Below are 115,343 nucleotides of genomic sequence, written 5' to 3'. Positions count from 1 at the left end.
GTTCGGGATCCCGGTGACGACGGTGAGCTGACCGGGCGCAACTGTGTAAAGGGGGTCGAGAGAGGGAAAGCCGGTCGATACGCCCCGCGCCCGGCCTTGCCAGAACAGTGACAGCACCTGATCGCGATAGTCGGAAACGTCGTAAAGCCCTTCGATGGGCCATGGCTTCGACTTACGACACCACTCGCCGAGCGCGACCTTGCCGTGCTGGATCAGATACTCGTTGGCATCCTTGATCCCCGCCGGCCATTTAACGACCCAGCACCGATCCTTTCCGTACCGGCGCGCAAGTTCCTCCGCGAGCGCCTCGCCGGGGCCGTCGGCATCCGTGGCGACGACGATGCGCTCGAACGGCTCAATCCACTGGTCGCACGTCGGGATGAACGAGAACTTCTTGGCATGCTGGTCGCCCTGTCCGACCGTTTTAGGCGCGCCGTCGGGCACTGACAGAACGTTGGGTATCCCCGCCTCGATCAGGGATAGGGCGTCCATCTCGCCCTCGACAATGATAAGCTCGGCGCTCACAGCCACGTCCAGCTTGTCGAGCAGCCAATAGACCTTCTCGCCGTCCTTGATCTGCGAAAAACCATCCTTCGGCAATTTGCGAAACTTGGCGTTGCAGAGCGCTGTGTCGCCCGGCTTGCGGTAGGGGAACATCACAGCCGAGCGCGCGGTCGACCAACCCACATCCGCGAAGCGCAGCGCGTCCTCGCTGATCCCGCGATCGGCAAAAAAAGCGATCGCGTGGGCAGGCAGGGATTCCGGGCGGCGGTCGATCCGCACTGGGGGCCGGGCAGGCGGTGCGGCGTGCCAACGCTCATGCGGGTCGCGGTCATATACTCCACCCGACCACTCGCAATTGTGGCACTTCCACACGGCTCCGTCATGGCTGATCGTGAGGGACAGGCATGGGTCGGACTTGTCCCGTCGCGTGTGCGAGCATTTCGGGCAGGTAAGCTTCTGGTTGCCCTCGCCGTGGTTGCGGGGCCGAATGCCTTCGTGCGCGAGCTTCTCGGTCACGCTTTGGCGGTCAAGCGAGGTCATATGCCGAGATACTCGCGGTCGCGGGCCTGCGGCTTTCGCCGTTCGAAATCCGGCGCACGGCGGCACCAGTTGCGCCACGTGCCGAACCAATCGAGCTTCACCCCCGCCTTGCCGGATATCGCCGCGAAATGGTCGACGAACATCGCGAACTGGAGCTCAGCCGCCTGCTGGGTCAGGTTGCCGTCCTTCGGACCGCGGCCGGTTGCCCACGCCAGCCAGTCAGGGGCCATGGCGAAATCGGCATCGATGCGGGTGCCGCGCTTAGCGGCGCCTCCCGTAGGGCTATTATAAGAATGTCCCTGTCCCTGTCCCTGTCCCTGTCCCTGTCCCTTGGAGCTGTTTTCCGCGTGACGTCCGCGTGACCGCTTACCCCCTGTCACGCGTGACATATCCGTGACGCGTTCAGGCCGCCCAAGTGCTTGCCATTGCTCGAAATCTGGGGTCTCGATCTTGCCTTCAGGGTGCCGTTCGTTGTGCTTCCTGATGGCGGCACAGAGCGACCCATGGCGTTTCTTCAGCTTGCGATCCCATGCCTCGCGTGCCGCTTCTGCGACGACGGGGTGGTAGAGTCTGCCGTCGGAGCAGCGCTCCCAGCCGTGCATCGCTAATTCGCGCGCGCTGTCCCATGTGACACGGTCGAAGCCCAGTTCTGCTAGATAGCAAAGCTCATCATCATCGTCCGGCAGCGATGCGGCCGGCACCTGATGCCAGCTTCGATACCAAAGTTTGTGGCCCAGCATCCATGCGAGGGGGTTGCGCGAAGCCTTGGCGTTGAAGGTCGAGCCGAACAGCCGGGTGATGTCGATCATGATGCGCCCGAAATCGCGCAGATCGCAATCTGACGATGTGAGCGGAGGCGAGACTGCGCTGTCCGCGACCGTCAGGTCGTCCCAGCTGCTTTGACCGGACGGCCGGCCGGACCCCGTCACGGGCGTTACCCAGCGTGTTCGGGGAGGGTGGCTTCGCGCGCCCGAATAATGCCTTCGAGCTTATCGTATGTGCCCATCTTCATATCGGCGCCGGATCTGGCCCGTGACACGGTCGACTCCGCCACACCAGCAGCAGCGCAAACCTGCGCCATCGACATGCCGGCTTGGCGAGCCCGGCTGCTCAAGATTTCGATTTTCGACATGCGCACATAGTATGTGCGTCCGCGCTAATGCGCAAGCGCGCACACGTTAACCACCTATTTTGGAGACAGGCATTAGCGTCCGCGCTATTGTGGTGGCATGGATTACAGCAGCCACCGCGATATGATCGGCCGCCTTTCTGAGCGGACGGGCCTCTCACCGACTGCCATCGCGCGGAAAGCTGGGCTGTCGCCATCAACGCTGACCCGCATCGCACACGGGCGAGAAGGTTGGAGCCTGAAAGCTCCAACTATGCAGGCGCTCGCCCTGACGTTTCCCGATTTCTTCGAGCTTGAAAAAGATGAACATCTCTCGGCATACGCTGAGGTGGAGGTATTGCCATCGTATGCAGGAATGGGAGGTGGCGGCTTTGGCGATGGGGAAGTGAAAACCGCGTTAATACCCCGAAATTTGATTGAAGAACGACTTCGCGGAACGGCGGCTGATATGCTTCTGATCGACGTGCGCGGTGACAGTATGACCCCTGACTTCTACCATGGAGACCAGATACTTGTAGATCGCCGCGACGTTAATCCGGCCCAGCCTGGGCCATTCGCGCTCTGGGATGGCGAGACCTACGTTGTCAAACTGATCGAGCGTCTGCCGAGCAAGCGCGGATGGTTCCGCATTTTCTCCGCAAATGAGCGTTACAGCCCATACGAAGTGCGAGAAGCCGACATCCGCATTGTCGGACGGCCGGTATGGTTCGGCCGAGCGATCTAGCCTATTAGCGCCAACGCTAAAATCACCGTTGACAATGTTAGCGCCCGCGCACATTCTATGTGCACGGAGACGCTCTGGTATGCCCGTTTGGCACGGCACGCTGGTCGGTTCCTAAGCAGGAAAAGCCAGCGCTGTTGACCGCCCGCGAATAGGGGTCAGAGGCCAGCCCTTCTCCTGCTCCACTTGCAGGAGAACCGGCTATGGCCGCCATTGCCCACTTGACGCGTCCGCAGCGCGCCATGACGCTGACACACGACGACCTTCCCGAGCTGGATGGCTTAAAGCTCAGGATCTTCAATGAAATTGAACCTGGCTTCGGCGTGGTGCCCATCCTCGGCGATGACGCCGGCTCCCACATGCTTCGGCAGGGCGAGGTGGCGGTCTACGACGAGACTTGGCACGACCGCGTTGGTCGCGGCGAAGCTGCGCTGACACCGGGTCTGTACTGCTTCGAACGGCAGCGGCCGCCAAGTTGCACGCCCAACCGCATGGTGGCCGACCGCTTCCGCGACAACGATCCGGTGCGGATGCGCTGCGAACGGAACGTGGTGATGGTCTTCCCTCACCCGCGCCAGCCCGAGCATTGGGCGTATCGCGACCTGCGATCGCGCCTCTATCGCGGCGTTCGCCTGTCGGCGCGTACCGAAGGGCCGATCTACGAGCACGGCATGTTCGACATGCTGCTCGGCCCGATCGTCGGCATCTACCAGCCGGCGCCCCTGCGGGACGCGCACTGATGGGCGAGCACCGCTGCATCGTCGATCGGCCGCTCGTGGTCGATGGCCTCGTGCCGGCCGAGCCGGCATCGGTCGAGCAGATGGTCGAGTGGCTTGATGTGGCCGCCGCCACCGGCTGGGAGTCTTACCGCCCCGTGTGGTTGCGCCTGCTCGCGGCGACTGGCGGGTCGGTGTCGCTCATGTGGGACGGCATTTGGCCGACCATCGTGGTCAGCCATGGAGTCGATGGCGAAGAGCCCGCCTATCTCGGAAGCCGGATCGAAGTCGCTAACCGGCTTTTCGCGCACCTGCGCACGGCCGGCTTCCGCGGCCAACTGCTCGAGGCGCTGATCGGGGACGGGGATGGCACGCTTTCGGATGCCGAATGTGGGGAGGTTGGGCGGGCGGTCCATACCGTGGTGCACGACTTTCTCGCGATCGAGGGTCGCATGCTTATCGAGCCGGACGGCACTCTCACTCCCGCAGGTGACCTGCCTCCGGCATGGGGCCAAGACGAGGCAAACGATTGCGAGATCGAACGCGCTACGAGGGCGATCCTGACTGCTGTGCGCTGCCCCCGCGCAGCGCGGGCGATCCGTCGCGTGGTCGAGACCTTCGGCGAGCGCCACGCGAACGGTTGGGTCGAGTTGCGCAGCCTTACAGCGCCGATCGAGATGGCCTTCGCCGCATGGCGAGAGGCGCTGGGTGCCATCAACGGTAGCGGGTTTGAGGCCGACGACGCCCCGCATTGGGCGCTGATCGACTTCGCCGAGGATGCCATCACCCGCACGGCCGAATGCTCGCCGCGGGCTGTCGAGGCGCGGGTGTGGCTGATGCTCCACTACAGTTCGATCGACGCCGCCGACCATGGGGCTATCGAAGCCGCCAATATCGGCCTTCTTCCGGCCTCCGCGGACAGGGATTGGACCGCGGAACTAGCGATCGGGGCGCTCCGGGCGCTCGCGGGAATGCGGAGCGCCTCGCATGGCTGAGCGCTGCGACAACTGCCGGTACTGGCTGGCAGGCCGAGGCATGGCCGATCAAGTCAAGGCCAACGGCGACTCTGCCTTCGGCTGGTGCCGGCGCAATCCCCCGAGGATTGTAGAGCACGTCGCGAGCATGTCGATCCGCGGTCCCGCTTTCGGCAATCAGATCGAAAGCAATGATGCGGCCGACGTGTTCGCAGTGTCGGACGCCACCCTTTTCCCGGCAATTTTCGGCACGTCCTGGTGCGGCGAGTGGCGCGGGTCGGGAGAGGAGATGCCTTTCCCATGCTGATCCAGCCGCTCAATTACACCGCGAAGGCCATCGCCGACCTGATGAGCCACTTCCCGGTCTATGCGCTGTGAGCCGCGATGGCACCGCCGCGCCGACGGTCGACGTCGCTTGGGCCACCTATGACATGGCCATGCTCGATCTTCACGACACCTACGCGCAAAGCCCTGTCCCTGACGCCGACACCCGGCGGGCTCGGGCGATGGACGCCGTTCGCGCGTGGGGCACCTTCCGAGATCTTTTCAACGCCGCGCCGGTCGATGAACCGGTGCTACCAATACAAGGAACGACAACATGCTGAAGTCGAGCATATTCAAGGCGGTGGCGGATCTGGTGTCCGGCGCAGACGCGCGGAACGAGGCCGATCATAAAGCCTTCCTCGTTTTCTATCGCGATCTCGTTGAGACCATCCCGACGGAGGTGTGCCAAGCGTTCGGCACACTGGGCGGGGTGCGGGCACGGACAGCCGCGAATGAGGAAAAGCCGTTCGGGCTGCAGCTGTCCGTGGCGGATTATCTCTGGTGGAAGCGCCAGATCGAAGAGGGCACCCGGTTCGTTGCTGGCCCGTCGTCCGTCCAGATGGATATGCTCGATCGCTTAACGCGAAAAGCTGACATCCACCGGCTCACCGCCGACGAACGCAAAGCGCTCATCGCGCTGTTCGACCCCGCCTGACCAATCGAGATCCGGCGCAGCTGACCCGCCCCTCCTCAGCAGTGCCGGCGATCCGAACGGGCCGCCGCGAGGCCTCCCCGTTCGGATCGACCAATAGGAGATTAAAATGGACGACCGAAAGCATCCCGATTCCTATGACCTCGATGAGCAACGCGCGCGTGAGAGCGCGCGGCTTGCGGCATTGCTCGAGGCCGAGGCCGCGCTCTTCAGCCTATCACCTGCGATCGGGACGCCTGACGAATGGCTGCACGCGGCGATGGATGCCGTGCGCGTGCGTGCCCAGGGTGACGGATGGACGGCGGGATCCGCATTGGTGCCGCTCGCCGCGCTTTCAATCATCATCGCGAAGCTCGAAGAGCTGCTGTTCGGCGGCAAGCCTTGGCCTTGGCCGGAGGAGCCCGCATGAGGCGCACCATAGTCGCAGCCGAGCGCCAACCTCGTTCGACCATTATCAGGCTGGATTGCGGGCACGAGCGATCGCTGGGAGGCCATGTCTGGTTCAGCGGTCGCCCCGTGTCGCCCCCGGAAGATCTCCTGCGCTTCCGGGGCGGTTACGACTGCCATGACGGGATGTGCGGCGCATGGAAGGGCGAGGCATGAGCGCCGCCGCCGGCGCGACGGCTCCCCGTCGGCCCGCTAAGCGCGCGGGCGCAGCTGAAACCCTTCCCACGCGGGCAGTACTGCTCGGCGCCGAAGATCGCCTGCTCAAGCTGCCAGAGGTCATCCAGATCGCAAAGATAGGGAAGACGATGATTTATAAGCTGATGCGCGACGGCAGGTTTCCTCGCGCGTGCAAGCCCGTGGGATCGTCATCAAGCCGTTGGAGCGAGCAAGAGGTTTCGGCGTGGGCCATGAAGCAGCTAGCGTCGCGTGCAAACGAAAAGTGTCGGCACGGCTCTTAAATAGGCTTTCGGTGTGGGCCATGCAGGCACATGTGTGTCCCGTACGTGGCGTCGATGTATTTGCAATCTTTGGTGATTTCTTCGTTCCACCCGCCGGCAGTCTCGAACCGACTTACCGTCGGCATTATGTAATTATTCTTACTGGTATTACAGTTGTTTTGATCAACCTGATGGTGATCCGCCCGTTTAAAATCCTCGGTGTCTACGACATCCCATCCAGTGCTCGTCTTCTTTGAAAGATAGCGGCTAAGAACAACGTTTTTAATGTCGATCGTACAGATAAAATTCCAATGAGGCTTAGTCTGGTCGGCTCGCCAAAAAAGCGATACCGAATAGTCTACCTTATAACTAACTGTTCCACTCGGGCTAGCGCCTTGGATCGTAGATGTTTGCACCTCAGCGTTATTGATAGTGCTTTCGTCTGTGGATCGGAGCGTCGGCGCGCCTTGCATCGGTATTTTTGGGTGGTTCTGGGCCTGCAAGCCATGACCAGCAAGGCTCAAGGAGATCAGTCCTCCACGAAGTAGTTGCTTTGCCATTGTGTGCATTGATCATCCCCCCGGATAAATGAGGGGAAGATTAGCTTCGCCAGTTTCGCGAGTCAATGTGTCGATCGGGCGGGATCGCGCCAATTTGGTGGCGACATTTTTCCTCCGTACGCGGTGTATTGCTCGGGGAGAAACGGCTGGGCAACGGGTTGCAGGCCGCCATTACTTTGTGACGGCACGACGTGCCCCAATAAATATGCCGGTTAGGACCATGCCTACCAAACCAAGCACCGTGACCGCCGTGCTCCCCACGAGGAAATCTAGAACACTCTCTTGCAAGTCAAATCCGTGGAAGTGACAGCCATCCATCACAAGCAGATAAAATACACCCACCGAGTAAACGGACATATAATTGAATGCTTTTTTGGCAGAGGGGGCGATTAATTTATCTAATTCGGCGATCGTCGAGCTTCCACGCTTGAGAGCGTCGAATTCGCCCTGAATTCGATCGCGGTCCTGGACCACCTCATTGAAGCGCTCCCTAAGGATGGCAAGGTCGTTAGCGTTATCCGGCGTGCCCTCCGGCTGCGGCAGCGAGACGGGAGCTCGGTCGAGGTCCTGTAAGGACGCTCGCTGAGCGCTGTCGTCGTACTGCTCCCCTGCCACAAGTGGCTCCCTTACGCCTTTGCCTGTCTGCCGGCTCTCGCAAGTGCGAGGTAATGCTCCCTAATTTCTTCGTTACGAAGTTTGGCATTCCGTCCACGCTGATAGTAAGCGTGAGTCCATGGCGTGCCGGGCTGGTGCGTCATTTCTGAAAGTTCGTACGCAGATTTTCCGCCGTATTTCCGCCAAACGTGATCGATGATGGCTCTCTCGTTGCGAGTGAACTCCGCCATCGGAATAGAGTTGTCGTAATCCTTGACCTTACCACCAGAGCCATTGGGAAGATCACGCATCCGATCCCAAATTGACCGAAAAACAGGCCCATTATCCCAGGCCTCCGGCTGATCGTTGACTAGCGGCTCACCGCTGATGGCCAAGTTCCATCCGTGAGCGATGTAGGTCAGCTTTTGCAGCTTCATCTGGGGCAGTGCGTGCCCCGCTATTTCAACAAAGGCGTTCGCTACTGCCGCAGGCGTATAGTCAGGCATCAGGCCCTCCACCGGCGATGCGTGCACGCGGACGCGTGCACGTAGTTATAGAACAATATAAGAACCTAAGGCACGCATAGCAAGCCAGCGACAGATTGCACCAGTTCGCGCTTGTCCGCAAACGTTCTTAGTCGTTCACAGCCTGCCCCGCCCCGTCGCAGCCCACCTAATCGGCTGACCAACGTATGCGTCTGGCGTCCACATGTCCCCAACCAATCGATCACCCCAATCCTGCGCTAGTTCGCGCCGACGAGCCATATGCGCAGCTCGGTTGTAGGCGCTCTCGACCTTGTCCTTTGGCACGTGCGCCAGCATGAGGTCGATGATGGCGCGATCGGCCGGGAACAGCCCGTTCATGATCGTCGAGAAAGCCGCGCGAAAGCCATGCGGCACGTGGCGCTGGTAATAGCCCGCGCGAATGAGCAGCGCGCGCAGAGTGTTTTCGCTGATCGGGTGGTGCACGTGGCGCTCACTCGGGAACATCAACTGGTAGCCGCCGGTGAGAGGGCGCAGCGCGTTGATGACGGCCAACGCATGCGTGGACAGCGGCACGATATGATCGCCGCCTTCCTCGGCTTTACGCTCCTGATCGCCCTTCATGCGGGCGGCGGGGATGCGCCATGCTGGCTGGTTGATCTGAACTCGCTCGCCTTTCACATGGCCAAAGCGAGCCTCCACGTCCTCGAGCTCGTCCCACCGCGCGCCGCGAATTTCGTTCGGCCGCACTGCGGTCAGCGCAAGCAGCCGCAGTGCGAGCTTGGTAGCCGCCCGGCACCGCTCAGCCTCACAATCGATCACCATCTGACGCACCGCGCGCAGCTGGTCGCCATGATCCTCAAGGCGATCGATGATCGAGGCTTGCTTCTTCGAGCGCGGCACTTTCGGCAACGCCTTCACCAGATCCGCGGCTGGATTACTTTTCGCTAGGCCGGCGGGGATGGCATAGACGTAGACATCGCTGATGCGCTGCCGAATGCGGTGGGCCGTCTCGACCGCGCCGCGCGCCGCGATCGCGCTCAACGTCTCCAGCACCTTCGCCGAATCGATGACCGTGATAGGCAGATCGCCGATCGCCGGGAACACGTCGCGCTCAAGGCTACGCATCACGTCCATACCATGTATGGCAGACCACGTCGGAAGACGCAGATCGTGCCAGCGCCTAGCGACGATCTCGAACGTATTCTCAGTTTCCGCCGTCCGCGCCTTCGTCGAGACGCGTCGCTCTACCGCCGGGTCTCGACCATCGCGGAGTTGATATTTGGCCTCGTCGCGCCGCTTGCGAGCGTCGAGCAGCGTCAGCGCCGGATAAGGGCCAAGCTTGAGTGTTTTCTGCGCTGGACGGCCTGCCTCGTTCCGCCCGTAGGTGTAATTCATGCGCCAGTGCTTGCCCCCGGCGGGGGTGACGTGGAGAAAAAGCTGGCCGCTGTCCCCCAGCTTATAGGCCGCTTCGCGAGGTCTCGCTGCCTTGATTTTTGCGTCCGTCAGCACGCTCGTTCCCCCATACCATGGATCGGCCATGCCGATGCCATGGATTTGACCATGCGAGGGGGTGAACGCCTGCGAACAGATGTGAACACCAGCCCCGCCCCGTAGGCGCGGCATAGCATGATCTCAGAGGGAAAGTGAACGTCTGCGGACGTTCACGGAACAAAAGGTGGCGGAGCGGGAGGGATTCGAACCCTCGATGGGCTTTTGACCCATACTCACTTTCCAGGCGAGCGCCTTCGACCACTCGGCCACCGCTCCATCCGCCGGAGAGCGCCCCTATCGTGCGGCCGCCCCTTTCGCAAGGCGCGCCATCGTGGCAGGCTTCGCGCCGATGATCCGCACGCCATTCTCGCTGCTCGCCGCAAGCCTGCTCGCCACCTCCGCGCCGACGGCCGATCCCGTGACGCCGGGCATGATCGTCGAGCGTGCGCCGACGGCTGATTGGGCACCGGTCGCGCCCGAGGATCTGCTGCTGATCGACCTCGCGGGCGGCGGCCAGGTCGCGATCGCGCTCGCGCCCGAATTCGCGCCTGTCCACGTGGCCAACATCCGGACGATCGCGCGCGCCGGCTGGTATGACGGGCTCGCGATCGATCGGGTGCAGGACGATTATGTCACGCAATGGGGCGATGCCGACGGGCACAAGCCGTCGCCGCCGGGCATCGTCGCCCACCCGGCCGCCGAATATGACAGGGCGGCTGCCGGCCTGACGCCGGTGCCGCTCCCCTATCGCGATTCCTATGCGCCCGCGACCGGCTTCGTCGGCGCGTTCCCGGTCGCAGCGGACGGCGATCGAGCGTGGATGACGCATTGCTATGGCATCGTCGGCGTCGGCCGCGACATGGCGCCCGACACCGGCAACGGCCAGGAACTCTATGCCGTGATCGGCCATGCGCCGCGCGCGCTGGATCGCAACGTCGCGCTGGTCGGGCGGGTCGTGGCGGGGATGGAACTGTTGTCGGCGCTGCCGCGCGGCAGCGGGGCGCTCGGCTTCTACGCCGATCCGAAGCAGCGCGTCGCCATCGCTCGCGTGCGGATCGCCGCCGATCTGCCGCCAGCCGAGCGACCGGCCTATCAGTGGCTGCGGCCCGAAAGCGCGAGCTTCGCCGCGTGGGTGAAGCTGCGCGCCAATCGCGACGACGCCTTCTTCCGCCATCCCGCCGGCGCGGTCGATCTGTGCAACGCGCTGCCGCCGGTACGGCCGGCGCCGCGAAGCTAGCGGCGATGCGCCTGTTCGGGCTCGGCCGGCGTGCGCCGCCGCAGGCGGTCGCGGCGGTGCCGGAGGGTATGCGCATCTACGCGATCGGCGACGTGCACGGCCGCTTCGATCTGATGACGTTGCTGATCGAGCGCATCGCCGCCGACGATGCGGCGCGCCAGCCCAGCGAGACGCACGTCGTGATGCTCGGCGACCTGATCGACCGGGGCGCGGAATCGGCGCAGGTGATCGACTTCTTCCTGCGCGATACGCCGCCGTTCGCACGCTTCCACCAATTGATGGGCAATCACGAGGAGATGCTGCTGCGACTGATCGACCGGCCGAGCGAGGAAGCGATGGCGCATTTCCTGCGCTATGGCGGGCGCGAGACGTTCGAGAGTTACGGCACGCCGCAATTGATGCTCGACCTTGCCGACCGTTATCCGCCGTCGGCGATCCTGGCGCATGTCCCGGAGACGCACCGCGCCTTCCTGCGCGGCATGGGCGACGCGATCCAGGTCGGCGATTATCTGTTCGTCCATGCCGGCATCCGTCCGGGCGTGCCGCTGGAGGATCAGGCGCCGGAGGATGTGCGCTGGATCCGCCAGCCATTCCTCGACAGCGACGAGGATCATGGCGCGGTGGTGGTCCACGGCCACACGATCAGCGCTGCACCCGAAATGCGCCGCAACCGCATCGGCATCGACACCGGCGCCTATGCCAGCGACGTCCTCACCGCCGTCGGCCTGGAAGGCACCGAACGCTGGCTGCTGAACACCGCCGCCTGAACCGGCGAACCGGGCCGTGACGATCGCTGGTCAGGCTCGCATGTGGACGTCGGCTCCTGCGATGTCTGAACGATATCGCCCGTTTGAACATATCTTCGGCTTGCCCCCCTGCTCCGCTGGCGCCAATCAACTCCCATGCGCATTGCTCTTTTCGAACCCGAGATTGCGGGGAATGTCGGCGCCGTTCTGCGGCTCGGCGCGTGTCTGGGGGCGGCGGTAGACCTCATCGAACCGATGGGGTTTGCGTGGGATGATCGCAGGGTGCGCCGGACCGCCATGGACTATATCGACCACGTCGTCGTTGCGCGCCATGCCGGCTTCGACGCCTTCAGGGCGACGATCGGTTCGCAAAGGTTGGTGCTGTTCACCACGAAGAGCACGCGATCGGCTTATGATTTCGACTTCAGGAGCGACGACGTCCTGCTTTTCGGGAAGGAAAGCGCGGGCGTTCCGCCGCCCGTGGCCGACGCCTGCGAGGTACGGTTGCGCATTCCGATGCGACCGCAGGTGCGCTCGATGAACCTTGCCACGTCGGCGGCACTCGCGCTTGGCGAGGCCATGCGCCAAACTGCAACCTTGCCGGACTGACGGGCGTCGGCCATCTCGCGGAACCCGCGATGCTCCATCGCAGCAAATTCGGCGGGAAGCGAATGGTCGCTGCCCGCATTACCGCAACCAAATTTCAAGCCGAGCAGAACCCACCAAGCGGCGTTAGAGGACGTCACCGACCATGTAGTAGAGGAAGGTGAACCAAGCGACCAATGCGAGCAGCGCGACGAGCCAGGTCGCCTTCAAGAGGACCAAGTCTAGCAGCGGCCGCATATCATCATCCTCCGAGCGCAGAGCGCCCATCAACGACCGACGTCGGTTAACGCAAGCACGGATTGCAGATCACGCCGGGCCGTAGGATGCGCTCCTCAGGCGCGCTATATCCGCCCCGTCCGGGCAATGCGCGGCGTCGCTTGATATCGGTCGCAACCGCCGTGGCGAAAGAACTCACGCCCTCGGCAGCAATCAGAAATCGAGCCTTCGATCCTCGATTTCACGCAGTGTCTGCACGGCGAAATCGCTTTCCCCGTTTGTGCGATTGAAGATCCGCAAGAGCGTGACCGCATCGACATCACGCAAACGGCGGGCAAGCCTGACACGCTCGCCGCGCTGGGTCAGCGCATATCCCGAGATTGTCTCCGGAGACGCCTCGATCAGTTCCTTCCAGAGCAGTTCCTCGACGTTATAGTCCCTCCGCCGATCTGGCGGCCACGCGTCCATGTCCAGCAGCATGGTCATCTGAACCGATGACAGCACCCGCCCAATGCCCAGAGCCTCCTCGAACTGCAAATCGGCCATCAGATCTCCTCGCCAAGATCCTAGGCTTTTGCCGCTGCTTGTCAGCAACAATTGATCTCAAGAAGATGCGGCTCGCAGATGGCAATAATCAGGTGTATCCCGGCATCCGGTGTGCCCCGACCGCTGAGGTCGAGCACTCTCTACGCTACTCACGGTCCAGGCTTGCACCCAGACCGTGAACGCGCGGGTGGCTAGAGGGCCATTGCCGCAGGCGCGGCAAAACTTGGTATCATGTGACGGACCTGCTGGAGGGCGCCGTCGATGGCCACGCGCCGCGCATCCTCGCCGCGCCCGAGCCCCTCGGCAACGATGAACTCAACATCCGCGCCGACAAAGGTGAAGATCGAGCGAAGCAATGTTTCGGCATGCTCGTACGCGACGTAGGGAGAGCCCTCGCCATAGACGTTGCCGCGTGCGAGCGTGACGATCACACGCTTGCCCTTGGCGAGACCGACAGGGCCGTTTTCGCCATAGGCAAAGGTCTTGCCCCTCACCGCGATGCGGTCGATCCAAGACTTGAGCTGGCTGGGAATCGTGAAATTGTAGAAACCGGCACCGATCACGACGATGTCCGCGTCGAGAAACTGCTGCACGTCTTCGCCCGTATCCAGCGTGAGGAAGGTATCGAGCGTCATGTGGGGAAGCGGCTCGGCCGCAAGATCGCGGTAGACGACATCGAGGTCCGCATGCGTTTCCCGCAGGCGTTCGACGACAGCCGCCGATATGGCGCGGCTGGCCGATCCTTCGCCCGTGATGCTGGAATCGAGGTGCAGAAGCTTCATTGAATGTCTCCGGTCTGGATTTGTGACCAGGACCAGCTATGTGACCGATGACGTCCCGCCAAGGACGCATATTTTTAGGACCAGGTCACATGACTATGCCTGCCTTGCCCGGGGTGAGCGCCCATTGCCGCAAGATGAGCAGCGTGCTGTCCATCGTCGGCGACAAGTGGACGGTGATGATCGTCATGGTGCTCATCGAGCGACCGCGCCGCTTCAACGATTTGAAGCGAACGATCGGCGGCATTTCGCAACAGATGCTGACACGCACGCTGAAGGCACTCGAACGCGATGGCATGGTCAGCCGAACGGTGCATCCCACGGTCCCACCGCAAGTCGAATATGCGCTGACCGAACTGGGTTATTCGCTTTCGGAGCCGCTGCGCGCTCTCGGCGCCTGGGCAGGCGCCCATATCGAGAAGATCGGCGAAAACCGGCTACGTTATGATGGAAGCGGGGCACCAACTTCGACAAGTCCGCTTCCGCTCCCCCGATAAGAAAAGGATATCGGCCGTCGCGCAGAGCCTTCGGCAAGCTCAGCCGAACCGCTCGAATGGGCACAGGAACTGGCACACCAGACCGCCTGCCGGCGTCTTGCGGCCGTTTACACCAGCGCGCTTTCCAAAGCTCCTGACCTGCGGCACGAGGAAGCGATGCGCACATATCTTCTCGCTGCCGGCTTGTTGGTATCATCGTCCGCCTACGCCGCCGATCCTCAGCCCGTCGCCGGTTCGGGCGGCATGGTGGTGAGTGCGCAACATATCGCCTCGGAGGTCGGCGCGGATATCCTGCGGCACGGTGGCAACGCCATCGATGCCGCAGTGGCGGTCGGTTACGCGCTTGCGGTCGTCTATCCCCAGGCCGGCAACATCGGCGGCGGCGGCTTCATGACGCTCCATCTTGCCGGCGGACGTTCCACCTTCCTCGATTTCCGCGAGAAGGCGCCGCAGGCTGCCACCGCGGCCATGTATCAGGACGCCGCCGGCAAGGTCATACCCGGTCTCTCCACCGACAGCTGGAAGGCCGTGGGTATCCCCGGCACCGTGCTGGGGCTGGAAACCGCCCGCATCCGCTATGGCACCCTGCCCCGCGCCACGTTGATGGCGCCCGCAATCCATCTTGCGCGCGACGGCTTCGTGCTCGGACAGGGCGATGCCGGGGTGATGGCGCTGGAGGCCAAGAAGCTTGCGCGCGATCCAATGTCGGCCCGCATCTTCCAACCGCAGGGCCGTCCGCTCACCAAGGGCGATCGGCTGGTCCAGGCCGATCTCGCCCAGACGCTATCGCAGATTTCCGCTACGGGGCCGGATGCCTTCTACAAGGGACCGATCGGCGCCGCGATCGCCAACGCCGCCCGGCATGGCGGCGGCATCATCACGCGCGCCGACCTCGCCAGCTACAAAGTCCGCGAACTCGAGCCGATCGAATGCGATTATCGCGGCTTTCACGTGATCTCGGCGCCGCCGCCAAGCTCGGGCGGCGTGTCGATCTGCGAAGCGCTCAACATCCTCTCGGGATATGATCTCGCGGCGATGGGCTTCCATTCGGCCGACGAGGTCCACGTCCTCGCCGAGGCGCTACGCCGCGTCTATGTCGACCGCAACAACAAGCTCGGCGATCCCGATTTCGTCACCAATCCGATCGCCGAGCTGATCGCCCCTGCCTATGCGGCGAAGCTCCGCGCCACGATCGATCCGGTGCGCGCGACGCCATCCTCGACGCTCGGCCCTGCCGTGCCCGAGCATGAAGGCCACAACACCACGCAATATGACGTCGTCGATGCCAAGGGGAATGCGGTTTCGGTCACCTATACGCTCAACGACTGGTTCGGCGCGCACCGCGTCGCCGGCGGCACCGGCATCGTGATGAACGACGAGATGGACGATTTCACCTCGAAGCCGGGCGTGCCCAACATGTTCGGCCTGGTGCAGGGCGCGGCCAACGCCATCGCCCCGGGCAAGACGCCGCTGAGTTCGATGAGCCCGACGATCGTCACCAAGGACGGCAAGGTCGCACTGGTGATCGGCAGCCCCGGCGGCTCGCGGATCATCACGATCACGCTGGAGGCGATCCTCAACATGATCGATCACGGCATGGACGTGCAGGAAGCGATCGATGCCCCGCGCATCCACGAGCAGTGGCTGCCCGACACGATCTCGCTCGAACCCTTCGCGCTCTCCCCCGATACGCGCCGACTGCTCGAACAGCGAGGCTACCGCTTCGAGGACGAAGGCCATTGGGGCATCGCCGAGGGCATCGCGATCGGGGCGCCGCGACTGACATCGTCGAACAGCGCGGGTTCGGCCTTCCTGTCGCTCGGCGCGCCGCCGCTGAAGGGTGCCACGATGTTCGGTGCGCACGACGCGCGCGGAGGTGCGGGGTCGGCCGAGCCGGTCAACTAGACCGCGGGGGGGCTGCTCTGTCCATATCCGGTCGCAGCTGTCCGATCATGGACAGGGCAGCGATCGGGACAGCCCGCTCTTGCGCGATATTCGGCCGCTGAACCTGGCACGGAGCTTGCGCCGGTCATCGCCAGGGCACCAGAGGCAGACATGATGGCATCCAACTATCACACAGACGTTCGTTTGCTCCGTTCTCCGGCCGACTGGCTCATTGCCGGTGTGCTTGCCTGCATCATCGCCGTGCTCGCCCTTGGGGCGCACGATGTGGCGATCTCCCATCTCGGAATCATATATCCGGACGAGAGCGGCGTGCCGAACTGGGCTAAATATCTGGGTCAGATCGTCCGCCTCGCCACGATGGTCTATGTCTCGCATCTGGCCCGCTGGCGCCTGGATCAGATGAGCCCGGTCAAGGCAGCGATCGCGCTCGGTCTGCTCGTCGTCTTTCTTCAGGAAACGGTCCGCATCATCGTTGTCGACAATATCGTCTCCGATGGATGGATCGATCGCCGCTGGATTTATCTTCTGATGACGCGGCTGCCGAACGCGATGCTGTCTTTCTGCAGTGGGGCGGCGGCCGTGACAATTTCGCGGACGTTACGCCACCGCCCGATCTGGGCGGTCATCATCGTGGTGCCGATCGTCGCCGCCATTGGGCTGTTCGCGCTTCTGCCCGCGCTCAAGGGTGTCGCCGGCTGGATCGACGCGACGCTTCACCTTGCCGAGCCGCCCGAGGTCTACCAGCCCCCCTACGGGTTCTACGTCTACAAATACATTTACGGCACGTTCGTCGAACCCACGATCGCCTGCTTCGTGCTAGCCTATCTCGCCTGGCCGGGCCTGAACGGCACCCCGCTTCGCCGGACGGCGGCCTTCGTCGCATTGATCCTGTTGATGCGGGGACGCGTCGTTGCGACAGCATTGTTCAGCGTCTGGATCAAAGCGCCATTGCCGATGGCCATCGCCGCGGAGGGGCAATTCTTCGTCGAGACGCTCGTCATGGCGACGCTGACCGCAGCCGTTTGGGCCCACCTATCCCGACCGGCTCGTTGAACCCTCCAGACGGCGCGGCTTCGGATCAGGCAGCCTGGGCCTCCCGCAGTCGCTGCCGGCCATTCGCGATCGTCTCGATCTCGTTCAGATGACGCCCGCCCCATTCGCAAAGTGGCGACAGCGCGGTGACGATGCTCGCGCCGAAGCCCGTCAGCGAATATTCGACCTTGGGAGGGATCTCGCCATGATCGACGCGCATGACCGCGCCGTCGGCCTGCAATTCCTTGAGCTGCTGGATCAGCACCTTGTCGCTTACGCCACCGACCATCCGTCGCAGTTCGCCGTAGCGCCGCGCGCCCATCGACAGATGGAACAGGATCAGCGGTTTCCACTTGCCGCTGACGACGAACAGGGCCGCCTCCAGCCCGCACGTGAACCGTTCATCCGCCACCGCGACGTCCTTTTTTAGCACTTACCAAAAGGTGCATACTGGAAGTGCGGAATGCAAGACCGCACCTTCGGAGCCTCATTCCAAGCGAGGTTGTCATGGGTAGGTTGGACGGAAAGATCGCAGTCGTCACCGGGGCGAACAGTGGCATCGGGCTGGCCGTGGCCCGGCGGTTCGTGGCCGAAGGCGCGCATGTCTACATAACGGGGCGCCGTCAGGACGAGTTGGACAAGGCTGCGGCAGAACTCGGCGCAAACGTCACGCCGGTGCAGGGCGACATCACCAGGCTCGACGATCTCGATCGGCTGTTCGACGCGGTCCGCGCCGGCCATGGCCATCTGGACATCCTGCTCGCCAATGCCGGGCTCGGCCAGATCGAGCCTTTGGGCCAGATCACCGAAGCCTCGTTTGACCTCACGTTCGGCGTCAACGTGAAGGGCACCGTCTTCACCGTGCAAAAAGCGCTGCCGCTGATGGCGTCGGGCGGATCGATCATCCTGACCGGATCGACCACCGGATCGATGGGAACGCCTGCGTTCAGCATCTACAGCGCCACCAAGGCCGCGATCCGAAATCTGGCGCGCAGTTGGGCGCTGGATCTCAAGGGCACCGGCATCCGCGTTAACGTTCTGTCGCCAGGCGCAACCGCGACCCCCGGCCTTGACGGCGTTGCCGAGGCGATCGGCGGGGACACGTTGTATGAAGCACTGATCGCGCAAACGCCGGCCGGCCGGATCGCCGACGCCGCAGATGTCGCGGCGGTCGCGCTGTTTCTCGCATCGGATGAGAGCCGCGTGATGACCGGCGGCGAGGTGTTCGCCGACGGCGGCCTGGCACAAGTCTGATCCTGTCGGAGGCAGCGGTGTTGGTTTGCCAGCTGGCACCGCTTCCTCCGTTCATCGTCCCGGCGGCAGCGCGAACGCGACATAAGCGGAGCCCTTGGTCCCCTTCGGATTGCGGGCGTTGCTGGTTGCGATGGCGATATATTGGCGGCCGCCGATGCTGTAAGTCACCGGCGTCGCCATGCCGGAATAGGGCAATGTCGTCTGCCACAGCAGCCGGCCGGTGCGGCTATCGAAGATGCGCAGCCGCTGGTCGAACAACGTCGCGCCGATGATGAGCAGCCCGCTCCCGGTGACGATCGGGCCACCGTAATTTTCCGATCCGGTGCCCGTCATGCCCCTGGCGGCAAGCTCGGGATATTCGCCGAGCGGCACCTTCCACAGGAATTTGCCGCTGTTCAGGTCGATCGCGTTGAGCGTTCCCCACGGCGGGGCGATGGCGGGATAATTGTCCGGATCGAGGAACCGTTTGTAGCCGCCAAACCGGTAGGGCGCGCGGTCGACGGCAGGATCGCCGAGCACCTCCTGCCGGCCGTCAGCGCGCTGCGGTTCCTGCTCGCCGCGAAGATAGGCGATCAGCGTGGCGCGGGCGGCATCCGCAATCTGGGGAAAGCCGGGCATGCGCCCCCTGCCGCCCCTGATGATCGCGTCCATCTCGCCCGCCGTGCGGCGCGACGCGATCTGCGTCAGATCGGGGAAGTCGGGCGGCGATCCCTTGCGATCGACGCCATGGCAGGCGGAACATTGGTCCGCATAGATCGCCGCGCCCCGCCCCGCCCCTGCCGGCGCCGCATCGCGCCGCACCAGTTCGGCGAGCCACGCCATCTCGTTGCTGTTGACGAACAGGATGCCATGGTCGCGATCGACCGCGGGGCCGCCCCATTCGGCGCCCCCGTCGAACCCCGGAAACACGATCGTCTTCTGGCCGACGCGGAACGGCGTGAATGGCCCCTGATGATTGGCCGCGCGGAAGGCCTCCAGCGCGACCCTGTGCGCCTCGGGCGTGCGGGTCGTGAGATCGTTCTCCGTCAGTTGCTGGCGCGCGAACGGGGCGGGCAGGGTCGGCATCGGCTCGGTCGGCGATGCATGTTCGCCGGGCACGTCCGACGCCGGAATCGCCCGCTCCCCGATCGGGAACAGCGGTCGCCCCGTATCCCGGTCGAACAGGTAGACGACGCCCTGCTTGGTCGTCTGCGCGACGGCATCGATCGACCGGCCGTCGCGGTGGACGGTCAGGAGGACGGGTGCGGAGGGGAAATCGCGGTCCCAGATGTCGTGATGCACCGCCTGGAAATGCCACTTGAGGCGGCCGGTCCGCGCGTCGATCGCAAGCAGCGAATTGGCGTAGAGATCGTCGCCAAGCCGGTCCGCGCCGTAGAAATCGGCGACGGCCGAGCCCGTGGGAACGTAGACGATGCCGCGCTTGGTATCGACCGCCATGCCGGCCCAGTTGTTCGCGGCCCCCGCCGTCTTCCACGCATCGGCGGGCCACGTCTCGTGGCCCGGCTCGCCAGGCTGCGGAATGGTGTTGAAGCGCCAGCGCAGCGCACCCGTGCGGACGTCGTAGGCGCGTACCATCCCCGGCGCGGCCGGCTGGGTCTCGCCCGTGCGGAAGCCGGTGATGATGACATCGTCGAAGATCACGCCGGGCGTGGTCAGAAAGACCGGCAGCGTCGCGGGATCGCGGCCCATGCCCTCGCGCAGGTCGATCCGGCCCTCATGGCCGAACCCTGGAGCCGGCGCACCCGTTTCGGGGTCGAGCGCCGCCAGATAGCTTCCATTGCCGCTGAACAGGCGCCGGGTCTTGCCGTCGGTCCAGTAAGCGAGGCCGCGAACCGGCTGCTCCGAATGCTCGACCGCCTGATGCCGCCACTTCAGCCGACCGGTCGCGGCATCGAGCGCGAACACCGATTGATCCACGTCGACGCCGTAGAGCGTGCCACCGACGACGAGCGGCGACGTCTGGAGCATGCCGACGCCGGTCTCGAACCGCCATGCGGGCGCGAGCGTACCGACGTTGCTACGGTCGATCTGCGCCAGCGGTGAATAATGGTCGGCGGCCGGGCTGCCACCGAAGGACGCCCAGTCGACCTCGCCCGGAGCATGCCGCGCGGCCTCGGTCGAGACGCAACTCGCCGATGCGAGCAACGCGACGGATAGTGCGAACAAGCGCCCAGACTGCATACCGACGCACCTCTCCTGTCGACAGTCTGCGTCATGCGGAGATTATGGCGCATGTTCAAGCGATGAGAGCGGCACCCCACCGCACGGATGCACGCCCGATGGCTCCCGGAATGATGCCCTCGAAGCGCCGATGACGGAGGCTAAACCCTCGCGCGCTCACGCCCGTTCAGCAGCGACAGCGACGTGACGTTGGCCTGCCTTTCCATACGCAAAAACTATGCGGATGCCGCGTTCCCGATCTCGATAATATACGGCCATCGGGCCTAATTGCCTCTCTCGCCGGCGCGCCAGCTGTCGCGCGGCTGGGAGAATATCGATGCAGGATCTGCTCTGGATCGCAATCATGATCGGGCTGGTGGCGGCGACGCTCGCCTACGTCCGACTGTGCGACAATGCGTGAGGTGACGGCGATGACGCTCGACCTCTGGCTCGCGGCACTCACCGCGGTCGGCCTCCTTCTATATCTCGTGGCGGTGCTCGTCCGCCCCGAGCGTTTCTGAGGAGGCGGCCATGACGATGCAGGGCTGGATCCTGATCCTTGTCTTTACCGGCATATTGCTGGCGCTGACCAAGCCGGTCGGCGCGTGGCTATTCGCGCTTTACGAAGGGCGGCCGACACCGCTCCATCGGGTGATCGGCCCGGTCGAGCGCGGCTTCTACCGGCTGGCGGGGATCGACCCGACCGTCGAGCAGGGCTGGCGGCGATATGCCGTCCACATGCTGATGTTCAACGCGGTGCTGATGCTCTTGACCTATGCGGTGCTGCGGCTGCAGCTGTTCCTGCCGTGGAACGGCCAGACCCTCGCCAATCTGCCCGAGCATCTCGCGGCGAATACGGCGATCAGCTTTACCACCAACACCAACTGGCAGAGCTATTCGGGCGAAAGCACGATGTCGAACCTCAGCCAGATGCTGGGGCTGACCATCCACAATTTCCTGTCGGCGGCGACGGGCATCGCGCTGGCATTCGCGCTGTTCCGCGGCTTCGCGCGGCGGCAGATGCAGACGATCGGCAATTTCTGGGCCGATTGCACGCGCATCACGCTCTACCTGCTGCTGCCGTTGTGCGTCCTCTACACGGTCTTCCTGATCGCGAGCGGCGTGCCGCAGACGCTGGCCGCCACGATCGACGTCCATACGCTGGAGGGCCTTAAGCAGAGCCTGGCGGTCGGCACGGTAGCGAGCCAGGAAGCCATCAAGATGCTCGGCACCAACGGCGGCGGCTTCTTCAACGCCAATTCGGCGCATCCTTTCGAAAACCCGACCGCGCTGACGAACCTCGTCCAGATGCTGTCGATCTTCCTGATCGGCTTCGGCCTGACGTGGACGTTCGGCAAGGCGGTCGGCAACACCCGCCAGGGTTGGGCGATCCTGGCTGCCATGATTATCATGTTCCTCTGCGGCGTGGCGGTCAGTTACTGGCAGGAGGCGGCGGGCAACCCGGTCCTCCATCATCTCGGCGTTGCCGGGGCGAACATGGAAGGCAAGGAAGTGCGCTTCGGCGCAGCCGCCTCCGCCCTTTTCGCGGTCGTCACCACGGCGGCGTCGTGTGGCGCGGTCAATGCGATGCACGACAGCTTCACCGCGCTGGGCGGGATGATCCCGCTGTTCAACATGCAGCTTGGCGAGGTCGTCGTCGGCGGCGTCGGCGCGGGCATCTACGGCTTTCTGCTGTTCGCCATCCTTGCGGTGTTCGTCGCCGGGCTGATGGTGGGCCGCACGCCCGAATATGTCGGCAAGAAGATCGAGAGCCGCGAGGTGAAGCTCGCGGTGCTGGCGATCGCGGTGCTGCCGCTCGCCATCCTCGGCTTCACTGCGCTCTCCTGCGTGCTGCAGCAGGGCCTGGCGGGGCCGCTCAACAAGGGGCCGCACGGCTTCGGCGAGATCCTCTACGCCTTCACCAGCGCGGTCGCGAACAATGGCTCGGCGTTCGCGGGCCTCACCGCCAACACGCCATATTACAACGGCTTGCTTGGAATCGCCATGTGGGTTGGGCGCTTCTTCATCATCGTGCCGATGCTGGCCATCGCCGGCTCGCTCGCCGCGAAGAAGCTCACGCCGGAAAGCGCGGGCAGCTTCCCGACCACCGGCCCGCTGTGGGTGGGGCTGCTCGTCGGCATCATCCTGATCCTCGGCGGCCTCACCTTCCTGCCGGGCCTCGCGCTCGGCCCCATCGCCGATCATCTCGCGATGATCCGCGGCCAACTCTTCTAAGCGGGGGCGTCCATATGGCACGCGCAGCGACCAAATCCCTGTTCACCGCCGATCTGATCCTTCCGGCGATCGGCGATGCGTTCAAGAAACTCGATCCGCGGCAGCTGGTCCGCAATCCGGTGATGTTCGTCACCGCCTGCGTGGCGACGCTGCTGACGGTGCTGATCTTCGTCGGGCATGACGGCCTCTCCACGGCGTTCAAGGCGCAGCTGACCGTCTGGCTGTGGCTGACCGTGCTGTTCGGCACCTTCGCCGAGGCCCTGGCCGAGGGGCGCGGCAAGGCGCAGGCTGCCTCGCTTCGCGCGACCAAGGCCGAGCTCACCGCGAAGAAGCTGAAGGGCGACCGCGTCGAGACCGTCGCGGCATCCCAGCTCCGCGCCGGCGATGTCGTGCTGGTCGAGACCAATGACCTCGTCCCGGCCGATGGCGAGGTGATCGAAGGGGTCGCATCGGTCAACGAAGCGGCGATCACCGGCGAGTCCGCGCCGGTGATCCGTGAGGCGGGCGGCGACCGCTCGGCCGTGACGGCGGGCACACGGGTGATCTCGGACCAGATCAAGGTGCGCGTCACCGTCGATCCGGGCCAGGGCTTCCTCGATCGCATGATCGCGCTGGTGGAAGGTGCCGAGCGGCAGAAGACGCCCAACGAGATCGCACTCACTATCCTGCTTGTCGGCCTGACGATCATATTCCTGATCGCGGTCGGCACGATCCCCGGCTTCGCGTCCTATGCGGGCGGTTCGGTGCCGGTGGTGATCCTGGCGGCACTGCTGATCACGCTCATCCCGACGACCATAGCGGCCTTGCTCTCGGCGATTGGCATCGCCGGCATGGACCGGCTGGTGCGCTTCAACGTGCTCGCAAAGTCGGGACGCGCGGTCGAGGCGGCGGGCGACATCGACGTGCTGCTGCTCGACAAGACAGGCACGATCACGATCGGCGATCGGCAGGCGAGCGAGTTTCGGCCGGTGGGCGGCACCGCGCCCGAGCTGTTGGCGGAGGCCGCGCTACTCGCCAGCCTGGCCGACGAGACGCCCGAGGGGCGCTCGATCGTCGTGCTGGCGCGCAACAGGTTCGGCATCGCCACGGCGGCGCTGCCCGAGGACGCGGAGGTGATCGCCTTCACCGCGCAGACGCGCATTTCGGGGGTGCGGATCGGCAGCGGCCTGATCCAGAAGGGCGCGGTGGATTCGGTCCTCAAGGCCAATCCCGGGCTTGGCCAGACCGCCGCCGCCACCGAGCTTCGTCGCATCACCGACGAGATCGCACGCGGCGGCGGCACGCCGCTGGCGGTCGCGCGCGACGGCCGGCTGCTGGGCGCGATCTTCCTCAAGGACGTGGTCAAGGCCGGCATCCGCGAACGCTTCGGCGAGCTGCGCGCGATGGGCATCCGCACGGTGATGATCACCGGCGACAATCCGCTGACCGCCGCCGCGATCGCCGCCGAGGCGGGCGTGGACGATTTCCTCGCGCAGGCGACGCCCGAGGACAAGCTCGCGCTGATCCGGAAGGAGCAGACCGGCGGCCGGCTGGTGGCGATGTGCGGCGATGGCACCAACGATGCGCCCGCCCTTGCGCAGGCCGATGTCGGCGTGGCGATGAATACGGGTACGCAGGCGGCGCGCGAGGCGGGCAACATGGTCGATCTCGACAGCGATCCGACCAAGCTGATCGAGGTCGTCGGCCTCGGCAAGCAACTGCTGATGACGCGCGGGGCGCTCACCACCTTCTCGGTAGCCAACGACGTCGCCAAATATTTCGCGATCATCCCGGCGATGTTCGTCGCGCTCTATCCGACGCTGAAGGTGCTCAACGTGATGGGGCTGGCGACGCCCGAGAGCGCGATCCTGTCGGCGATCATCTTCAACGCGATCATCATCCCGCTGCTGGTGCCGCTGGCGCTGAAGGGCGTCGCCTACAGGCCGATGGGCGCCGGGCCGCTGCTCGCGCGCAACCTCGCCGTCTACGGGCTTGGCGGCCTCGTCGCCCCCTTCGTGGGCATCAAGATCATCGATATGGCCGTCAACGGCCTCGGCCTCGCTTGAGGAGACAGAAAATGGGCAATGATTTCACCACCTCGCTCCGCCCCGCGATCGTTCTCACGATCCTGTTCGCACTGCTGCTTGGGCTGGGCTATCCTCTGGCGATGACGGGTATTGGGCAGGCATTGTTCGCCGATCGGGCCAATGGCAGTCTGGTGCGCGACGCCCAAGGCCGGGTGATCGGATCGAGCGTGATCGGGCAGGCCTTCACCAGCGATCGCTATTTCCAGACGCGCCCGTCGGCGGCCGGCAAGGGATATGACGGGCTCGCCTCCTCGGGCTCCAACTACGGCCCGACCTCGCAGGCGCTGGTCGATCGCGTGAAGGCCGATGTCGCGCGACGGCATGGCGAGGGCGTCGGCACGATCCCGGCCGATCTCGTCACGGCCAGCGCCTCCGGGCTCGATCCCGATCTCTCCCCGGACGCGGCGTACGTGCAGATCGCGCGTATCGCCCGCATTCGCGGCTTGTCCGAGGCGACACTGCGCGCGCTGGTCGATCGGCAGGTCGCACATCCGCTGGCCGGCTTCGTTGGCGAGGACCGGGTCAACGTTCTCATGCTCAACCTCGCGCTGGATCGGATCGCCGTACATTGACGGAGCGCGACCGGCCCGCGCCCGAAGCCTTTCTGCCTGCGGCTGCACAGGAGGGTCGCGGTCGGCTGAAGATCTTCCTCGGTGCGGCGCCCGGGGTCGGCAAGACCTTCGAGATGCTGTCCGAAGGTGCGGCGCGGAGCCGCGCGGGCGTGGATGTCGTCGTCGGCATCGTCGAAACCCATGGCCGGGCCGATACCGCGGCGCTGACCGCGGGCCTCGAAATCCTTCCGCGACGCGCGATCGACCATGAAGGTCGCATGCTGACCGAGATGGATCTCGACGCGCTGCTGGAGCGCCGCCCCGCGCTCGCGCTGGTCGACGAGCTCGCACACACCAACGCGGCCGGCAGCCGTCATCCGAAGCGCTATCAGGACATCGAGGAGCTGCTGGAAGCAGGCATCGACGTCTACACGACGGTCAACATCCAGCATGTCGAAAGCCTCAACGACATCGTCGCATCGTTCACGCGGGTCCGTGTCCGCGAGACCGTGCCCGACAGCGTTCTCGAGCAGGCGGAAATCGAGGTCGTCGACATTCCGCCCGACGAACTGATCGAGCGCCTGAGGGAAGGCAAGGTCTATCTCCCGCAGGAGGCGACCCGAGCGCTGGCGCATTTCTTTTCGAAGTCCAACCTCTCGGCATTGCGCGAACTGGCGCTGCGGCGCGCGGCCCAGGCGGTCGATGCGCAGATGCTGGAACATCTGCGCGCGAACGCGCTCGGCGGCACCTGGGCCGGCAGCGAGCGGATCGTCGTGGCGGTGAGCGAGCTCGCAGGCGCCGACGGGCTGGTGCGGGCTGCCAAACGGCTTGCCGACGCGCTGCATGCGCCGTGGACGGCAGTCCATATCGAAACCGCGCGAACGCGCCAGCTGGCGCCGGACGGTCATCGCCGCATCGCGGAGGTGCTCGGGCTGGCCACGAAGCTCGGCGCGCAGGTGGCGACGATACCCGCGACGCACGTCATCGACGGATTGAAGCGGTTTACGATCGAGGCACGGGCAACGCAGCTCGTCGTCGGCAAATCGGCCCGATCGCGCTGGTTCGAGCTGCGGCATGGATCGGTGGTCGACCGGCTGGTGCGGGAGACGCCGGGTATCGCCGTGCATGTTCTGCCGCTTGAGGAGCGCAGCCGGCCATCCTCACGATCGACGTTCTGGCCCGCGGCCGGCCGCTGGGACCGGCCTTCTTCCTACCTTTATGCGACGCTGATGGTGGCCGCCGTCACGATGCTCGGCGCGATGATGTTCCGTTTTCTCAATATCGGCAATGTCGCGCTGCTCTATCTGCTGCCCGTGATGGCGGCCGCCAGCCTGTTCGGCCTGCGGCCCGGCCTCTATGCCGGGCTCGCCTCCAGCCTCGCCTACAATTTCGTGTTCCTGCCGCCGGTCGGATCGCTCTCGGTCAGCAATCCCGAAAATGTCGTCTCGATTTTCGTGCTCATCGGCGTCGCTATCGTCACCAGCCAGCTGACGTCCCGCGTACGCATCGAGGCCGATCTTGCGGCCGGCAGCGCCCGAACGAATGCGGCGCTTGCTGGTTTTCTGCGCCAGCTGACGGCGCTCAACGATCCGAATGAGGTCGGCCAGGCGGCATGCGCCGAGATCGCCCGGCTGCTCGGATTGCGAACCGTGCTGTTGGAGCCGGGGCTCGCGGGCCTCGACGTCGCTGCGACAACGGAGGCCGGCGTGCGGCTGGAAGCGATCGAGATGGCGGCGGCCCAATGGGCGCACGATACCGGCCAGCCAGCCGGGCGCGGCACCGGCACGCTTGCCGCGTCCGACTGGCAATTCCAGCCCCTGCGGGCGGGCGATCGTGCGCTGGGCGTGATGGGGTTGGCGCGTGACGACGGCGTCGACCCGATCCGCGCGGACCAGCTCGCGCTGCTTGGAAGCCTCGTCGACCAAACCTCGCTCGCGCTCGAACGCCTGCAGCTTGAAGCCGAAATGCGCGACGTCGAAGCCGTGAGGGAACGGGACAGGCTTCGTGCGGCCTTGTTGTCGTCGGTCGGTCACGATCTGCGCACGCCGTTGACGTCCGTGCTGGCGGCCTCGGCAGAGCTGCGCCGCCGGTACGACGATCCGCTGCTCGAGACCATCGAGAGCGAGGCGATGCGACTGAACCGGTTCGTCGCGAACCTGCTCGATATGGCGCGGGTCGAAGCCGGTGCGCTGAAGCTCAACATCGAGCCGGTGGATCTCACCGATGCGGTCGCTGGCGCCGTCCATGACACGCGCCGCGCTTTGGAGGGGCATGCGATCATTCTCGAGGTCTCGCCCGATCTTCCCTTCGTATTGGTCGATCCACAGCTGTTCCACCACGTGCTCATCAACCTGCTCGACAATGCAGGTCGTTATGGCGATGCCGGGACGCCGATCGCCATCAAGGCGCAGCGGGCGCATGACGAACTGCTGTTCTCGGTGCTGGACCAGGGGCGCGGCCTGCCGCCCGGCCGCGAGGAAGAGGTGTTCGAGACGTTCCGACGGATGGAAGGATCGGATCGATCCATCGGCGGCACCGGGCTGGGTCTCGCCATCGTGAAGGGGTTCGCCGAAGCGATGGGTGCGAGCGTCGAGGCGCGGAATCGCGACGACGGACGCGGGGCATGCTTCACCATCCACTTTCCCGACCGGCTCGTCGTCCGAACGGCAGACAAGGTCGAGCTGTGACCGGAGCCTGCATCCTGATCGTGGACGACGATCTTCATATCCGACGCTTGCTGCAAAGCACACTGCAACGCGCGGGCTATGCGTCGATCCAGGCAACGACCGCGGCCGAAGCGCTCAGCCAGGTTCGCCACGCCAAACCGGACGCCGTTCTGCTCGATCTGGGTCTGCCCGATCGCGATGGGCTCGAGATCGTCCAGTTGCTGCGACACGAAAGCAGCGCGCCGATCATCGTCGTCTCGGCGCGAGATGCGACCGACCAGAAGGTCGCAGCGCTCGATCTGGGCGCGCACGATTACGTGACCAAGCCGTTCGACAGCGAAGAGGTGCTGGCGCGGCTTCGCGCCGCGCTTCGCAACCGGCTGTCGACGGAAAGCGCGTCGCCGATGATCGAGACCGGGCCGGTCAGCATCGATCTCGCCAATCGCGCGGTCCGGCGGGACGGCGTCGAGATCCATCTGACCCGCAAGGAATATTCCGTTCTGGAACAGCTGGCGAAGAGCCCCGGCCGCGTGGTGACCCATCGGAGCATATTGGATGCAGCGTGGCCGCACGATCATGACCAGCGTATCGAATATCTGCGCATCGTCGTCCGCAATCTCCGGCAGAAGCTGGAGGCCGATCCAGCGACCCCTGCGCTGATCGTCAACGAACTTGGCGTCGGTTATCGTTTGCTCGTCTGACGCGCGGCAAACTCCCAAAGGAAAAGACGAGCGCGCCAGATGCAGGCGATGGCGGCTGGTCGCGCCAGAAGCTCGCGCCGCCCCCCTGCCCGGCAGCCTACTCGACCCGGCTGACAGCAATCGTTACCGCGGGTCAGCATCAACGATGCCGCCGGAGAACAGAACGTGACGGACCATGGGCAAGAGATATCCGCTCTCGGCGAGCATACGCTGTCGAAGATCAGTCGAAACCTGATGCCGCTGCTCTGCGCGATGTACCTGATCGCCTATATCGACCGGCAGAACGTATCCTATGCGAAGCTGGAAATGGTGGATGCGCTCCACCTGTCGGAGGCGGTCTATGGGCTGGGAGCGAGCCTGTTCTTCCTCGGATATTTCCTGTTTGAGGCGCCCGCCAACGTGATCCTCTCGCGGGTCGGCGCGCGTCTCTGGTTCGCACGCATCATGGGAAGCTGGGGGCTGGTGACGCTCGCGCTCGGCTTCACGCAGAACGTCGTCATGTTCTATGCGCTGCGGTTTCTGCTGGGCGTCGCCGAAGCCGGCTTCTTCCCGGGCGTGCTCTACGTCCTGACGCTCTGGTTTCCGCAGACGCGGCGGGCACAGATGGTGGGCCTCTTCATGATCGCCAGCGCAATCGCCAATGCCGTCGGGGCATTTGTCGGCGGCGCGCTGCTGGGGTTGGACGGTCTGGCGGGGCTGGCGGGATGGCAGTGGGTGTTCGTCGCGACCGGCATCCCGGCGATGCTGCTCGTCCCGCTGATCCTCATCAAGCTTCCGGTCGGGCCGCAGGCGGCACCGTTTTTGCGCGTCGAGGAAAAGGAATGGCTTGCGGCGGAGCTTGCCAGCGAACCCACGCCTCCGCCCGAAGGGCCGATCTGGCGCGCCTTCATCGACCGGCGCGTGCTGATCCTTGCCGCGGTCTATTTCGGCATGCCGCTGGGCACCTATGGCCTCAGTTATTGGCTGCCGACGATCGTCAAAGGCTTCGGTGCATCCAATTTCGAGAATGGCGCGATCAACGTCATCCCCTGGCTATGCGTCGCCATCGCATTGTGGGCGGTGCCGCGGCACGCAGCGCGCCATGGCGCGAGCGTTTGGCACATCGTCGGGCCGCTGCTCGTCGCCTCGGCCGGCCTGCTCGGCAGCGTGCTCGTTCCCGGCGCTGCGGCGAAGTTCGTCTGCCTCTGCATCGCGGCGGCGGCGGTGATGTCGGCGCAGCCCGTTTTCTGGAGCGTGCCGCAGCGCCTGCTGTCCGGCAGTCATGCGGCTGCCGGGCTGGCCGTCATCAACTCGATCGGTAATCTGGGCGGGTTCGTCGCGCAGAATGCTGTGCCGGCGATCCACGATGCCACCGGAAGCAATCTTGCGCCGATGGCGGGTCTGGCGGCGATGGTCCTGCTCAGCGCCGCGGGATGCTTTCTCGCGCTGAGGCAACATATACCAAGAGCGGCCTGATCGGCCCGATGCGACCCGCCCTCGCCCGGATCAGCCTTCGCTATAGGCAAAATAGTCGAAGTCGGCGGCGATCGCGCAGCCTGAAAGATCCTGGCAGGCCATGCCGACGAACGTGCCGGTGAAGTTGGGAAGGCCCGTGATCGTTGCTTCGTCGGACAGGATGCTCGCGTCGAATGTCCCGGGTACCGGCGTCCAGTCCGATGCGGATGCCATGCGGTATGAGAAACGGAGGCTTTCAAACGCGACGTCGACGCGCAGATGGATCACCCCGCTCGGGATCGGTATCGGCGTGCTGAATGCGCTGCCATGCGTCTCGGACGGCAATGCCGACATGACGCCGACGTAGCGGCCATTCTCCTCGTCCGTCGAGATGAAGAGATAATGGAATTTGGTACTGTTATAATAGCACACCAGCCCGGCGGCCTGCTGGAAGTTGTCCGGCTCGAACGCGACCGAAACCTCGGCCGAGTAGGAAAATGACTGCTGGCGTCGCGCCACCAGTGCCTGCGTAAAGGCACTTCCGATACTCTCGCGCCCGTAGAGGCGAAGATGCCCGGGGCGTGCCGTCAGGCTGAATATGGCGTCCGGATAGGGCGTTCGCAGCCATTGGAAGTCTGCGGGAAGCGTCTCGTCGTCGAACTGATCCAGCTGACGGACGTGCGGCGTGCTTTCGGCGATCGGCAGTCCCGCGGGCACGGGCGCCTTCAGCGAGGGCGCCCCCGTCCCGCCGAGCGTTCGCAGCCAGCCGTCTTCGCCCCACATCATCGGCTGAATGGCGGTCTCGCGTCCCAGCACGCACCGCTCCTTGCCGGGAAGCGGCCGCCCGCAAAGATAGGCCATCCATGTCTCGCCGGTCGGCGTGTCGACCAGGTCGCCATGGCCGGTGCGCGCCAATGCGGCATCGGAGCTCCGCACGGTCAGGATCGGGCCGTCGGGATGGGGCTCGTAGGGCCCGTACAGGGATCGCGAGCGCGCCATCACGACGGCATGGTTCCACCCCGTCCCGCCTTCGGCGACGAGCAGGTGATACCAGCCGTCACGCTTGTAGAGGTGCGGACCCTCGGTGAAGCCCAGTTCGGTGCCCTCGAAGATGACGCGGCGTTCGCCGATCAGTTTGCCGGCGCCGAGATCGAACTGCTGCGCCACGATGCCGGCGAACCTGCGGCGATCCGGCCGATGATCCCACAGCATGTTGAGCAGCCAGGTGGAGCCGTCGTCATCGTGGAACAGGGCCGGATCGAAGCCGCTGCTGTTCAGATAGACCGGATCCGACCAGTCCCCGTCGATCCGATCGCACCAGACCCAGTAATTGTGAAAGTCGCGCAGCGCCACGCCGGTCGCGCCGTTGATCGTCGTCCGCCCGTATCGCTTCACATCGGTGTAGACGAGATGGAAGCGGCCATCGGCATGGCTCAGATCGGCGGCCCATACGCCGCATGAGTCCGGATCGCCGCGCAGATCGATCTGGCTCGCCCGCCGCAACGGCCGGGTGATGAGGCGCCACGACTTGAGGTCGCGCGAATGGTGGATCTGAACGCCCGGAAACCATTCGAAGGTCGAGGTCGCGATATAATAATCCGCGCCCACCCGCACGATCGATGGATCGGGATTGAAGCCGCGCAGGATAGGGTTGTGGATCAGGTTCATGCAGGCTTCCGAACGATCGTCCACACCAGCGCTGCGCCAAGCAGATCGAGCAGGCCGAGCAGGACGAAGAAGGGTTGATAGCCGACCTCGTCGACCAGACGGCCGAGGGTCAGTGTGAAGATCAGCACGCCGAGGTTCGCGGCGGTGCCGGCGAAACCGGTCGCGGTCGCAACCTGATCGTGCGGAAACAGGTCCGACGCCATCGTGATGATCGTCACCGACAGCGTCTGGTGCGCAAATCCACCGACGCACAGCAGCGCGATGGCGAGAACGGGACTGGTGACCATGCCGACGAAGATCATGCCGGTCATCAGCAGCGCGCCCGTGGTGAAGGCCCATCGCCGCGCGTCGATCAGGCCCACGCCGTTACGCTGGAGCACCGACACGATCGCCGGCCCGAAGAGACAGCCCAGATCGGCCGCAAGGAACGGCAACCACGCGAAGAACGCGATCTGCTTCAGGTCGAAATGGCGAACCGTCACGAGGTAGAGCGGCATCCACACCGACAACATCCCCCACACCGGATCGGCCAGAAATCGCGGCAGCGCGATGCCCCACAGGTTGCGTTGACGCAGCAAGGCGACGAGCGACCGGCGTCGCGCACGGCCCTGCAAGCGATCCTCTTGTCCCGCCACGATATATTCACGCTCGCGCCCGGACAGCGCAGAGTGACGCTCGGGCCGGGCATACCAGAACAGCCAGAGGATGACCCAAACGAGGCCGAGCAGCCCCGCGACGATGAAGGCCGCGCGCCAGCTTCGCGTGAGGATCGCCCATGCCACCAGCGGTGGTGCGAACACGGCGCCGAACGAGGCGCCGATATTGTAGAGACCGCCGGCAAATCCGCGCTCGCGTGCCGGAAACCATTCGGACACCAGCTTCATGCCGGCGGGCTGCCCCGAGCCCTCGACGAGACCGAGGGCGCCGCGCAGGCCCGCGAAGCCCAGCCAGCCGTGCATCCAGCCGTGCGCCATCGTCAGCAGCGACCACGCCGCGACGAACAGCGAGAAGCCCCACTTCAGGCCGACCGCGTCGAGGAGATAGCCGCACAATGGCTGGAACATGACGCCGATCTGGAACGCCCCCGCGATCCACGAATATTGCCCGCTCGAGATCGCCTGTTCCGCCATGATCGTCGGCGCGGCGATCCCGAAGATACTGCGCGTCAGATAATTGATGACCATCGCGATCACGAACAGGCCGATGATCGACCATCGCACGTACGGGAAACCACTCAGCCTCAGCGCGCCTCTCCCCCGATAACGCTATCATACTTGTCCGAGGCGTTCGCCGTAGCAAGCATCCATCTCGGCCACCCGACCAATTCCACACCCATAATCCGGTTGACAGGCCGCGGGAAAGCGGGCAGCTTTCGATGATAACGTTATCACCTTGCCGATACTTGGCAAGCAAGAATAACGCATGGGGAAGGATGCATGATGGGAAAGACCAAGCGGTTGCGCACGTGCCGTGGCCAGAGCTTTCGGGCAGCGGCCAGCATCGGCGCGATCATGGCCGCAGCAATGGCCTCGCCTGCAGCGGCGCAGGGAGCGCCGGGCGATCAAGGCACGCCGTCGGCAGGCAGCCCGCCCCCCGTCAACAGCCTGGCACCGGCCAATAACGCGGCAACGCCCGGCCAGCCTGGCGACATCATCGTCACGGGCTCGCGCATCCGTGCGAACGGATTCAGCGCACCGACGCCGACGCAGGTGTTCAGCGCGACCGACATCGCCAAGAATGCCGAGCCGAACGTGTTCAACACCATCGTCCAGCTGCCGTCGCTGCAGGGATCGACCGGCGCGACGACCGGTACGTTCAGCACGTCGAGCGGCCAGCAGGGGTTGAGTTCGTTCTCGCTGCGCGGCCTCGGCACGATCCGCACGCTGACGCTTCTGGACGGGCAGCGGGTGGTGGCGGCGAACGTCACCGGCGTACCGGATATCAGCCTGTTCCCGCAGCTGCTGCTCGAGCGCGTCGACGTCGTCACGGGCGGCGCCTCCGCATCCTACGGCTCGGACGCCGTCGGCGGTGTGGTCAACTTCATCACCAACAAGCATTTCGAGGGTTTCAAGGCCAACGTGTCGGGCGGCCTCACCACCTATGGTGACGACAAGCAGTATCTGCTGCAGGCGGCGGCGGGCAAAGCATTCCTCGACAACCGCCTGCACATCGTGGTCAGCGGCGAATATGATCGCGAACAGGGCGTGCCGGCGGGCGGCTTCGGCGAGGAAGCACCCAATGGGCGCGACTGGTATACGACCGCGACGCTGGTCAATCGCGGCGTCATCAACGACGGCTCGCCGCAATATCTCTACCGCGAACACGCCCAGGCCTATCAATATACCAAATACGGCCTCATCAGCGCCGGCCCGTTGCAGGGCACCGCATTCGACAAGAACGGCAACCCGTTCCAGTTCCAGTATGGATCGAACGGGGTGCCGGCGAAGAACGCGGCTGGAACCGTCACCAATTGCTATTCGTCGGGCGGCTTCTGCGTCGGCGGCGATCTATCCGGCAATGTCGGCGTCGGCACCTCGCTCCAATCCAAGCTGGAGCGCATCAACGGCTATAGCCGCATCGGTTTCGACTTCGCACCCGACAACGAGATCTACGCGACGGTCAATGTCGCGCGCGTGAAGACGAGCAACCAACCCAACCCGGGTGGCGCGACCACCGGCCTGGTAATGCAGTGCAGCAATCCGTTCCTGCCGGCGTCGGTGGTCGCAGGATGCGCCGCGAACAACATCACGAGCTTCACCTTCGGGACGAGCAATGCGCTGTTGCCCCAGAATATCAGCGTGCACCCTACGCGCACCCAGTATCGCGGGGTGTTGGGCGCCGATGGCCGCTTCAGCGCGCTCGGCACCGACTGGCATTATGACGGCTATTACGAGCACGGCGAGAACATCACGAATATCCACGTCCGCAATATCCTGCTCAACCCGCACTATCGCGCCGCCGTCCAGGCGACCACGGTCAACGGCCAGATCGTCTGCGCCGATCCCGTCGCGCGCGCCAATGGCTGCGTGCCGATCAACATCTTCGGCGGCACGACACCGAGCGCCGCGGCGCTGGCCTATATCGAGCCGGCGAGCGGCCCGTTCCAGCACACCCGCCAGACGCAGGACGTCGCGAGCTTCAACCTCACCGGCGAACCGCTCTCGCTGTGGGCGGGGCCGGTGTCGGTCGCGTTCGGCGGCGAGTGGCGGCGCGAATTCTATCACGTCATCGCCGATCCCTACGGCAATGGCGTATCGGCGGAGAGCCCGAACAGCAGCGCCTATCCGGCCGATCCGGTGCTCAGCACCGCAGGCAACAATTGGTATGCCGGCAATTATCATGACGGGCGCGGCACCTACAACGTCAAAGAAGCGTTCGTAGAAGTGAACCTGCCGTTGTTGAACTCGCCGACGCTCGGCAAGGCAAACCTCAACACGGCGGGCCGCTGGACGCACTACAGCACCGCCGGCACCGTCTATACCTGGAAGGTCGGCGGCACGTGGGACACGCCGATCGATGGTGTCCGCCTGCGCGCGGTGACATCGCGCGACGTGCGCGCGCCCAATCTGTCCGAACTGTTCGCGGCGCCGGTCACGACGACCTTGCCCAACTTCACCAACCCCTTCACCAACAGCGCGCTGCTCGTCCTTCAGAACGTCGTCGGCAACCCGAATCTGAAGCCCGAAATCGCGCGCAATACCGAAGCCGGCATCGTGCTCAGCCGCCCGAAATGGCTGCCGGGGCTGAGCCTTTCGGTCGACTATTATAATATCAAGATAAAGGGCGTCGTCTCCAGCCTGTCGGCGCAGCAGCAGGTCAATTTCTGCTTTGCGGGGCTGACCCAATATTGCAGCACCTTCAATTTCGCACCGACCAGCGGCACTGCATTCATCAACGTCCAGGTGTTCAATCTCGCGTCGATCAAGACCAGCGGCTTCGACTTCGAGGCAAGCTATCAGTTCAAGCTCGACCCGCTTGGCCTGCCGGGGCGCATGACCTTTCGCGGTCTGGCCACCAACGTCCGGCACTTCATCACCGATCCCGGCATCTCCGGCGCGGCGGTGATCGACAGTGCGGGGCAGAATAGCGGCAACACCCCCAAGTGGAAGCTGCTCGGGATCGAGTCGTGGGATACCGACAAGTTCAGCCTGACGCTGCAGCAGCGCTGGTTCAGCAGCGGGACGTTCGGGAACCAATATATCGTCTGCAGCGCCGGCTCATGTCCCGTCCAGACCGCGCAGAATGCGAACAATTACCCGACGATCGACTATAACCACATGAAGGGCGCGTTCTACCTGGACGTCGGCGCATCGTACAACATCACCAAGAAGTTGACCGCCTACTTCAAGGTGGACAACGTTCTCAACCGCGATCCGACGCCATCGCCGCAGACGAACACCGGCCTGGACGCGAACCCGGCATTGTACGACCTGCTCGGCCGTTTTTATCGCGGCGGCATCAGGTACAATTTCTGACGTTTCTATCCTCTCCAGCGCTCTCCTCGGATCCTCCCATGCCCCGGCTTCTGCCGGGGCTTTTTTTTGCGATCAGATCGACTGATCTTTGGGCGGCGCCGTGGATTGTCGCTCGATCAATTCATGCTTGAGGATACGGGTTCGCCGGGCGCCTTGCGGTTCTGCTCCCACTTCCTTGATCTGCTGGGTGAGCAACTGGAGCGCCTCTGCAGCCAGTTCGCGTACCGGCTGCCGGACGGTGGTCAGCGGCGGCCATAGCGTCACGGCGGCGGTGGTGTCGTCGAAGCCGACGACCGTCAGGTCTTGCGGCACATCGAGGTGAAGGCGGTGTGCGACCGATACGACCGCCGAGGCCATGTCATCGTTGCTGGCGAAGATGGCGGTGGGCGGCGTCGCCGTCTCCAGCAGTAGATGCCCCGCCGTCAGCCCCGAAGTGTAGCTGAAATCACCTTGGATGACGATGCTTTCCACGTGAGCTATTTCGTCGACCGCCTTTTGGAAGCCACTGAGCCGCTCCGCACTCGCCGACTGGTTCGCGTTGCCCGTGATGAATCCCAACCGGCGATGCCCGAGCGCGAGCAGATGACGGGTCATATCGTAGGCGGCGCGCTTGTTGTTGATGCGGACCGATATATTCTCGGACGAGACGCCGCCGACGACGGCGACGGGGAGCGACGCCTCGCGCAGCGGCTGGAGGATGCTGTCGAATTCGCCGAGCGGCGGCGCGAGGATGACGCCCGTCACGCCCGATTGGATAAGGCGCTGGATTTCGTTTTCGCCGGGCGGAAGTCCACCCTCCCCCTTCAGGAGGGTCAGTTGCGCACCCCTGGCGGACGCTTCTTCGAACACGCCGGTCAGAAACTCGCTCATGAAGGTGGCGCTGGGATTCGAATAGATCACGCCGATCCTGATCTCTTTGGACGTGACGAGGCTCCGCGCAGCGACATTCGGCGAATAAGCGAGATCGCGGATGGCGAGATCGACCGCCTGCCGCGTCTCCGGGCGGACACTGCCGCGCGCGTTGATCACGCGCGACACGGTCATTGGCGACACGCCGGCGCGCTTGGCGACGTCGATCACCGTGGGCGCGCGCTTCTTTTGCGTGACGATATCCAAGCGATCTCCAAACCGACGCGAGCAAATGCAACGTAGCAAGCGCGCGGTGCCAACGCCAACGGATAGCCGACCTGCACCCCGAGCCGGGCGGCTCAGCCCCGTTTCCCCCACGACCGTTCGAGCGCCACCTCAGGATGCCCGTGTCGCGCCCATCATAGTTGCAGCGCGTAAAGACTATGGTGCGTCAGAATGAAGAGTGTCCGCCTGTCCGCGCCACCAAACAATAGCTGAAGGGGGCGTTCGGGCACGTCGATGCGCCGCTGCAAACTGCCGGTCGGGCCGTAGACAAAGACCTGCCCGTTGGCGACGTACAGATTGCCGGACGGATCGCGCGCGACGCTCTCGCCGCCGCGTTCGGCCGCGACGCGCAGATCGGTCACGCGCCCGCTTTCGCCGATCAGCCCGCTGTAGGTGCGGTTTTCCGAAGCGTTGGTGAGGAAGACGCGCTCGCCGGGCTTGCCGACGACGAGGCCGTAGGCGTCGAGCGTGTCCGACCAGCGCCAGCCCTGCTGGTCTTCCGTACCCTGATTCCAGGTGCGGAAGGCCGGCAGGACCAGCGATCCGTCCGGCGAGACAAATTCCTGCGCCTTGGCCTCGCCCATTTTCTGGATGAAGAAATCGGCGAGCGGCGGGAATTCGTAGGTGCGGGGATCCATCCGGTCGGCGAACTCGCCATTGGCCCAGACATTGACCGGCAGCGCAGTGCTGGCGCCGCGAGGTGCGGCGACCGGCGTCGCTGCGATCACGCGGATCGCTTCCGGAGCGTTCGGGTCGATGCTGTAGACGGTCCCGTCACGCCCCGCCGAAGACAGCACCATCAGGCGGCCGGAGCGATCGACCGCGAGATTCGCCGGATCGAGCGGCGCCTCCGAGACGGTGGTCAGCCCTTCGGACTTCGACCAACCCAGAATGCGGTGGAAGAAGCGATCGACGAAGTAGAGCTTGCCCTCCGCATCGACCGCTCCGCCGGCGATCGAATAGAAGCCGTCGGCGAGCATCTCGATACCCGGCGTGGCCGGAGCCATCGGCCCCGTCCCGGCCACGGGCGGCGCTGGTGGCACGTCCAGTTTCGCGAATTCCCGCTCGCGCACCTCCTGCCGCCGGGTGAAATCCGTGATCGCGTTATCGAACGGGAACTTGCCGGCGCGGGAGAACGTACCGCACCCCTTGCTGTCGCAATGCGCGAAGCTGTTGTCGCCGTTGACGTGCACGTTGCGGAACCGGATGTCGCCCGATCCGAACAGTCGAATGGCAGTATCCATCGGCTTGATCGAGCGTGTCACGCGGTAGCTATGATAATTGGCGAACAGGATGTTGTGCGCATCATGGAATTCGGTCGAGACGGCGTTGACGCCATCGCGCACCTCCTGTTCGGTCTGCGGCGCGAGAAATTCCCAATTCGCGACGTTCCGCAGCACGATCTCGTTATTGTAATGATGCTCGGCGGACAGTTCGTAGACATGGCCCGGCGTCTTCGTGTCGGAGACGAGAAAGCCGGTCGAGGCCAGCCCGTTCGGCGTCCAGATCGCGGCAAAGGTTCCGCCGCCGCCGTCGGTCACCCAGATACTGGCATGCTGGGCGTCGAAGCGGGCACCAGGCTCGTTGGCTCCCATCAGCTTTCCCGCCACCTGCAGCAGCGGTCCATGGATGCGGACATCGTTCACCATCGATGCCGCGCCAGCCTTCCATAGCAGTGCGGTCGCGCGCGGATTGACCGCACCGGCCCATAAGCCGACGCCCGACACGATCGCATTGCCGCCCTTGGCGCTTTCGATCAGTGCCTTGGCACCGCCGACGCCGGCAAAGGCCGGGCTGCCATTCGGCAGGACGAGCTGCGTCAGGTTCGGGTGGAGGGCGATCAGGACGCTGTCCGGACGTAGCTTCAGCGTGTCGGTGACATGATAGCGGCCGATCGGCAAATAGAGCACGCGATGCGCGTCGATCGCATGCTGGAGCGCGGCGGTGTCGTCGGTAGCGTCATCCCCCTTCGCACCTAGGTCGCGCACATTCACCCACTCACGCACCGGCGGCAGCGGCGGGATGGCCGGCGCCGGCGGCCGCGGCATCTGTGCGAGCGGTGCCATCGCGACGTCGGTCGCATAATCGCCCATCGCGCCGAGCGCGGGAAGCTTGAGCCCGTAGGAGAAGTCCTTGACGCGCCAGCGCATGCCGTTGCCGGCGATCGCTTTGCCGCTGTCGCGGAAAAGGGCGAAGGTGGGGGTGTTCACTCCGACCGCGTTGTCGAACCCAATCTGGGTGAAGACGCTGTTTTCGCTGGAGATGACGATGCCCGCCCGCGAGACATTCTCGAACCGAACGTCTTTTCCCCAAAAGGAGTCGGAATAGCCGCGGTCGATGTTGATCCCGACCGGCGTGTTGCGGATCGCGACGTTGACGAGCGTCAGGCCGAGCTCATGCTCGCGAACCGCCGCATCGCGCTGACCGTCGAATTCTGAATCGAGCAACGTGAACGGCCACGCGGGCGACGTCTTCTCGCTGATGATCCCGTAGCGGCCACCGTAGAACCGCAGATCCTCGCACTCGTTGCCCGCCTGATAAATGCCGGCAAGGCCGGAGCCCAGATGGAAGTCGATGTGGCGCAGAAAGGCGTGTTGCGCGACGCGGAACCGGACGGCGACCGCACCGGCATTGCCGCGGCCAATCTCGAAATCGACGTTCGACAGCGCCGAATAGAATGTGGTCTGGGTGGCATCGAACACGCTGGGATCGAACGGGCGCGTGGTCGGCGGCGGGATTGGCGGCTTGCCCGCCCGATACTGATCGTCGCCCGTAAAGCTGACGACGGCCGCGATACCGTCCGCGAAGCCGGGCGTGTTGTCGGCAAGCAGGATCACGGGACGCGTTCGGCCGATCCCGAAGACGCGCACCGCCGAGCGGAGCAGGATCGTGCGACTGACCCGATAACGGCCGGGGGGCAGGAAGACGATGCCGCCCTTGTTGCCGCCGGTGCTCGCGGCGGCATCGATCGCGGCCTGGATCGCCGCGGTGTCGTCGGTGCGCCCGTCAGCCGCCCCCTTGACCAGGATTGCGTGCGGATCGTCGGGCTGGGTCGAATAAACCGAGGTCGAGATCGCAAATGTGGGAGGGGCCAAACCCGCCATCGCGGCCATCGCCAAGGCAATCGCTTTCATCGCTGTCCTCACCCATGATCTGGCCGCTGTTTTACAGCGTGCTGATGTGATAACGTTATCACGCGCAATCGAGGATAGCTACCCAGCGAGCAGCTCGATCGCGCTGAAAGGCCGCCCGCTCGCCACATGATCGCGCCGGGTGCCGTCTATTCTGCCCCGTCGGGGTCGGACGACGGCCGAATGCGGCGATCGCTCGGCAAGTTTACAGCCCAATGGCGTTGCCCCCCTCGCTTCCGAAATTGCATTTTCATACATCGGAGAGACAGCTAAGAAACGCCATCGGGCCGCGGAGCTTCCGTCGTCGCCGGTCCGGGAAGCAGGTGCGAACATGACGGCGGGCGGAGTTTTAGCGCTTGCGCGTCCCATGTCCGGTGATCTCGGCGCCGCCTGAACGCGCGCCCTCGAAGCATTTATGTTCGCTTCTCCTGCTTGGCCTGATGTATCTGGCAAATGACGAAGCGGAAGCAGCCAAGCCGGCATCCAGCACCGCCCCGCCATCTGCCGACGCCACCGAAGCCGCCACCGCCGCACAGGACGAGATCCTCGTTACGGGTCATGTGCAACGCGGTGCCGTCGCGACCAACGTGCCACCCGAGGTCAGCCTCAACAGCGCGGTGATCCAGTCGCTCGGCGCCGCCGATCTGACCGAAGTGTTCAGGGAACTGGCGCCTGAAATCGGTGCGACGCCCGGCACGTCTGGGGCGCAACGCGGGCCGGCCATCGTGCTGGTGAACGGGCAGCGTATCGCGGGCTTCTCGTCGATCAAGGACTTCCCGCCGGAATCGGTGCGACGGATCGAGATCTATCCCGAGTTGGTCGCCCTCCAATATGGCTACGGGCCCGACCAGCGCGTCGTGAACGTCGTTTTGCGCGACGATTATCGCGCGCTCACGTTGCTGGGTCGCTATACGATGGCACCCAATAACTGGCGCGGGCTTTATCGCGCCAAGGTCGACCTGATCCGCATCGGCGAGAATGCGCACTGGAATCTCGCGCTCGATTATAGCCATCAGGATCCGATCGTGGCCGACACGACGTTCGCGGGCTCGCTCGCCCATATCGGCGCCACGCCGCGGCATACGCTCGCCCCGCAGGACGACCATCTGACGATCAGCGGTGCATCGACGCGCCCGATCGGTGCGATCAGTGCCGAATTGACCGGCAGTCTCGATCTCGACGCGCTGCAGTCTCGACCGGGCCTGTTGAGCGAAGATGCCGATCTGCTGGTGCAGGAGGGGCTTGCCGATCTGGCGACCGGGCCGCTCGATCGCGTCGACCGGACCGCCCGCGCGCAGACCAGCCTCACCCTGAACGGAAAGCTGGATGGCTGGCGGTGGTCGACGATCGCGAAGCTCGATGAAAGCACCCGGCTGACGCGCACCATCGACGCTTCAAGCGCGGCCGCCCTCGATACCATCCTGCTGCCCTCGCCCACCATGCTCGGCGAGCGGTGTAATGGCGCATCCAATACCGATTGCGCCTCGACCACGTCACGTCTGGCCAGCGGCGACGCTTACCTGAACGGCAATCTCTTTGCGCTGCCCGCAGGTGCCGTCACCGCTGCTTTGCGGACGGGCTTCGTCTTCGCGAATGTTCGCGGCGATTCCGCGCTGCAATCGACCGATCTGCACCGAAGCGACATCAGCGCGCAGGCCAGTCTCGATTTTCCGATCACGTCGCGCAAATTCGCGCTGGGGACGCTTTCGACGGGAGTGAACGCCGAAGTTCATCGCCTTTCCGACTTCGACACGCTCTCGACAATCGGATCGACGCTGAACTGGTCGCCGATCGTTCCCGTGAACATCATTGCATCGTTCAACCGGATCGAACAGGCGCCGAGCCTGCTGCAACTCGGCACCGCCCGGCTCGTGACGCCCGACCTGCGCGAATTCGACTTTGCCACCGGCACGACCGTGATTGCCCAGCAGATCGAGGGGGGAAATCAAAATCTCCGCCTGTCGACGTCGCGCATCGCGAAGGTGCGACTGCAGGCCCGCCCGATCGCCGCCGCCGATCTCACCTTGTCCGCCGATTATACCTGGGATCACACGCGCGATCCGATCATGAGCATCACCGCCGCGACCAGCGCCACGATCGCCGCCTTCCCCGACCGCTTCACCCGGCAGAACGGTTTTCTGACCGAGCTGGACGCGCGCCCGATGAATCTCGACTGGCGAAAGCGTCAGCAAGTTCGTCTGGGCATCAACTATTCGACCGCCTTCGGCGGCGCGTGGCCGGACAGGAATGCGGCACCCGCCAGCGGCACCAAGCCGACCGTCCGCGATCAATTCCAGATCGCGCTCTACGATACGTGGGCGCTTCAAGACCGCGTTGCGCTGAAGGCCGGGCTGCCGGTGATCGATCTGCTCGGCGGCGACACGCTGAGCGACGGCGGCGGCACGGCGACGCATCGGCTGGAGCTTCAGACGACGATCTCGACGCATGCGGTCAGCGCCGATGTCAGTGGCGTCTGGCAGACGCCGACCACGACGACGACCTCGTCCGGCGAAGCGCTGACCTTCTCCCAGGGGATCACGCTCAATCTCCGAGTCCAGATCAACCTGGCCGATCAGGCGTGGCTGCGTCGCCGCATCCCGTGGCTGAAGGGCAATCTCAATCTGTCTGCGGACAATCTATTGGGTGCACATACGACCGTCCATGATGCCAGGGGGGTCGTGCCGCTCGCCTATAGCGAGTCCTATTTGAACCCCACCGGACGCACCTTCCGCATCACGTTACGCAAACGCTTCCGATGAAGATCGAAATCGAGCGCGGCGATATCGAACAATGCCTCGTCAGCCGCCGCTGCCACGTCCCTCACGATGGCCACCTGTCATCTTCGGAGTGGGCACGGCCGCCCCGCCCCTCTATGCGGGCGACGAACCTTTAGGGCACAGGCTGGTACATGGCGCGCAAGCATCCGAAACATGGTCCGTACGAGGATCTGCGCCACGAGGATGAGGCTCCTGCGGCGCCGCCGCCTTGCTGGCTTTGCGGCCGGCCCACTGGCAAAACCATCGTCTGGCACCATCCCGTGCCCAAGAGCCGGGGCGGGCGCGATGTCGTGCCCATGCACTCCATTTGCCAGCAGACGCTGACCGTCAATTTCACCAATTCCGAATTGCAGCGCTACGGGATGGATGTGGAGGGCCTGCTGGCCGATCCCGCCGTACGCAAATTTGTCGATTGGGTCGCGAAGAAGGATCCTGATTTCACCGCGACCATCACCAAGAAGCAGCGCTGATCGGCGTTGTTTTCGGAGAAGCCGCAGTTCATCCGGCCGGAACGACCAGGCCCGTCGTCTGCATGAGCGCGATCCTGACGCCATAACATCGGGTGAGCGTCTCGGCATCGAGCACGTCCGCGCAGGGGCCGTCGGCGATGATCCGGCCGTCGCTAAGAACCAATGCCCGCGAGAATGTCCGTAACGCTTCGGTGGGATCGTGCGTCGTCGCCAGCACGCTCAACCCGTGTGCCGCGAGCTGCCGCAGGAGCGAGAGGACATGCGCCGACTGACCGGGGTCCAGCGCTGCGGTCGGCTCATCCAGCAACAGGATGTCCGCACCCTGCATCATGGCGCGCGCGATCAGAACCGATTGCTGTTCGCCCCCGGACAGGGTCGTGTAGGCACGACGTGCCAGATGCCCGATGCCGACACGATCGAGCGCTGTCTGCGCGACGCTCGCGCCGGACGTCTTGCCAGCCCAGCCCGTGATCGAGACGCGGCCCATCGCGACCATCTCGGCCACGGTGAACGGGAATGTCGGCAGGTGGCGCTGCGGCACGTAAGCGATACGCCGCGCGATGGCCCGACGGGGCATCGACAGGATCGGCGCGTCGTCGAGCAGTACCAGTCCAACATCGGCCCGCAGCAAGCCGAGCAGCAGGCGCAACAGCGTCGTCTTACCCGATCCGTTCGCACCGAGCAGCGCCACCATCTCGCCGCCGCCCAGCTCAAGCGAGACGTCGCGCAGCACGGGGCGTCCATCGCGGCTCAGGACGAGCCCCTCGGCGCGCAGGCCGTTGCTCACGCCCAGCCTCTGCGGAGGCGTGGCAGCACCGCGAGGAAGACGATCACGCCGACCAGATCGGTGACGATGCCGATCGGTATCTCGGAAGGCGTGACGGTGCGGGCGATCGTATCCGCGATGACGAGAAAGACCGCGCCGATGCACGCACAGATGGGCATCAGCCGACCGTGCGCCGGGCCGGTCAGGAGGCGGACGATGTGCGGCACGACGAGACCCACCCAGCCGATCGTTCCCGCCAGCGTCACGGTCAGCGCGCAGGTCGCGGTGGCGATCGCGATGACGGCGAGACGCAATCGGCGTACCGGCACGCCCAGGCTCAACGCCTCGTCATCCGCCAGCACGAGCAGGTCGAGGAAGCGCCCGCAGCCGATCAACAGCGCGATACCGATCGCAAGCGGCACGCCGGCGATGGCAAGCGTCGGACCGGCGGCGCCGGTAAGGCTGCCGAGCAACCAGAAGACGATATCGGCAAGGGTATTCTGCGGATCGGCGACGAATTTCGCCAGCGACAGCAGCGCGGTGAACAGCGCCCCGCTGACGAGCCCGCCGAACACCAGCAGCAGGACACCGCCTGCGCTCTCGCCGTCGCGATCGGCGAACAGCCGCGCGACGAGCACGCCCAGCGCGACCGCGGCGCCGCCGCCTGCGAACGTGAGCGCCATGCGCGCGACGGGCGGCAGATCGAGCAGGATCGCCGCGGCCGCGCCGAACCCGCTTCCTGCCAGCACGCCGAGCAGATCGGGCGATACCAGCGGATTGCGGAATACGCCCTGATAAGCGGCGCCGGCGCTCGCCAGCCCGGCGCCGACCAGCGCCGCACCGAGGATGCGCGGCAGGCGTTCGTGCCACAGCAGAGTGGTCGCGATCGGGTCGCCGGCCGCCCCGCCCAGCCCAAGCGCGCGGAGCAGGTGAACCGGCGGGATCGGGTAGCGGCCGATGCACGCCGCCCCTGCCATGACGATGACGAGCAGCAGGATCGAGAACAGCAGACCCCTGCTCATCGCGTCCAGCTCATGGAGCGGGCGGCAGCGATGCCAGGATGCGATGCGCCTCGGCATCGGTCAGGTGGTAGCCGTAGAAACGCCGGTAGAAACGCTGCGTCTCCGCCGCCATGTCGCCCGTCCCGGCTTCTCCGGGATGAAACAGTTTGGCCGCCCATTGCAGCTGGAGCGCGAATTCGGGACCATAGCGATCCCACGGAAAGACGCCCGCCGGATTGCGCACCACCCGACGCCCCGCCATTGCGGGTATGCCGATCCAGGGCTGATCGTCGGGCCCTTTGGCCGGGCCGCCGACGATGATGATGTCCGGATTCCACTGGGCGATCTGCTCGATCGAGATCGGCTTCTGGTTGCCGATCAGCCCGTCCGCCGCGTTGCGCCCGCCGGCGGCGCGGATCCAGGTGTCGATCATCGTGTTCGCGCCATCGGCCTTGAGCGGCGACCAGGAGACCAGGTGCAGCACGCGCGGTTTGCGCGCTTCGGGCAGCGATCCGACCGACGCGCCCAAGCGGCGCAACACGGCGGCAGTATAGGCCTCGTAATCGCGAAGCCGCTGGCGGGCGAGCGGCGTGCCGATCGCCGACGCCGTCTCGCGAAGACTGCGCGCCATGCCGGGAACGTCGGAAAATGACATGTCCCGCGCATCGATCCCCAGCGCCTTGAGCCGCGCGGCTTCGGGCGCTTGTGCGGTGAAGGCAAGCTTCACGCCCTGCCCCAGCAAGGTCTCGGCATTGGCGGAGCCGTTCGCGACGATCTGCGCGCGCCGCAGTTCGGGCGCGACCCGGAACATCCAGGGCTGTGCGGTCGGCGTATCGACCGTCACCCGGATGCTGCCGGCCGCGCCCAGCATCATCGTCATCGCATTGTGCGCAAACCACAGGTCGGCGATTGGCGGCGGCGCGACGGGCGCCGCGCCGATCAGGATGGGAAGCGACAGCGCGAGCAACGCGAGGCGTTTGGTCACGGGAACCGTCATAGCGCGAACGCGACCGAGCCGGCGACGGTTCGTGGCTGGCCGAGCGCGGCCGTGGCGTTGCCGGCGCCGGAATAGCCGTTGAGCCCGCCCGGAACGATATTGGTGAGATAGCGCTCGTCGGTGACGTTGGCGACGTCCACCCGGAAGGTGACATGATGGGTGCCGAACACAGCATCCTTCTTCACGCCCAGATCGAGCGTGGTGTAGCCATCGGCGAAGAAGCGGTTCTGGTTGTCGGTCGGCCGGTTACTGGCATGCCGCACGAAGGCCGTGAGTTGCAGGCCGGATATGCGGGGCACGGCCCAGGTGACGAGCGACGTCATCGTCCAGCGCGACAGGCCGGCGATCCGCGTGTCGTTGGTCGCGGCGGTGGCGGTATCGAGCAGCTTGGGATCGAGGAAGGCAACGCCGCCGAAGACCGTCAGGCCGGGCAGCACGCGCCCGTTTGCCGTGAGCTCCACGCCCCGGTTTCGCTGTTCGCCATCCTGCTCGAAGACCGAGGTGGCAGCGTTGATATAGGCGAAAGGCCGGCTGATCTGGAAAGCCGCCAGGGTGAAGTCGACAGCCTTGAGGCCGAGCTTCACGCCGCCCTCATACTGCTTCGATCGGAAGGGCGCGAGAATGCTGTTCTGATTGACCGTTCCGGCGGGTGCGGTGTCACCCTGCTGGAGGCTGTTCGCATAGGTGAAATAGACGGTCAGCGGTTCGATCGGCTTGTAGACCAGGCTGGCCGAAGGGCTGAACCCGGTATCCGAAGAGCGACTGGTGGCGCTGCCGCCGCTGTTCGAGTTGATGGTGCCGAGCCAGCTCTGGCTTCCGGTCAACACCGCGCTCCAATGCTCGCCGATGCTGATCCGATCGCTCGCCACCAGCACCTGCTGCCAGGCGCGCGACGAGCGATAGCGATCGGTGAAATCCGGCAAATTGGGCCGTGCGAAAGCGCGCGGATTCGCGAGCGTCCCCGAGCCGAGCGTGAAGGTGGCTCCGGCATAGGGATTGAAGTTCTTCCACACGAAACCGTTGGTTCCGAGCGCAAGCTGGTGCCGCAACGGCCCAGTATCGAACTGGCCGTCGAGATAGGCCTGATTGGACAGGATGGTGAAGCGGCTGGCCGTCGAGGTCTGAATCGTCGCGGTATAAGCGCCCGCGGCGTTGGTGATCGTGTCGGTGATCTGGCTCGTTTCGCGATCCGCCACCTGGTCGAGCACGCCGACGGTCAGGTGCCAGTCGCTGCCGATGTCGTGCCTGAGCTTCGCACTCCCGGTATAGGTATGGTTGCGCTGTCCGGCATAGGGCTGCGCATAGCCCTGCCGGTAGGGATCGATTTCCGGGAAGGCGACGCCGTTTGCGGTCGCGAAGCTCGGCTCCACGCCACGCGTCTGGTAGCGATAATAGCTGCCGTTGAGTTCCAGCACCGTGGACGGAGCCACGTGCACGTCGAGCGCAAGGCTGGCCAGCTGACGGCTGACACGGCTGTTGTCGAGATAGGCTTCGCCGGCCTCGTTGAGCAGATTGGCGCGGTAACCGATCAGGCCATTGGCGGCTGTATTCGACACGTCCAGATGCTCGAGCCAGAGGTCGCCCGAACCGTAGCCGATGCGGCCATAGGCCAGAGGCTGGGCCGTCGGGCGCTTGAGCGTATATTCGAACGTGCCAGCGGGGTTGGCCGGCCCGAAGATCGCGCCGGACAGGCCGTTCAGAACCTGAACGTTCTCGAACTGCTGGGCGGCATAGTCGGTCGTCGAGACGATGTTGAACCCGTCGATCCGGCTGTTCTGCACGACGCTGCCCTGGAAGCCCCGACTCTGCGGCCGGGCGCCATCGCCCTGCACCGAGGGCAAGTAGCGGAAGACGTCCTGGACGCTCTTGAGCTGCTGCTGCTCGATCAGCGCGGAGGGCACGATGTTGATCGTGTTCGGTGTGTCGTGCACGTCGACCAAACCGAGCGGCCCGAGCGAGGCGGTCTGCGTCTCGTCGTGGATGGCATCGCCTTCCACCCCGGTCACGACGATGTCGGATGGTGCTGAAAGCCTATCCTGCGCCTGCGAAACCGTTCCTAACACGCTGGTGGCGACGAACATCGCCCCCGAACAAATGATACGACGCACCAACATCCCTTTGAAAACGATCTAAATGCCGCGGACGTGCGGATATAGCGCCATCAGGTGACGGTGCCATCGCTTTCCATGGCACGCCGTCTCATCGGGCGCATACCCTCGACGGCCCTAAAGCCGGTCTGAGCCCGAAGTCGGCGACGACCCACGGCTTTGGCGATTTGCAAACGCCGCCGCCCGTTATAGATGGCTAGATCGCAAACGGGAGAGCCGGCAATGGACTATAAGAATCTCGGAAAGACCGGGCTCAAGGTATCCCGTATCACGCTCGGCTGCATGAGCTTCGGATCGCCGTCATGGGCGCCCTGGGTGCTGGAAGAGGCAGCGTCGCAGCGGATTATCGCGCAGGCGCTCGATCTCGGCATCAACACGTTCGATACGGCCGACATGTATTCGCTCGGCGCGAGCGAGGAGATCGTCGGTCGCGCGCTGGCGAGCACGCCGCGCCACCGGCTGGTGATCGCGACCAAGCTCAACGCGGCGATGAGCGACGATCCCAATGATCGCGGCCTGTCGCGCAAGCACGTCTTCGCGGCGATCGACGCCAGCCTGCGCCGGCTCGGCACCGACCATGTCGACCTCTACCAGATCCACCGCTTCGATCCCGACACGCCGCTCGAAGAGACGCTCGAGGCGCTCGACGAGGTCGTGCGGGCGGGCAAGGTGCGCTACCTCGGCGCTTCGTCGATGGGCGCGTGGCAGTTCATGAAGGCGCTCGGTCTGCAGCGGCAGCACGGCTGGGCGCCGTTCGTATCGATGCAGAACCATTACAACCTGATGTATCGCGAGGAGGAGCGCGAGATGCTGCCTTTGTGCCGCTCGGAAGGCATCGGCGTGATCCCATGGTCGCCGCTCGCGCGCGGCCGGCTGGCGGGCCGGTCGGGCACGACCCGCGCCGCATCCGACAAGACCGCGGGAACGCTGTACGACAACGACCGGTCGAGCGAAGAGGCCGTCGTCGCCGCCGTCCGTACCGTCGCCGAACGCCACGGCGTGCCGATGGCGGAGGTCGCCTATGCGTGGGTGGCGACGCGTCCGGGCATCACCTCGCCGATCGTCGGCGCGACCAAGCCCGAGCATCTCGAGACCGCGATCAAGGCGCTCGATCTCACTCTGTCAGCCGAGGACGTGGCGCTGCTTGAGGCGCCCTATCGGCCGCAGCCGGTCGCGGGGCACGTCTGACGCCCGCCGGCGGCGCGGCGGCGATCAGGCCGTCGCGCCGTCCAGATCACCGACGAGGAAGCCGTAGTCGCCCGCCTCGACGAGGTTGCGGGTCAGATGGCCCATCACCATCACGCCGCGCGCGAACGGGCTGACGATCTCTTCGATCGTCTCGAACGTATAGGGGCTGACGATCCGTGCCAGCGGCGCGCCGCCCGCAATCGGTTCGCCCAGCGGCGGGGCGAGCGGTTCCAGCCAGCCCCCCTTGCGCGGGCGCACACCGGCAAGGCTGGTCACGACCGTCTGTGCGGGAGCCGGTGCCACCCCGCCCTCGATCGCGCCGAGATGGCGCAGCATGTTGATCACGCCTGCGACCGTGCGCTCGACGTAAGGGCCCTGATCGACGATGCCGCCGCCCAGCTCGATGACCGTCGTCGGGATGTTGCGCCGCTCGACCGTGACGGTCGTGCTGAGGCCGTTGAACACCGTTCCCTCGCGCCCCGTCGTCGGTCGATAGAGGATGCGCGAGCCGAAGCTGCGCGACAGCGCCTCGTCGTTCCAGATGTAGACGTAATCGACGGTCGGGCGGTCGGTGCCGGTGTGAAGATCGATATGGACGTCGATCTGCTCGAGGAATTCGCGCGTGATCGCCGCGGCGAGCTGCTGACTGAACGTGCCCGACGGATTGCCCGGAAACTGCCGGTTGAGGTCCAGCTCGTCCAGCCGCGCGAAGCGATGGTTGCCGGCGAAAGCATAGGGATTGGCGACCGGCAACAGCAGCACGCGGCCGCGCAGTTCGAGCGCGTTTAGCGCGCGAAACAGCTCCAGCGCGGCCTGCGCGCCGGTATTCTCGTTGCCGTGGACTGCCGCACTGATACCGATGGTGGGCCCGTCAGCCGCGCCGACGAGCTCGTGGATCACGAGGCTCGCGTCGTCTCCGTTGGCGAGCGTCGTGAATGCCGGACGCAAGATCCGAGCGGTCTTGAATGCCATTGGGTTCTTCCTGGGTATCCGGCCTGTCGCGCCGGAGAACGTCGCGTGCCCTCAAGGCCGCGAGAAACTGGCCGGTCGCGATCGGATCGGGGGTGTGGCGGAACTCGAAATGCTCGGCGTCTTCGGAGAGCAGCTCGATGATATGCTCCGCGCCGGTCGCATAGATCACGACATCGCGATCACGCAGCACCTCGGCCAGATCGACGGCATCGATCCAGCTGGTGCGGACGTCCGCGACGTGCGGCGTGAACTCGCGGATCGCATGCTTGAGGCTTGCGACATGCTCCTCGAAATGCGAGATTCCGGCGACGCGTGCGCGCGGATCGAGATTGGCGAGCGCGCTCCGCGTGGCCTGCGACGGGATCATGCGCAGCCCGGCCACCGACGCGCGCGGCAGCAGCGCGCGTATCTCATGCTCGCGATGGATCGGCACCAGCACGACGTCGCACGCCGAGCAGGCGGCGCGCGCGGCCTCGTCCTTTTGCAGATCGTCGATCAGATACACCTCGACCGCACCCGGCCCCTCGATCATCGCGGTGATCTCGGCCGCATAATCCAGCGCCGCCGCACGGAAGATGCCGATCAGGCCGATCCTCAACTCCTGCGACGGCTGCAATCGCGCCTGGGTCGTCACCATCGCCGCGAGGTCGATCGGCGTGAGGCCGATATCGGCCCCCTTCTCGATCAGCAGGGCGATATCGGCGCGCAGCGCCATCAGCTCGGCATCGCGCTTGCCTGCGCCGCTCGCGAAGGCGCCGACGCCCGGTCGGATCTCGATCAGGCCGGTGCCGCGTAATTCCTGATAGACGTCGTTGACCGTCATCGGCGCGACGCCGACCGCGAGTGCCAGCTCGCGCACCGAGGGCAGCCGTTCGCCCGCCGGGATGAGGCCGAACGCGATGACGTAGCTGAGCAGCCCGTGAAGCTGCCGCCCAACCGGAATGGGCAGGCTCTTGTCGATGCATGATTGGTCGAAAATGGCCATTTTGTTCTTCTTGTCTATGACACGAAGCGCCGTAACACAGCCCCCGGCGCTTCGCCAAGCGGGCATACGCGAATGTCGTTGCCAGTGTGGTGCAAACGTGTACCTTTCCGATGATACACGTTGGGGTTTACAGCATGGACCGATCTGCAAGGCCCTGGGCGCTATACAACAACCGCCAGCGCACCGCCTTCCTGTCGATCCTATTTTTCGTGTCCGCACTCAACAATCTCGACAAGACCGTCATCACGATCGTGCTGGAGCCGATCAAGCGCGAATTCGGCGTGTCCGATACCGCGCTCGGCGTGTTGAGCGGGCTGTCCTTCGCCTTGCTGTACGCGACATTGGGCATCCCCGTGGCGTGGGCGGCGGATCGCGGCAACCGCAAGACGATCATCGGCCTCGCATTGGTTATCTGGAGCGGCATGACGGTGCTGTGCGGCATGGCCCAAAGCTTCGTGCAGTTGGTCGTGGCGCGCATCGGCGTCGGTGCCGGCGAGGCGGGCGGCATCCCACCCGCGCAGTCGCTGATCGCCGATTATTTCCCGCCCGATCGCCGGGCGCGTGCGATCACCGTCTTCTCGGGCTCGCTGGTGGTCGGCTATCTGCTCGGCCTGACCGGCGGCGCGCAGATCGCGGCGCATTATGGCTGGCGGGCGACGATGGTGGCCGCCGGTATCCCCGGTTTGCTGCTGGCGCTGATCGTCTACCTCAAGCTCGACGAGCCGCGGCTGCGGCTCAGCCTGCCCGACAGGCATGCGACACGCGGCGCTGGCATGGCCGATCTGGTCGGCATCGCACGCACGCCCAGCCTGGCGCTCATCATCGCTGGAATCACGGTCTACAACGCCTTCTCGTCGGGCGTGTTCGCGTTCATCCCCCCCTATCTGATGCGCATCCTCCACGTGCCTTTGCCGCAGATCGGCTTCTATTATGGCGCGCTGTCCGCCGCGGCGGCACTGACGGGGATCTCGCTCGGCGGATGGCTGGTCGGGCGCCTGTCGATCCGCGACGTGCGCTGGCAGGCATGGCTGTGCGCAGCCGGACTGTTCGTCGCTCTGCCCTTCTTCGAGCTGGGCTTCCTCATGCCGAGCTACTCCGCCTTCCTCGCTACCGTCGCGGTCGGCATGGTCGCGCTCAACGTCGCTTATGGCGTGATGTACACCTCGCTCCATTCGGTGTGCGGATCGGGGCGTCGCGCGCTGGCGGTCGCGGTCAGCCTGTTCTGCAGCAACCTGATCGGCGCCGGGCTCGGGCCGGTGATAACGGGCGCGTTGAGCGATGCCTTCACCGCCAGCCACGGCGCGATCGGGCTTCGCTACGCGATGATGGTCGCGGCGCTGTGGCTGGCGGCGAGTGGGCTACTGATGCTCGCGGCCGGCCGGATCATGGTGCGCGAGCTTGCCGATTGAGCCGGTCGCACCGGCACCCTGTACGACGGAGACGATCATGATCCATCCCGCCCGCCTGCTGCGCCGCGCGGCCTCGTCCCTCGCGATCGTCGCGCTCGCCGCGCAACCGGCGCTGGCGGCCGAGCAGGGCCCGAAGCCCGCGGTCCATGCAAAGAACGCGATGGTGTCAGCCGGCAACGCGCTGGTGGCGCAGGCGATGCTCGACGTGCTGCGCAAAGGCGGCAACGCCATGGATGCCGGGCTGACCGGCGTAATCCTGCAGACCGTGGTCGAGCCGCAGATGGTCACCCTCGCCGGTGCGATGTCGCTGCTCTATTACGACGCCAAGTCGAAGCGTTATTATTATCTCGACGCAGAGTTGAACCATACCCGTGCCGGCGCGCCGGTGTCGCCGGGCTGGGTCCAGGTGACGCTCGATCCGATGCCGCTGCCCGAGACGTCGGGCCGCGCCATCGCCGTGCCGGGCACCGTCGCGGGGCTGAAGGCCGCCGCCGACCGCTTCGGAACGCTGCCATGGGCGCATTATTTCGCGCCGGCGATCAAGACCGCCGAAGACGGCTTCCCGATGTATTCGTTCCTGTATGCCGAATTGTCGGACGCGGCGATCAATCGGCTGTCGGCCTATCCGTCGGGCCGCGCCGAATTCCTGCCCAGCGGCTTCGTCCCGCCGGTCGGCGCGGTGATGAAGCGGCCGAACCTCGCGCGCACGATGCGCCGCATCGCCGCGGACGGGCCCGATTATTTCTACAAGGGCGAATGGGCGCAGCATTTCGTCGACGGGGTCCGGTCGGCCGGCGGCGAGATGAGCCTGCAGGATCTGGCGGACTATCGCGTCCGGTGGGAGGAGCCGGTCCACTCCAGCTTCCGCGGCTACGATATCTATGGTTCGCCACCGCCATCGACCGCGGGCGTGCTGACCGCGATGATCCTCAACATCGCCGAGCCGTGGGATCTGTCCCCCGCCACCCACTATGCGCAGGATGCCGCCAGCTTCTACCGCATCCGCCGCGCCTTCGAATTCGCCGAGGATTTCGCGGACGGCTTTGTCAAGGATCCGGTCGGCTACAATGTGCCGCTCGACACATTGCTATCGAAGGATTTCGCGCATCAGCTGACCCGGCTGATCGACGGCGGCATGCCGAAGGATGCGACGCAGGTCGCGGTGCAGCGGCCGACGCCGGCCCCCGCCGCCGACGGTACGAACGATCCCAACTCGACCGACACCGACCAGCTCGTCGCGGTCGACAAGGACGGCAACATGCTGTCGCTCACCCATAGCGTGAACGGGCCGACCTTCGGCACCGGGCTGGTGATCGACGGTGTCGTCACCAACGGCGCCAATTACTTCCCCGGACGCGCGATCGGCGACGGCCTGCGGACATTGTCGCCCTTCCCGCCGACGATCGTGGCCAAAGGCGGCGCGCCTGTGCTCACGCTCGGCTCGCCCGGCCTCGCGTCGCGCGCGGTCGCGCTGATGCTGGTCAACTATCTCGGCTACGGCCTCACGCTGGAGCAGTCGGCCGATGCGCCGCGCTTCCAGGGATCGCAATATTATCGCACCGCAACGATCGAATCGCGCGTGACCGACGAGACGCGGCAAAGGCTGGCGCAGCATTACGGCGTCACCGTGCGGACGACCGCGCCCTATAATTGGCACTTTGGATCAGTCCAGGCGATCGCCCGCCAGAGCGACGGGTCGCTGGTCGGCATCGCCGATCCGCGCCGGCCCGGCGTCGCCCTGGGCTATTGAGCGCGGAGAACGGGCTCCCCGGCGGACAAGGTGGATTTGACGATCTCGCCATCCTTGACCACTAGCACCACCCCGCTGCCGTCGCCGGCCAGCAGCGAGATATCCGCAAGCGGATCGCCGTCGACGAGGATCATGTCCGCAAGCGCGCCGGGCGCGATCGTGCCGATCTCCCCGGTGCGCATCATCAGCTCGGCGTTGATCGAGGTCGCCGAGCGCAGGATCTCGAGCGGCGTGAGCACCTCTGCGCGGATGCGGAACTCGTCGCATTGATGGACCTGCATCGGCCCGAGCAGATCGGTGCCGAGCCCCATCTTCACGCCGGCATCGCGGCATAGCGCGAGCGAGCGGCGGCCGGCAGCGGCGACGAGCTCGACCTTCTCCATCAGTTCGCCACCCCAGCCCAGCTCGGGCGCATGGCGCAATAAAGCGTCATAGGTCGCCAGTGTCGGCACGACGTAGGTTCCAAGCTCGGCCAGCACCGCCGCCGCCTCGGCGTCGATCAGATTGGCATGCTCGACCGAGCGCACGCCGAGCCGCGCGCAGCGCGCGATCGCATCCGCCGTATAGGCATGCGCCATGACGTAAGTGCCCCACCGCTCGGCCTCCTCGACCGCGGCACGGATCTCGCGATCCGAATATTGCAGCATCCAGATCGGGTCCGAGGGCGATGCGGCGCCGCCCGAGGCCATGATCTTGATCTGGGTGGCGCCGGTGCGGAGCTGTTCGCGTGCCGCCTTGCGCACCTCGTCCTCGCCATCGGCGAGCGCGCTGGTCGCGCCGGTATAGCCGCAGCCACACATGCGCGTGCCCGGTACGCGCATGTCACCATGCCCGCCCGTCTGGCTGAGCGCCTTGCCGCTGTAGAAAAGCCGCGGGCCGACGAACATGCGGTTCGCCAGCGCATCGGCCAGCTCGCGATCGGCGCCGCCGGCATCGCGCAGCGAGGTGAAGCCCGACGCCAGCGCGCGCTTCATCATCGCCTCGGCATGCAGCGTGCGCGCGACGATCGAGCTGCCGTCGTTCAGGCTGAGGTTGGCGTTGAACGCATAAACGTGCACGTGCGCGTCGATCAGACCGGGCATCAACGTGCGGCCGCCGCAATCCACCACGCGATCGAAGCTGCCTTCCGCCGCGGCCGAGACCTCGGCGATGCGCGCACCCTCGACGATGACGCTGTCATGTGCCTCGACACGATCGACACCGTCGAAGATGCGCGCATTCCGAAACAACAACCGCGTCATCGCCGCTCCTTACTCCCGTGCGCGACCTGCTTCAGAACGCCGTGCGCAGATTGAGGCCGACCGTCCGCGGCGTGGCACTATTCGTCAAGGTCCGGCCGACCCAGAAGGCACCCGAAAACTCGCGGGTGATACCAAGCGCGTTGAACAGGTTGTTGACGTAGAGATAGACGCCACGCTTGCCATCGGCGGTCTCGATGCCGACGCGGGCGTTGACCATGTCGTAGGCCGGGATACGCCGCGTATAGGTCGCGTTGGGCCTGAAGTCCGAATAAGAGTCGCTCAGGTGGTTATAGTCGCCGCGTAGATAGGCGTTCAGCGACCTGTTCAGCGGGAAGCGATATTCTGCGCTGCCGCCCATCGTCATCTTCGGCACGTAGGGAATGCGATCGCCCTTGAGGCCTGCGGCGAGGATCGTCGCGTTGGTCTGATCCTGCGTCAGCTCCGGGGTCATGTACGAGAAGCTGCCCGACAGCGTCAGGCCGCGCAGCGGGCGGATGCCGCCTTCCAGCTCGACGCCCTGCACGCGCGCATCGCCGGCATTGGTGATGAAGGTGAAGGTGCCCATCGTCGCCGCCGGACGGCCGGTAACCTGCAGGTTCGACCAGTCGATTCTGAACACGTCGAGGTTGAGCGTCAGCTTGTGCTGGAAGAAGGATGTCTTGATGCCAGCCTCGTAATCCCACAATTTATCGGACTGGTACGGCGTCAGCGCCTCGGGCAGGCCGATGACCTGATTGGCGCCGCCCGGCCGGAAGCCTTGTGCTGCCTCGAAATAGGCCATGATGTTCGGCGTGAACTTGTAGGATGCGTTCACCTTGACGACGGTGCCGTTCTCCTTGGAAGACGCCCGCGTGAGCGGGACCAGCCGCGCGCCCAGCAGGACATCGGCCATCGGCGTCTCGCCGGCGACGCTGCGCGAGTAATGGAAATAGCGTGCGCCGCCGGTGATGTTCAGCTTGCTGGTGATATCCCACGATAGATCGGCGAACGCCGCCGCCTGATTCAGCGTGTCATAGATGTTGCGATAGAAGACCAGCTGGCTCGCAATGGGATCGCCGTTGCTGTCGACGTTGTTCGCGGCATTGTGCACGAACTCATGACGGTGCGAATAGAAACCGCCGACGGTCCAGTTGAACGGTCCGGTGCCAGCCGAGCTCAACCTGAGTTCCGTGGTCAGCGCATGCACGTCCTGATCAGGCGAGACGACGCTGTCCGCCTGTGAATCGATCAGGCCGTAGAAGCTGCTCAGCGTGGTCGGCCCGCACGCCGCACCGCTATTGTACAGGCTGGCGCATGAGGCGGCCGTCCGCCGCGACTGGATCAGTTCCGATTGATCGTCCGCGCTCTTGATGTGTCGGACGAAGTAGGAGACGACGCCGGTGAGCTTGACGCTGTCCAGATCCCAATTGGCGGTCGCGCTGTAGAGGTTGAGGCGGTCGCGCACCGGCAAGCGCGTGAAGTAATCCGCATTGTAGCGGCCGGATTCCTTGATCCAGGTCGGCGTGTCCGTGTAGGTGCGATTGATATAAGCGGCCAGATCGAGCGTGAAGCGCTCGGTCGGCGTGACCCGCGCCATCACGCGGCCACCATAGGATTTCAGGCCGTTGATGCCTTTCACGCCCAACGTGACGTTGTCGATATAGCCGTCATTATGCTGGTAGAAGCCGACCGCGCGCACCGCGATCTTGTCGGTGATCACCGGCAGGTTGACCATGCCGTTGAGTTCGTAATTGAACCCGCCATCCTGCGTATCGGAGATCGAGGCATCGGCCAGCCCCTCGGTCTCGAAGGTCGGCTTGTTGTAGATGATCCGCAGCGTACCACCCATCGAACCCGCCCCGTACAGCGTCCCCTGCGGGCCGCGCAGCACCTCGGCGCGCTGGACGTCGAACAGCCGCAATTCGGGCGTCGTGCCGCCGGCATCGTTGGCCGTCCCGATCACGCCGGTCACCGGCGCTTCGTCATAATAAACGCCCACGGTCGGCTCGCCCGCCGCCTGGATGCCGCGGATCACCACGCGGCGGAACGAGGGGCCGGCATCGACGAACGTCAGGCTGGGAACGGCACCCGCCAGGTTCGAGATGTTCTGCACGCCGGACTTGGAGAGCGTGTCGCCGGTCACGGCCGAGATCGAGATCGGCGTCTTCTGCAGCGTCGTGTCGCGCTTGAGCGCGGTCACCACGATCTCGCCGTCGTTCGGCTGCGCCGCATCGGCAGCGCCGGCATTGGCCGCCTGCGCCGCGGCCACTGTCGACCACGACAATGCCGCGGCCAGGATCGTCGATAGCGCACTTCCTCGCAAAAGCATCTTGCAGTTCGACATTGAATGACCCCTTTTGGAAGACGTTGCCTCTCGATCGCGTTTCTGTTCTCGTGGATTGCCGAATTGACGTCGGCCTTTGCTTTTGTGTTCAGGCGACGGTCGGCTCGGCGCTGTCGAGATCGCCGACCATGAAGCCGAAGTCCCCGGCCTCGACCAGATTGCGGGTGAGGTGCCCCATCACCATGATCCCGTTCGCATAGGGGCTGCGGATCTCGTCGATCGTCTCGAAGGTGTAGGGGCAGACGATGCGCGCCAGCGGATCGGCGCCGCGCACCGGCTCGCCGAGCGGGGGGGCCAATGGCTCGACCCATCCGCCCGACGTCGGCCTGATCCCCGAAAGCCGCGTGATGATGATCTGGTCGTCGCGCCGCGCGACCTCGCCCTCGATCACGCCGAGATAGCGCAGCATGTTGAGCACGCCGTCGACCGTGCGCCGGACATAGGGCGTCTGATCGACGATCCCGCCGCCCAGTTCGATCACCGCTGCCGGGATCTTGCGCAGCCGGTAGGTGACGTCCGCGCTGGTGCCGCGAAACGCCGATTCCATCGATCCCATGTCCGGCCGATAAAGGATCTTCGATCCGAAGCTGCGCGTCAGCCCTTCGTCGTTCCAGAGATAGGTATAGTCGACGGTCGGACGGTCGGTGCCGGTGTGAAGATCGATATGAACATCGATCTTCTCGAGAAACTCTTCCGTGATCGTCGCAGCCAGCTGCTGCGTGAACGATCCCTGCGCATTGCCGGGAAACTCGCGATTGAGATTGAGATTGTCGAATGGCGCGAACCGCCTGTTTCCGATCATCGCGTAGGAATTCGCGACCGGGAGCAGCAGCAGACGCCCCGAAAACGGGATCGATGCCAGTCGACGGTACAATTCCAGCATCGCCTGCGATCCGGTATTCTCGTCGCCATGCATCGCCGCACTGATGCCGATCGTCGGACCGTCGCCATCGCCGCCGATCAATTCGTGCATTGTCAGCCGGCAGTCCGTCCCATTAGCCAGCCGCGTGACCTTAGGCGTAAGAAGGCGCGTTCTATGGATCATTAACACCATCCATCCGATGAGAAGAGAATCGCGAAGCCCGTTATAGAATGGTAGAACGATGTCGATCGACCGCGCAAGCGACCTTGAAAGATTTATGACAGCCGCAGGATTGCCCCTGCTTGGGCGCTGGCGGCGACGTCAGCGCGTACCGGGGCAGCTCTGTCAGAGGGGCAGCGCAGCGGCGGTCCGCGCAAAAGGATGCCAGAGTCCGGCCATGGATCCAGTCGTTCGGGAGACTGTATAGTGCCTATCATCCATCTAATCACGGATTATGGCGACGTATTTCTGGAGATCGACGTCGAAAACACGCCTTTGACTGCAGATAATTTCCTCCGCTACGTCGATTCAGCGCTCTACGATGGCGCGAGTTTTTACCGCGTCGTGCGCTCGCATGACGACCCGACCGGAATTCCCATCGACGTGATCCAAGGCGGGATCGGGCGCGACAGCCGCGCTTATCCCGGCATCGGCGTGGAAGCGACGCAGGCGACCGGTCTCCGCCACAGGCGAGGCACGCTTTCGATGGCGCGGATGGTGCCGGGCTGGTCGACCGCGCTGGCGACGTCGGAATTCTTCATCTGCCTGAGCGACGCGCCCGAACTCGATTTCGGTGGCCAGCGCAACGGCGACGGCCAAGGTTTCGCAGCCTTCGGCAATGTCGTCAGCGGAATCGATATCCTGTCGACGATGCACGACCTTCCGATCGACCCGGACAAGATGGCCGGGACAAGCTTTGCGGGGCAGATGCTGCGCGACCCACCGCGCATCCTGCAGGCCCGACGGGCCTGAACCTCATCCTGAAATAGACATGGCCTGCAGATGCCGGCCATGATCACGACCCCGTCGACCCAAGGATCTCAATTCACGACCGGTGCGTCGACCCGAATGCGGCCTGCCAGCGCCCGATCGGCTGCCTCGTGACCGACAACCAGCGGAAGCGCTGCCGACGGGACGGTCCAGCGTTTCGCGCCGCTGTTCCATGCCGCGACGGCGCGCGGATCCACCGTCACGCTGATCGTCTTGGCCTCGCCCGGCTTCAGCGTCACCCGCTGCCAGGCGGCGAGACGATAGCTTTTGACCCCGGCGCTGTCGGGGGCTTCGACATAGACCTGCGGGACGTCTGTCCCGGATCGCTTTCCGATATTGGCGACGGTGAAGCGCACATTCGCTCCCTGAACCGTCAACTGGGAATAAGTGAAGCGCGTGTAGCTCAGGCCATGGCCGAACGCGAAGAGCGGCCGCTGATCGCGTATCTGATACCAGCGATAGCCGACATTCGCGCCCTCTGGATAATCGATCGTGAAGTGCGGGATGGGCCCGTTCGGATCCGTCCGGTCGCGCGCATGCAGCAGGTCGAGCCCCACCGGCTTCGGGCGCGGCGCCTGCGTCTCGGCGGCGGGAAAGGTGATCGGCAGCCTGCCCGAAGGTTCAGTCCGCCCGAACAGGATGTTGGCGATCGCCTCGCCCCCGCGCTGTCCGGGATACCACGCTTCGATCACCGCAGGCACATGCTGCAGCCACGGCATCAGCACCGGGCCGCCGGTCTCCAGCACCACCGCCGTGCGGCGGTTCGCCCTGGCCACCGCCGCGATCAGCGCGTCCTGATTGTCCGGCAGCGCGAGCGTCTCGGCGTCCTGCGCCTCGGTCTGCCACTGCCAGGCGAAGACGATGACCATGTCCGCACCGACGGCCGCCTTCGCGGCAGCGGCGGGATCGCTGCCGTCGATATAGTCCACGCGGGCATTGGGGGTGAGCGCACGGATCGCGTGCAAGGGCGAGGACGCATGCCACGTCATCCGGGCGAAGCTGGCCGCTTCCCCCCGCGCGAGCGGAATCTCGACCGGAACGCCGCCGACCGAGCGCACCTGGCTCGATCCGCCGCCCGAAAGCACGCCAACGTCGGCATGCGCGCCGATCAGCACGATCCGCCGCGCATCGCCCATCACAGGCAGCAGATTGCCCTCGTTCTTGAGCAGCACGATGCCCGCTTCCGCTGCGCGCTGCGCCACATCGGCGTGCGCGGCGAAGTCGATCGGCGTGGCCGCATCGGGCAAGGGATCGTCCATCGTGCCGGTCTCGATCATGCCCGTCAGGATGCGCTTGACCATGTCGTCGAGCCGCGATTGCGGCACCTGTCCGCGCGCCAGCGCATCTTCGAGCGGCTTGCCGAAGAAGACCTGCGCGTCGAGCTGCTGGCCCGATTCCTGATCGAGCCCGCCAAGGGCCGACGGAATGGTGGAATGGACCGCGCCCCAGTCCGACATCACCCAGCCCGGATAATGCCAGTCCTGCTTGAGCACGGTCGTGAGGTTGAAGCCGTTTTCGCAGGCGTGCGCGCCGTTCTGCAGATTGTAGGCACACATCACCGATCCCGGCGCACCGTCGGCGATCGCGATCTGGAACGCCAGCAGGTCGCTCTCGCGGAGCGGTGCCTCCGCCAGGCGCGCATCATAGACGTTTCGGCCGGTCTCCTGCGGGTTGAGCACGAAATGCTTCACCGTCGAGACGATATGGTTCGACTGCACGCCGGCGATCGCCGCGCCCGCCATCCTGCCCGCGAGCAGCGGATCCTCGCCCATATATTCGAAATCGCGCCCGCCCCATGGATCGCGCGTCAGGTTGACGCCGCCGGCGAGCAGCACGTTGAAGCGCTTGGCGCGCGCTTCCGCACCGATCATCGCGCCGCCCGCGCGCGCGATCGCGGGGTCGAAACTGGCTGCGGTTGCCAGTGCGGAGGGAAGCGCGGTGGCGGTATCGCCCTTGCGCTCCTCGACCTGGTTGGCGACGCCGAGGCTCGCATCGCTCTCGCGCAACGCCGGGATGCCGAGGCGCGCAATGCCGGGGACATAACCGGCGGACGGCACCCAGCCATCGGGCATGCCCGGCGTCGGCGCGCCCGTCGGCGGATACCACCAGCCGTGGACGAGCTGCAGTTTTTCGGCCTGCGTCATTTTAGCGACCAAAGTCGCGGCGCGATCGGCTGCGGTCTGGGCCGCGAGCGGTGCGGTCAGCAGCGAGGCCCCAAGAAGCCATAAGGTGCGGCGGAAGCGGAACATGCCATGCCTCTCAATGATGGTGATATTGGCTGATGAGCGCGCGGTGCGCGGGCAAGGCGGCCAAGGCCTGTGCCTGAGCCTGACGCACCTTGCCGAAAGTCGCGATCGCATCACGGCCGGCGTCCGGACGGGCGGCGAAGCTGTGCCGGCCTGCCTCGGTATCAAACCCGAGCCCGAACAGGATGTACGCCCAGCTCGGCGGCAGGAAGGTTTCGTAATCGACCACGAAATCGAACCGCGAGGGCGCGCGGTGGCGCCACTGCGCCAATTTGTCGCGCAGGCCTTCCGGCCAGGTCGCGGGATCGCGATTGTCGCGCCAATAGGCGCTGTCGACGCGACGGCTGATGCAATAATGCAGCTTCAGGAATTCGGCGATGGCGGCAAAGCGTGCGGCCATATGGCGATTGAACGTGCGTGCGGCGGCGGCCCGTGCGTCCTTGTCGATACCGCCGCCGATCATCTCCGCCACCATGCGCGCGGCGACCTCGATCAGCATGATGCCGGTCGATTCGAGCGGCTCGAAAAAGCCCGCCGCGAGGCCGATCGCGACCGTGTTGCCGATCCACTGCTGCGTGCGATAACCGGTGCGGAACTTGAGCAGGCGAAGGTCGAGCCTGTCCGCCTGCGGGCCGCCATAGCGGCGTATCTCGCGCTCGGCCGCGTCATCCGACATGTGGCGGCTTGAATAGACACAGCCGGTCCCACGCCGGGTCGCGAGGCCGATATCCCAGATCCAGCCGCCCGGATGCGCCGTCGCGCAGGTATAGGGGGCAATCGGCTGGTCGGGCCGATCATAGGGAATCTGCATCGCGATCGCGCGATCGTTGAACAGCACGTCTTCGACCGAGTGGAACGGCGCGCCCAAAGTCTCGCCGATCAGCAATGCCCGAAACCCCGAGCAATCGACGAACATATCGCCGGCGACCACGCGCCCGTCAGCAAGCGTCAGCGTGCTGACGTCGCCATCGTCGGCGCGGGCAACGGATGCCACGGTCCCCTCGATCCGCGTCACGCCATCGGCGGTCGCGACGCCGCGCAGCCATGCGCCGAATTTGGCGGCGTCGAAATGATAGGCGTAGTTCATCGGACCCGAGAAATCGGGATCCCGCCGCATCTTCGGGCCGCGGCCCGCGCGGATCAGCCTTTCCTGCACCGTGACGGCATCGGCATAGGAAGGCCGCGCCGGATCCTCGCCGCTGTCCAGCCAGAAGGGCAGCAGGCCCGGCGCGTCGCCGCCGACCGGCAGGTTGAAGGGGTGGAAATAATCGTCCGCCCCGCCGGCGCCCGGCGTCGGGCCGCCCGCCCAATCGACGAAGCGAACGCCCTGCTTGAAGGTGGCGTCGCTCGCGCGCAGGAACTCGGCTTCGCTCCGGCCCAGCATGGCGAGGGTCGAACGCAGCGAGGGGAAGCTGCCCTCGCCCACCCCGATCGTGCCGATGTCGGCGGATTCGATCAGGCTGATCGTCCAGCCGTCCGGGCGTGCCGCGATCGCGCGCGCCAGATAAGCGGCGGTGAGCCAGCCCGCCGTCCCGCCGCCGACAATCACGATGTGCTTGGCAGTCATGGTCCAGTCCTAGTCCGACCGACGTTCCCGAGTTCGTCAAAAAGTCCGCCGCCGTTCAAGATCTAAACGGCGGCGGCGAGCGCCGGTTCGGGGTACGTACCGGCCAGGGAAATCGTCAGAACTTCGCGCGGACCCGCACACCCCACGTCGCCGGCGCCTCGTAATTGGAGAGGAAGACCGGGACGAGGCCATTGGTCGGGCCCGACACGCCCGCGCTGGTGCGGATGCGCTTGTCGGTGACGTTGAGGCCGAACGCCTCGATCTCATAGCGGTCGCCCGGCGACGCATAGGTCAGGCCGAGATCGATCTTGGCATAGGCCTTCTGCTGATCGTAGGCGGTGCCGAGCAGCCCCTTTCCGGGCAGGTTGGCGGCGGCGTAGCCGCTGGTGCCGTCGCCGTTGAAGTAGCTCAGCCAGCTGCGCGTCTCGTAATGGACCGTGCCGCGCGGCGTGATCCGGGCGCCGTTGACGAGCGGGAAGTCATGCTCGTAGGTGCCGGTCATCGAGAAATGCGGCGCATGCGGCAGTTCGTTGCCCTTCAAATCGCGATAGTTCGTCGGTGCGACATTGTAGATGCCGTTGTTGACGGTGACCAACGAGTCGAATCGCGTATGCTGGTAGGTCGCCGCCAGATTGACCCGGTCGAGGCGGGTAATGTTGGCGGTCAGTTCCGCCTCGACGCCGTAGGCCTTGGCGCCCTGCGCGTTAGTGGTGACGATCTGGCTGCCGGTGATGTTCCCGGCAGCGTCGCGCGTCGTTTCGGCCTGATTGACCTGATAGCCCTTGAAGTCCTCATAATAGGCCGCAAGGTTCAGCGTCGCGCGTCCGCCAAACAGGCGCGACTTGGAACCGACTTCATAGTTGGTCAGCGTCTCGGGGCCTGCGAGCAGGCCGCCATCCTCGATATTACCCGATTTGAAGCCGGTGCTGACGCTGCCATAGACCAACGTGGTGTCGGTCACCTGCATGTCGGCCCGGGCGAGCCACGTCACCTTGTTCCACTTGCCCTTGGTGTCGTTGTTGGTCGTGCCCCACAGGCTGCCATAGCCGAGCGCCGCGCTCTCCGCGTTCAAGGCGTTCAGTACTTGGGTGATATTGCCGGCGCCGTTGGTGTCGATCCCGAAGATGCCCGGAATGTTCGACGTGGCGTAGCAATTCGGGTTGGTGGACGCCGCACCGCCGCAATAAGTGAGGTTGCGCCCGCCGATATCCTGCTTCTTGTCGCTCGTATAGCGGATGCCGCCGGTCAGGTTGATCCGGCTGGTCGCGTGCCACACGGCCTGGCCGAAGGCCGCACGCGAGTCGATCTCGCGATCTGCCTGGACGAACGTGCCCGACCAGTTGAAGGTGCCGTCGCGATAGCCGTTGCGCTGATCGATGTCGAAGCGGATCTTGTTGACCTCGTGGCTGTAATAGCCGCCCAGGATCCAGTCGATCGCATTGTGCCCGATCGACTTAAGCTGAACTTCGTGGCTCCAGAAGTCGTAGCGCGAATAAGCCGTCCGGTTTTCGCCGAAGGCGCCGTTGGGCAATACCAGGGTGCCGGTCGCGCTCTGCGTCGGTGCATGCGCACCCGCATCGGCATCGGAAACCGCGTTGCCGCCGACGCGCGAGAAGCCGGCGACGTAAGCGAGCTCGATATGATCGGTGAAATCATAGCTCATGTTGGAGCGGACGCCCCATGAGTAACGATCGGTCTCGGGCGCGGTATCGACCAAGGCCGACCAGAATTTCTGGCCCGGCGCGGGATTCTGGTTCAGCGCGAGGATCGGCGAGCCGGTATCCTTATAATATTCACCCGACAGATCCCACTTGAACCGGCCGAGATCCCAGCGCGCGGACAGGCGCGCCGACTTCTGGTCTGCGGCATCATATTTCTTGCCGCTGGTGACGAAGGCCGACCGATTGAGGCCGGGAATGCTCGGCGGGGTCTGATAATCGATATAGCCGTCGTGGCGATCGGTGATGAACGCCGCGCGCAGCGCGAAATTGTCCGTCACCGGGATGTTGACCATCCCCTTCACGCCGACCCGGCTGTACGAGCCGCCGACTGCTTCGACATTGGCATGGAAGCCGTCGAGCGTGGGCTTGGCGGTGACCATGCTGATCGCGCCGACCGTCGCATTGCGGCCGAACAACGTGCCCTGCGGGCCGCGCAGCACCTCGACCCGCTGCATGTCGTACATCAGCACCGAAGCGCCCTGCGCGCGCGGCGCATAGATGCCGTCGACGTAGATCGCGACCTCGGGGTCGGCGACTTCGGTGTAGGCGCTGTCGTTGCCGATGCCGCGCAGCGTGAGCAGGATGGCGCCCTGATCGCCCTGCTGGGCGAAGTGCAGGCTCGGCACGAAATCGGCGAGGCCGGTCACGTCCTTGACCTGCTGCCGGTCGAGCGACGCCTGGCTGAAGGCCGAGATGGCGATCGGCGTCCGCTCGAGGCTGGTTTCGCGCTTGGTCGCGGTGACGACGATTTCGCCGACCTGGCCGCTATTGTCCGTCGGTTGCGGCGCCGCACTTGAAGGCGCGCCGGCGGTCGCCGTCTGGGCGAAGGCGGGCGCCGCAACGCCGAGAATGGTCGCGAGCGCGCTGCTCGCGGCAAGCATATGCCGAGTCATGAAATCCTCTCCTGAAAGCATGGTTTTACACCCGCTTGCGGGCCTTCAACCCGAAATGGACATCGATGTCAAAATGTTTCTGACATCGATGTCCATTTTTGCCTTTGGCGCTTGTCTGGCACCGCCAACCGCCTACGGTCGGCGCATGGAGAGTGCTGCCGATCGCGCCGAGAACGACATCATGGCGCGCCTTTTCCGCCTGATGCCGGGCATATTCTTCGGCGGCGGCCTACTTGCCTCGATCGAGGCGCTGCTGGTGCCGCGACTGAAGCTGGTGATGCACATGGGCTATGCCGAGGCGATGCTGGCGCAGCTCGCTTATTATTCGAGCTATTTGCTGTTCGCGCTCCCTGCCACGTGGCTTACCGCGCGAACGGGCGCGTTGCGCGCCATCGCGGTGGCATTGTGCATCATCTCGCTCGGATGTTGCGCTTTTGCGGTGGCACAATATTCGTCGCGCTATGCGGCGATGCTGGCCGCATTGCTGATGATCTCCTCGGGTGCGACGATCCTGCAGATTGCGTGCAACGGGCTGATGGCTACCTATGGCGCGAAGGCAGCAGCGGTATCGCGCTTCACGTTGCTGCAGGCGTTCAACGCGGTCGGCACCGTAGCGGGGCCGGTCATCGCCGCCTGGTTCCTGCTTGGCCAAGCAGGTCCGACGATCCCGCTCGTGCCGTTTCTCGCGCTTGCGGCGGGGTTCGCGATCCTTGCAATCTGCATCGTGCGCGACCGCAATCTGCTGCCCCATGCGCATGCGAGCGCTCCCACGCTGACGCGCATGATCGCCCTGATCCGCCGCCCGAAGATCGCGACCGGCACGGCCGCGATCTTCGCTTATGTCGGCGCGGAGGTCACGGTCGGGATTCTGGCGGTCGGTTACCTGACCTTGCCCGATAGCGCGGCGGTAATGCCGGTCGCCGCCGGGCGACTGGTGGCTCTATATTGGGCGGGCGCGATGGTCGGCCGCTTCGCTGGAGCATGGGCGCTTCGCCATATTGCTGCGCAGCGGCTGCTGGCGCGCGCTGCTATCGTCGCTGCTTTGCTCATCGCTGCCGCGATCCTATTGCATGGATATGTCGGCAGCGGTGCACTTCTCGCCGTTGGCATATGCAATTCGATCATGTTTCCGACAATTTACGGGCTTGCCATGCCTCGCGACCATCAAGATGTTCCCGCAGCGTCGATGTGGCTATGCATTGCGGTCATCGGCGGAGCTATTGTACCAATGCTGGCCGGCATCATCGCCGACAGGACATCACCGTCGATGGCGCTGATTCTGCCTGCCTTATGCTATCTGGTGATCTTGATGTTTGCTCTGTCCGCCGATGATCGTCCGGAGATGCAAAGGTGATCCCCACCATCAAGGATGTCGCTGCGCGCGCGGGCGTCTCGCCGAAGACCGTCTCGCGCGTCATCAATGGCGAACTGCACGTTCGCCAGTCGCTGCGTGATATCGTGATGCGTGCGGTGGACGAATTGGGATATCGGCCGAACGCGTTCGCCCGCAGCCTGTCGAGCGCGCGCTCCTATCTGCTTGGCATCTTTTGCGAGGATCCGGCCTCGGGTTATGCCATCTCGATGCAGCGGGGCGCCCTCGCCCGCTGTCGCCAGCGCAACTATCACCTGCTCGTCGAGCCAGCCGATCTTTCGACGACCAATTGGCAGCAGGATCTGACCGCGACGATCTCGTCGCTGCATCTGGATGGCGCGATCCTGGCGCCGCCGATCAGCCAGAGCGGCGCGATGATCACCTTGCTCGACTCATTGCAGGTCCCGCATGTCTGCATCGCGCCCGATCCCGAAGTGCGCGTGCGCTCGGCCACGGTCGAAATCGACGAACGCCAGGCGGCGAGCGACATGACGCGCCATCTGATCGGCCTCGGCCATCGCAGGATCGGCTTCATCGAAGGCGATCCGCGCCATTATGGCAGCGCCGCACGCAAGGCCGGTTTCATCGCCGCCATGCGCGATCACGGGCTGACGATCGATCCCGGCCACATCCAGCCGGGCGACTTCTCATTTCGCGCCGGCGTCGAGGCAGGCGAGCGCCTGCTCGGGCTTCAGCCGAGACCGACGGCCATTTTCGCGAGCAATGACGACATGGCGCTCGGTGTGTCGGTCGCCGCGGTCAAGCATAATGTGCCCGTCCCCACCGCGCTCTCGATCGCGGGTTTCGATGATGCGTCTTCCGCGCAGGTTGCGTGGCCGCCGATCACGACGATCCGGCAGCCGGTGGAAAAGATGGGCGCTGCGGCGATCGATATCTTGGTCGACCCGCGATACCGATCGCGCGACGACCGCGTCGGGCTGAGCGTGTCGCTGGGCTATGAACTCATCGAGCGCGAAAGCACCGCCCCGTCAAAGGATTGAGCGGCTCCCTCCTCGCCGCCTATGCGGCTCCGCCGCCCGCCAGACGCTGCAGGTAGGCGCACAGCATGTCTGCGACGGCATCAGCGTAAGCGTGGATCTCGCCCGGGTTACGAGGGACCGCTGAAAAGCTGCTGCCGGCTCCGCTCAGCGTCGACTTCATGAGTTCTCCCGCAAGCAGGCGTTGCGCATCATCGAGGCACGGCGCGCTTTCCTGCAGGAAGGCTTGGACGATATTCGCGCTCTCGGCATGCGCCTCGGCCGCTTCGGGGGCGTCGCGGTAGAATGGCGCCGCATCGTCGAGCGCGATCCGGATCGCGGCCTCCTCGCATTCGGAGTGGATGAAGGCGTGGACCAGCGTCCGCAATCTCGCGTCCGGCGGCGTCGTCCGGTCTTCGAGGATTTCGCGCAGCAGCGCGGACGTCTGCCGCCACTCGTCGCTTTGCAGCCGGAACAGGATCGCCGCCTTGTTGGGGAAATATTGATAGAGCGAACCGACGCTGACACCCGCCCGCTCGGCGACACGGGCGGTGGTGAAACGCTGCGCGCCCTCGGCCTTCAAAACCTGAACAGCGGCGTCGAGCACCGCCGCGACGAGGCCGTTCGAGCGCGCCTGCTGCGGCGCCTTGCGCGAGGAAACTCCGATGTTTCGCGGCATGCCCGAACGAACTCCCGCCAATGCGAATAGGCAAACATGACGAACTAATCGTATTTTCTCCGACAGGCAAATGCCTGCGGAGAAACCCATGACCACGCTTACCAACGCACCCGTCGCACCCTTGCTCGACCGCCTGTTCAAGGAAGCCCAGGCGGCCCATCCGATGACCAATCCGGCCTTCGCATCGATCTCGAGCGAGGAGCGGCTGCGCCTGATGCGCAGCAAGGCTGACTATCGCGATTTCTACGCCGCGCTGAAGGATTATCCGCTGCCGGTTTCGCGCGAAACCGGCAGGCTCCTCTACATGCTGGCTCGCGCGACCGACGCACGCGCGATCGTCGAGTTCGGCCTGTCATTTGGCCTGTCGACACTGCACCTCGCCGCGGCGCTGAGGGACAATGGCGGCGGCCGGCTCATTACGACCGAATTCGAGCCCTCGAAGGTCGCGCGTGCCCGCGACAATCTGGCGGCCGGCGGCCTGTCCGATCTGGTCGAGATTCGCGAGGGCGACGCGCTGGCGACACTGGCGTCCGATCTGCCCGACACGATCGACCTGCTGCTGCTCGACGGCGCGAAATCGCTTTACCGGGACGTTCTGGGGCTGGTCGAAGGCCGGTTGCGCAAGGGCGCGGTCATCATCGCCGACAATGCCGATCACTGCCCCGACTATCTGGACTATGTCGGCGCGCCCGAGAATGGCTATCTCACCATGCCGTTCACCGACGAGGTCGAGCTCAGCATCCGCCTGGGCTGACCGTATCTCGCCGGTGATCGGGTTCGCCTCGATGCCCGACCGTGCCCCTAGACAGGGCACGGTCCGCGTCAGGCCGATTGCGGGACGACGCTGATCAGATCTTCCTCGCTTGGCTCCTTGGCCGGCTTCAGGGCAAGTGCCTGATCCGCTTCGATCCTGCGGCTGCGATGCATGGGTTCGAGCGTGACGGCCTCGCCCGTTTCCAGCGAACGTTCCACAGCGGCGAGCACGCGCATGTCGAGAAAGCCTTCCTCCGCATCCGCCTCAGGCTCGCGCCCGTTGAGGATGCAGTCGGAGAAATATTGGGTCTCGTTGCCGAACTGTTCGACCGGATCGAAATTGTGGGTCTTCGTGCCGTCCGCCGTGGTCTCGGTATAAGAGATGCCGATCTTCGGACCGAACATGAAACACGGCGAAGCATCGATCGTCGCCTTCGTGCCGACAAGCGTAAAGCGCTCCGCCGGCGCCGTGGCGTAGCTGACAGTGAACTGCGCCAGGCGGTCACCCGGAAAGCGAAGCGTCACCGCGACCGTGTCGTGGAAGTTGAAATTGCGACCGGCGGTCTTGGAGCCGATGGCATGGACCCAGATCGGCTCCTCCCCGAACAGGTTCCGGACCGCATTCAACGGATAGGTGCCCATGTCCGGGACCGGGCCACCCCAATATCCGTTATGTCCGCGCGAATTTGCCTCGGCGACATTCTGCGCAAAGCTCGCGGTGAAGAAGCGCAAATCGCCGAAGTCGCCACGTTGGGCTCGCGTGACCATCTCGACCGTGCCGGGCTCGTGGTGGAGGCGATAGGCGACCATCAGCTTGGCGCCGGATCGCTTCTGGGCAGCGACGATCGCCTCGGCGTCCGCCAGGCTCGCCGCGACAGGCTTCTCGAGCAGGACATGGATGCCCGCCTCGAGCGCCGCAAGGACGTACGGCGTATGAATGAAGTTGGGCGTCGCTACATAGACGGCGTCGATCTCGCCAGAGCGCAGCAGCGCGTCATAATCCTCGTAAGACCAGGATTTGATCTTGTAGAGGGCGGCAAGTTTGTCCGCCTTGACGGGATCGCCGGTTACCAGCGCCGCCAGTTCCGAATTATCGGTGCGTGCGATGCCCGGCATGAAGGCCTGCTGGGAAATCTGGCCGCCCGCGACCACCGCGTAACGCACCTTCTCCTTGCGTCCGAACATGCAAGCTCCTGGTTTGATTAGGAAGAAGCATGACAAACGATGCGCGGACACTTTTGGTTGCCCCGCACAATGCATACCAAGGCGGCACATGCACCTCGCCGACCCTGCTTTCGAACCAGGTCAGTCCGCCTGCTGCGGGCGCGGAAGCTGCAGTTCGGCGATCAAGCCGGGACCGGCGTCGCCGAGCGACAGGCCACCGCCATGCGCCTTCGCGATGGAGCTGACGAGCGACAGGCCAAGACCATGGCCGGGCTTCGATCGGCTGCCATCCAGTCGGCCGAAGCGCCGTAAGGCCGTGTCCCGATCCAGCGGCGCGATGCCGGGCCCGTCGTCGCGCACGGCGATGACGGCGCAGCCCGGTTTGCTAATGACCGTGAGGACAATCGTCGTGCCCGGCCCGGTATATTTCAGTGCATTCTCCAGAAGATTGATCACCGCCTGGGCGATCAGTTCACGGTCGCCTTCGACCGAGACGGCCTCGCTCGCGCCCAGCACGATCGTCTGGGCCTGATCCTCTGCGATCGGTGCGAAGGTAGCGGCGAGTTCGGACGCGAGTGTGCTTAGATCGACCCGCGCGAAGCCCTCGCGCCGGCTGCCGCTTTCCACTTCCGAGATCCTGAGGATCGCGGCGAACAGGGCAAGCAGGGACTCGCTTTGCGACACGGCGGATTCAAGTTCTCGGGGCTCGATCTGAACCTGCTCGCCAGCCTCGCACATGGCGAGCAATTTGTTTCGCAGGACGGCGAGCGGCGTGCGCAGATCGTGGGCCACGTCGGCCGAGATCTGCCGCAGCTGGTCCATCAGCGCCTCGATACGATCCAGCATCTGGTTGAAGACGATCGCCTGCCGATCGAACGGCCCGCCCGAACCGTCGAACGGCATCCGCTGCTTCAGATCGCCCGCCATGATCGAGCGCGCGGTGCGCGTGGTGACCTCGATCCGCCGGCTGATCGAGGCCGTCATCGCCAGACCGGCGATCGCGCCGATAATGGCCGTGACGGTGAGCGAGATCGCCCCGATCCACAGAAGCTTCGCGTGCAGCTCCTCGACCGGATCATTGTCCGCCACCAGGACGAGCAGCGATCCGTCGGCGCGCCGCACGCCGAGCGCCCGCCCATGATCCGGCTTGCCCGATGCCTCCACGAAATCGACATTGGCGAAGCCCACCGGCGGAAAGCGCAGGCGGACGTTACCGCTGATCACGCGGCCGTCCGCGCTCAACAGCAGATAAGCGAGATCGTCGTCGCGGGCATGCCACTGCCGTTCGGCGATCCGCCGCTGGATCTCGCCCAGGCTTGTGTCGGGCCTGCCGGAGAGGATCGCGCGGCTCTCGGTGGTGAGACGCGCGTCGAGATCGCCGATGAGCGAGCGCATCGCCTCATAATAGATGGCAACGCCGGACAGCATCAGGCCGAACGCGAACAGCCCGCCATAGAGCAGCGTCGTCACCCACAATGGGCGGAGCGTGCGCGACCTAAAGATCACGGATCACGTATCCCGATCGGCGCACCGTTGAGATGATGTTGTCGGCGCCGATCGAGCGCAGCTGCGCGCGCAGCCGGTGGATGTGCATCTCGACGATGTTCGATTCCGGCTCGAAGTGATAACCCCAGACCGTCTCCAGCAGCATCGTGCGCGTGACCACCTGGCCGATATTTCCCACCAGTTCGCGGAGGATGCGAAACTCGGTCGGCTTGAGGCGCAATATCGCGCCGTCGCGCTTCACCGTCTGGTTGAGCATATCCACCTCGACCTCGCCGAGATGGACGACCTGCGACGCGACCTCGTTTCTCGACCGCCGCAGGATGGCGTGGAGCCGGGCGTTGATCTCGGCCGAATCGGCCGGCTTGACGAGGTAATCGTCGACCCCCGCCTCCAGCCCTTCCAGCCGGTGAACCAGGTCTCCCAACGCCGACAGCATCAGGATCGGCACGACATTGGCGCCGCTGCGGAGACGCTTCACGACATGGATGCCGTCCGCCAGCGGAAGCATGCGATCGAGCACGATCGCATCGAACTCCTGATCGCCGGCATAGAAGATCGCGTCGCGCCCGTCGCGGGCGACGACGACAGAATGATCCAGCGCCACCAGATCGCGTGACAGCGCTGCTGCCGTGTCCGTATCGTCTTCAACAACCAGAAGGTGCATGTCGACGCCTCCGTCGCCCCGGAAAGGAGCGATCCTCCGCTGCAGGCGCCCATGCGCAATCGGAGGCCTCATGTAAAATGGCAAAAATATAATTTTATCGTCGCTGACCCGTCACCCGCTGGTCCCAGTGGATGCTGCGAGTGGCGGTGAGACGATAAGGGCTGCAGCCTAGCATCATCGCCCACCGGCTTTCGATTTCAACAAGAAGAGGCCCGTCCAACGAGACGCGAGCTTCTCGCCATAGACGTATTTTTACTTGTTCTGCTCCGATCCAGTCTCGGGCGGGATCACGCTACGCGTGCTCCGGTCGCGATCTGTGCTGGGCCGGAATGCCATCCCACCGACTTTCGAACGCATCCTCATGGGGGAAGACCGTGTCTCGACCGCAACTGTTATCCGCCGCTGGCGTCATCGCGCTGGCCAGCGTCCTAGCAAGCGCGCCCGCTTTCGCTCAGGACGCCCCGAACACCGGCGAGGAGCTGGTCGTCACAGGTACGCGCCTTGCCAAGACGGCGCGCCAGGAAGAAAAAGCGTCGACGGCCATCGTCGATATCCAGTCTGCCGAAACGATCGCCAAATATCCGGACGTCAACGCCGCCGACGCGCTCAGCCGCATCCCCGGCGTGTTCCTCGATACCGATCAGTCTGAAGGCCGGTTCGTCAATATCCGCGGCATCGACGGCAACCTGAACGGCGCGACCTTCGGCGGCGCGGCGCTGCTCAACACCAATCCGGGTTCGACCATCTATAACGGCACCGGCCGGGCCGTCCTCTTCAACACCATCCCGATCGGCGCGATCGACCGCATCGTCGTGACCAAATCGTGGCTGCCGGAACATGATGCCGAAGGCGTCGGCGGCAGCGTCGAGCTTACGCCGCGATCGGCGATGACCCATTCGGGCTTCTTCGTCGAAGGCCGCGTCGGCGGCGGTTACGAAACGCAGCGCGGCACCGGCCTGATCAACGACGAGGTTGCGATCGGCGACAGCTTCGGCCGCAATCGCGACGGCGACAAGCTGATCCATGTCGTCGTCGCGCAGAGCGAACGCAACGACAAGCGCGGCTTCGACGATATTGAGACGACCTATGCCGACAAGCCCGGCATCCTCAAGGGCGCGCAGCCGGAGGACAAGGTCGCCAATAATATCGATTTCCGCCGCTATCGTTACGAACGCGAGCGCTACGGCTACTCGTTCGACCTCGACGTGACGCCGGACAGCAACAATCTGTTCTTCATCCGCGGCAGCGACGCGGGCACACGCGACCTGACCAGCCGCCAGCGCCTGCGCTATCGCAACATCGACGGGACGGGCAAGCTGGATGCGCTCGGCAATCGCGCGACCGGCTCGATCACCGTCGACCCGTCAAACCCCAACGGCTTCGTCGCGACCGACGCCGCGCTCGACAACACCTTGCGCGACCGCAAGGAATATAATCGCAACATCATCCTCCAGGGTGGCGGCAAGCATAATATCAGCGATTTCACCGTCGACTGGCTCGTCAGCTACGTCCACGCGATCTTCGACAATCCCTATGATCGCAACTCGACGTTCAACGGTCCGCGCGGCGTCACCATCGCCTACGACAATATCACCGACCCGAGCTTTCCGAGCGTCGCCGTGCGCGGGGTCAACGCAGCCGATCCAAGCCTTTATCGGCTGCACGACATCCAGAATACGAGCGAATATTCGGCCGACCGCGAGTATAGCTATCACCTCAACGTGTCGAAGCCGCTGCACATTCTGGCGGACGATCAGTTGAAGGTCGGCGGCGAGCTGCGCTATCGCCAGAAATACGACGTCATAACCACCTCGACGCTGACGCTTGCCGACGCGACGACGGGGCTCGGCAATGGGCCCACGCTCGCGAGCCTGCTCGGGCCGGGGCCGGTATCGAACTATTATGACGGGCTCGCCAATATCGGCTATGCAGCGAACGCATCGGCGATCGCCAGCCAATATGCCGCGCAGATCGCGACGCCGCCGCTCAACCGGCACGCCCCCGGCGCGCTGGTCTTCAACGATACCGAGAATATCGCGTCCGGATACATCCAGTATAGCGGCGATATCGGCCGCCTCCACCTGCTGACGGGTGTCCGCGTCGAACATACCAAGCAGATCCTCGGCGGCTTCACCTCGGCCGCGACGGTCGATCCGGTGAGCGGCGCGGCAATTCCTGCCAACAGCTATCTCACGCCGACGCGAAGCTACACCAACGCCTTCCCCAGCGTCCATCTCGTCTACCGGTTCGACAACCGGTTCCAACTGCGCGCCTCCTATTCGACCAGCATCGCCCGGCCCGGCTTCTACCAGACGGCATCGCGCCAGACGGTCGACCTCGCCAATGCCGTCATCAATACCGGCAACCAGGATCTGCGCCCGACCTACAGCAACAATTTCGATCTCGGCGCTTATTATTATCTGCCTAACTCCGGCGTCCTCTCGGTGGGCCTGTATTACAAGCTGATGAAGGATTTCGTAGTCGCCCGGTCGTTTACGCAGATGCGCGCGATCTCGGGCGTGACCGAGAACTTCAATATTGTGTCCTACTCCAACGTCTCGGACACGTATGATCGTGGCGTCGAAGCCAATTACGTCCAGCGCTTCGCCGCCTTGCCCGCACCGTTCGACGGCCTGGGCGTCGATCTCAACGCGTTGTACGCGGACACGCGCGTGAACCTGAAGTCCGGCATGCCGGCGGAAACGATCCCTGGCGCCGCCAACTTCTCGGCCAACGCCGCGATCTTCTACGAAGCGCACGGGCTGAACCTGCGCCTCGCGATGAACCACAATTCGAAGACGCTCTACACGATCGGCGGATCGCCGACGCAGTATGCTTACGGCGCGATCGCGAAAGACATCTTCCTCGCCGCGCGCACCACGCTGGACGCGACCGCCAGCTACGACCTGACCAATTCGATCGGCATCTACTGGTCGGTCAAGAACATCACCAACGCGCCGCTCTACAGCTACGAGGGGACGTACAACCGGCCGATCAGGCGCGAATATTACGGACAGACTTACGACGCCGGTATCAAGTTCAAGTTCTAAGGCCGGCTTGACCCAGCGTCGCCGCAAGCCGCGGCGACCAAATAACGGGCAGGCACGGCGCGGCATTTTTCGACACCGTCGCGCCGCCCTGCCCTTCCTTCAGGAGACGTTTAGGTGAAAATCAGTCGGAGTTTCGTTGCGCTGACGGCGATCTGCCTGCCGCTGGCCGGTGCCGGTGCGGCCACGCCGGGCGCGGTGCTGCAGCCCGTCCGGACCATCCCCCTTCCGGACATCACCGGCGGCGACTTCGACCATTTTGCCGCTGACGTTCCCGCCGACCGCCTGTACGTCACGGCGGAAAAACATCAGAGCGTCGAGGTGTTCGCGCTGCGCAGCGGCCAGCATCTCGCGTCGATCCCCGGCTTCGGCAATCCGCATTCGATCCGCCTCGTGCCCGATCTCCATGCGTTGTTCATCGCCGATGGCGCCGCCGGCGTAGTGCGGATCCTGGATACGCGCACCAACAAACTTGTCGGCCAGATCGCGACCCGGCCCGGCCCCGACGCGGCCTATTACGATCCGCAGTTGCGCGAGCTGTTCGTGGTGAGCGGCGGCGAGGCCGACAATTCGCCGACGACCGACATCGACATCATCTCGGTCGACCAGCGCAAGATCATCGGCCGCATCACGTCGCCCGCCAACAATACCGAATCGATGGCGGTCGATCATGCCGGCAACCGCCTGTTCGCCAACCTGCGCGACAAGCACCAGATCGGCGTCTTCGATCTCAAGACGCACCAGTTGGTGGCCAGCTGGGATCTGCCCGATCTGCTGAAGAACACGCCGCTGACGTTCGATCCGGCGACGCACCGCCTGTTCGTCGTCAGCCGCAATCCTGCGCGGCTGATCGTCATTGACACCGACACCGGAGCGATCGTGTCGACCCTGCCTTCGGTCGAGGTTGCCGACGACATGACGTTCGACGCCCATCACGGCCGGATCTTCGTCTCCGGCGCCGGCGGCATCGTCGTCTACCGCCGCATCGACAAGGACAGGTTCGAGGAAGTGCAGCGCCTCGACAGCAAGGGCGGCAAGACCTCGACCTACGTCGAGCCGCTCAACCGCTTCTACATCGTCCACACCAAGAACGGTGCGATCGACGCCGGCCTCGACATCTTCGACGTGACGGCTGCCGGCACCGGCATGGTCGCGTCCCACAAATGATCGGTCGGCGCACCCGAGCGCCAATGATGGAGATACATATGAAGATCACCAATTTCGTCGCGACGCTGCGGCGCACCGCCGCGGCCTGCCTGATCGCTAGCCTGACGGCCGCGGCACATGCGGCGCCCGTCCTCACGCTCGAGAAGAGCGTCGCGATGCCGCAGATCAAGAGCGGCGACTTCGATCACTTCGGCGTCGATCTGCGCCGGGGCAAGATCTACACGAGCGCGCAGCACGCCCGCACGATCGAGGTGTTCGACCTCAAGACCGGCGCGCATCTGCAGACGGTCGGCGGCTTCATCAATCCGCATTCGATCTTCTACGCGCCCACGTCCGACAGGATCATCCTCGCCGATGGCGGCGAGAGCCTGAAGGAGCCGGCGCTCGTCAAGTTCATCGATCCGGTGACGATGAAGGTCGTCAAATCCTTCACCGTCCGCCCCGGCCCCGATGCTGCCTTCTACGATCAGGCAAGCCACCTGTTCTACAATGGCAGCGGCGGCAAGGATGCCGGCCAGAAGGATTCGCTGTTCGCGGTCTTCAACGCCGACAACATGACCGAAGTGGCGCGGACCGTCGTGCCCTCGGAAAACATCGAGGAGATGGCGGTCGACACCCCCAGCCACCGTCTTTTCATGAACCTGCGCGACCAGCATGCCATCGGCGTGTTCGACACCAAGGCGAACCGCTTCGTCACCAAGTGGGTGATCCCCGGCATGAACATGAACACGCCGATGGATTATGATCCCGCCACGCATCGGTTGTTCGTGGTCGGGCGCGATCCAGGGCGCGTCTATGTGATCGACGGCGTGACCGGCAAGCTGCTGTCGACCACCGATTGCCCCAACGGTTCGGACGACGTCGCCTTTGACGCCAAGGGCCAGCGGCTGTTCGTCTCGGCGAGCGATGGCTTCGCGGTCCTGAAGCGCCGCGACGCCGATCATTTCGCGCTCGTGCAGACCGGCACGCGGCGCGGCGCGAAGACTTCGGTCTACGTCCCGTCGGTGGGCAAGCTGTTCATCGGCCATGCCGCAACCGGCGCGGATCCCACGTCGCTCGACATCTACCGGGTCGCGCCGACCAAGTGAGCCGGCTTCCACCAGCGCGGGCGGTGTCCATACCGCCCGCGCCGGCACCCCAACATTCAGGAATATCCGCGATGACGTCCTTTTCCCGCCGCCGGCTGTTCGACGGACTGCTCGCCTTCTCCATCATCGGGTCGATCGCCGCGCCGGCAGCCACGGCCGACCCGTCGCCAGTTCTCACGCTGGAACGCAGCGTGCCTATTCCCGGCCTGACTAGCGGCGATCTCGACCATCTCGCGGTCGATCTCGCGCACCGGCGGCTCTACACCAGCGCCCAGACCGCGCACACGATCGAGGAATTCGATCTGACCTCGGGCGCGCACCTTCGCTCGGTGAAGGCGTCGGTCAATCCGCACTACATCTTCTTCGCGCCTGCGATCGGCCAGATCATCCTCGCCGACGGCGGCGAGAAGCCCGGCGACCCCGGCCAGATCCGCTTCATCGATCCGGCGACGATGGCGACGGTGGACTCCGTCAAGGTGCGTTACCGCACCGACGCGGACCTGTTCGATGCCAGCACCGGCCGCTTCTACAGCGTCAGCGCCGAGCGCGGCGGCGCGGACTCGCTCCTGACCGTGATCGACGTGGCGCACCGCACGGTCGTCGCCTCGGCCCCCATCCCGTCGACCAACGTCGAGGGCATGGCCATCGATAGCGCGCGCGGCCTGCTGTTCATGAACCTGCGCGACGCCCACGCCGTCGGCATGTTCGATCTCAAGGCCAACCGCATGGTCGCGCGCTGGGCGATCGACGGCATGAACAAGAATACGCCGATGGCCTACGACCCGGCCACGCGCCGCCTGTTCGTGATCGGACGCGATCCGGGCCGTCTCTACGTGATCGACGTGGAAAATGGTCGGCTCCTCTCGACGACCGACTGCCTCAACGACGGCGACGACATGACCTATGACGCGATTGGACGCCGCCTGCTGGTGTCGACCGACCAGGGCTTCGTCGTCATGGCGCGCCGTGACACCGACCATTTCGAGGTCGTGCAGACCGGCGGCGGACGCGGCGGCAAGAGCTCGGCCTATGTCCCGTCGCTGGCGAAGGTCTTCGTCGGCCGCGCCCCGGTCGAGGGCTCGCCCGCCGCGATCGACATCTACGACGTCGCCAAGTCCAACTGACACGGCTCGGCAAGCCATCAAGGGAATGATCATGCGGAAAATTGCTGCACTCGTAGGACTGATGCTGACGACCGCTGCACCCGGTTTCACCGGGCGCGCAGTGGCGCAGACGCTGGAGCGCGTGGCGGAAACGCCGCTTCCCGATTATGCGCGCGGCTTCAACATTCTCGATGCCGATGAGAAGCGTGGCCACCTGTTCATGGCGACGGCGCATAACGGCGCCGTCCTCGTCTTCGATCTCAAGTCCGGCGCCCTGCTGAAGACGCTACACGACGTCACCGATCCGCACATGCTGGCCTATATCAAATCGCGCGACGAGATATGGGCGAGCGATGCCAAGGGCAGCTGCGTGACCGTGCTGAGCGCCGCTGACTATCACCTGCTGCGCAAGATTCCGCTGACGACCAGCCCGACCGTCGGCTTCTACGATGCCGCGAAGGAAGTCTTCTACATCCAGGAGGCCGGCATGAATTCCGGCATGCCGACCTCAATCATCGACGTCATTCCGGCCGGCGCGACATCGCCGACGCTGCAGATCACGATCGACGACAAGAATCTTGAGGGAATGGTGGTCGATCACCGGCGCAACCGCCTCTACGTGAACATGCGCGACCATCGTCAGATCGCGGCCGTGGATCTGGCGACCGGCAAGGTCGTCGAGACCTGGACCATTGCCGGCATGGGCAAGAATACGCCGATGGCGATCGACGAAGCAGGCGGGCGCCTGTTCGTCGCCGCTCGCGAACCCGCCAAGCTGTTCGCAATCGACCTGAAGACCGGGCGCGCGACGTTTGAAACTGACATCATGTCCACCCCCGACGCGCTCACCTGGGATCCGGCGAGCAAGCGCCTGTTTCTCTCGGGGCTCGAGGGCATCGCGGTCTTCTCCGGGCGTATGCGCGATCGTCTGGATCTGGTGTCCCAGACCGTCGATCCCGGCGTGAAGCATAGCCTGCTGTTGCCGGGCGGGGACTTGCTCTACGCTGCGGCGGCGAAGACCGAGACCACCCCGGCCGCGCTGCATATATATCGCGTCGCGCGACCCTGAGCGTCGGTTCCGGCCGCGATCATCCCGGCAGCGTCCAAAATTCCGAGGCCATTCATCTTCCGGGCCGCATGACAGTCTAGCCCATGTGGGCGCTGGACATCGGATTCATGGCCAAGTGCGACCATCGACGGCGGGGGCTGGCACATCGTTGCCGTCGTCTCTCGGCGGCCGGCGCGTTTCTTTGCGGCATGCTCGCCGCTGCGGCGGGACATGCCGCGCCGGGGCCGGCCGACGTCGCGCTGCTCGACCGCCTGACCTGGGGCGTCGACGACACCGGCATGAAGGACATTGCGGCGAGGGGCGCCGCGCGCTTCCTCGACGACCAGCTCCATGCGCCACAGCTCGCCCTGCCACCGCAGGCCCAGCGCCAGATCGACGCGATGCGGATCGCGCGCGAGCCGATGGCACAGTTGGTGGTCGAGGCGGACGCACAGAACAAGGCGGCGAACGCGATCGTCGATCCCGACCAGAAGAAGGCTGCGCGCGACGCCTACAACAAGACGATGAACGACCTTGGCCGGGAGGCGCAGTCGCGTACGCTCCTGCGCTACCTGTACGCGCCCGACCAGCTGCGCGAGCAGATGACGTGGTTCTGGTTCAACCACTTCAACGTTCAGGCCGGAAAGCGCGACATCCGCGCGATGGTCGGCGATTACGAGGACCAGGCGATCCGGTCGCACGCGCTGGGGCGGTTCCGCGATCTGCTGGACGCGACGCTGCATCATCCCGCGATGCTCCGCTACCTCGACAACGACCAGAATGCGGCGGGGCATATCAACGAGAATTACGCGCGCGAGATCATGGAGCTGCACACGATGGGCGTGGGCGCGGGTTACACGCAGAAGGATGTGCAGGAACTGGCACGCATCCTCACCGGGGTCGGCGTCGATCTCAAGCCCGATGCGCCCCGCCTGCGGCCGCAATGGCAACCGCTCTACCGTCGCGCCGGACTGTTCGAGTTCAATCCGGCGCGGCACGATTTCGGCGACAAGCAGTTTCTCGGCCATACCATCCGCGGCAGCGGGTTCGACGAGGTCGAGCAGGCGCTCGACCTGCTCGTCGCGTCGCCCGCCACCGCACATCATATTTCGTCCGAGATCGCAGCCTATTTCGTCGGCGACACGCCGCCTGCCGCGCTCGTCGATCGGATGGCAGCGACCTTCCAGCACAGTCGGGGCGACATCACCGCGGTTCTGCGCACGCTGTTCCGCTCGCCCGAGTTCAAGGCGTCGCTCGGCAAGACGTTCAAGGATCCCGTTCATTACGCGGTGTCGGCGGTGCGCCTCGCTTATGCCGGTCGCACGATCCTCAACACCGATCCGCTGTCCGGCTGGCTCCAGCGGATGGGTGAGGGATTGTTCGCGCACGAAGCCCCCGACGGTTATCCTATGGCGTCCTCGGCATGGTCGGGCCCTGGCCAGATGGAGACGCGGTTCGAGATCGCGCGATCGATCGGTGGCGGCTCCGCCGGATTGTTCAAGCCGCGCGACGGCGCGGTGCCGGAGCAACCTGCTTTCCCGCAGATCCAGAATGCGCTGTTCTTCCAGGCCCTCCAGCAGCGGCTCAGCCCAGCGACCGCGAAGGTGCTGGATCAGGCGGCTTCCCCGCAGGAGTGGAACAGCCTGTATTTGTCGTCGCCCGAATTCATGCGCCGCTGAAGGAGATGTGCGCCATGCATCGCCGTAATCTGCTCAAGGCCGCCGCTTTCGCTCCGCTGGTGGTCGCCGGTCGCGCATTTGCGGCGCCTGCCGCGGGATCGGGACGGCTGCTGCTCGTCTTCCTGCGCGGCGCCTACGATGCCGCCAATATCGTCGCGCCGGTCGGCAGCGATTTCTATCACGAGGCACGCCCGACGATCGGGCTGCGAAAGCCGGATGCGGCCGATCCCGATGCCGCGCTGCCGCTCGACGGCGATTGGGCGCTGCATCCGGCGTTGAAGGACAGCATCTATCCGTTGTGGCAGGCCAAACAGATCGCGTTCGTGCCGTTTGCGGGCACCGACGATATGAGCCGCAGCCATTTCGAGACGCAGGATACCATCGAGCTCGGCCAGCCGATCGCCAGCGCGCGCGATTTCCGGTCGGGATTCATGGCACGGCTGGCCGGTGCGATCGGCACCGACAGGCCGATCGCCTTTTCCGATCAGGTGCCGCTCTGTTTCCAGAGTTCGGGGCTCTCAATCCCCAACATCGCGCTCACCGGCAATCTCAAGCCTGCCATCGATCCGCGTGCGGCAAAGCTGATCCAGGCGATGTATGCGGGCGATAGCGCGCTGTCGGGTTCGGTCGCCGAAGGCTTTGCGACACGCGAGACGGTGTTCAGGTCGCTCGCGGACGAGATGACCCAGGCCAGTCGCGGCGCGGTCACCGCCAAGGGCTTCGAGCTTTCCGCGCGGCGGATCGGGCGATTGATGCGCGATCAGTACAATCTCGCATTCGTCGATGTCGGCGGCTGGGATACCCACGTCAACCAGGGTGGCGCACAAGGCTATCTTGCCGGGCGGATCGGCGAACTGGGCCGCGGCGTCGCCGGGTTCGCGGAGGAGATCGGCGCCGAGGCGTGGCGCGATACGACGGTGGTCGTCGTATCGGAATTCGGCCGGACGTTCCGCGAGAATGGCGACAAGGGCACCGATCACGGCCATGGCAGCGTATATTGGGTGCTGGGCGGCGGCGTGCGTGGTCGCCGGCTGGCGGGGCCGCAGGTGCGGATCGCGGCCGACACGCTCAACCAGCAGCGCGACCTGCCCGTGCTGACCGATTATCGCGCGATGATCGGCGGCATCGTGCAGCGCCAGTTCGGGCTCGGGAGCGATCGCCTCGATGCGGTGTTTTCAGGGACACGGCCGGCATCGCTCGACCTCGTCTGAGGTTCGCGCGACGCGATCACGGAGCGATCGCCTGCCGACGGCGAAACCGGTCGAGCCCGATCCGTAACCGCTCGCGAAAGCCGCCGAGGAAGATGTGCAGCCGCTCGAACTGCAGGAAGATCACGGGCGTCGTGAATAGGGTCAGCGCCTGGCTGACGATCAGGCCGCCGACGATCGCGATGCCCAGCGGCTGGCGCAGCTCGGCACCCGCGCCCGATCCGATCGCGAGCGGCACCGCGCCGAACAATGCCGCGAGCGTGGTCATCAGGATCGGGCGAAAGCGCAGCAGGCACGCCTCGCGGATCGCCTCGTGCGGCGATTTGCCGTGGTCGCGCTGCGCGTGGAGCGCGAAATCGATCATCATGATCGCGTTCTTCTTCACGATGCCGATCAGCAGCAGGATCCCGATGATGCCCATGATCGACAGATCCTTGCCCATGATCATGAGCGCGAGCAGCGCGCCGAGCCCCGCCGACGGCAGCGTGGAGATGATCGTCAGCGGATGGATCGCGCTCTCGTAGAGCACGCCCAGCACGATATAGATCGTCACCAGCGCGGCGAGGATCAGCAGGGGCTCGGTGCTCAGCGACGCCTGGAATGCCTGTGCCGTGCCCTGGAAGGTTCCCTGCACGCTCGCCGGCATGGCCGAGGCGCGCTCCGCATTCTGGATCGCCGTCACGGCATTGCCCAGCGCCACGCCGGGCGCGAGATTGAACGACAGGGTGACCGCCGGGAAGATGCCCTGATGCGCGACCGTCACGGGCGCGACCCCCTGGCGGACCGTCGCGAGCAGGCTGAGTGGTACCAAAGCCTGCGTGTCGTTCGATCGCACATACAGGTGGTGGAGCGCATCGGCGCTGAGCTGGAAGCCGGGATTCACCTCTTCGATCACATAATATTGGCTGAGCGGATCGAAGATCGTCGCGACCTGGCGCTGGCCGAACGCGTCGTACAGTGTGTTGTCGATGTCCTGCGCGTGCACGCCGAGGCGCGAGGCGGTGCTGCGATCGATCTGTAGCGTCAGGCTGGTCGCCGCGGCCTGCTTGTCAGACGACACGTCGCGCAGCTCGGGCAGAGCCGCGAACTTCTGCTGGAGGAGCGCCGCCCAGTGGTTGAGCTCGGCGATGTTGCCGTCCTGCAGCGTATATTGATATTGCGCGATGCTGATCCGGCCGCCGACCGAGATGTCCTGGCGCACCTGCATGCCCTGGGCGACGCCGACGACCGACGCCATCTTGGTCCCCAGCCGCGCGAGCACCTGATCGGCCGGCGTGCTGCGCTGGCTGAGCGGCTTCAGGTTGAGGATGATATGGCCGTCGCTCATCGTCGGATTGGCGCCGGTCCAATAGTCGACCGTGTCCACCGCGGGATCGGTCATCGCGATCTTCGCCACCGCGCCGACGCGCCGCGATATCTCGTCGAACGAGATGTCGGGTGCGCCGCGAACCGTGCCGATCACGAAGCTCGTATCCACCTGTGGGAAGAAGCCCTTGGGCAGGTCCACGTACAGGAACACCGTCAGCGCGACCGTCACCAGGAAGCTCAGGATGGTCAGGCGCTGCCAGCGCAGCGCGACATCGAGCAGCCGCTCATAGCCGTCGGTGATCCGCGTGAAGGTGCGTTCCGACCAGCGGTACAGCCGCCCGTGCGCCCGGCCTTCCTCGCTGCGGATCAGCCAGCCGCACAGCATCGGCGTGACGGTCAGCGAGATGATGCCCGACGCGATGAGCGCGACGGTGATCGTCACCGCGAACTCGCGGAAGATCCGGCCGACGATCCCGCCCATCGCGAGGATCGGGATGAACACGGCGATCAGCGAGACGGTCATCGAGACGATCGTGAAGCCGACTTCCTTCGAGCCAAGCAACGCGGCCTCGATCGGCGATTTGCCCTCCTCGACGTGGCGCATGATGTTCTCGATGACCACGATCGCGTCGTCGACGACGAAGCCGACCGCGATGGTGAGCCCCATCAGCGAGAGATTGTCGAGGCTGTAGCCCAGCACATACATCACCGCGAAGGTGGCGATCAGCGACAGCGGGATCGTCAGGCTCGGGATGAGGGTCGCCCAGAGATTGCGCAGGAACACCAGGATCACCATCACGACGAGCGCGATCGTGATCATCAGCGTCATCTGGACGTCGTTGACCGACGCCTTGATCGTCTGGGTCCGGTCCGCGACGACGGCGAGGTGGACTGAAGGCGGCAACGATGCGGCGAGTGCCGGCAGCCTGTCCTTGATGCCCTGCAATGTCGACATCACGTTCGAGCCGGGGCTCTGCGCGACGTCGATGATGACCGCGCGCTTGCCCTGGAACCACGCGGCCTGATGCACGTCCTCCGGCGCGTTGGCGACGGTGGCGACGTCGGACAGGTGAATGGGGATGCCGTTGCGCGTGGCCAGGATCATGCCCTTGTAGGCGGCGGCGTCCATCAGCTGGTCGGTCGCGTCGAGCGTGATCGCCTGATGCGGTCCGTTCAGCGTACCCTTCGGCGCGTTGACGGTGGATGCGCCGATGACTGTGCGGACGTCCTCCAGCGTCAGGCCGACCCCGGCGAGCCGGTCGGGATCGATGCGGACACGCACCGCGGGGCGGAGCTGGCCGTGATAATCGACGATGCCGACGCCGTTCATCTGCGAGATCGGCTGCGCGATATAGGTTTCGGCGTAGCGGTCGACCTCGGTCAGCGGCACCGAATCCGACGTGAGCGCGAGCGAGAGGATCGAGACGCCGGCCGGATTGACCTTGTGATAGGTCGGCGGATTGGGAAGATTCTTGGGCAGCAGCCCTGCCGCCGCGTTGATCTCGGTCTGGACGTCGACGGCCGCGCTGTTGATGTCGCGGCTGAGATCGAACTGGAGCGTGATCGAGGTCTGGCCGAGCGAGCTCGACGAGGTCATCTGGGTCACGCCGGGAATGTTGGTGAGCATGCGCTCGAGCGGCGTCGCGACCGACGTCGCCATCGTGTTGGCGCTGGCGCCGGGCAGGCTCGCCGAAATCTGGATCGTCGGGAACTCGACCTGCGGCATCGACGAGATCGGCAGCAGCCGATAGGCCACGAGCCCGACGAGGATCACCCCGATCGCGAGCAGGCAGGTGCCGATCCGCCGGTCGATGAACGGCCGCGAGATGTTCACGACCGCGCTCCGTACTGGCCCCGGACCGCGACCTTGGCGCCCGGCGACAGGCGCGACTGGCCCGAGACGACGATCGCGTCGCCCGGCTTCAGCCCCGCAAGAATTTCCGTGAAGCCGTCGACGCTGGCCCCCGCCTTGACGGTGCGCATCTCGGCGACGCCGCCGGGCGTAAGCGTGTAGACGTAGCGGCCGGTTTCGCTGGTCTGCACCGCCTGATCCGGCACCACGGTCGCGCCGCGGTCGAGACGGACGAGCACGCGCACCGACACGAAATCGCCGGGCCACAACATGCGGTCGCCATTCGCGAAGTTCGCCCGAAGTTGGAACTGGCCGGTGGTCTGGTCGACCGAGCTGCCGACGAAGACGAGCGTGCCGTCGACAATATGGCTGGCCCCGTCGCGCGTATAGACCGAGACCGGCAACTGGCCGCCATGCTGACCCGCGAGCACGGGGGCCAGCGCATCCTGCGGCAAGGTGAAGATCACCGAGATCGGCGCCATCTGCGTGACCGTGACGATCCCGGTCGTGTCGCTCGCATGGACCATGGCGCCCAAATTGACCTGCTTGAGGCCTACCCGCCCTGCGACAGGCGCGACGATCCGCGAATATTGAAGATTGAGCTGGGCCGAGCGGATCGCCGCGTCATCCTGCGCGACCGTCGCCTGGAGCGCGCCGGCCTGCGCCTTGGCGGCATCATAAGCCTGTACCGTACCCGCGCCCGCCTTCGACAATGTCGCCTGCCGCGCCAGATCGGATCGCGCATTCACCAGCTGCGCGTCATCCTTCGCGCGCAGGGCAACCGCCTGCGCGAGCGTCGCCTCGTAGGGTCGTGGATCGATCTGGGCCAGCAGGCGCCCGGCCGGAACCTCGTCGCCCTCGCGATAGGCGATGCGCATGAGTTGCCCGTCCACCCGCGCCTTCACGTCGACCACGTTGATCGGCGTGACGCTGCCGATGCCGGTGACGCGGATCGCCATGTCGCGGGTTGCAGCGCGCCCGGCGACGACCGGCACCGTCTTGGCGGCGGCTGCGGGCGGATTCTGACCGGCGCCGCTCCGGTGCAGACTGGCCATGCCGAGCATGACAGCGAGCGCGACAAGGGCGAGCCCGGCCAGCTTCCAGCGCAACGACACGCGTTGGGTTGGCTCGTGTCCGGCAGGAATGGTTTCGTTCACTGGGATGTTCCAGATGGTTTCGCGCCGCTCGCGACGGCAGGAGGGGGTGAGATGCTGGCCAAATCGGCGCGGCCGAAGCCGCCGCCCAGCGCGCGGCACAGGCTGACGATCGCCTCAAGATGCTGGAGGCGAAGCTGCGCGAGCGTGTCGCGGGTCTGGTAGGCGATCTGCTCGGTGGTGAGGACGCTGAGATAGTCCGCGCTGCCCGCGCGATACTGCGTCCGGGCCAGCTCCGCCGCCTGCTGCGCCGATCGCGCCGCGCCGGCCTCGACGGCTTCCTGGCGGCCGAGGAGGTCGATCGCGCTGAGCGCGTCCTCGACATCCTGATAGGCGGTCAGCACCGTCTGCCGATATGTGGCGACCAATTCGACCTTTCGCGCTTCGGCCTGCGTCAACTGCCCCTTGAGCTGGCCGCCCTCGAACAGCGGCGCGAGCAGGCTGGCACCAACATTGGCCAAGGCAAGCTGCGGCGCGGTCGTCGTGGCCGAAGCGAGTCCGCCGCTTGCCGAAAGCGAGAGCGTCGGAAAGAAAGCGGCACGGGCGACGCCGACGTCGAAGTTGGCGGACGCCAGCCGGGCCTCGGCCGCCTCGACATCGGGACGCAGGCCGAGCAATTGCGGCGGCAGATCCGGTGAAATCGGCGGATGGCCGATATCGGCCAGCGCGGCGTCGGCGACGGTGAAGCCTTCGGGCGCACGCCCGGAGAGGACGGCGAGCGCGTGGGTCGCCGCGGCAAGCTGCTGTTCCAACGCCAGCACTGCCGCATCGAACGACGCGACCGCAGTCTCCTGCTGGCGCAGTTCGAGGTCGGTGGCGGCCCCTGCCCCCCGCTGCACCCGGATCAATTGCAATATCTGACGGGAATCGTCGGCCTGCTGGTGCGCAAGACGGACACGTTCGCGGAGCGAGAGGATCGTGAAATAGCCGTTCGCTACCGATGCCGACAGCGTCATCGCCACGGTGCCGGCGTCATAGGCGCTCGCCCGGGCAAGCGCCGCGCTGGACGAGGCAGCGGCGCGGTTCCTGCCCCAGAAGTCGAGCTCGTAGCTCGCCTGCGCCACCAGTTGGCCGTTGGTGCCACTGTTGCCCGAGCGGGTCGAGGCGTTGGTCGTGCCCGCTATGTCGAGCGCGGGGGCAAGCGGTGCCGCGGCGATCCAGGCCGCGCCTTCCGCTTCATGGATCCGGGCGACGGCGGCCTGCAGCGTAAAGCTCGCTGCCAGGCTGTCATTCTCGAGCCGATCGAGCGCGGGGCTGTCGAAATGCCGCCACCAATTGTCGCGCACGGTCGATGGCCTGCCGCCCGACGGCACAGGCGAATCCCACGCAGGTGCCGTCGCGACCTCGGGGCGATGCGTGGCCGGCACGAACGAGCAGGCGCCCGCTGCCAGGCACAGTAGCACCGCAGCGACGGAACGACGCCTGCGCGCCGGGCATGGTGCGGACCGACTCGGCGGCGCGGCGGATGGGGTCGGATACACGCATGCCGGTTAGGCCGCCGATCCTTGGAGGCATTTCGCATGAACATGAAAAAGGATTCAGGTTAAGGCGCCGTGCCAGGCTCCAGCCGATATCCCACGCCATGGATCGTGTGGATCAGCCGGCATGGATAACCCTGATCGATCTTCTGTCGCAGGCGATGAACGTGCCGATCGATGATCGCGTCCTCGGGATCGAAGTCGTAGCCCCATGCGGCCTCGATCAGCATCGATCGCGTGACCACCTGTCCCGCATGCCGCATCAGATATTCGAGCAGCACGCATTCCTTCTGCTGCAGCGGAATATGGTCGGCCCCGCGCACGGCACGACGGCTGGCCGGATCGAAACTCAGATCGGCGACCGCAAGGACGGCCGACGCGCGCGTGCGGTCGCTCCGGCGGGCCAGTGCCTCGATCCGCGCCAGAAGCTCGGCGAACGCATATGGCTTGCCGAGATAGTCGTCGCATCCTGCCAGAATTCCCTCGGCGCGATCGGAGGCACCCGCGCTGGCACTGAGCATGAGCACGGGGACGGTGTGCCCTTCCGCGCGAAGCGCGCGGACGACCGCCACCCCGTCGAGCAACGGGAGACGCCGATCGACGATTGCGATATCGTAAATCCCTTCCGATGCGAGCGCGAGGCCGGTCTCGCCCTCCGAGGCTCGATCGACGACGTGACCGCTTTCCTGCAGGCCACGGACCAGATACGCCGCGCCGCGATCGTCGTCCTCCACGACCAGCAGCCGCATCAGATCAGCTCCCGGCGACAGGATGAAGGAGATTTAACGTTGAGCGGAGGACATTCGTCGAGGCGCCATGGCATGAGGGCGTGCATAACCGAGGGGTGCGGCCGAGCCAACGCGCCCGCACGGGAGCGATAATGCAATGCGGGTAGTTCGAGGCCGATGACCAGCATTCTGATCGTCGAGGACGACGAGCGCATCGCACAGGAAATCGCCGCCGCGCTCAACGATCATGGGCATGAGGTGCAGATTGCGGGGACAGCCCGCGAAGGCCTGCTGATGGCGGCCGCGGGCTCCTACGACGCGCTGGTCGTCGATCGCATGCTGCCGGGCGGCATGGACGGCCTGACCATCGTCACGACGCTACGGGCGACCGGCGACGACATACCGGTGCTGGTGGTGAGCGCGCTCGACGCGGTCGACGAGCGTATCCGCGGCCTGAAGATGGGCGGCGACGACTATCTGACCAAACCGTTCGAAGCGCTCGAACTGACGGCCCGCATCGACGCGCTGCTGCGACGCCGTGGCGGCAGCGGCCGCGAAACCGAATTGCGCGTCGGCGACCTCGAACTCGATCTGCTCGCGCGCACCGCCCGCCGTGCGGGCAAGACGATCGACCTGCTGCCGCGCGAGTTCCGTCTACTCGAATATCTCATGCGCAGCGCCGGCCAGATCGTCACGCGGACCATGCTGTTCGAAGAGGTCTGGCACTATCATTATGACGAACCCACCAACGTGATCGATGTCCATGTCAGTAAATTGCGGCGCAAGATCGAACGCGACGGCGCTTCCCAGTTGATCCACACGGTCCGTGGCGCAGGATATGTCATGCATGCGCCTGACTGACCTGCCCCGCACCGGGAGCTTCCGTCTCGCTCTGCTGTTTCTGGCACTGTTCGGCGTGGCCTCCGGCGCCCTGTTCGGATTTCTCTACGTTCAGACACAGCGATTTCAGATCGCCAACATCGACGATTGGTTGACGCGCGAGGCTCCGCTCCAGCCCGGAACGACTCTCGCCAACGTACGGCAGCGCTTCGCATCGCATAACGCGAGCCATCTTCGCGGGCTGAGCCGTGCCTTCACGCTTTACGATGCGGCGGGACGTCGTCTCATCGGCGATGCTTTGCCGATGCCGCAGCCGCTCGGCGACGTAGACCGACCGTTTTTCTTCACCTCTTCGACCGCCTCGGGCCGGTTTCGCTATCGCGGCCTCGCACATCGCTTTCCCGGCGGTGAGGTCGCGCTGGTCGCGCAGAACCTGCATGAGGCGCGCGAATTCGACGAAGCGTTCCTCCAGACCGCTTTCTGGGGTGGCCTGCTCACGGCGCTGCTGGGGCTCGGCGGCGCGGTGGTGGTCGCGGTGGGGACGGTCCGGCGTTTCGATGCCGCCGCCTTCGCCATTCAGGAGATCATGCGCGGCGACCTCTCCCGGCGGCTGCCCACGGGCGGCACGTCGAGCGATCTCGATCGGCTGGTGATCGTCGTCAACGCGATGCTCGACGAGATCGAGCGGCTGATGGGCGAGGTGAAGGGCGTGTGTGACGGCATCGCCCATGACCTGCGGACCCCACTCACGCGCATCGTCGCGGGCCTCGAGCGCGTTCAACGACGCACGCCGGCACCGGAAGGCTACGCGGCGGCGGTCGACGACGCCGTCGCCGAGTTGCGGGCGGTGTTGCGGACCTTCAGCGCGATGCTGAGGATCGCGGAGATCGAGGACGGCGCCCGGCGGAAGGGCTTTCAGGACGTCGACCTGGCGACGATCGTGCAGGACGTCGTCGATTTCCATGAGCCCGTCGCCGAGGACCGGTCGATCGCCCTCTCGTTCGAGCATGATCCGGAGCGGATCACTGTCCTGTCGGGTGATCCGGGACTGTTGTTCACCGCCATATCGAACCTCGTCGACAATGCGCTGAAATTCACCCCGCCGCATGGGCGTGTGTCGGTCGGCTTGCATGACAGCGATGGAATGCTGGCCATTGTCGTGAGCGACACGGGATACGGCATCGACCCGGACGAGCGGAATGCGGTGTTCCGCCGCTTCTATCGCTCGGAAGATAGTCGCCATACGCCGGGCAACGGTCTCGGGCTCGCGCTGGTCGCCGCGGTCGCGCGGCTCCACGACCTTTCTGTCGCGATCGAACAACTGACGCCGGGCACAAGAATCGCGCTCATACATCGCCCGATGACGCCTCCTGGGACGGACCGAAGCTGACTCAGTCGTACGACGACTCCCGATCCGAACGGACCGCCCACCGGAAGACCCTATTCGACCATCCGGGTCCGAAAGACGGGTCCATTCATTCGTTTAAAGACCGCGTCCGTCGATTTCATTCGCAATCATCCTGATGACGGCGGTCATTTCGGCCTGCTCCGCTACGGCCTCCGCGTCCTGCCGGTCTGCGGATACAGATTTTCGCCGACCGACCTGGATTGCCATCAATCGCAGCGTCTCAAGTCGTTCGTTGGCAAGAGGAATGCCGTGGCTATAACCGAACAGCAGCCGCATCAGCCGCCGCACAGTGGAACGCAGGCGCCCCTTTGAGGCGGTCCAGCGCGTCCGCTCGGACAGGCCGAGCCGAACCACGGTGATCTCCAGATCCGTAAAAACCGAGCTTGCATCCGTTACGCTGGATCGGCCAGAGTTGGCAAGAAAACCGCTGGCGCTGACCGCCTCGGGCCGAACCGGCGGCCGGCGCCGCGAAGGCGCTTTCGGATAGAATTGGGGCGCGCAGACCAGAGCGATAGCGCGAGAAACCTGGCGGCTCATCAACCCTCCTCGCCGTTTCATGGCGTTCTTCGGGCGCAAGACGGCGTCCCCGCCCATGCACCACAGTCCGCCACCTTTTTCTCGCGGGCCCGCATCGGCCGGTCGCCTGCGCTGAGGCAGATGGTAGAGCGCGCCGTCCAAACCTCGGAACATGGGGAATACCAGCAGGATGCATCGACACGTCTGGCGCGCTGACCGCGCTGCTGCATTCGATGCGAAGGGCGCCCAACCGCGCGATCCGATCATCGTCTTGCTGCTCGCGATCGTCGCCTGTGCTGCGAGGGCCGCGACCTTCGACAATCCCGCGCTGGGGTTCGACGAGCAATTCTATCTGCTCGTCGGCGATCGGATGCTGCACGGCGCGCTGCCATACGTCGATATCTTCGATCGCAAGCCGATCGGCATCTTCCTGATCTATGCAGGCACGCGGTTTCTCGGCGGATCCGGCTTTTTGCAGTACAAGCTGGTCGCCGCATGCATCGTCGCGCTGAGCGCGTATGGCATTTTTCGGATCGTGCGGACGCGGGCGTCCAGCGCCGCGGCGATCGCTTCCGCCGTCGCCTACATCCTCTGGCTCGACTTCATGGAGGGCGAAGGCGGCCAGACGCCCGTCTTCTACAACCTCGCGATGCTGGCGGCGGCGGCGCTGATCCTGAGCATCATCCGACAGCCGCGGCTGTCGATCTGGCGCGGCACGACGGCGATGCTCTGCGTCGGGCTGGCGCTGCAGATCAAGTATAGCGTCGCGCCCGAAGGCGCGCTGTTCGGGCTCGCGCTGCTGTACGAGGCGCATCGGCGCGATGCACGGTGGGTGCGCACGATCGGCCTCGGTTTCGGCTGGGCGGGCCTCGCTTTGCTACCGACCGTCGCGGCTTATGCGGCTTATGCGGCGGAGGGGCACGGCTCGGCCTTCCTGTTCGCCAATTTCCAGTCGGTCATGGGCCAGCGTCGCCGGCCATTCTCCACCGAGGCGGCGGGGCTGGCGCTGATCGCAGCGACGCTAGCGCCCTTACTCATCTGCGCCATCCGCGCGCGGGAATGGCGCTCCACCGACGGCACGCCGTCGCGCGGGGGCCGCTTCCTGGCGTCCTGGCTGGCAGCGGCGTCGGCCTCGATGTTGCTCTACGGGCGGTTCGACGCGCCGCATTATGCGATCCCGCTTCTGCTTCCGCTGACCCTGCTCTCCGCGCGCGCGTTCGACAGCAGCGCTTCGTGGCGACGCGGTATCTACGTTGGGCTGGTGGTGGCATTCGTCGCGGGACAGGCGGTGCTGGAGACGAGCAGACTGGCGAAGGGCGGACGATCCGAAGCCACCGCCGTCGCCGCAGCGGCGGCGCCCACGGGACGGTGCATCTTCGTCTACGACGCCTACCCCGCTCTATACATGCTCGCGCAGTCCTGCCTGCCGACCAAGTGGGCCTTCCCCGGCCATCTCAGCACGCAGGACGAGGCCGATGCGCGCGCATTGGGTGTCGATCCGACCGCCGAGGTCCGCCGGATCATGGCGGCGCGGCCGGCGGCGGTGATCGACACCTATCCGCGCTTCGCCTTCACCAATCGCGCGACGCGCGCGATCCTCAGCCAGGAACTCGCTGTCCATTACGATCTCGCCGACTGCGTCGCGAGCCCGCTCGGCACGGTGCGTCTCGTCTACCGGCCCCGCGGCGATCGCCACGGCGCGGCACCGCACAACTGCCCCTCGCCGACGATGCTGACGCAGTGGCAGCAGCAAGCCTCAGCGGCTGTCGCTCGCTGAGGTGGAAACGGACGCGTCCGACGGCGCGCCCGCTGGGCCGGAGTCCGCGTCGGGGCTTTCATTCAGGATTTCTTCCCGCCGGCGCTGCAGATAGGCCGACCGCGCGACGGCATACGGATCCAGGCTGGTCGCCAGCATGGCATCGGCCCCGACATCGATCAGTTCGGAGCGAGCATTCAGATATTTGAGCGTCGCAAGGCCGTATCGCACGCCGCTCGGGACGCCGCATTGCGCGAAGCATATCGCAACCGGATCGGCGACCTGCGCGACCGCAAAACCGACCCCGTCGCGCAGGGTCGACGGGCCCAATAAGGGCAGCACCAGATACGGACCGGTGCCGACGCCCCATCGGGCGAGCGTCTGGCCCGCATCCTCCGGCGCCTGGCGAATGCCGATCTTCGTCGCCCGGTCGCTCAACCCGGCAATCCCGATCGTGGAATTGACGGCGAAACGCCCGAGATTGCGCGCGGCGCGGCCGGGCTTGAGCTGGAGAAGATTGTTGATGGCGGACCATGGCTCGGTGAGATTGTCGAATGCGTTGCCGATGCCGCGCCGCGCGAAGGACGGCGTGACGCCGCGATAGGCCACGGCGATCGGCCGGACGACGGCCTTGTCCACTCCATGGTTGAAGTTCCAGACGTGCCGGTTGAACCCTTCGAGCGGGTCTTTCTGCGCGATCCTGTCCCCTCCCGTCGTCGCACAGCCCGACAACAGAAGAAGAGCGGACGGAAGGCAAAGGCGACACCGCATGCTTGCACCTCGTTCGATCATGCCGCGGCCTGCATGGGCAGCCGTCGACTGTCGCCGGACGCTTCAGCAGATGAGCGGCGTCCGACGAGTGTAGACGGCGTGCGACGTCCGCACCCCAGCCGGGCTGAGACAAATCACCATGTTCAGCCGGAGCGGCGTCGCCGGTCAGAAGTGGCGTTCGAACCGCAGCGTCGCAGTGCGCGGCTGGTACGGCGTGTGCTGGTCGGCCTGCCGGATCGTGAATGGATTACCGAACGAGAAGGTGTCGTCCTTGGTGTTGAGGATGTTGGAAATGCCGATCGAGAGGCGCCAGCTGTCGCGCGAAAGCCCCGCTCCTGCATCGACGTCGAAGTGAGAGGGCGTCGTTCGATCGAGCGAGGGATCGAAGCTCAAGCGGCTGGACCCGAGATAACTGGCGCTCAAATAAGCGTCGGCGCCGAACGTTCTATACTGCCTTTGCCAGGACACGCGGCTGTGCGCCGAAATATCCGGCAGGACCGGAAGCCGCGAGTCCAACCCGCCGGTGATCGTGCTCGATTTGAGCCGCCCCCGTTGCTGGGTAAGCCCCGCACTGAACGTGAACGCCGCCAGCTTGAACGTGGAGCCCAGCTCCAGGCCGTAGTTCGTGGCGTTCCCGGCATTGATGGTGACGATGAGGCCGTCGGTGCCGATGATATCGCTCTGCAAATGCTGCCAGCTCAGGCCGAACAGCGCTCCGTTCAGCGTGAGGCGGCCGTCCAGGAACGAGAATCTGCCACCCAGTTCGAGGCTCTTGAGAACGTCGGATCGGAAGACCGCATTGGCGCCGCTGCTGTCCTGGCTCAGCCCTCCGGGGCGTACCGCGCTTGCGTACCGCAACCAGACCAGTCGGCCCTCGGCCGGATGCCACGCGAGCACCGCACTCGGGGTCGCGCCCGTCTTCTTGTTGACGAGCAGGGCGGGCAGCGCGCTCTCGTTCCTATTGCTGGCATGGTAGGCGCGCAGACCGAGCGTCAGATCCCATGCAGGGCCGAGCGGTTGGGTAATCTCGCCGAAGATCGCAGCCTCGAGCGACCGGCTATATTCGTCACGCGCGACCTGCGTGGGCTGGCTTGCCGACGTGAACGTGCCCATCGTCCGGTTGATGGCATCGACCACCGAGATTCCTGCCACCCACGGGCGTCGGGCGCGGGGATCGCTCAGTCGCGCCTCCTCACTGAACAGCGTGAGGCGGCGTGCCTCGTCATAGGCGACGGGGGGCGTCGCGCCGGTGTCAAATCGACTCAGCACCTGATTATGCTCGTAGGCACTGGTCGACAGGAAATCGAGCGCACCGATGGTGCCGCGGACATCCGCGCGCGCCAGGACGAAATGGTTGCGGTGCGGCTCGGCCAGCGCGGTCGACCGGGAAAGCGAAGCGACAGCATATTGGCTGTCGCGGGCGCGCAATTCCTGGAGCGCACCGGACAGATCGACCGTCCATGCCGATGCCGGCAACCAGCGGAGATCGATCCTGCCGCCAACCCTGCTCACGCGATTGACGTCGGTCTCGCCGCGCCCGGCGTCGTCGATCCATCCCGGCGTGATATCCCCATAGGCCACGGCGCGAACCGCGAGCTTTCCCGCGACGATCGGCGCGTTCAGGACATCTTCGAGCGCCCCGCCCTGCGTGCTGTGCGCGACCGACGACACTTCGACCGCGCTCATGCCCGACCAGGCGTTCACGTCGGGTCGGGTCGTCACAATCCGGACGATGCCCCCCAGCGATCCGGTGCCGTAGAGCGACCCTTGCGGCCCTCGAAGGATCTCGATCCGATCGATGTCGGTCAGGCGCAGGTCGGGGTCCGGCATGGCGTAATTGACCCGCGCATCGTCGAGGAAGAGCCCCACCGTCGACTGGGTCGGCCCGTTGAAGGGGCTGTCGGCCACGCCGCGCAGGAAGATCCGGTCCCGGCCGGGCCCCATGTTGGTTGAAAAGGCGCCTTCGGTTTGGCTCGTGAAGTCGCTCGATCCCCGCGCGGCGGACCCGGCCACCATCTGGGCGCCGCCGATGATCGTGACGGACGCCGGCGCCGAACCAAGCTGCTCATCGCGTTTGGTGGCGCTGACGAGGATGTCGTCGTCGACCGGCGAAGCGGGCTCCGCCACCGGCTTCTTCCTGTCCCGCCGAGCGCGACGGACCAGCGACCAGGTCGCCGTGGTGGCTGGCACCGCCTGCCATGCGGATCCGGCCAGGAGGGCGTTCAGCGCGTCACCCGGCTCCATCGTGCCGCGGACGGCGGGCGTGCGCAGGGAAGGCAAAGCGCCCGACGTACCGATGGAAATATGGGCTTGGCCCGCCAGGATCGAAAGCGACTCCCGGAAGCGGCCCGCGGGGACATCCACCCGGATCGGCGCTGCCTCGACACGGTCAACGGGTGCCGCGAACGCCCACAAAGCGGATGCCGTGGTTCCGATGCAGCGCCATAACGGGAAGGAGCGATTGTATCTGATCGACAAGATGCGAACCGTCCCCAATCACCAACACCCCCGACAGCCTGAGATCGGCAACCGCCGGATCGACGACGATCGGTTCAGGAATATATCGCGACACGTCCGCCGCAACCTGGCGGAGCGGCGTATTGTCATATTCGAGCCTGCCATCGCGCCAACTCGAGACGGTCCCGACCCCGACCTTGCTTATCTCCACGGCGGCCTCGGCGCTGGCCGTCTCCAGCCGCTGGCCCGGGCCGAGCGAAGCAGGCGCGCCATCCTGATAGGCGACGTCGACAAGTCCCGATTCGACGGCCACCGAAAACTGGCGCGCCTGCCGCTCCACGCCGAACCGGGTTCCGAGATCTCGGATCCGGTAGGAATCCAGGTTGACCGTGAATGGCCGCGCGGCATCGTGCTTCACGTCGAAGAAGGCAGCGCCGCGATCGAGGCGGACGGTCCGCTCCGATCCCTCGACCATTGCGATGCGGGTGTTTCGATCGAGCATGATGGAGCTGCCGTCCTTCAGGACGACCGTCCTCCCCTTGGCCGGGCCGGTCGCGATGATGACGGGTTCGGGGCGAGATACAGTCGTCGACGGCATCGTGAACAGAAAGGCCGCCGCTGCCGCGCTCGCGGCGGCACAAGTGGCCGCCCACGGCCGCCACGCAAGGCGGCGGGGTGAGGGATCCAGGGCGAGGTCGTTGGACGGGAGGGCGGCGTCGATCTGCTCGGCATATCGGTCGACGTCCGACGCGATGAGTGCGATGGCGTCATATGCCGGTTGATGCCCCTCATCGGCATCGAGCCAATCGGCGAAGGCGTCGAAATCCGCGTCCGGCCGGGCGAGCTTCGCATGCCACGCCGCGGCCTCCTCATACGCCCCGTCTGAAACCTTAGCTCGCATGTGAATCGTCCTGCCGCGCCACGGCCCCTTGTTCCGTTCGATTAAGACGGCACCTCGCGTGCAGAACCCCAGTTGTCATCGGTTATTCTTCCAGCGCTTTTGCGAGATGCCGAAAAGCCACGGCGATATGCTTTTCGACGCCACTGCGCGAAATCTTCATCTCTGCGGCCACCTCCGCATGGCTCAAGCCGTCGAGCTTGTGCAGCCGGAAGGCTCGGCCTGCGCCTGCTGGCAGCGCGTCGATCGCCCTCGCAAGCTGCTGCGCGCGTTGTCTTGCTTCGAGGTCCATGTGCGGAGAGGGGCGGCCATCGACGGCGAACGCGCCGATCGCCGATATCGACAGCGCGCTCCACTCTTCCTCGCGTCGGCGGCGTCGCGACCGCTCGCGCGCCCGATCGATCACGATATTGAGGCCGACACGATAGATATAGGCTGCGGGGTCTGCGATCGGCTCTGCAGGCACGCGCTGAATTCTTAGGTGAATCTCCTGAACGACCTCCTCCGCCTCGACGGCATCCCGCGTCCGGCTCTTGAAGAAGCGGATGAACCTCTGGCGATCATTGATGAGGATCGCTTCAAGCCCCGCGACATCGCGCTGCCGCCCGCTCACGCATTCCATCGGCGAACATGTCCCATCGGATGCGCGGCCATGCGATGGCCTTCGGAAAAGGGGGCCGGGCACATCAGCGCCACCTGCGCCAGAGGGTAGACATTGAGAGCTCGCCTTCGACCACAATCCGCCGAGGACGCCGCGCGGGGCCGGCTACCGCAGTTCCCGGAAATTCTTTTTTTCCAGAAGCCCAAATCGCATCGGGCGGCCCTGCACGACCTGAGGTTCTGCACCGCCACGCCGTCAGCCGGCCAGAACCACGAGGCGGAAGATGGCGCAGCCCAAAATTCTGGTATTCCTTCATGATTTCGAACCAGGCGGCGTGGAGGTCTCCGCGCTCAGGCTTGCAAGATCCTGGCAGGATCAGGGCGCAAGGACGAAGGTAATTGTCGGGCAAAGCGCCGGCGCCTTGTCGGAGCGCGACGATCTGCCGCTGCACGAAACCCTGAAACCCCCATTACTGCTGGGGCGATATTTCAAGACGATCTGGATGATTGCCCAACTACCCGCGATCGTTCGGCGACATCGGCCCGACATCGTCTTCTGTCCGGGCAACACCTATTCCATCGTCGCCGTCGTGCTACGCCTGCTTCTTCGCCGGCAATGCCCGAAGATCGTCGTGAAGGTCAGCAACGATCTCCGGCGGCGCGACATGCATCCGCTCCTGAGGTTCGCCTACGGCATCTGGCTTTGGCTTCAGGGCCTGTGCCTCGATATATTCGTCGGCCTTTCGGACGGCGCCCGCGAGGAGATCGAGCATAACCTCAGGATCGCGCCCGAGCGTGTGCGGATCATGTATGATGCGGCGATCCCGTCTCGCCAGGTGGACGACCTTCACGCCCTGCGTCGCAGACAGTACGAGCCCGCTCGCGGCACGCGCTATCTGACGGTCGGGCGCCTCGCCCCGCAGAAGAATCTGCGGGCGCTCATCGACGCCTTCGCATCCATCGCCGGCCCGGACGACCGGCTCGAAATTCTGGGCGAGGGGTCATGCAGGGGAGCCCTCGAGCGCCAGATCCGCGCGCTGGGGCTTGATGATCAGGTTCGTCTGCCCGGCTTCTGCAATCCGGCGACGGCGCTGGCTACCGCCGACGTTTTTGTCCTTCCCTCGCTTTATGAGGGCGTGCCGGCAGCACTGGTTGAAGCATTGGCGGCTGGCATACCGATCGTCGCGACCAATTGCTCGACCGGCATCGCCGATCTTCTGGACGGTGGACGGCTGGGCCTCATCGTCGACGCCTGCGATCCGGGGACTCTCGCGCGCGCGATGCTCAGGGCAGCGCGCGAGATCACGAACCACGAAGCGAGCCGACGGCAGGCGCAACTCTATTCCGTCGAGACGGCTGCGGCGCGCTACCTTCAGTTGTTTCGCGCCATTCACGCCGGGGATGAGGTCTCCGCGGAACGGCCTTCAAATGCGCCGCTGTCTCCGGCTCGGGCGCCGGCGGGGGCCGATGGCGCGCGATGGCGCCCGGAGGCGGCCAAGCTCGTGACTCATCTGGAGGGGCAATGAACATGCGATTGAGGACCACCCCAAGCGTCGGCCCCCGATATTGGACCGCGCTTCTGATCGCCAGCATGTGCGGCACCAATCTCGGGGACATTTTTCCTGACGTCCTCAAGGTCGGCGCGGTTGTCGGCTTGGCGATCTTGGCGGCGCTGTTCGCGATCCTCGTCCTGGTCGAACGGTTCAGCAAACGAGGATCCGAGGCTTTCTACTGGATCGCCATTCTGATCGTCCGGGCGGCAGCGACGAACGTGGCCGACTTCGCCATTGGCGGAGTGCATTCGCGATACGGCCCCGTCGCGGCCGCACTGACTGCCCTGTTTGCAATACTCGTCATCGTGCATCGCACCTTCGTGCCGAAGATTGCGGCGGACGCGATGCCGCCGACGAACGGATTCTACTGGTTCACGATGCTGACCGCGGGCGCGCTCGGCACGATCATCGGGGACGGCCTCGGCCATGCCTTCGGTCCGGTCACGACGAGCGTGCCGATCTCGGCCGGGCTGGCCAGCCTCACGGTCATCGCGCTGCTTGGCGCGCGTGCCCGCCTGAGATGGGTCAGCACCACCTCATACTGGATCATGATCGTCGCGGTTCGGTGGTGGGGAACGAACGTCGGCGACGCCGTGGCGTTCTTGATCGGCCTCCTCGTCAGCGCGTCCATATTGGGTACCGTGCTGGCAGCGCTCCTCATGCTCTGGATGCCGCGGGTCTATGAACGCGAGAGGCAGAACGCTGCGACAGTGCGGGCCGGAAGCAAACGCTGATCCCGGCGATGAAATAGGAAAGCAGAGGTTGGTCGATCTATCGACCGTCAGGCCATCGTGGAAGTCCTCCTCAAGTCCCGAATAAAAGTTTCGATTTTCGGAACTTTAAGCTGGGGTGCCGAGACAGCGCGCCGTCTCTCGTCCGCAATTGACTCGAACGAGGCTGGAAAACGCTATGAAGTCGACCCTGTTCATCCCGACATTGCTGATGTGCGGCGCCGGCCCGGCGCTTGCGCAGTCGCTGGACAATTCGACTGCAGCCAACGTTCCGGCGCCCTTGGTCGACACCGGTGAGGGCAGCGGTAGCGGCTTCCATGGCATCGTGGCGATCGGTGGGGCCGAAGCGCCCAGATATGATGGCGCCAAACAGTACAAGCCGATGCCGTTCGGCCTGATCGACGTAAAGTATCACGGCGTCGAACTCGGCGTCGTCGGCACGACACTGAAGGTGAACTTCGGCGGCGACAGCCATTTCGAATATGGCCCGCTGTTCGGCCTGTCCAGTTCACGAACGAACAGCGATGCCGTCGGGGTCATCAAGCTGTTGAACCCGATAAGCACCAGCGAGAATGTCGGTGCGTTCGTCGGCTATCGCTTTGGCGGAAACGAAAGTGGACAGGGGCGCTTGCTGGTGTCGGCGAAGTTCCTTCAGGACGTCAAATCGTCCCGTGGATTTTCATTCGAGCCCAGCCTGAACTATGTTCTCATCCGCCAGGAGCGCGGTTTCGTAAATCTCGATCTGAGCACGAAGATCGACAGCGCAAAGCAGAACAGGACGTATTTCGGCATCACCGACGCGGAAGCCGCGGCTTCGGGGCTTGCCAGCTACCGGCCGGGCGGCGGCCTGAGCGAGGTCTCGGGTGGTATCACCGGAGGCTACGAGTTGTCGCGACATTGGGGCCTCGTCGGTCGCGTGCAAGGCGGCACCTACGTCGGCGATGCATCCAAGAGCCCGATCGTCAAGAACGGGTCGAAGAGCTTCGGGCTCTTCGCGGCCGGCGTCAGCTATTCCTTTTAGCCTGATCGCCGTGCCGACTGCTCGGCAGGCGACGGCGGTTCGCTCGCTACCAGCACTCCGGCAGCGCTCAAACCGCCCCGAGAGGTGCCCCGTTCGCCCCGAACTCGTATCATGAGGGCGGAAAGAGGGGGCCGGATGCGACCGGCCGAACGACGTCGGAGGGCACCCCTGGTCCTCCCCTCTCCCCGCGCCTCTGTTGCAGGGATGATGAGCCGCGAGCGTTGCAGGCGTTACCCGGCTGGCGGGCGGTAGAGCATCGCGACGTTGCACCGCTCATAGCGCCTGCCAAATTCCTCCATGATCCCGGCGTCATGGACGAAGCCCAGCTTCTCATAGAGGTAGATCGCCGCCGCGCTCTTGGCATTGCTGAGCAGATAGAGCCGATCGCATCCCAATGCATGAGCGCGCGCGATGATCGCTTCGAGCAGGAACTCGCCAGCCTTCCTGCCGCGTGCCTTGTCGAGCACGCCCATCTTCGTCAGCTCGAACTGACGTTCGCCCATCTTCTGCAGCGCGCACGTGCCGACGATCCCGAGTTGCGGATCCTCGACGAACAGGATGTCGCCGCCCGGCCCGATGATGCGCTCGCGCGGATTGCGGAGCACGTCGATGTCGGTCTGCTCGAGCCGATACATGGTCTCGATCCATTCGGCGTTGATGCTGTAGAAATCCTCGGCCAGCGCGTCGGTAAAGCGCCGGATCGCGAGGCCGCCGCGCGGCCGTTGATCCAGGGGCTGATCGGCCAGCGCGCGCTCGGTCGTCTCGATCAGATCGAGCAGCGCGGGGACGTCGCAGAGTTCGCCGACGGCGGCGCGCACGCGTGGCCACAGCACGGTCGTCGCCAATTGCATCGCGTCGAGGCCGGCAGGGCTGAGCGACAGGGTCTTGCTTCGCTGATCGCGCGCGTCGCGGCTGGTCTCGACCAGCCCCATCTCGACCAGTCGCGAAAGGATCCGGGTCACCGCAGGCTGGCTGACCCCCAAGACCTGCACGGCGTCGCCGACGGTCATAGGCCCGCGACGATATAGCGCGGTCAGCAAGGGCATCTGACTGGGCTGCATGGGCAGCCCGCAATCCACCGCGATCCGCTCGGCCCCGGTCTGCAGCCGTTCGGCCAATCGCTTCAGCCGGCTACCCAGCATCACCGCGCCTTCCAGCGCAAGCGCGTCACGCATGTCGCATCCCTCATCTGCATAACTTGTTATATAACATGCTATGTAAATTGACCGCAACGTCAAAATCGGGACCAGGTGGACTGCGCGGCGGCCTGCCGCGCAACTTGCGCCGCCCAAGCGGCTTAACCCGGTTTGCACCAGAGCCGGCGCAAGAGGGCGCGGTGACCAGGCAGGGCAACAAGGACAAGTGCGTTCAAGCGTTGAGAGGCGTGGCGGCGTTGCTCGTCGTCATCCTGCACGCGCGGAACACGCTGCGATTGCTGCACAGGCCCATGGGTCTCATCGGCGTGCTGGTTCCCGACAACAGTTTCGGCGCCCTGGGCGTGGATATGTTCTTCGTAATCAGCGGTGCGGTGATGGGCATGGCGCTCAGCCATGACCTTGCGCCGGGTCGATTTCTTCGCGCGCGCTTCCGGCGGGTGGTGCCGCTCTTCTGGCTTTCCGCCATCGTCACCATCGCCTTGAGCCTGTTGCTGCGCGAGCCGCTTCCGATCGCGCGGCTTGCCAACAGCGTGACCATCCTGCCGCTGTTCGACTTCGGCGCCATCGCACTGCCGATGCCGCCGGCGGGCTGGACGCTGGCATTCGAACTCTATTTCTACATGATCGTCGGGACGGCCCTCTGCCTCCCAAAGCCGGTACGAACCGACGCAGTTGTGGCGGTGCTGTTGCTCTGCGCCCTCGTCGGCGCGCTCAGCCAGCCTATCGCGATGCCGATGCTTGGAATCGCGCTCAATCCCATGCTCTTGGAGTTCGCACTGGGACTGGTCGCCCTCCAGATCGCGCGCCGGCCGATGGTGATACGCCACGCACCGCTGCTGGTGGCGGTCGGCATGGCGCCGTTGCTCTATTCGGCCTTCGTCGGCTTCAGCTTCTCCAGCGCGCCGGAAGTTGCCATATCCGGCGAGACAAGCGTCGCGCGTGTCTTTCTATGGGGGCTGCCGAGCGCAATGCTGCTTGCCGGATCGATCGCGCGTCCCGATCGCCTGCGGGCGGCCAATCTCTGGGTGCGCCTGGGCGACGCCTCCTATGCGATCTATCTCACGCATTGGCCGGTCATGATGCTGCTGCCCAAGGTCTGGCCCTGGGCAGGCACGGCGGGAAGCGACATGCTCTGCGTGACGTTGATCGCGGCCGGCACCGCTGCAGGATTTCTCGCGCACCTCTATGTCGAACAACCGCTGCTCGCCCGCCTGCGACAAAAGGGCAGCGCGACCGAGCTCACGAGCCTGCTGCCGGCCTGACTGCAAGAGAACCAAGGCAGGCCGAGTGTTTGTCTAGCCGCGTTCCTGGTCGAGCGCCGTCGCCGTCTTTCTCGAGGAGCCACGCCAAAGCAGGATCAGCACGGCCACGGCAATACCGGCGACGATCGGAGGAATCGTCATATAGAGCAGCAGACGCGGGCTGGACGGTTCGCGGAAGGAGGGGTTGGACATCAGCCAGCCCATGCCGATCGCGTCCAATGCCAATGCCGTCTTGGCAGCGGCGGTGAGCAGACCATAAGCGAGCCCCTCCCAGCCGCGACCTGCTTCAGCGATCACCAGCCCGAAGGCCGACCAGATCGACATGCCGAGGCCACCGGCGCTCAGCCCCAACAGGCCAGCGGCGGGCACCAGCGCCGCACTTCCGGCCCAGTCGGACAGCCCGAACAGTGCCGCCGCTACCGCCACCGCGAGGCTGGACATCGCCACGTGCGTATCGGCCGAGCGGCCGCGCAGCAGAATGTACCAGACGCGCGGCCCCACCACGCCGCCCAGCGACAGGAGCGAGATGGCGCTCGACCCCAGTAGCGGATCGCGGAGCTGGTAATCGGCATAATAAGGCAGGATCTTCCCGAATACCGGCGCCGCGAAATTGGCGACGAGCATCAGCAGGATCAGCCGCCATGCCGCGATGGGGAGCCGCCGCGCGACTGTGGCCGGCGCGGGCGCCGATGCCTGCGCCGGTGCGGCCGCGCCAGCCAGCACCCTGCGCCGCAAATGCGCGCTCGACGCGATCGTCACCAGCGCGATGACCGACGAAAACAGGATCAAAAGCCTCGGCCGGTCCGCGTCGGAACTGTACACGAGCGCCGCGACCGACGCGGCGACGGTCAGGGCACCGAGGCCGCTTGCGACCAGCCGGGCCGATGCCAGCGACGTCCGTGCGTCGTTATTGCCCAGCAGGCTCAACATCGCGTTCTGCGGAATGTCGACGAACGCATAGGCCGTCCGAAACAGGATGATCGAGGCCGTGGCCACAGCGAGCGGCGCCGTCAGGTGCAGCGCCGGCACGCTGAACAGCATGACCATCGCCAGCGCGCTGACGACCGCGCCGCCCAACTGGAGCCGGGCGCACGCTGCCGCCGTCGACATTCGGTGCCGCAGCGCGCCGCCGACGCAGATGTCCAGCCCGCCGCTCAACAGGAAGGTTCCCGCCAGCACCCAGCCGACCGCCAGCGGCGACAGGTGCGCGAGTTCGGTCAGGAGAAACGCGAACAGTGACTCGCTGGCGCACCAGAGCAGGCTCTTGCCGTAATGCGCGACGACATAGGGGAGCGCCACCGCATCACTGGCGCGGCTGCCGCCAGCCTGCGCCATCGAACGGCGATATGCGATACCATGTGCCACTCGCGTCCGTCCTGCTTGGCTTCGCCACGCCGGTACGCGGTCAGTGTTACATCTGTCGGGCTATGTCACAGCGCGATGGTGGCGTGGATCGGCAGCAGGGCGGCGCCCAGCGCGATGGCGCCTCCGCCCAGCCGGGAAGCGGCGACTTCGGGCATGAACATCGAACAGGGCCCTCGCCAGATGCCGGCGGCATTCAGCCGATCGGCCAGCTGCACCATCAACGGGCGCGGGAGGGGACCGGAGAGGATGATGCGATCGGGATCGAACCAGGCGAGCGCGCTTTCGATCACGAGCCGAAGCTGGTCGGCCGCGCGCACCAGCCACGCATTCACCACCGGCTGGTGCTGTGACGCCTTCGTGCCGAAATCGGCCACCGACTCGATCGCGCAGCCATCCGCCCTGAGTACAGAGAGAAGGTCGATCGGCGACGGTCGGGGTCGGTCGGTTGGGTAGAAGATACCGATGTCGCCGGCGTTGCGCATCGCCCCGCGCAGCAGCCGTCCATCGACGATGACGCCGGCGCCAATGCCGTGGCCGAGCAGGATCGCCACCATGGTCGAGCAACCGTCCGTGAGGCCGCCGGCATAATATTCGGCGAGCGCGGTGGCGGTGGCATCATTCTCGATCCAGACCGGCAGCGCGAGCGCATCCTCCATCATGGCGCGGATCGGCACGTCGTCGGCACCCCACAGGTCGGGCACCGTCCGCCAGCGCTCGCCGTCGGCCGAGGAGGCGAGGCCCGGCATGCCCAGTCCGGCGCCCAGCAGCCGCCCGCCGACCAGATCGTGGCGGTCGATCATGTCCAGCAGCCGGGCGCGGGCCGCGCGGCACAACGCCTTTGGATCACGATCGTGAAACGGTTCGGCCGACTGCGCGATGACGTGGCCGGCATAGTCGGCCAAGACCAGGTCCAGAACACCCTTGTGCGCGGTTATTCCAGCCGCGTAGCCGCCGGTTGATGCAATGCGAAGCGGGACGACCGGCCGTCCCCGCCCGTGCGCGCCGACGCCGTCGGCTTCCTCGACGACCCCCAGTGCGAGCAGGCGTTGGGAGAGCTTGGTAAGCTTTGCCGGGCTCATCTTGAGCGCGCTCGCGAGGGCCGATCGCGAGGCTGGACCGGACAGGCGGAGGCAGCGCATCACGCTCTTCTCTTCGTCGTCCAACTGCAGCGTGGCGCGTCCTGCGCGACCTCTCATGTCCCCCTCCCCCTCAACACGCATCATCATTACCAGACCGATTTAATTTTTAAATAAATAATTAAAATCGTCATTTTCCGTGCCTAGCGACAGGGCGAGCGTCCGAAACCGATGCCGCAAGGGGAACGTCATGCTGAAAACCACTCTGGCCGGCGGCTGCGCCGTGGCCGTTCTGGCGCTTGTCGCCGCCGCTCCGGCCCAGGCACAGGCGGTGCCGGGCTCCGAGCCGTCCATCACCGTTGCGGCCGATGCGCCGGCAACGGCCGCGCCTGACGGCACGACCGGCGGGGCCGGCAACGATATCATCGTCACCGGTTCGGCGCGCGCGCAGCGCCGCTTCGATGTGTCGTACGAGATCAACTCGCTGTCGCAGGACGACGTGAAGCTGCTGGCGCCCAAGAGCTTCGCCGACCTGCTCGGCGATCTGCCCGGCATCCATGTCGAGACCACCGGCGGCGAGGTGCAGAATATCACCCGCCTGCGCGGCATTCCGACCGATCGCGGCATGCTGATCTTCCAGCAGGACGGCCTGCCGCTCTATCACGAGGTCGACGGCTATTTCTTCAACTCCGGCGACGGGATGAACCGCTACGACCTCATGACCGAGCGGGTCGAGGTGGTACAGGGCGGCCCCGCGCCGATCTACGCATCGGAAGCGGCGGGCATCGTCAACAACATCACGGTCAGCGGCACCGATCAGTCGCGCGGCAAGGCGCAGCTGACGTTCGGTGATATCGGGATGTATCGCGGCGACGTGATGCAGTCCGGCCCGCTCGGCCACGACACCTATTACGCAATCGGCGGCTTCCTGCGTTACAGCGACGGCTATCGCGACAACGGCTTCCCGAACGATCGCGGCGGCCAGATCCGCGCCAACATCAAGCATAATTTCAGCAACGGCTTCGTGAAGGTCACGGCCAATTACCTGAACGATCACAACGTCTTCTATCTGCCGATCCCGATCGCCAATCCGCAGAACCCGGCGCAGTCGCTCAATCCCTGGCTGAATTACTTCACCGGCACGATGAACTCGCCGGCGTTCCGCGACGTGACGCTGAGCTATCAGGATGCCAATGGCGTGATGCGGAGCGAGAACCGCGATCTCGCGAACGGCCGGCACATGGTCTACGGCAATGTCGGCATTCAGTATCAGGGTGATTTCGACGGCTGGCTGGTCAGCTTCAAGGGCGGCGCGACCAAGGGCAAGGACACGTTCGACGCGCTCTACTCGACCACCAACCCGAGCAACGCCACAACCTTTGCCAACAGCTATCTGGCAGCGGCGACCAAGGCCTTCGGCGCGGTCGATCACCTCGGCTACGTCTATTCCGGAACGAACACGGCCTATAATCCCGCGTCGCAATCGGGCCTGGTGATGCCCGCACAATATCGTGCCGCGGACTCGAGCTTTTATTCGGTGCAGGGCGATCTCAGCATCACGCACAAGTTCGACACCGGCTTCGGCTCGCACGACGTCAAGGTCGGTGCCTACACCTCCTTCTACGGCAACACGCAGAATCAGCTGTACCAGCAATATCTGATCCAGGTGCAGGGCCAGCCTTCGACGCTCGATCTGGTTGCCTATTCGGCGAACGGCACGGTGCTGGGTAAGGTGACCAACAACGGCGCGCTGCCGAACACCAACGCGCTGGGCATCGGAAATGTCGACGCGAAGATGATCGCGGTCTACGCCAACGACACTTGGGAAATCACGCGCGGGCTGCGCCTCGACGGCGGCATCCGCCATGAATGGTACAGCTATAACGGCTACGAGGACTATACCAAGACGGTGACGAACACCGCGTTGGTCGGCACGCTGGCCAACACGGTCTCGGCGTTGACGGGCGCCGCCAATCAGTTCCGGCTGTCGCCGCAAGTCACCAATTGGACGGTGGGGCTGAACTATGATTTCAGCCGGCATTTCGGCGCATATGGCCGCGCCAGCCATGTGGAAGTGCCGCCCACGGCGGGCACGGCCTTCAACGTCAGCCCGACGCCGACCTATACCAAGGCCGACGAATATGAGGTCGGGATCAAGGCGTCGTTCGGCCGCAACTATCTCTACGCGACCGGATATTATACCAAGTTCAATCCGCTGAACGGCTCCTACCCCGATCCGACGACGCAATATACGACGAACGTCCCGTTCATCGGCAAGGCGGTCAGCAAGGGTGTCGAGATCGACGCGAACGTCGAACCGGTGCGCTGGTTCTCGGTGAGCGGCGCGATCACGTTCGCTCAGCCGGAGTATAATAACCTCTACAACCCGAACAGTCCGTCGCAGACCATCGCCGTTTCGGGCAAGCAGATCGTTCGCGAGCCCAAGCTCTACGGACATGTCATGCCGAAGTTTCACTTCGAAAGCGGCCAAAATAAGTTCGATGTCTATGGAACGTTGAATTTCGTCGGACGCGAATATGTCGACTTCCTGAACACGACCGAGCTGCCCGCCTATCAGACGGTCGGCGCAGGCTTCAACTATACCCGCGGCACGTGGCAGTTTCAGGTGGTCGGCGATAACATCACCAACAATCACGGCCTGACCGAAGGCAACACCCGCAGCGATGCCTTTGGGCAGGGCACGGCGGTGGCGGTCTATGGCCGTCCGCTCTTCGGGCGCAACTTCCGCTTCGTGCTGACCAAGTCGTGGTAGGCGAGGCGCGTGCCCGCGTGATTGCGGGCTGTGCCGTGCTGGCGATTGCGGCGGCTCCGGCTGGAGCCGCCGTCGTGCCGGATCGTGCGATGGCGGCGCTCGCCGCCCGCCTCTTCCCGCTGCTTTCGGCATGGCCGCAAAGCGGTCGGGAGGGGCCGGTCGCGACGATGCTGACGGCACGACGCCAACGCATCGCGGCCTGCGCGGGGCAGGCACCTTGCGTGCTCCAGGCTGCCCGCTGGACCGACGAAGAGCGCGACACCATTGCACAGGCCGCCAGCCGGAGCGGCAGCCACGCCGCGCCCGACGACGGCGCCCCGGCCGGGGTGATGCGCGAGATCGGCGGGATCAACGCGGTGATCGGCGTCTATGGCCAGGGCGCCCCGGCCCGCTACCCGAAGATCGACGGACCGGATCCCCAGCAGATCGCCGCAAACGCCGCCGCGGCGGTATCGATGGCCGAGGCGGGCCGCGACGATCCGACGACCGCGCTCGACCCCAGCATCGGGCTGGCGCTCGCGTTGCTCGATGCCAATGATCGCGACGAGGCGATCGCGTTCGAGCCGCTCGACGCACGCTTCAACGCCGCCGCCATGGCACGCGCAAAGACGCTCGACTGGGCGCATTACCGCTACACCGCGATCATCGTGCCGGGCATCGGCCCCGAAGACCCCGCCACGCCGCTCAGCGCGCTGGGCAAGCTCAACGTCCGCATGGCGGCGAAGCTGTGGCGCGAGGGTCGGGCTCCATTCATCCTGTTCTCGGGGGGCACCGTCCATCCGCGCGGCACCCGCCATGCGGAGGCGATCGAAATGGCGCACGCGCTGGCCGAGCGGTTCGGCGTGCCCGAGAACGCGATCTTGGTCGAGCCCTATGCCCGGCACACCACCACCAACCTGCGCAACGCCACGCGTCGGCTGGCGGCGCTGGGTGCGCCGCTTGACCGCCCCGCGCTGATCTCCACCAACCCGGACCAGAGCCGCTACATCGAAGGCGTGGTGTTCGCCCAGCGCAACCAACACGAACTGGGCTATCAGCCGGGACGGGTCGGCGCCCGCCTGTCGCCCACCGAGTTGGAGTTCCAGCCGTCGGCATTGTCGCTGCGGGTCGATCCGATGGACCCGCTCGACCCCTGACCATCGCCAAGCAAGGATGACCGCATCGATGATCAAGCGTGTCTTCGCTCTCGCCTTGGCGATGGCCGCCGCACCTGCCCTCGCCTGGGGGCATCAGGCGCACGCCGCCATCGACCGTGCGGCGATCGCCGCGCTGCCTGCGGATGGCCCGACGTTCCTGCGCGCCTATGCGGATTATATCGCGGCGTCGTCGACGATTCCCGATGGTTGGCGCAATGCCTCCGAGCCGTTCTCCAAGATCGAGGAAGATCCCAATCACGGCTGGTTTCGCGAGCGTTTTGCGTTCCTGAAGCCCATTCCGCGGTCGCGTTACGCGTTCATCCTCGCGCTTTATCGCGAGAACCAGCGGCTCGCGCCCGTTGACCCGGCGCTGGCCGCACGGACCAACGTCCGCTGGACGGGCACGCTTCCGTTTGCGGTGATGGAGCAATATGGCCATGTGGTCGCGGATATGCGCCAGCTTCGGGCGGCGCGTGCGACAGGCGCTAAGCAGGATGCCAGGTTCCTCGAGCAGACGTGCGCATTCGACGTCGTCCGGCTCGGTCACTATGTCGGCGACGGATCGCAGCCGCTGCACGATTCAATGAACAGCGACGGTTGGCAGGGTGCCAATCCGCACGATTACACGACCGACGGCAGCATCCATGGCCGCTTCGAGACGGATTACGTCCGGCTGATCGGCCTGACCGAGAATGACATCGGTCGGCATATGACGCCTTTGACGCATGAGCGCGGCGACCTGTTCGACGCGGTGCTCGCCTATCTGGATGAGGCCGGCGATCAGATGGAAACCGTGTACCGGCTCGACAAGCGCGGCGCCTTCGCAAGCCAGGCGGATACCGACGCGCGCGCGCTCGTCTACGCGCAAACCGGCGCGGGAGCATCGATGCTGCGCGACCTTATCGCACGCGCTTGGATCGAATCCGCGCAGCCCAAGGTCGAAGGCGCGCCCAATCCGATCGATCCACGAACGCCCGGCTTTGACCCGACGACCGGCTCCGCCCCGCCGCCCGTCAATCATAACTAGCGCTCGTCCCGGGCGCTGCCACCTCGATCGCCAGCGCAATCCGCATGGAGTGCGGTGTAATGGTCGAGGCCAACGCCTTCTTCGACGCCATCACCTTCAACGATCTTTGGACACGCATCTCGCCGCCTGCTTGATACCCAATGCACCGCAATCGCGATGTGGTTGAATCAGACGATCATCAGCGGGAAGGCGACCGTTGCCGCAGCTTTTGCCTTCACCATTCGGCGTTCGGTGCGTCTGGAAGAAATCGCCAACTTTGCTGACCACGATGCGCCGCCGTGCGATCGACGATAGCGATCGGCACGGGAATCAAACGACTCCGGTCAGACCAGCCCATCGATATGCTTCAGGGGCTGCAGCACAATATCCGCGATCGCCGACACGCCGACTTGGAACGCGACCTGGTATTCCGGGTCGGCGACCATGTCCTTGAAGGCGGAGCGGCGCGGATATTGAACGAGAGCGACGGCATCCCATCCTTCCGATTGCCCTTCGGTGAGCACTGCCAGTCCGTCGCCACCGAACAGAATCTTCGCACCGAACCGGGCGAGGATCGGCTTGGCCATACCCAGATAGGCCAAATACCGATCTCAACCGCCATCGGGCTGGAAGCGGATGAGGTTCAGCATCACGACCGGTGGATCGTCCTGCTCGGTCAGGAACGCTTCCAGGGCGGTGGGGGACAAAGCAACCATTCTTATTCCTTCGACGCGGCACTTCATTCAAGCGCTCGCCCCACCTCATAGTCGATCGATGTGCCAGGAACTGTCAGGAGCGAAGGCCAGTCGCGATCCTGCTGCTGCCAGCGCGCGATGATCGATTGGCGTCGACCGGGGTAGCGCTCCTCCGAAACGGCCCTCACCTGCAGGCGGTCGACGCGGAAATGGCGGAAGGCGGACCGTTGCTCGCACCAGGGCGCCAGGATACGCACATCGTCAAAATAGACGATGGCGATCGGCCAGATGGTGCGATCCGATGATGTGCCCTGAGCATCCTCATAGCGGATCTCGACCTTGCGCTGCCGGCGGATGGCATCCCGCAACAAAGCAACCTGCGGCGGGTCGACCCTTTCGGACACCGAAGCCGCCGGCGCGAGCGCCGGCGTACCCTCGCCTGCCATGGCGTTGCTTCCGCGCGGCATCGGGCTGGATGTGTGCGGCACGGTTACCGCGATTGGTGTGGGGGTGAGCGATGTCGCGATCGGCGATCGGCTGCTTGGGCCGGCGGACTATGTGAATTTCCCGACGGCTGGCGCCTCCGATTACGCGGTGCTCAGCCATTGGGCGCCGGTTCCGGAAGGGCTTGACCCGATCGCGGCTGCCGCACTTCCGATGGCCGTCGAAACCGCCTGTCGCTACATCGCTTTGCTCGATCCCAAGCGGGGAGAGACATTGGTCGTCAACGGCGCCGGAACGATGATAGGCTTTGCGGCGGTGCAGGTCGCGCTGCTGAGGGGCGTCCGGGTCGTCGCGACCGCTGGCCCCACCTTTGCCGACCGATTGCGCGCGCTCGGCGCCCAGGTCACCGGCCATGGCGACGGCATGGTCGAGCGACTTGGTGCCTTGTTGCAGGGCTTGCCGGATCATGTGCTGGACGTGGCGCCCGTCAACCTTACGCCGGAGGGCGTTATCGCGAGCGCGCTGCCCGATCTCGTCCGGGTAGCCGGCGGCGATCCCAAGCGTGTCGTGACCGTTACCGATTTTGCGGGCGCCGCCGCTACGGGCGCTCGGACCGGCATGGAGGAGATCACTTCGATCAAGGACGTCATGCAATATGACAAGGTCGGCATCTACGCTGCCTATGCAGCCGAGGGGCGATTTTCGATCCCGGTGAGCCGGACTTTCCCGCTGGAGGACTGGCGCGAGGCGATGGACCTCAGCCTCGGCGGCCAAGCGCGCGGCAAACTGATCCTGCGTATTGCGCCAGAAACCCAGGGGTGATCTTTCGGGCCAGCGCTGGCTTAGGGTGGCGGCGTCAGCTCGATCGAAGTGCTCGACGCCGACACGCGACCCCTGCAGGCTCCCGATGACAGCGCCAGGCTCTACCTGCTCGTGCGCGCGACATGGCGCCGCTTCGAACGCAGCGTGTAAGTCTCAGGCTATTACCACAATGTCTGTCGGGGTCTCCGGAGCCTCAAGCTGG

93 protein-coding genes and 1 tRNA gene (1 of these 94 running past the window's edge) are annotated in these 115,343 nt (G+C 65.2%); 50 read left to right on the top strand and 44 right to left on the bottom strand.

The window, feature by feature from the left end; all coding sequences use genetic code 11:
• Both K8P63_RS07000 and K8P63_RS06995 read right to left on the bottom strand, forming a co-directional pair.
• On the bottom strand, positions 1–1,044 hold the 5' portion of the coding sequence (locus K8P63_RS07000; protein WP_223799096.1) for a toprim domain-containing protein. Its footprint begins 720 nt before the window's first position; the window shows 1,044 of its 1,764 coding nt (coding positions 1–1,044); the start codon lies at positions 1,042–1,044; its stop codon lies beyond the left edge, outside the window.
• Positions 1,041–1,853: a YdaU family protein gene (locus K8P63_RS06995; RefSeq protein ID WP_223799095.1), complete on the bottom strand. Its 813-nt coding sequence runs from the start codon at positions 1,851–1,853 to the stop codon at positions 1,041–1,043. The genes K8P63_RS07000 and K8P63_RS06995 overlap by 4 nt, the downstream gene beginning before the upstream one ends.
• 420 nt (positions 1,854–2,273) lie before the next feature.
• Here K8P63_RS06995 and K8P63_RS06990 point away from each other — a divergent pair, with 420 nt between their 5' ends.
• The 8 genes from K8P63_RS06990 (at position 2,274) to K8P63_RS06955 (ending at position 6,701) form a co-directional block, all read left to right on the top strand.
• Positions 2,274–2,897: a S24 family peptidase gene (locus tag K8P63_RS06990; RefSeq protein WP_223799094.1), complete on the top strand. Its 624-nt coding sequence runs from the start codon at positions 2,274–2,276 to the stop codon at positions 2,895–2,897.
• 200 nt (positions 2,898–3,097) lie between these two features.
• Positions 3,098–3,634 carry a hypothetical protein gene (locus K8P63_RS06985; RefSeq protein WP_223799093.1) on the top strand — a complete coding sequence of 179 codons (537 nt, stop codon included), beginning with the start codon at positions 3,098–3,100 and terminating at the stop codon, positions 3,632–3,634.
• Positions 3,634–4,605: a hypothetical protein gene (locus K8P63_RS06980; RefSeq protein ID WP_223799092.1), complete on the top strand. Its 972-nt coding sequence runs from the start codon at positions 3,634–3,636 to the stop codon at positions 4,603–4,605. The genes K8P63_RS06985 and K8P63_RS06980 overlap by 1 nt, the downstream gene beginning before the upstream one ends.
• Positions 4,598–4,891 carry a hypothetical protein gene (locus tag K8P63_RS06975; protein ID WP_223799091.1) on the top strand — a complete coding sequence of 98 codons (294 nt, stop codon included), beginning with the start codon at positions 4,598–4,600 and terminating at the stop codon, positions 4,889–4,891. The genes K8P63_RS06980 and K8P63_RS06975 overlap by 8 nt, the downstream gene beginning before the upstream one ends.
• Positions 4,892–5,182: 291 nt before the next feature.
• A complete protein-coding gene (locus tag K8P63_RS06970) occupies positions 5,183–5,563 on the top strand; it encodes a hypothetical protein (protein WP_223799090.1) in 381 nt (126 codons plus the stop codon).
• Between the two features lie 106 nt (positions 5,564–5,669).
• Positions 5,670–5,969 carry a hypothetical protein gene (locus K8P63_RS06965; RefSeq protein WP_223799089.1) on the top strand — a complete coding sequence of 100 codons (300 nt, stop codon included), beginning with the start codon at positions 5,670–5,672 and terminating at the stop codon, positions 5,967–5,969.
• Between the two features lie 175 nt (positions 5,970–6,144).
• Positions 6,145–6,465: a helix-turn-helix transcriptional regulator gene (locus K8P63_RS20855; protein WP_317629357.1), complete on the top strand. Its 321-nt coding sequence runs from the start codon at positions 6,145–6,147 to the stop codon at positions 6,463–6,465.
• On the top strand, positions 6,408–6,701 hold the full coding sequence (locus K8P63_RS06955) for a hypothetical protein (RefSeq protein ID WP_223799936.1): 294 nt from the start codon (positions 6,408–6,410) through the stop codon (positions 6,699–6,701). Before K8P63_RS20855 ends, K8P63_RS06955 begins: the two co-directional genes overlap by 58 nt.
• A 474-nt stretch (positions 6,702–7,175) precedes the next feature.
• Here K8P63_RS06955 and K8P63_RS06950 read toward each other — a convergent pair whose 3' ends face one another.
• From K8P63_RS06950 to K8P63_RS06935, 4 genes are all read right to left on the bottom strand, one after another.
• A complete protein-coding gene (locus K8P63_RS06950; RefSeq protein WP_223799087.1) occupies positions 7,176–7,619 on the bottom strand; it encodes a hypothetical protein in 444 nt (147 codons plus the stop codon).
• An 11-nt stretch (positions 7,620–7,630) separates the two neighbouring features.
• The gene (locus K8P63_RS06945; RefSeq protein ID WP_223799086.1) at positions 7,631–8,104 is read right to left on the bottom strand and encodes a Panacea domain-containing protein; all 474 of its coding nucleotides are present in this window, start codon (positions 8,102–8,104) and stop codon (positions 7,631–7,633) included.
• Positions 8,105–8,239: 135 nt separating this feature from the next.
• Entirely contained in the window at positions 8,240–9,622 is a 1,383-nt protein-coding gene (locus tag K8P63_RS06940; RefSeq protein WP_223799085.1) for a tyrosine-type recombinase/integrase, read from the bottom strand.
• Between the two features lie 137 nt (positions 9,623–9,759).
• Positions 9,760–9,850, bottom strand: a tRNA-Ser gene (locus K8P63_RS06935).
• 73 nt (positions 9,851–9,923) lie between these two features.
• Here K8P63_RS06935 and K8P63_RS06930 point away from each other — a divergent pair.
• From K8P63_RS06930 to K8P63_RS06920, 3 genes are all read left to right on the top strand, one after another.
• The gene (locus K8P63_RS06930) at positions 9,924–10,811 is read left to right on the top strand and encodes a peptidylprolyl isomerase (protein WP_223799764.1); all 888 of its coding nucleotides are present in this window, start codon (positions 9,924–9,926) and stop codon (positions 10,809–10,811) included.
• A gap of 5 nt (positions 10,812–10,816) precedes the next feature.
• A complete protein-coding gene (locus tag K8P63_RS06925) occupies positions 10,817–11,578 on the top strand; it encodes a metallophosphoesterase family protein (RefSeq protein WP_223799084.1) in 762 nt (253 codons plus the stop codon).
• A gap of 135 nt (positions 11,579–11,713) precedes the next feature.
• Positions 11,714–12,166, top strand: coding sequence for a tRNA (cytidine(34)-2'-O)-methyltransferase (locus K8P63_RS06920; protein WP_223799083.1), 453 nt, complete (start codon positions 11,714–11,716; stop codon positions 12,164–12,166).
• A gap of 426 nt (positions 12,167–12,592) precedes the next feature.
• On the opposite strand, the gene K8P63_RS06915 is transcribed toward K8P63_RS06920, so the two are convergent.
• Complete coding sequence (locus K8P63_RS06915; RefSeq protein ID WP_223799082.1) at positions 12,593–12,925, bottom strand: hypothetical protein; 333 nt, start codon at positions 12,923–12,925, stop codon at positions 12,593–12,595.
• Between the two features lie 191 nt (positions 12,926–13,116).
• Positions 13,117–13,707, bottom strand: a complete 591-nt coding sequence (locus K8P63_RS06910) for an FMN-dependent NADH-azoreductase (protein ID WP_223799081.1) — start codon at positions 13,705–13,707, stop codon at positions 13,117–13,119.
• An 89-nt stretch (positions 13,708–13,796) separates the two neighbouring features.
• Between K8P63_RS06910 and K8P63_RS06905 the strand changes: the two genes are divergently transcribed.
• The 3 genes from K8P63_RS06905 to K8P63_RS06895 all read left to right on the top strand — a co-directional run bounded on the left by K8P63_RS06905 (position 13,797) and on the right by K8P63_RS06895 (position 17,159).
• Positions 13,797–14,201, top strand: a complete 405-nt coding sequence (locus tag K8P63_RS06905; RefSeq protein WP_223799080.1) for a winged helix-turn-helix transcriptional regulator — start codon at positions 13,797–13,799, stop codon at positions 14,199–14,201.
• 156 nt (positions 14,202–14,357) lie between these two features.
• A complete protein-coding gene (ggt, locus tag K8P63_RS06900) occupies positions 14,358–16,106 on the top strand; it encodes a gamma-glutamyltransferase (protein WP_223799079.1) in 1,749 nt (582 codons plus the stop codon).
• A gap of 153 nt (positions 16,107–16,259) precedes the next feature.
• Positions 16,260–17,159: a hypothetical protein gene (locus K8P63_RS06895; RefSeq protein WP_223799078.1), complete on the top strand. Its 900-nt coding sequence runs from the start codon at positions 16,260–16,262 to the stop codon at positions 17,157–17,159.
• Between the two features lie 25 nt (positions 17,160–17,184).
• On the opposite strand, the gene K8P63_RS06890 is transcribed toward K8P63_RS06895, so the two are convergent.
• On the bottom strand, positions 17,185–17,550 hold the full coding sequence (locus K8P63_RS06890; protein ID WP_223799077.1) for a winged helix-turn-helix transcriptional regulator: 366 nt from the start codon (positions 17,548–17,550) through the stop codon (positions 17,185–17,187).
• A gap of 95 nt (positions 17,551–17,645) precedes the next feature.
• On the opposite strand from K8P63_RS06890, the gene K8P63_RS06885 reads away from it, so the two are divergent.
• Complete coding sequence (locus K8P63_RS06885) at positions 17,646–18,392, top strand: SDR family NAD(P)-dependent oxidoreductase (RefSeq protein WP_223799076.1); 747 nt, start codon at positions 17,646–17,648, stop codon at positions 18,390–18,392.
• Positions 18,393–18,443: 51 nt separating this feature from the next.
• Here K8P63_RS06885 and K8P63_RS06880 read toward each other — a convergent pair whose 3' ends face one another.
• The gene (locus K8P63_RS06880; protein WP_223799075.1) at positions 18,444–20,558 is read right to left on the bottom strand and encodes an outer membrane protein assembly factor BamB family protein; all 2,115 of its coding nucleotides are present in this window, start codon (positions 20,556–20,558) and stop codon (positions 18,444–18,446) included.
• A gap of 425 nt (positions 20,559–20,983) precedes the next feature.
• Here K8P63_RS06880 and kdpF point away from each other — a divergent pair, with 425 nt between their 5' ends.
• The 7 genes from kdpF (at position 20,984) to K8P63_RS06845 (ending at position 30,226) form a co-directional block, all read left to right on the top strand.
• Complete coding sequence (gene kdpF, locus K8P63_RS06875; RefSeq protein WP_223799074.1) at positions 20,984–21,073, top strand: K(+)-transporting ATPase subunit F; 90 nt, start codon at positions 20,984–20,986, stop codon at positions 21,071–21,073.
• 10 nt (positions 21,074–21,083) lie between these two features.
• Positions 21,084–22,787, top strand: a complete 1,704-nt coding sequence (gene kdpA / locus K8P63_RS06870; RefSeq protein WP_223799073.1) for a potassium-transporting ATPase subunit KdpA — start codon at positions 21,084–21,086, stop codon at positions 22,785–22,787.
• A 14-nt stretch (positions 22,788–22,801) separates the two neighbouring features.
• Positions 22,802–24,832: a potassium-transporting ATPase subunit KdpB gene (kdpB, locus tag K8P63_RS06865; RefSeq protein ID WP_223799072.1), complete on the top strand. Its 2,031-nt coding sequence runs from the start codon at positions 22,802–22,804 to the stop codon at positions 24,830–24,832.
• Positions 24,833–24,843: 11 nt separating this feature from the next.
• Entirely contained in the window at positions 24,844–25,425 is a 582-nt protein-coding gene (gene kdpC, locus K8P63_RS06860) for a potassium-transporting ATPase subunit KdpC (protein WP_223799071.1), read from the top strand.
• Positions 25,422–28,091, top strand: a complete 2,670-nt coding sequence (locus tag K8P63_RS06855) for a sensor histidine kinase (RefSeq protein WP_223799070.1) — start codon at positions 25,422–25,424, stop codon at positions 28,089–28,091. The genes kdpC and K8P63_RS06855 overlap by 4 nt, the downstream gene beginning before the upstream one ends.
• Complete coding sequence (locus K8P63_RS06850) at positions 28,088–28,771, top strand: response regulator (protein ID WP_223799069.1); 684 nt, start codon at positions 28,088–28,090, stop codon at positions 28,769–28,771. Before K8P63_RS06855 ends, K8P63_RS06850 begins: the two co-directional genes overlap by 4 nt.
• Positions 28,772–28,936: 165 nt before the next feature.
• Positions 28,937–30,226, top strand: a complete 1,290-nt coding sequence (locus K8P63_RS06845; protein ID WP_223799068.1) for an MFS transporter — start codon at positions 28,937–28,939, stop codon at positions 30,224–30,226.
• 30 nt (positions 30,227–30,256) lie between these two features.
• Here the strand turns inward: K8P63_RS06845 and K8P63_RS06840 are convergent, their stop codons facing one another.
• Together K8P63_RS06840 and K8P63_RS06835 are read right to left on the bottom strand one after the other, a co-directional pair.
• A complete protein-coding gene (locus K8P63_RS06840) occupies positions 30,257–31,873 on the bottom strand; it encodes a glycoside hydrolase family 43 protein (RefSeq protein WP_223799067.1) in 1,617 nt (538 codons plus the stop codon).
• Positions 31,870–33,093, bottom strand: coding sequence for an MFS transporter (locus K8P63_RS06835; RefSeq protein WP_223799066.1), 1,224 nt, complete (start codon positions 33,091–33,093; stop codon positions 31,870–31,872). Before K8P63_RS06835 ends, K8P63_RS06840 begins: the two co-directional genes overlap by 4 nt.
• 216 nt (positions 33,094–33,309) lie before the next feature.
• On the opposite strand from K8P63_RS06835, the gene K8P63_RS06830 reads away from it, so the two are divergent.
• Positions 33,310–36,348: a TonB-dependent receptor domain-containing protein gene (locus K8P63_RS06830; RefSeq protein WP_398288584.1), complete on the top strand. Its 3,039-nt coding sequence runs from the start codon at positions 33,310–33,312 to the stop codon at positions 36,346–36,348.
• 72 nt (positions 36,349–36,420) lie between these two features.
• Here the strand turns inward: K8P63_RS06830 and K8P63_RS06825 are convergent, their stop codons facing one another.
• A complete protein-coding gene (locus K8P63_RS06825; RefSeq protein WP_223799064.1) occupies positions 36,421–37,464 on the bottom strand; it encodes a LacI family DNA-binding transcriptional regulator in 1,044 nt (347 codons plus the stop codon).
• Positions 37,465–37,616: 152 nt separating this feature from the next.
• Positions 37,617–40,616 carry a glycosyl hydrolase family 28-related protein gene (locus tag K8P63_RS06820; protein WP_223799063.1) on the bottom strand — a complete coding sequence of 1,000 codons (3,000 nt, stop codon included), beginning with the start codon at positions 40,614–40,616 and terminating at the stop codon, positions 37,617–37,619.
• Between the two features lie 437 nt (positions 40,617–41,053).
• Between K8P63_RS06820 and K8P63_RS06815 the strand changes: the two genes are divergently transcribed.
• A complete protein-coding gene (locus K8P63_RS06815) occupies positions 41,054–43,372 on the top strand; it encodes a porin family protein (RefSeq protein WP_223799062.1) in 2,319 nt (772 codons plus the stop codon).
• A gap of 149 nt (positions 43,373–43,521) precedes the next feature.
• The gene (locus K8P63_RS06810; RefSeq protein WP_223799061.1) at positions 43,522–43,860 is read left to right on the top strand and encodes a hypothetical protein; all 339 of its coding nucleotides are present in this window, start codon (positions 43,522–43,524) and stop codon (positions 43,858–43,860) included.
• A gap of 28 nt (positions 43,861–43,888) precedes the next feature.
• On the opposite strand, the gene K8P63_RS06805 is transcribed toward K8P63_RS06810, so the two are convergent.
• From K8P63_RS06805 to K8P63_RS06790, 4 genes are read right to left on the bottom strand one after another with little or no spacing between them, the layout of a single operon-like run.
• On the bottom strand, positions 43,889–44,593 hold the full coding sequence (locus K8P63_RS06805; protein ID WP_223799060.1) for an ABC transporter ATP-binding protein: 705 nt from the start codon (positions 44,591–44,593) through the stop codon (positions 43,889–43,891).
• 50 nt (positions 44,594–44,643) lie between these two features.
• On the bottom strand, positions 44,644–45,648 hold the full coding sequence (locus K8P63_RS06800) for a FecCD family ABC transporter permease (protein ID WP_223799059.1): 1,005 nt from the start codon (positions 45,646–45,648) through the stop codon (positions 44,644–44,646).
• A gap of 10 nt (positions 45,649–45,658) precedes the next feature.
• Complete coding sequence (locus K8P63_RS06795; protein WP_223799058.1) at positions 45,659–46,612, bottom strand: ABC transporter substrate-binding protein; 954 nt, start codon at positions 46,610–46,612, stop codon at positions 45,659–45,661.
• Positions 46,613–46,620: 8 nt separating this feature from the next.
• Entirely contained in the window at positions 46,621–48,732 is a 2,112-nt protein-coding gene (locus K8P63_RS06790) for a TonB-dependent receptor (protein ID WP_223799057.1), read from the bottom strand.
• 222 nt (positions 48,733–48,954) lie between these two features.
• Between K8P63_RS06790 and K8P63_RS06785 the strand changes: the two genes are divergently transcribed.
• Positions 48,955–49,920, top strand: a complete 966-nt coding sequence (locus tag K8P63_RS06785; protein WP_223799056.1) for an aldo/keto reductase — start codon at positions 48,955–48,957, stop codon at positions 49,918–49,920.
• Positions 49,921–49,944: 24 nt separating this feature from the next.
• On the opposite strand, the gene K8P63_RS06780 is transcribed toward K8P63_RS06785, so the two are convergent.
• Together K8P63_RS06780 and K8P63_RS06775 are read right to left on the bottom strand one after the other, a co-directional pair.
• Positions 49,945–50,820, bottom strand: a complete 876-nt coding sequence (locus tag K8P63_RS06780; protein WP_223799055.1) for a succinylglutamate desuccinylase/aspartoacylase family protein — start codon at positions 50,818–50,820, stop codon at positions 49,945–49,947.
• Entirely contained in the window at positions 50,792–52,027 is a 1,236-nt protein-coding gene (locus K8P63_RS06775) for a GntR family transcriptional regulator (RefSeq protein ID WP_223799054.1), read from the bottom strand. The genes K8P63_RS06780 and K8P63_RS06775 overlap by 29 nt, the downstream gene beginning before the upstream one ends.
• Here K8P63_RS06775 and K8P63_RS06770 point away from each other — a divergent pair.
• Together K8P63_RS06770 and K8P63_RS06765 are read left to right on the top strand one after the other, a co-directional pair.
• A complete protein-coding gene (locus K8P63_RS06770) occupies positions 52,012–53,286 on the top strand; it encodes a spinster family MFS transporter (RefSeq protein WP_223799053.1) in 1,275 nt (424 codons plus the stop codon). The genes K8P63_RS06775 and K8P63_RS06770 overlap by 16 nt on opposite strands.
• 37 nt (positions 53,287–53,323) lie before the next feature.
• On the top strand, positions 53,324–55,036 hold the full coding sequence (locus K8P63_RS06765) for a gamma-glutamyltransferase family protein (protein WP_223799052.1): 1,713 nt from the start codon (positions 53,324–53,326) through the stop codon (positions 55,034–55,036).
• Here the strand turns inward: K8P63_RS06765 and K8P63_RS06760 are convergent.
• The 3 genes from K8P63_RS06760 to K8P63_RS06750 form a co-directional block, all read right to left on the bottom strand.
• Complete coding sequence (locus K8P63_RS06760; protein WP_223799051.1) at positions 55,030–56,277, bottom strand: metal-dependent hydrolase family protein; 1,248 nt, start codon at positions 56,275–56,277, stop codon at positions 55,030–55,032. The genes K8P63_RS06765 and K8P63_RS06760 overlap by 7 nt on opposite strands.
• A gap of 31 nt (positions 56,278–56,308) precedes the next feature.
• Positions 56,309–58,600 carry a TonB-dependent receptor gene (locus tag K8P63_RS06755; protein ID WP_223799050.1) on the bottom strand — a complete coding sequence of 764 codons (2,292 nt, stop codon included), beginning with the start codon at positions 58,598–58,600 and terminating at the stop codon, positions 56,309–56,311.
• 88 nt (positions 58,601–58,688) lie between these two features.
• Positions 58,689–59,573 carry a succinylglutamate desuccinylase/aspartoacylase family protein gene (locus tag K8P63_RS06750; protein WP_223799049.1) on the bottom strand — a complete coding sequence of 295 codons (885 nt, stop codon included), beginning with the start codon at positions 59,571–59,573 and terminating at the stop codon, positions 58,689–58,691.
• A 270-nt stretch (positions 59,574–59,843) separates the two neighbouring features.
• Here K8P63_RS06750 and K8P63_RS06745 point away from each other — a divergent pair, with 270 nt between their 5' ends.
• The gene (locus K8P63_RS06745) at positions 59,844–60,434 is read left to right on the top strand and encodes a peptidylprolyl isomerase (protein ID WP_223799048.1); all 591 of its coding nucleotides are present in this window, start codon (positions 59,844–59,846) and stop codon (positions 60,432–60,434) included.
• Between the two features lie 68 nt (positions 60,435–60,502).
• Here K8P63_RS06745 and K8P63_RS06740 read toward each other — a convergent pair whose 3' ends face one another.
• The 3 genes from K8P63_RS06740 to K8P63_RS06730 all read right to left on the bottom strand — a co-directional run bounded on the left by K8P63_RS06740 (position 60,503) and on the right by K8P63_RS06730 (position 66,879).
• Complete coding sequence (locus K8P63_RS06740) at positions 60,503–62,701, bottom strand: beta-glucosidase family protein (protein WP_223799047.1); 2,199 nt, start codon at positions 62,699–62,701, stop codon at positions 60,503–60,505.
• A 10-nt stretch (positions 62,702–62,711) separates the two neighbouring features.
• On the bottom strand, positions 62,712–64,265 hold the full coding sequence (locus K8P63_RS06735; protein WP_223799046.1) for a tryptophan halogenase family protein: 1,554 nt from the start codon (positions 64,263–64,265) through the stop codon (positions 62,712–62,714).
• Between the two features lie 115 nt (positions 64,266–64,380).
• The gene (locus K8P63_RS06730; protein ID WP_223799045.1) at positions 64,381–66,879 is read right to left on the bottom strand and encodes a TonB-dependent receptor; all 2,499 of its coding nucleotides are present in this window, start codon (positions 66,877–66,879) and stop codon (positions 64,381–64,383) included.
• Between K8P63_RS06730 and K8P63_RS06725 the strand changes: the two genes are divergently transcribed.
• Together K8P63_RS06725 and K8P63_RS06720 are read left to right on the top strand one after the other, a co-directional pair.
• On the top strand, positions 66,878–68,233 hold the full coding sequence (locus K8P63_RS06725) for an MFS transporter (protein WP_223799044.1): 1,356 nt from the start codon (positions 66,878–66,880) through the stop codon (positions 68,231–68,233). The genes K8P63_RS06730 and K8P63_RS06725 overlap by 2 nt on opposite strands.
• A complete protein-coding gene (locus tag K8P63_RS06720) occupies positions 68,230–69,252 on the top strand; it encodes a LacI family DNA-binding transcriptional regulator (RefSeq protein WP_223799043.1) in 1,023 nt (340 codons plus the stop codon). Before K8P63_RS06725 ends, K8P63_RS06720 begins: the two co-directional genes overlap by 4 nt.
• A 19-nt stretch (positions 69,253–69,271) precedes the next feature.
• Here K8P63_RS06720 and K8P63_RS06715 read toward each other — a convergent pair whose 3' ends face one another.
• Positions 69,272–69,997 (bottom strand): TetR family transcriptional regulator, encoded by a 726-nt coding sequence (locus tag K8P63_RS06715; RefSeq protein WP_223799763.1) that lies wholly within the window; start codon positions 69,995–69,997, stop codon positions 69,272–69,274.
• Here K8P63_RS06715 and K8P63_RS06710 point away from each other — a divergent pair.
• Positions 69,996–70,661 carry an O-methyltransferase gene (locus K8P63_RS06710; RefSeq protein ID WP_223799042.1) on the top strand — a complete coding sequence of 222 codons (666 nt, stop codon included), beginning with the start codon at positions 69,996–69,998 and terminating at the stop codon, positions 70,659–70,661. The genes K8P63_RS06715 and K8P63_RS06710 overlap by 2 nt on opposite strands.
• A 68-nt stretch (positions 70,662–70,729) precedes the next feature.
• Here K8P63_RS06710 and K8P63_RS06705 read toward each other — a convergent pair whose 3' ends face one another.
• The 3 genes from K8P63_RS06705 to K8P63_RS06695 form a co-directional block, all read right to left on the bottom strand.
• Positions 70,730–71,845 (bottom strand): Gfo/Idh/MocA family protein, encoded by a 1,116-nt coding sequence (locus tag K8P63_RS06705; protein WP_223799041.1) that lies wholly within the window; start codon positions 71,843–71,845, stop codon positions 70,730–70,732.
• Between the two features lie 120 nt (positions 71,846–71,965).
• Entirely contained in the window at positions 71,966–73,330 is a 1,365-nt protein-coding gene (locus K8P63_RS06700) for a sensor histidine kinase (protein WP_223799040.1), read from the bottom strand.
• Positions 73,320–73,994 (bottom strand): response regulator transcription factor, encoded by a 675-nt coding sequence (locus K8P63_RS06695; RefSeq protein ID WP_223799039.1) that lies wholly within the window; start codon positions 73,992–73,994, stop codon positions 73,320–73,322. The genes K8P63_RS06700 and K8P63_RS06695 overlap by 11 nt, the downstream gene beginning before the upstream one ends.
• Before the next feature lie 374 nt (positions 73,995–74,368).
• On the opposite strand from K8P63_RS06695, the gene K8P63_RS06690 reads away from it, so the two are divergent.
• The 7 genes from K8P63_RS06690 to K8P63_RS06660 all read left to right on the top strand — a co-directional run bounded on the left by K8P63_RS06690 (position 74,369) and on the right by K8P63_RS06660 (position 84,337).
• Positions 74,369–77,044 carry a TonB-dependent receptor gene (locus K8P63_RS06690; protein WP_223799038.1) on the top strand — a complete coding sequence of 892 codons (2,676 nt, stop codon included), beginning with the start codon at positions 74,369–74,371 and terminating at the stop codon, positions 77,042–77,044.
• 114 nt (positions 77,045–77,158) lie between these two features.
• Positions 77,159–78,208, top strand: a complete 1,050-nt coding sequence (locus tag K8P63_RS06685; protein WP_223799037.1) for a beta-propeller fold lactonase family protein — start codon at positions 77,159–77,161, stop codon at positions 78,206–78,208.
• Positions 78,209–78,246: 38 nt separating this feature from the next.
• Positions 78,247–79,296: a YncE family protein gene (locus K8P63_RS06680; RefSeq protein ID WP_223799036.1), complete on the top strand. Its 1,050-nt coding sequence runs from the start codon at positions 78,247–78,249 to the stop codon at positions 79,294–79,296.
• A 71-nt stretch (positions 79,297–79,367) separates the two neighbouring features.
• Positions 79,368–80,420 (top strand): YncE family protein, encoded by a 1,053-nt coding sequence (locus K8P63_RS06675; RefSeq protein ID WP_223799035.1) that lies wholly within the window; start codon positions 79,368–79,370, stop codon positions 80,418–80,420.
• 31 nt (positions 80,421–80,451) lie between these two features.
• Positions 80,452–81,468, top strand: a complete 1,017-nt coding sequence (locus K8P63_RS06670) for a YncE family protein (RefSeq protein ID WP_223799034.1) — start codon at positions 80,452–80,454, stop codon at positions 81,466–81,468.
• Between the two features lie 188 nt (positions 81,469–81,656).
• Positions 81,657–83,126, top strand: a complete 1,470-nt coding sequence (locus K8P63_RS06665) for a DUF1800 domain-containing protein (RefSeq protein WP_223799033.1) — start codon at positions 81,657–81,659, stop codon at positions 83,124–83,126.
• Between the two features lie 14 nt (positions 83,127–83,140).
• Positions 83,141–84,337, top strand: coding sequence for a DUF1501 domain-containing protein (locus K8P63_RS06660; protein ID WP_223799032.1), 1,197 nt, complete (start codon positions 83,141–83,143; stop codon positions 84,335–84,337).
• A 16-nt stretch (positions 84,338–84,353) separates the two neighbouring features.
• On the opposite strand, the gene K8P63_RS06655 is transcribed toward K8P63_RS06660, so the two are convergent.
• The 4 genes from K8P63_RS06655 to K8P63_RS06640 form a co-directional block, all read right to left on the bottom strand.
• Positions 84,354–87,476 (bottom strand): efflux RND transporter permease subunit, encoded by a 3,123-nt coding sequence (locus tag K8P63_RS06655; protein WP_223799031.1) that lies wholly within the window; start codon positions 87,474–87,476, stop codon positions 84,354–84,356.
• Complete coding sequence (locus K8P63_RS06650) at positions 87,473–88,651, bottom strand: efflux RND transporter periplasmic adaptor subunit (RefSeq protein WP_223799030.1); 1,179 nt, start codon at positions 88,649–88,651, stop codon at positions 87,473–87,475. The genes K8P63_RS06655 and K8P63_RS06650 overlap by 4 nt, the downstream gene beginning before the upstream one ends.
• Positions 88,648–90,051, bottom strand: coding sequence for an efflux transporter outer membrane subunit (locus K8P63_RS06645; RefSeq protein ID WP_223799029.1), 1,404 nt, complete (start codon positions 90,049–90,051; stop codon positions 88,648–88,650). The genes K8P63_RS06650 and K8P63_RS06645 overlap by 4 nt, the downstream gene beginning before the upstream one ends.
• Positions 90,052–90,191: 140 nt before the next feature.
• Positions 90,192–90,875: a response regulator transcription factor gene (locus tag K8P63_RS06640; protein ID WP_223799028.1), complete on the bottom strand. Its 684-nt coding sequence runs from the start codon at positions 90,873–90,875 to the stop codon at positions 90,192–90,194.
• A gap of 156 nt (positions 90,876–91,031) precedes the next feature.
• Between K8P63_RS06640 and K8P63_RS06635 the strand changes: the two genes are divergently transcribed.
• Together K8P63_RS06635 and K8P63_RS06630 are read left to right on the top strand one after the other, a co-directional pair.
• Positions 91,032–91,715, top strand: a complete 684-nt coding sequence (locus K8P63_RS06635; protein ID WP_223799027.1) for a response regulator transcription factor — start codon at positions 91,032–91,034, stop codon at positions 91,713–91,715.
• Positions 91,716–91,998: 283 nt separating this feature from the next.
• Positions 91,999–93,084, top strand: a complete 1,086-nt coding sequence (locus K8P63_RS06630) for a sensor histidine kinase (RefSeq protein WP_223799026.1) — start codon at positions 91,999–92,001, stop codon at positions 93,082–93,084.
• Between the two features lie 93 nt (positions 93,085–93,177).
• Here K8P63_RS06630 and K8P63_RS06625 read toward each other — a convergent pair whose 3' ends face one another.
• A complete protein-coding gene (locus K8P63_RS06625) occupies positions 93,178–93,639 on the bottom strand; it encodes a hypothetical protein (protein WP_223799025.1) in 462 nt (153 codons plus the stop codon).
• 169 nt (positions 93,640–93,808) lie between these two features.
• Between K8P63_RS06625 and K8P63_RS06620 the strand changes: the two genes are divergently transcribed.
• On the top strand, positions 93,809–95,395 hold the full coding sequence (locus K8P63_RS06620) for a hypothetical protein (RefSeq protein ID WP_223799024.1): 1,587 nt from the start codon (positions 93,809–93,811) through the stop codon (positions 95,393–95,395).
• Here the strand turns inward: K8P63_RS06620 and K8P63_RS06615 are convergent.
• The 4 genes from K8P63_RS06615 to K8P63_RS06600 form a co-directional block, all read right to left on the bottom strand.
• Positions 95,375–96,166, bottom strand: a complete 792-nt coding sequence (locus tag K8P63_RS06615) for an MlaA family lipoprotein (RefSeq protein WP_223799023.1) — start codon at positions 96,164–96,166, stop codon at positions 95,375–95,377. The two genes, K8P63_RS06620 and K8P63_RS06615, sit on opposite strands and share 21 nt — an antisense overlap.
• 144 nt (positions 96,167–96,310) lie before the next feature.
• On the bottom strand, positions 96,311–98,560 hold the full coding sequence (locus K8P63_RS06610; RefSeq protein ID WP_223799022.1) for a TonB-dependent receptor: 2,250 nt from the start codon (positions 98,558–98,560) through the stop codon (positions 96,311–96,313).
• Positions 98,535–99,503, bottom strand: coding sequence for a FecR family protein (locus tag K8P63_RS06605; RefSeq protein WP_223799021.1), 969 nt, complete (start codon positions 99,501–99,503; stop codon positions 98,535–98,537). Before K8P63_RS06605 ends, K8P63_RS06610 begins: the two co-directional genes overlap by 26 nt.
• An 82-nt stretch (positions 99,504–99,585) precedes the next feature.
• Positions 99,586–100,113: a sigma-70 family RNA polymerase sigma factor gene (locus K8P63_RS06600; protein ID WP_223799020.1), complete on the bottom strand. Its 528-nt coding sequence runs from the start codon at positions 100,111–100,113 to the stop codon at positions 99,586–99,588.
• Positions 100,114–100,384: 271 nt separating this feature from the next.
• Between K8P63_RS06600 and K8P63_RS06595 the strand changes: the two genes are divergently transcribed.
• The 3 genes from K8P63_RS06595 (at position 100,385) to K8P63_RS06585 (ending at position 103,405) form a co-directional block, all read left to right on the top strand.
• Positions 100,385–101,626 (top strand): glycosyltransferase, encoded by a 1,242-nt coding sequence (locus tag K8P63_RS06595; RefSeq protein WP_223799019.1) that lies wholly within the window; start codon positions 100,385–100,387, stop codon positions 101,624–101,626.
• Complete coding sequence (locus tag K8P63_RS06590; protein WP_223799018.1) at positions 101,623–102,387, top strand: COG4705 family protein; 765 nt, start codon at positions 101,623–101,625, stop codon at positions 102,385–102,387. Before K8P63_RS06595 ends, K8P63_RS06590 begins: the two co-directional genes overlap by 4 nt.
• 175 nt (positions 102,388–102,562) lie before the next feature.
• On the top strand, positions 102,563–103,405 hold the full coding sequence (locus K8P63_RS06585; RefSeq protein ID WP_223799017.1) for a MipA/OmpV family protein: 843 nt from the start codon (positions 102,563–102,565) through the stop codon (positions 103,403–103,405).
• Between the two features lie 230 nt (positions 103,406–103,635).
• Here the strand turns inward: K8P63_RS06585 and K8P63_RS06580 are convergent, their stop codons facing one another.
• Positions 103,636–104,580 carry a bifunctional helix-turn-helix transcriptional regulator/GNAT family N-acetyltransferase gene (locus K8P63_RS06580; protein ID WP_223799016.1) on the bottom strand — a complete coding sequence of 315 codons (945 nt, stop codon included), beginning with the start codon at positions 104,578–104,580 and terminating at the stop codon, positions 103,636–103,638.
• 23 nt (positions 104,581–104,603) lie between these two features.
• Between K8P63_RS06580 and K8P63_RS06575 the strand changes: the two genes are divergently transcribed.
• On the top strand, positions 104,604–105,824 hold the full coding sequence (locus tag K8P63_RS06575) for an acyltransferase family protein (RefSeq protein WP_223799015.1): 1,221 nt from the start codon (positions 104,604–104,606) through the stop codon (positions 105,822–105,824).
• A 33-nt stretch (positions 105,825–105,857) separates the two neighbouring features.
• Here the strand turns inward: K8P63_RS06575 and K8P63_RS06570 are convergent, their stop codons facing one another.
• Both K8P63_RS06570 and K8P63_RS06565 read right to left on the bottom strand, forming a co-directional pair.
• Positions 105,858–107,189: an MFS transporter gene (locus K8P63_RS06570; RefSeq protein WP_223799014.1), complete on the bottom strand. Its 1,332-nt coding sequence runs from the start codon at positions 107,187–107,189 to the stop codon at positions 105,858–105,860.
• Positions 107,190–107,254: 65 nt separating this feature from the next.
• Positions 107,255–108,385: an ROK family protein gene (locus K8P63_RS06565; protein ID WP_223799013.1), complete on the bottom strand. Its 1,131-nt coding sequence runs from the start codon at positions 108,383–108,385 to the stop codon at positions 107,255–107,257.
• Positions 108,386–108,515: 130 nt separating this feature from the next.
• On the opposite strand from K8P63_RS06565, the gene K8P63_RS06560 reads away from it, so the two are divergent.
• The 3 genes from K8P63_RS06560 to K8P63_RS06550 are packed head-to-tail and all read left to right on the top strand — an operon-like array spanning position 108,516 to position 113,201.
• Complete coding sequence (locus tag K8P63_RS06560; RefSeq protein WP_223799012.1) at positions 108,516–111,038, top strand: TonB-dependent receptor; 2,523 nt, start codon at positions 108,516–108,518, stop codon at positions 111,036–111,038.
• Between the two features lie 17 nt (positions 111,039–111,055).
• The gene (locus tag K8P63_RS06555; RefSeq protein ID WP_223799011.1) at positions 111,056–112,174 is read left to right on the top strand and encodes a YdcF family protein; all 1,119 of its coding nucleotides are present in this window, start codon (positions 111,056–111,058) and stop codon (positions 112,172–112,174) included.
• A 28-nt stretch (positions 112,175–112,202) separates the two neighbouring features.
• A complete protein-coding gene (locus K8P63_RS06550) occupies positions 112,203–113,201 on the top strand; it encodes a phospholipase C/P1 nuclease family protein (protein WP_223799010.1) in 999 nt (332 codons plus the stop codon).
• Between the two features lie 323 nt (positions 113,202–113,524).
• On the opposite strand, the gene K8P63_RS06545 is transcribed toward K8P63_RS06550, so the two are convergent.
• Positions 113,525–113,782: a DUF1330 domain-containing protein gene (locus K8P63_RS06545; protein WP_223799009.1), complete on the bottom strand. Its 258-nt coding sequence runs from the start codon at positions 113,780–113,782 to the stop codon at positions 113,525–113,527.
• Positions 113,783–113,919: 137 nt separating this feature from the next.
• A complete protein-coding gene (locus K8P63_RS06540; RefSeq protein WP_223799008.1) occupies positions 113,920–114,321 on the bottom strand; it encodes a helix-turn-helix transcriptional regulator in 402 nt (133 codons plus the stop codon).
• On the opposite strand from K8P63_RS06540, the gene K8P63_RS06535 reads away from it, so the two are divergent.
• On the top strand, positions 114,320–115,141 hold the full coding sequence (locus K8P63_RS06535; protein ID WP_223799007.1) for a zinc-binding dehydrogenase: 822 nt from the start codon (positions 114,320–114,322) through the stop codon (positions 115,139–115,141). The two genes, K8P63_RS06540 and K8P63_RS06535, sit on opposite strands and share 2 nt — an antisense overlap.
• Positions 115,142–115,343: the final 202 nt, after the last annotated feature.

The organism is Sphingomonas nostoxanthinifaciens, from assembly GCF_019930585.1.
Lineage (GTDB): Bacteria > Pseudomonadota > Alphaproteobacteria > Sphingomonadales > Sphingomonadaceae > Sphingomonas_I > Sphingomonas_I nostoxanthinifaciens.
The sequence above is the reverse complement of the archived record's forward strand: the minus strand, read 5'-3'. Positions and strand labels throughout refer to the sequence as shown.

Coding starts and splice junctions, on each gene's coding strand:
- K8P63_RS06995 (WP_223799095.1), bottom strand. CDS start 1,853: ATGATCGACATCACCCGGCTGTTCGGCTCGACCTTCAACGCCAAGGCT.
- K8P63_RS06990 (WP_223799094.1), top strand. CDS start 2,274: ATGGATTACAGCAGCCACCGCGATATGATCGGCCGCCTTTCTGAGCGG.
- K8P63_RS06985 (WP_223799093.1), top strand. CDS start 3,098: ATGGCCGCCATTGCCCACTTGACGCGTCCGCAGCGCGCCATGACGCTG.
- K8P63_RS06980 (WP_223799092.1), top strand. CDS start 3,634: ATGGGCGAGCACCGCTGCATCGTCGATCGGCCGCTCGTGGTCGATGGC.
- K8P63_RS06975 (WP_223799091.1), top strand. CDS start 4,598: ATGGCTGAGCGCTGCGACAACTGCCGGTACTGGCTGGCAGGCCGAGGC.
- K8P63_RS06970 (WP_223799090.1), top strand. CDS start 5,183: ATGCTGAAGTCGAGCATATTCAAGGCGGTGGCGGATCTGGTGTCCGGC.
- K8P63_RS06965 (WP_223799089.1), top strand. CDS start 5,670: ATGGACGACCGAAAGCATCCCGATTCCTATGACCTCGATGAGCAACGC.
- K8P63_RS20855 (WP_317629357.1), top strand. CDS start 6,145: ATGGAAGGGCGAGGCATGAGCGCCGCCGCCGGCGCGACGGCTCCCCGT.
- K8P63_RS06945 (WP_223799086.1), bottom strand. CDS start 8,104: ATGCCTGACTATACGCCTGCGGCAGTAGCGAACGCCTTTGTTGAAATA.
- K8P63_RS06940 (WP_223799085.1), bottom strand. CDS start 9,622: ATGGCCGATCCATGGTATGGGGGAACGAGCGTGCTGACGGACGCAAAA.
- K8P63_RS06930 (WP_223799764.1), top strand. CDS start 9,924: ATGATCCGCACGCCATTCTCGCTGCTCGCCGCAAGCCTGCTCGCCACC.
- K8P63_RS06925 (WP_223799084.1), top strand. CDS start 10,817: ATGCGCCTGTTCGGGCTCGGCCGGCGTGCGCCGCCGCAGGCGGTCGCG.
- K8P63_RS06920 (WP_223799083.1), top strand. CDS start 11,714: ATGCGCATTGCTCTTTTCGAACCCGAGATTGCGGGGAATGTCGGCGCC.
- K8P63_RS06915 (WP_223799082.1), bottom strand. CDS start 12,925: ATGGCCGATTTGCAGTTCGAGGAGGCTCTGGGCATTGGGCGGGTGCTG.
- K8P63_RS06910 (WP_223799081.1), bottom strand. CDS start 13,707: ATGAAGCTTCTGCACCTCGATTCCAGCATCACGGGCGAAGGATCGGCC.
- K8P63_RS06905 (WP_223799080.1), top strand. CDS start 13,797: ATGACTATGCCTGCCTTGCCCGGGGTGAGCGCCCATTGCCGCAAGATG.
- ggt (WP_223799079.1), top strand. CDS start 14,358: ATGCGCACATATCTTCTCGCTGCCGGCTTGTTGGTATCATCGTCCGCC.
- K8P63_RS06895 (WP_223799078.1), top strand. CDS start 16,260: ATGGCATCCAACTATCACACAGACGTTCGTTTGCTCCGTTCTCCGGCC.
- K8P63_RS06885 (WP_223799076.1), top strand. CDS start 17,646: ATGGGTAGGTTGGACGGAAAGATCGCAGTCGTCACCGGGGCGAACAGT.
- kdpF (WP_223799074.1), top strand. CDS start 20,984: ATGACGCTCGACCTCTGGCTCGCGGCACTCACCGCGGTCGGCCTCCTT.
- kdpA (WP_223799073.1), top strand. CDS start 21,084: ATGACGATGCAGGGCTGGATCCTGATCCTTGTCTTTACCGGCATATTG.
- kdpB (WP_223799072.1), top strand. CDS start 22,802: ATGGCACGCGCAGCGACCAAATCCCTGTTCACCGCCGATCTGATCCTT.
- kdpC (WP_223799071.1), top strand. CDS start 24,844: ATGGGCAATGATTTCACCACCTCGCTCCGCCCCGCGATCGTTCTCACG.
- K8P63_RS06840 (WP_223799067.1), bottom strand. CDS start 31,873: ATGAACCTGATCCACAACCCTATCCTGCGCGGCTTCAATCCCGATCCA.
- K8P63_RS06830 (WP_398288584.1), top strand. CDS start 33,310: ATGATGGGAAAGACCAAGCGGTTGCGCACGTGCCGTGGCCAGAGCTTT.
- K8P63_RS06820 (WP_223799063.1), bottom strand. CDS start 40,616: ATGAAAGCGATTGCCTTGGCGATGGCCGCGATGGCGGGTTTGGCCCCT.
- K8P63_RS06815 (WP_223799062.1), top strand. CDS start 41,054: ATGTATCTGGCAAATGACGAAGCGGAAGCAGCCAAGCCGGCATCCAGC.
- K8P63_RS06810 (WP_223799061.1), top strand. CDS start 43,522: ATGGCGCGCAAGCATCCGAAACATGGTCCGTACGAGGATCTGCGCCAC.
- K8P63_RS06800 (WP_223799059.1), bottom strand. CDS start 45,648: ATGAGCAGGGGTCTGCTGTTCTCGATCCTGCTGCTCGTCATCGTCATG.
- K8P63_RS06785 (WP_223799056.1), top strand. CDS start 48,955: ATGGACTATAAGAATCTCGGAAAGACCGGGCTCAAGGTATCCCGTATC.
- K8P63_RS06770 (WP_223799053.1), top strand. CDS start 52,012: ATGGACCGATCTGCAAGGCCCTGGGCGCTATACAACAACCGCCAGCGC.
- K8P63_RS06765 (WP_223799052.1), top strand. CDS start 53,324: ATGATCCATCCCGCCCGCCTGCTGCGCCGCGCGGCCTCGTCCCTCGCG.
- K8P63_RS06760 (WP_223799051.1), bottom strand. CDS start 56,277: ATGACGCGGTTGTTGTTTCGGAATGCGCGCATCTTCGACGGTGTCGAT.
- K8P63_RS06755 (WP_223799050.1), bottom strand. CDS start 58,600: ATGTCGAACTGCAAGATGCTTTTGCGAGGAAGTGCGCTATCGACGATC.
- K8P63_RS06750 (WP_223799049.1), bottom strand. CDS start 59,573: ATGCACGAATTGATCGGCGGCGATGGCGACGGTCCGACGATCGGCATC.
- K8P63_RS06745 (WP_223799048.1), top strand. CDS start 59,844: ATGCCAGAGTCCGGCCATGGATCCAGTCGTTCGGGAGACTGTATAGTG.
- K8P63_RS06740 (WP_223799047.1), bottom strand. CDS start 62,701: ATGTTCCGCTTCCGCCGCACCTTATGGCTTCTTGGGGCCTCGCTGCTG.
- K8P63_RS06735 (WP_223799046.1), bottom strand. CDS start 64,265: ATGACTGCCAAGCACATCGTGATTGTCGGCGGCGGGACGGCGGGCTGG.
- K8P63_RS06725 (WP_223799044.1), top strand. CDS start 66,878: ATGAAATCCTCTCCTGAAAGCATGGTTTTACACCCGCTTGCGGGCCTT.
- K8P63_RS06730 (WP_223799045.1), bottom strand. CDS start 66,879: ATGACTCGGCATATGCTTGCCGCGAGCAGCGCGCTCGCGACCATTCTC.
- K8P63_RS06710 (WP_223799042.1), top strand. CDS start 69,996: ATGACCACGCTTACCAACGCACCCGTCGCACCCTTGCTCGACCGCCTG.
- K8P63_RS06715 (WP_223799763.1), bottom strand. CDS start 69,997: ATGGGTTTCTCCGCAGGCATTTGCCTGTCGGAGAAAATACGATTAGTT.
- K8P63_RS06705 (WP_223799041.1), bottom strand. CDS start 71,845: ATGTTCGGACGCAAGGAGAAGGTGCGTTACGCGGTGGTCGCGGGCGGC.
- K8P63_RS06695 (WP_223799039.1), bottom strand. CDS start 73,994: ATGCACCTTCTGGTTGTTGAAGACGATACGGACACGGCAGCAGCGCTG.
- K8P63_RS06680 (WP_223799036.1), top strand. CDS start 78,247: ATGAAGATCACCAATTTCGTCGCGACGCTGCGGCGCACCGCCGCGGCC.
- K8P63_RS06675 (WP_223799035.1), top strand. CDS start 79,368: ATGACGTCCTTTTCCCGCCGCCGGCTGTTCGACGGACTGCTCGCCTTC.
- K8P63_RS06670 (WP_223799034.1), top strand. CDS start 80,452: ATGCGGAAAATTGCTGCACTCGTAGGACTGATGCTGACGACCGCTGCA.
- K8P63_RS06665 (WP_223799033.1), top strand. CDS start 81,657: ATGCTCGCCGCTGCGGCGGGACATGCCGCGCCGGGGCCGGCCGACGTC.
- K8P63_RS06660 (WP_223799032.1), top strand. CDS start 83,141: ATGCATCGCCGTAATCTGCTCAAGGCCGCCGCTTTCGCTCCGCTGGTG.
- K8P63_RS06640 (WP_223799028.1), bottom strand. CDS start 90,875: ATGCGGCTGCTGGTCGTGGAGGACGACGATCGCGGCGCGGCGTATCTG.
- K8P63_RS06635 (WP_223799027.1), top strand. CDS start 91,032: ATGACCAGCATTCTGATCGTCGAGGACGACGAGCGCATCGCACAGGAA.
- K8P63_RS06630 (WP_223799026.1), top strand. CDS start 91,999: ATGCCGCAGCCGCTCGGCGACGTAGACCGACCGTTTTTCTTCACCTCT.
- K8P63_RS06625 (WP_223799025.1), bottom strand. CDS start 93,639: ATGAGCCGCCAGGTTTCTCGCGCTATCGCTCTGGTCTGCGCGCCCCAA.
- K8P63_RS06620 (WP_223799024.1), top strand. CDS start 93,809: ATGCATCGACACGTCTGGCGCGCTGACCGCGCTGCTGCATTCGATGCG.
- K8P63_RS06615 (WP_223799023.1), bottom strand. CDS start 96,166: ATGATCGAACGAGGTGCAAGCATGCGGTGTCGCCTTTGCCTTCCGTCC.
- K8P63_RS06605 (WP_223799021.1), bottom strand. CDS start 99,503: ATGCGAGCTAAGGTTTCAGACGGGGCGTATGAGGAGGCCGCGGCGTGG.
- K8P63_RS06595 (WP_223799019.1), top strand. CDS start 100,385: ATGGCGCAGCCCAAAATTCTGGTATTCCTTCATGATTTCGAACCAGGC.
- K8P63_RS06590 (WP_223799018.1), top strand. CDS start 101,623: ATGAACATGCGATTGAGGACCACCCCAAGCGTCGGCCCCCGATATTGG.
- K8P63_RS06585 (WP_223799017.1), top strand. CDS start 102,563: ATGAAGTCGACCCTGTTCATCCCGACATTGCTGATGTGCGGCGCCGGC.
- K8P63_RS06580 (WP_223799016.1), bottom strand. CDS start 104,580: ATGCGTGACGCGCTTGCGCTGGAAGGCGCGGTGATGCTGGGTAGCCGG.
- K8P63_RS06565 (WP_223799013.1), bottom strand. CDS start 108,385: ATGAGAGGTCGCGCAGGACGCGCCACGCTGCAGTTGGACGACGAAGAG.
- K8P63_RS06560 (WP_223799012.1), top strand. CDS start 108,516: ATGCTGAAAACCACTCTGGCCGGCGGCTGCGCCGTGGCCGTTCTGGCG.
- K8P63_RS06550 (WP_223799010.1), top strand. CDS start 112,203: ATGATCAAGCGTGTCTTCGCTCTCGCCTTGGCGATGGCCGCCGCACCT.
- K8P63_RS06535 (WP_223799007.1), top strand. CDS start 114,320: ATGGCGTTGCTTCCGCGCGGCATCGGGCTGGATGTGTGCGGCACGGTT.
- K8P63_RS06540 (WP_223799008.1), bottom strand. CDS start 114,321: ATGGCAGGCGAGGGTACGCCGGCGCTCGCGCCGGCGGCTTCGGTGTCC.